Below are 115343 nucleotides of genomic sequence, written 5' to 3' on the forward strand. Positions count from 1 at the left end.
GTCGCGCTTCCACTGGCTCATCTACCTGTTCGGCGCCTTCCTGGTCTTCACCGCGCTGAAGATGCTCTTCTCCAAGGACGAGGAGATCGACCCGGAACAGCAGGGCATCGTCAAGCTCGCGCGCCGGGTGCTGCCGGTGGCCCGCATGGGCGAAGGCAGCCGCTTCTTCGTCACCGAGGACGGCCGGCGCAAGGTGACGCCGCTGTTCATCGTGCTGCTGGTGGTGGAGGCCACGGACTTGCTCTTCGCCCTGGACTCCATCCCCGCGGTGCTGGGCATCAGCCAGGACGCGTTCATCGTCTACACGTCCAACGTGTGCGCGATTCTCGGCCTGCGCTCGCTGTTCTTCGTCGTGGCCAGCCTGATGGAGAAGTTCCACCTGCTGAAGCTGGGGCTGAGCGCCATCCTGGCCTTCGTGGGCGTGAAGATGCTCATCACGTTCTTCGACATCCACATCCACATCGGCCTGTCGCTGGGCGTGATTGGCGGCATCCTCCTGCTGGCCATCATCGCCTCGCTCATCTGGCCCAAGAGCCCGGAGCCCGGTCAGGACCGGGAGAGCGCCAAGACCTGAGCCCGGGGGCGGGGGGGCGCCGGGGTTTTGCTTGCAACCCGGGGGCCTTGCCTTCAAATGTGGAGGCATGTCTTCCAGCGCCACCACTGATGGCATCAAAATCACCGTGAAGCCGGCCTACTGGCCCGAGCGCAGCTCGCCCGAGTCGGGGCAGTACGCGTTCATGTACACGGTGGAAATCGTCAACGAGGGGGAGGCGCCCGCGCAGCTCAAGGCGCGGCACTGGGTCATCACGGATGCCTCCGGGAAGGTGGAGGAGGTGAAGGGGGAGGGCGTGGTGGGCCGCCAGCCCCGCGTGGCCCCGGGCGAGCGCTTCGAGTACACGAGCTGGGCGATGTTGCGCACGCCCTTCGGGACAATGCGCGGCAGCTACGACATGGAGCGCCCGGACGGCTCGCACTTCGATGCGCGCATCGCCGAGTTCGCCCTCACGCTGCCCAACGCCCTGCACTGATGAACACGCCCGCGAACAAGCGAGGGTTGCTGCTCGTCAACCTGGGCACGCCGGACGCGCCCCACAGCGGGCCGGTGCGGCGCTACCTGCGCGAGTTCCTGAGCGACCCGCGCGTGGTGGACATCCACCCGGTGGGGCGCTGGATGCTGCTCAACCTCATCATCCTGCCCACGCGGCCCGCCAAGAGCGCGGAGGCGTACCGCAAGGTGTGGATGCCGGAGGGCTCGCCGCTGCTCGTGTACAGCCGGGCGCTGGAGGTGGCGGTGCGCGAGAAGCTGGGCCACGAGTACGACGTGGCGCTGGCCATGCGCTACGGCAGCCCGTCCATCCCCGACACCGTGGCGGCCATGCGCGCGCGCGGCGTGTCGGACTTCACGGTGCTGCCGCTGTACCCGCAGGAGGCCACGTCCTCGTCGGCGTCGTCGCTGGCGCGCGTGTACGAGGTGCTCTCCAGCGGCTGGGACGTGCCCAACGTGCGCGCGGTTCCGGCCTTCCACGGGCACCCGTCGTTCCTGGACGCCTTCGCGGAGGTCGCGCGGCCGGTGATTGCCGAGGCCCGCGCGGACCACGTGCTCTTCAGCTATCACGGCGTGCCGGAGCGGCACGTGCGCAAGACGGACACGTCGGGCCAGCACTGCTTCGCGTCCGCAGGGTGCTGCGACGCGCTCACGGACGCCAACCGGCACTGCTACCGCGCCCAGTGCTTCGCCACCACGCGGGGGATTGTCGAGCGGCTGGGACTTCCCCAGGGCGGCTTCAGCGTGTCCTTCCAGTCTCGGCTGGGGCGCACGCCGTGGGTGAAGCCCTACACGGACCTGGTGCTGCCGGAGCTGGCGAAGCAGGGCGTGAAGCGGCTGGCGGTGATGTGCCCGTCCTTCGTCGCCGACTGCCTGGAGACGCTGGAGGAGGTGGGCATGCGCGCCCGCGAGCAGTTCGTCGAGGCGGGGGGCGAGTCGTTGACGCTCGTCCCCTCGCTCAACGCCCACCCGACGTGGGTGGACGCGGTGGTGCGGATGGTGCGCGAGTCCGACGGCGCGGCTACTGCTGGGGCTTCGCCGTGGCCGCGGGGGGCACCGACTCCCGCGCGGTGAGCTTGAGCTTCACCGTGCCGGGCGGCACCTGCAGGGCGTTGGTGGGAAAGGGCCCGCGCGAGGACGACGCGATGGTGCCCTCCCACGTGCGCCACCGGCCGGCCTTCACCAGGAACTCACCCTTGCCGGTGATGCGCACCTCGGCGCTGGCGTCCGTGGTGGGAGGGCCCGCGGACTCGTCGGCGGGCTCGGCGTCCTCCTCGGCCGGGTCGTCCGCGCGCGCGGGCACCGCGGGCGGGGCGCGGCGGCTGGTCACCTTGCCGGAGAGCTGCTCGAGCAGGTCGTACTCCAGCGTGGCCACCTGGTCGTCGCCCTCCTGGGTGAGCGCGGTGAGCTTCACGCGGTTGCGGCGCTCCGTCTTGGTGGTGGTGAACAGGGGACCCAGCGCGTCGTGCGTGAGCAGCTCCGTGCCCAGCGCCCAGGTGTCGTTGGGGCCCACGGGCGCGAGCGGCAGCTCCAGCACCAGCGCGGCGATGTTGCGGTTGATGCCCTGGAGGCCGTCGAGCACGAAGCCGCGCTCGCTCAGCGCGCCCGTGTCCTCGGTGGTGTCCTTGCCCTCGGGGAGCACGCGCAGGCGGTAGTCGCCGGAGTTGGTGCGCTCCAGCACGTAGGTGAAGCCGGTGGGGAAGGACGCGGCGGGGGCGGCGGCGCGCGGGGGAGCAGGCTCCTCCTTGCCCTTGCCCTTCTTGCCCTTGGCGGGCGTCTCCTCGGCGGCCTCCTGCGGCGCGGGGGCGGCGCCGGAGCGCTCCAGGTCCAGGTGGTAGGTGACGGGGGCGCTCGCGGCGAGCTTCCAGCGGAGGGTGACCTTGGACGGGTCCACCGGAGGCTGGGCGGCGGCGGTGGGCGCGGCTCCCGGGGCGGGGGCGTCCTTCAGGCCCGGAGGACGAGGAATGGGCTCGAGCTGGCCTCGGGGTTCTTCCTTGCAGGCGGACAACGACAGGGCGACGACCAGTCCGAACAGGCTTCGCATCACGCGGGGACGCTCCTCTGGGAGTACACGCGGGATATCGGAGCCCCACCCCTCATTCAAGTCCGTCACCCGGCCGCGTGTCCCCCGGCGCGCCCGGGTGGAGTCACGGTCCGAGCGGGCCTCTGGCCCTGGGGACGTGCCCTCGCGGCGCTGCTGGGGGCCGCGAGGGTTGTCCGGATGCGTCATCGGGGCTCGTGGGCGACGTAGAGGTCGACCTGCTCCTTCACCTTGTTGGCGAAGTCGGGGTTGAGGCGCTCCAGGATGGCCCACTCCAGGTCCAGGTTGCGGCGGATGTTGGCGCGGGCGGAGCGCGTCTGGAGTTCGGGTTCGGAGGCGATGAGTTCGGCGGGGGTGGCGTTGGGTTTGTCGTCGATGGTGGCGCTCGTCGTCTGGCGCAGGCCGAAGGGCAGTGCCTGTGTCCTGGCGAAGGTGGTGGCGGCCATCTCGTAGGCGCGCACGACGAAGCGCCCGTCCGCGCGGACGCGGCCCTCGACGTAGAGGCGCGACCAGCTGGAGCCCATGTCGTAGTTGCCGCTCACCTTCCACGGCGTCTGGAGGAAGTAGGGGTCGGTGCTGGGCAGCAGCGCGTAGCCGCGCTCACCGAGCTCCGCCTCCGCGGCCTTCATCACCTGCATGGCGGGCAAGTCGTAGACGACGAGCCCGCTGGTCCGACCGAGCAGCGCCTTCTGAGGACTGCTGGCGCAGCCGGATGCGCACACGACCGCCACCAGGCCCGCGCAAACGGCGAGCCACCGTCTCGTCATCGTCATCGTCGCCTCGTTCCCGGGTGTGGCCGCGTGCGGAGGGAGACTCGCCTCACACGCGGGACGTCCTGAACAACGCGGAAGCGCGCGCGGCATATCGCGCGGCGCAGGCGGTGCGAGGCCGTCAGGCGCCAAGCCTCGGATGTGCCAGGGGCTGCGCGGCGCAGGCGGCGCGAGGTTGTCAGGGGCCATGCCTCGGATGTGCCAGGCGCGGCGCAGGCGGTGCGAGGTCGTCAGGCGCCAATCCTCGGATGTGCCAGGGGCCGCGCGGCGCAGGCGGCGCGAGGTCGATTCAGACGCCCTGCCTCGGATGTGTCAGGGACCGCGCGGCTCGGGTGGTGCCACGATTCGAGCGTGCGCCAAGCCTCGGATGTGCCAGGGACCGCACGGCTCGGGTGGTGCCACGGTTCGAGCGTGCGCCAAGCCTCGGATGTGCCAGGGACCGCACGGCTCGGGTGGTGCCACGGTTCGAGCGTGCGCCCTGCCTCGTGAGTGACGTCAGTGCATGCACTTGCGCCGGCATGCTCGAGGGCCCGCAGGTCTGTGCCACGCTCATGTGCCGGACGCGCGTGCCGGCCGAGGTGGCCGAAGCGCTCAGTGATGGGGCGTGCGAGGCGCGGCGGCGCGCGCGAGCCTGTCGCGCACCGCGATGCCCAGGCCGCTGGCCGAGGGCAGACAGGCCACGAGCACGTCGTGTCCCTTCTCGTCCGCCTCGCGCAGCCTCGCGTACAACACGCGCGCCGCGCCCGCCGGGTCCTCCGGCACGTCGAAGCGCGGCACATCCCCTGGCAGCTCCAGCCCTCGCGGCCCGAGCACGCCGACGCTCAACCCCTGCTCCCTCAATGCACGCACGCGGGCCGCGGCCTCTGTGGGCTCCGCGAGCACCACGCCCGCGCGGGGCGCGTAGTGCGACTCCAGCGAGCCCGACACGCGGACCTTCGAGGCCACGCGCACCGGCACCGGATGCCCCAGCACTCGCTCGATGGCCTCGGCCGACAGTCCGCCCGGCCGGAGGATGGCGGGCGAGCCGGAGCTCAAATCGACGATGGTGGACTCGACGCCCACGTCGCACGGTCCGCCATCCAACACGAGGTCCACGTCGCTCCCCAGGTCCACGCGCACGTGCTCCGCGGTGGTGGGGCTCACCCGTCCGAAGCGGTTCGCGCTCGGCGCCGCCACGCCGCCGCCCAGGGCCTTGAGCACCGCGAGCGCCACGGGGTGTCCGGGCACGCGCAGGGCCACCGTGTCCTGGCCTCCGGTGATGGCGTCCGTGGCGCGCGGCGTGCGCGGGAGCACCAGCGTGAGGGGCCCCGGCCAGAAGGCGTCCGCGAGGCGACGCGCGGCCTCGGGGACCTCCCGGGCCCACGAGGTCAGGTGCTCGACACCCGCCAGGTGGACGATGAGCGGATGGGTGGCGGGACGACCCTTGATGGCGAAGACACGACGCACGGCCAGCTCGTCCTCGGCGTTGGCCGCCAGGCCATACACCGTCTCCGTTGGCAGGGCGATGACACCACCACTGCGCAGCACTTCCACCGCGCGTTCGACGAGCTCCGGCTTTACCATGCGATGCCGCACTGTCGCGCCAGGAGGCGTCATGAGCAAGTCACTCGTCTTCGAGGCGCGCAGTCGGGCGCCCATCCCCGCGACGGAGCTGTTCGCCTGGCATGCCCGGGAAGGGGCGCTCGCACGGCTGACGCCCCCATGGGAGCGGATGGAGCTGCTCGAGCGCACCGGCGACGGCATCCACACCGGCGCCCGCGTCGTCATGCGGATGCGCATGGGCCCCATCCCCCGACGCTGGGTGGCCGAGCACACCGCGTACGTCGAGGGCTCCCTCTTCCAGGACACGCAGGTGTCCGGCCCCTTCTCCAAGTGGGTCCACACCCATCGCATGTGGCCCGAGCCCGCCACCCACTCCTCCATCCTCGAGGACGAAATCGAGTACGCCCTGCCCATGGGCCCGCCAGGCCGGCTCCTCGGAGGCGGCTTCGCGCGCCACACCCTGGAGCGGATGTTCGCCTATCGCCACCGGGTGACGCTCACGGACGCGCGACGCCACGCCGCGTTCGCGGACCAGGGCCCGCTGCGCGTGGCCGTCACCGGCGCGTCGGGGCTCATCGGCTCGGCGCTCCTGCCGCTGCTCACCACCGGAGGCCACCAGGTCCAGCGACTGGTGCGAGGGCGGGCGGACGCCTCGCGGCACGAGGTGGCGTGGGCGCCGGACAAGGGACAGGTGGACACCGACGCGCTGGAGGGCGTGGACGCGGTGGTGCACCTGGCGGGAGCCAATGTCGCCGGCAAGCGCTGGTCCCCCGAGTACAAGGACGCCATCCTCAAGAGCCGCTCCGAGGGCACGCTCACGCTGGCCGAGGCGCTGGCGAAGATGAAGAAGAAGCCCCGCGTGCTGGTGTGCGCGGCCGGCAGCGGCATCTACGGCGACCGGGGTGACGAGCCGCTCACCGAGGAGAGCGCGCCGGGCACGGGCTTCCTCGCGGACGTGTGCCGCGTCTGGGAGGCCGCCACCGCGCCCGCCGAGGCCGCGGGCATCCGCGTGGTGCACCTGCGCATCGGCCCGGTGCTGGACGCGCGCGACGGCGCGCTGGCGAAGATGCTGCCCGCGTTCCTCGCGGGCGGCGGCGGGCCCATCGGCTCGGGGCGCCAGTGGATGGGCTGGGTGTCGATGGAGGACATCCTGGGACTCATCCACTTCAGCCTCTTCACCCCGGCGGCCCGGGGGCCCATCAACGCCGTGGCTCCGGGCGCGGTGCGGCAGGCGGACTTCGCCCGGACGCTCGGCCGGGTGCTGCGGCGGCCCGCCTTCCTGCCCATGCCCGCGGCCGTCATCAGGACGCTCTTCGGGCAGATGGGGCAGGAGGCCCTGCTGTCGGGTGCCCGGGTGCTCCCCAACGCCGCCGAGCGGCTCGGCTACGCGTTCCTCTTCCCGGAGCTGGAGGGGGCGCTGCGCTTCACGCTCGGCCGCACCACGGCGGGCCCGGAGTTCCGCCATGGCTGAGCGGTTCGAGGCTTGACAATCCCCCCTGGGGGGACTGATGGAATGGCCCCCTATGATTCAGGTCGAAGGGCTGACCAAGTACTACGGTGAGCACGCGGCCATCCGGGACCTGGCCTTCACCATCGGCCAGGGAGAGGTCATCGGCTTCCTCGGCCTCAATGGCGCGGGCAAGTCGACGACGCTGAAGGTCCTGGGGTGCGTGCTGTTGCCAACCGCCGGCCGCGTCGTCATCGACGGCCATGACGTGGTGAGCAACGCCCACGAGGTGCGCCAGCGCATCGGCTACCTCCCGGACGTGCCGCCGCTCTACGAGGAGATGACGGTGGGCGAGTACCTGGCCTACGTCGCGCAGCTGCGCGGCGTGACGGCCAGGGACACCCCCGCGCGCGTGGGCGAGGCCGAGGAGAAGACGGGGCTTCGCGAGGTGGACGGCGAGCTCATCTCCACGCTCAGCCACGGCTACCGTCAGCGCGTGGGCGTGGCGCAGGCGCTGGTGCACAAGCCCGCGCTGCTCATCCTCGACGAGCCGACGAGCGGCCTGGACCCGCGGCAGATCGTGGAGATGCGCGACGTCATCCGCGGCCTCAAGGGCACGCACACGGTGCTGGTCTCCAGCCACATCCTCCCGGAGATCTCCCAGACGTGTGACCGGCTGCTCATCATCCACAAGGGCACGCTGGTGGCGCAGGGGACGGAGGAGGAGCTGGGCCGGAAGATGGGCGGCGGGGGCTCCGTCGAGGTGGAGGTGCGGGGCGACTCCGCGCGCGCCGTCGAGGTGCTGCGGCCCTTCGGCGAGGTGGAGGTGGGCAGCGCCCGCGACGGGCTGGTGGCCCTGACGCTGCGCGCGTCGCCGGACGTGCGGCCGCGCGTGGCGCAGGCGGTGGTAGGCGCGGGGCTGGAGCTGCTGCGACTGGACGTGGGCGCGGGACACCTGGAGTCCATCTTCCTCAAGCTGACGCATGGTCAGGAGGTGCGCGCGTGAAGGCGCTGCTCATCGCCCGCCGCGAGCTGTCCGGCTACCTGCGCACGCTCAGCGGCTACGTCGTCATCGCGGTCATCCTCGCGTTGAACGGCCTGTTCTTCAACGCGTACGCCCTGGGCGGCGCGAGCAAGCGCTCCGCCGAGGTGCTCTCGCAGTTCTTCTACTACTCGAGCGGCTTCACCATCGTCGCCTCGGTGTTCATCTCCATGCGCCTGCTCGCCGAGGAGCGACAGACGGGCACGCTGCCCCTGCTGTACTCCTCGCCGCTGCGCGACAGGGACATCGTGCTGGGCAAGTTCCTGGCGGGCTTCGCGTTCCTGGCGCTGTACGTGCTGTGCACGCTGTACATGCCGGTGCTGGTGCTGGTGAACGGCAAGGTGTCCTGGGGCCACGTGGGCGCCGGCTACCTGGGGCTGTTGCTGCTGGGCAGCGCGTCCCTGGCGGTGGGCACGTTCGGCTCGGCGCTGGCGAAGAACCAGCTGCTCGCGGCGATTACGTCCGCGGTGATGCTGGTGGCGCTCATCCTCTGCTGGTTGCTCGCGCGAATCACGGAGCAGCCGCTGGCGGACGTGTTCAGCGCGATGTCGCTGTGGAACCAGCACTTCCCGCCGTTCCAATCGGGGCTCGTGCACGTGCGTGACGTCGTCTACTACCTGGTGGTCACCTACGTGGCGCTGTTCGCGGCCACGCGGGTGCTCGAGGCGCGGAGGTGGCGATGAGCGCGCGCACTTCGGGGAGCGGGCTCATGGCGACGCTGGCCTTCGTGGCGGGCCTTCTGGCCGTCTTCATCGGCGAGCGCATCCTGGGCGTGGGGACGGGCCGCGGGCTCTTCTCCGGGCTCGGCGTGGCGCTGGCGGTGGGCGCGACGGCGTGGCGGTTCGTGGGCTCGCGCGGCGCGAGCCTCGACCGTCGCCGCGTGGATGGCTGGGTGCTGGGCCTGTACGGGCTGGGGCTTCTGGCGCTGGGGCTCTACTTCCTCCAGTCGGACCTGGGCCTGTCCCTGTTCGACGCCCCCCTGTCGCAGAAGGCGCCGAAGCTGGCGGTGATGCTGGCGGCGCTGTTCCCCGCGCTGCTCGCGTGCTGCCTGGTGCCGCTGGCGCTGGTGGAGGTCGCGACGCAGGCCATGGCGCGCGCGCCGGTGATGGAGACGGGCCGGGCCCGCAGCGCGCTGTACTCGGGGCTGGGGCTGTCCTTCGTGCTCGTGTTCGCGTTCGCCACCATGTACGTCGTCACGCAGGCGAACACGACCTGGGACCTGTCGTACTTCCGCACGGCGAAGCCCGGGGACTCCACGCGCAAGGTGGTGCGCGGGCTCAACGAGCCGCTCCAGGTCATGCTCTTCTTCCCGCCCGCGAACGAGGTGGGCGAGGCGGTGGGGCAGTACTTCCGCGACCTGTCGGTGGAGAGCCCGGGGCTGCTCAGCGTGGAGCGGCTGGACCAGGCGGTGGAGCCCGCGCGCGCGAAGACGCTCGGCGTGCACAACAACGGCACCATCGTCCTGGCGCGCGGTGAGCGCAAGGAGCCCTTCACGGTGGGCCTGGAGCTGGACCGCGCGCGGGGACAGTTGCAGCGGCTGGACCAGGAGGTGCAGCGGCGCCTCTTGACGGTGGCCAGGCCCCGCCGCGTCGTCTACTTCACCGCGGGCCATGGCGAGCGCGCGGAGACGCGGCCGGTGCCCGGGGAGATGCCGAAGCCGTCCGTGGCGCAGCTCAAGGAGTTGCTGCGCGCGCAGAACGTGGACGTGCGTCCGCTGGGCGTCGCGGAGGGACTGGGCCGCGAGGTGCCTGGGGACGCGGCGGCGCTGGTGGTGATGGGCGCCACGCGCGACTTCCTCCCCGAGGAGCTCACCGCGGTGCGCGAGTACCTGTCACGGGGCGGTCGGCTGTGGATGGCGCTGGAGCCGGAGGGCCCCAGCTTCGAGGCGCTGCTCGCGCCCATGGGGCTGAAGTACCTCGGCACGCCGCTGGCGAACGACCAGGTGTACTTCCGTACCGCCCGTCAGCAGAGCGACCGTGGCAACCTGGGCACGGCGAGCTTCAGCTCGCACCCGTCCGTCACGTCGCTGTCCGCGATGGCGGGCCAGTCCCCCGTGGCCTTCCTGGGCGCGGGCGCGCTGGACCAGCTCCAGCCGCTGCCCAACGGCGTCATGCACGACATCTCCGTGCGCGCGCATGGGGCCACCTTCGCGGACGCCAACGGCAACTTCAGCCCGGACCCGGGCGAGATGCGCCGCACCTGGCCGCTGGTGGTGGCTGTGGAGGAGCCCGCCGCCAAGGGCAAGGAGCCGATGCGCGCGGTGGTGATGGCGGACGCGGACGTGGTGAGCGACGTGGTGCTGCCCAACATGGGCAACGCGTACCTCGCGGTGGACACCCTGCGGTGGCTGACGGGCGAAGAGGCCGTCGCCGGCGCGGTGTCGTCGGAGGAGGACGTGCCCATCCAGCACACCCGCGAGCAGGACGTGGCGTGGTTCTACGCCACCGTGTTCCTGGCGCCGGCGCTGGTGCTGGCCGTGGGCTTCGTGACGACGCGGCGGCGGGGCCGCCGTGCTCCGCGCGCCAGCGTGGCGGCGGGAGGTGAGCAATGAAGGCCCGGGACCTGGCCCTGCAGGGCGCCCTCGCGGTGGTGGCGCTGGTGGCCGCCTACCTGGTGTGGCAGCGCGCTCCGGCGGGCGCCCCTGGTGACGTGACGGTGGTGGAGCTGCCGGCGCGCGCGCTGGACAAGGTGCGCTACGAGGACGAGGCGCGCTACGTGGAGCTGTACCGCGACGCGCGGGACCGGGACGCGCTCTGGGTCCGCCTGGGCTTCAAGCCCGCGAAGCCGCTGCCCCCGGTGGAGGGTGTCGCCGACGCGTCCGCCGACGGTGGCACGTCCGTGGATGGCGGCGCCGGCGCGGCGCTGGCACAGGGGGCGGCCGACGCGGGGACGCAGCCCTCGGCGCAGCCGCCTCCGCCTCCTCGCGACATGCGGGCCAACGAGGTCGCCCAGAAGCTCTATCCGCGCTTCGCTCCGCTGCGTGCCACGCGCTCGTTGGGCGTGCTCGACGAGAAGAAGCTGGCGGAGGTGGGGCTGACGGGCTCGCAGCGCAAGCTGACGCTGACGTTGGGTGGCAGGACGGAGTCGTTCACGCTCGCGTCGATGACGGGCGGGTGGGGGACGCCGTACCTGCGCCGTGACTCGGACGGACAGGTGTTCCTGCTCGGCCCCGCGTTGCTGCCGGACCTGGAGAACGCGACGACGCGCCTGGTCGACCGGCGGCTGCATGTCTTCGACCTGGGCGAGTTCGACTCGGTGGTCATCTCGTCGGGCGGCTCGTCGCGCGCGTTCGTGGCGAGCGGCAAGGCGCCCAACCCGGTGACGCTTTCGCCGGAGGAGTCGCCGGACAAGCCCGACGAGTTCACCCGCAACTGGCATGACCGCGTTTGGCGGCTGGTGCCGTTGGACCTGCTGGGCCGCGACGAGCAGCCTCCGGGGGGCGAGCCGAAGGAGTCCTTCCGCGTGGAGTACCGGCGCGGCGGCAAGCCGGTGGGCGAGCTGACGGTGGCGCGCGCGACGGATGGCTTCTACGCGCGCACCGAGCACACGCCAGGGTGGGTCCGGCTGCACGCGGGCGTGGACCCGCTGGCCGCCGAGGCCGCGCGGGTGACGACGCCGGTGTCCTCAGCCGGCGGTCCGTGACCCCCGGGGCTCCGGGGCGTCGGCGCGGCCCAGTCGCACGTCGACGAAGCTGTACGGCGCCCAGGGGCCGGTGAAGCGGAAGGTGTAGAGGTCCGAGCGCGCCGCGAGCATCCGGACCTTCGCCTCGAAGGCGGGGCCGTCGCGCCGGGCGACGAGGAAGGCCGCGTTGAGCAGCATGCGCTCGCCCACGGGCGCGTCGGTGCGAGACGCCGCCGCCAGCGGGCGCAGGCCCTCCAGCATGGCCGCCATGTCCAGCGCGGCGCGCAGCTCCACCGCGCGCCCCAGTCGCTGCTCGTGCTCGGCCTCCGACTCGTCCCCGCGCCGACGCAGCGCCTCGTCCTCCAGCTCCATGCGTCGGTTCAGGTGCTCGCGGTGGTAGAGCACCTTGAGCCCCAGCTCCACCTTGCCCTCCAGCGCGGTGAGCACGGAGGTGAGCGCCTCCTGCGTGGAGCGCAGCATGGCGCGCACGTCGGCCTCCGAGCCCAGCACGGTGCCGAAGGCCACGGGCAGCAGCGTGTGCTCGCGCAGCACCACCTCGGCGGCGCGCTGGTGCGCCAGCAGATGGGCCCGCGTCGGGTCCACCCTGCGCGAAGGCGTGGAGGACACCAGCGCGGCCAGCCCCCCCTCGCGCACGGCGCGCACGTGGCAGGGCGGCATGCCCAGGCCGATGGGACCGAAGTCCAGCGGGCCGTCGGCGCGCACCACGCCGTAGAGATACTGGGGCCCCGCGAGCTCCTCGGCCGTGGGGGCGTCCGGCTGGGGGCGAGCGCTCTTGCCCTGAGGGTCGGCCCGCACCTCCCGAGTGCTTGGGGCTGCGGACCGCATGGGGCGAGGGCTGTCGCCGCCTCGCGCGGGAGCGGCCTCACTCAGGATGACGGCCCCCCCGGTGCTCTCGAGCAGCGCTACGTCCCGCGAACCGTCGGGTGTCACACCGACGATGTGGCTCTCGGGCATCACCTGGGGCGGGACGTCGGGCGTCAGCGTGTCCGAGCTGGTGTGGGCAGTCCTGCTCCCGCGAGCGAGCGCTGCCTCCCCCAAGGCCGTATTGTCATCCGCGCCGCGACTCGCGGGTGTCAGCCTCCGTGTGGACGCAGCCTTGCTCCCGCGTGAGGGCACCAGCTCCGGAGAGACATCGGACGTGGGCGTCACCTCTCGCGTGACAGCGGCCTTGCTCCCACGGGACAGCGTCGTCGCTCGCGGCTCGGGCCGCTCCGCCTTGCCGCCACGCGCGGGCGTGTCGGGAGCAACGGAGGTCCGCGGAGGCGCGGCGCGGGACGCGGAGCCCCCCGGGCGCTTCGCCTCGGCGGTGGGCGCCGCGCGTCGGACGCGGGAGGGCTTGGGCGAGGCGGCGCCTCGTCGGGAAGAGGCCTTGCTGGGAGGACGGGGGGACCGGGACACGGCACGCCTCAGCGAATCGCGGCGCCTCCGCGCCGGGCGAGGATGGTCCGCACCTCCGCCACGAGCTCGTCGGGCAGGCACGGCTTGGTGACGAAGGAGTCGCACCCCGCGCCCTTCGCTTCATCGGACTGGCCCGTCATCGCATGCCCCGTGAGCGCGACCACGGGGATGGTGCGCGTGCGCGCGTCGTTCTTCAGCCGCCGCGTCGCCTCCCACCCATCGATGATGGGCAACGACAAATCCATCAGGATGATGTCCGGCGTGAGCGCGAAGGCCTGGTCCAGCGCCTCCTGCCCGTTCCTCGCCTGCGCCACGCGGAACCCGGAGAACTCCAGGTACTCCGCGTACATCTCACGCGCGTCATCGTAGTCGTCCACGACGAGCACGAGCGGCTTGAGATTCGGGGAGGGATTCGTCATGTCCGCCTCGGGCGTCGTGGGAAGTGCAGCGTGAAGGCCGACCCCTGCCCCTGGGTGCTCTGGAGGGTGACGCGCCCCCCCAGCATGTCGGCCAGACGTCTGCAGATGGACAACCCCAGGCCCGTGCCTCCATAGGCGCGGGTGGGCGAGCTGTCCACCTGTTGGAAGTCCTCGAAGATCTTCTCCTGGTCCGCCGGGGCGATGCCAATCCCCGTGTCCTCCACGCAGATGGTGAGCATGGAAGATGACGGCTGGTACTCCGCCACCACCTTCACCGTGCCCTCGTGCGTGAACTTCAGGGCATTGGACAGCAGGTTGAGCACCACCTGCTTCACCTTCTGACGGTCGCTGTGCACCGGCGGCAGCCGCGCGCCCAGGTGCGTCGTCACCGTCAGCTTGCTGCGCGCGATGATGGGGTCCATCTCCGCCATCACCTCCTGGAGCAGCTCCGGGATGACGAAGTCCGACAGGTGCAGCGGCATCCGCCCCGCCTCGATGCGGGTGATGTCCAGGATTTCGTTGATGACCTCCAGCAGGTGTCGGCCATTGGAGTCGATGCGCGTGAGGTTGCGCTTCTGCGGCGCGGTCAGCTCCCCGGACACGCCCTGCAGCAGCATGTTCGTGTAGCCGAGGATGGCGTTGAGCGGCGTCCTGAACTCGTGGGACATGTTGGCCAGGAACTGGGACTTGGCCGCGCTGGCCTGCTCCAGCTGGATGGCCTGACGGCGCAGCTTCTCGTTCTGCTCCGCCAGCTCCGCGGTGGCCACCTGCACGCGCGCCTCCAGCAGCGTGGAGACCTCCTTGAGCCGCTCGAGCAGCCGCGCCTTCTCCAGCGCCTCGCCCCGGTCCTGGAAGAGCGTGACGATGCCCGTCAGCTCCCCGCCTTCGCCCAGCACCTTGCTCGCCACCGCCTCCACCGGCAGGGTGGCGCCGCTCGTCGGGTCCACCAGGCTCAGGTGCCCGCGCCAGCGGGGACTGCCGCCCGTGTCCAGCACGTTGGCGAGGAACGACACGAACGTCGCGTGGTTGGAGCGCACGCGGCGCTGCGCTGCGCGGCCTCCCTCGGGCGGCAGCGAGAAGAGCCGCTCGGCCGGCTCGTTCATCATCACCGTGACGCCGGACGGGTCCGACAGGATGATGGGGTCCGCCACGGAGTCCAGCACCCGGTCCAGCCGGTGGCGCTCGCTGCGCGCCTCGCGCTCGGTGGCGCGAAGGCGCCGGTAGCTCTCACCCAACGCCTGCGTCGCGCGGCCCAGGTCCGTCACGTTGCGCAGCACGCTGACCATGGCCTCGCGGCCGTCCGGCTCGTACACCCGCGTGCTGACCATCTCGAAGAGCAGGTCCAGCCCCTCCACGGGGTCCACCAGCGGCACCTCGCGCCAGCTCACCCCGGGCTGGCCGCCGCTGGCGCTGCTCGCCACCGCGGCGGAGAACACGCGCTGGTTGAGGTGCACGGCGCGGCGGCGGCCGTGGCTCGCGTCGGGGCCCGCCATCAGCAGCGCCTCCGCGCGCGCGTTGGCCAGGCGCGCGCGTCCCTCCAGGTCCGTCAGCAGCACCGGGTCCGTCACCGCGTCGATGATGCGGCGGAACAGCTCCGAGCCCCCCGCGGCGAGCGGACCGGACGTGGCCTGGCGCGCGAGGAAGGGCCCCGCGTGCCCGGCGACCCAGGCGACCTCGGCGGGCAGCTCGGGGGTGCTCGCCCAGACCAGCAGCAGGCCCACGGGGGATGCGCCCGCGCGTCCCAGCGGCACGGCGAACAGGCCCTGCGCGCCAGGGGAGGGCAGGGGCGCGCGCTCCTTCGGGAAGAAGCGCGGCACGGCCTGGGTGAGCACGTCCGCCAGCGGGTGCGTGGAGTCGGCGTCGGACCACGCGGCGAGCGCCGCCTGCTGGGCCTCGCAGAGCCCCTGCGCGGCCAGGCAGGTCATCCGGGCTCCGGGCTCCTCGCGGGCCACGCAGGCCGCGGCGAGCGCCTGGGCATGCGCGGGCAGCCACTCCACCACGGCCCGGGCACACCCTCTCGCGGACTCGCAGGCGAGCAGCTGCTCGGCCAGGGCGAGGCGCGCGTCGACGGAGGAGGCGGGGGCTGGGGCGAGCGGGGCGTACGAGACCAATGCGTCAGGCTCCAGGAGGAAGTCGAGGTGTGTCGTCAGCAGGAGGGGTGTCTTCGACGCGAAGCTCCAGGGAGGTCACCACGACGGGCGCGCAGGGCTCGGGGGCGTCCGGTGGGACGGTGCCGTCCCAGCGCAGGCCGCGGTCCAGGACCCGGTCCATCACATCGACGAGGCTGGTGCTCCCAGCCAATCTTTCCACCGGCATCCTTCGTGGCTCCCTGGGTACGAGGCAGGGGTCGGGGGGCCGTCCCTGCCTCTATGTATCGCGGGCCGCTCCACCACCCCAGAACCGCTTGGAATCCCGCGTGACTTGCCAACACCCGGCGGCCCGCTCTGTTTGCTCGTTCACATCCGGGGTGGCCCCGACGCCGAGCAGGCGGCCAGGCGTCGGCGCCAGCCCCGTCGGGTTATCGCACCCGAGGCGCATCCCTAGTCTTTCGACATGGATGAGACGCGGACGCATCGCTCGCTCTGGACGCTGACCACGCCCACGCGAGACTTCCCCACGCTGCCCGGGGACCTGACGGTGGACGTGGCCGTCATCGGCGGGGGGATGGCGGGCCTCACCACGGCGTGGCTGCTCAAGTGCGCCGGCAAGCGGGTGGCGGTGCTGGAGATGAACCGCATCCTGTCCGGGCAGACGGGGCAGACGACGGCGCACCTCACGGAGCTGCTCGACACGCCCTACGCCACGCTGCGCCGCGACTTCGGGGAGAAGGGCGCCCGGCTGGCGGCGTCCTCCAGCCGCGCCGCGATGGAGCAGATTGCGTCGCTGGTGGAGGAGCTGCGCCTGGACTGCGATTTCCAGCGCGTGCCCATGTTCCAGTACGCGGAGACGGCGCGCGAGCTGCAATCGCTGGAGGAAGAGGTGTCCGCCGCGCGCGACGCGGGGCTGCTCGCCACGCTCACGCAGCGCGTGCCGCTGCCCTTCGCGGTGAAGGGCGCGCTGCGCGTGGAGGACCAGGCCCTGTTCCATCCGCGCAAGTACCTGCTCGGGCTGGCGGACCGCATCCCCGGCGAGGGCTGTCACCTGTTCGAGAACACGCGGGTGCTGGAGGTGCGGGACGGCAAGCCCTGCCGCGTCGTCACGGACCGGGGCGTCGTCACGGCCACCGACGTGGTGGAGGCGACCACGACGCCGCTCAACCGCGTCTTCATGCACACCAAGCTCTTCCCGTACCGCACCTACGCGGTGGCCGGTCCGCTGGACGGAGCGTTGGAGCCCGCGCAGTACTACGACTGCAAGGAGCCCTATCACTACATCCGCACGCAGCCGGTGGACGGGCGCACCTACGTCATCGTCGGCGGCGAGGACCACAAGGTGGGCGCCGAGGAGGACACGGCGCGCTGCTACGCGGCGCTGGAGGACTTCGCGCGCGAGCGCTTCCCGGTGGAGTCCATCACCCACCGCTGGTCCGGTCAGGTCATCGAGCCGGCCGACGGGCTGGCCTACATCGGCCGCGACAGCGCCCGCAAGCACGTCTACGTGGCCACGGGCTTCTCCGGCACGGGGATGACGTTCGGCACGCTGGCGGGGATGCTCCTCACCGACCTCATCCTCGGGCGGGAGAACCCCTTCGCCGCGCTGTACGACGCCACGCGCGTCAAGCCGATGGCGGGCGTGAAGGACTTCATCCAGGAGAACGCGGAGGTGGCCTTCCGCTTCGTCGCGGACCGGCTGGCGAAGCCCGATGGCAAGCACCTGTCCGAGGTGGCTCCTGGTGAGGCCAAGGTCCTGGAGGTGGACGGGCAGAAGGTGGCCGTCTACCGAGAGCAGGACGGCACCTCGCACGCCGTCTCTCCGGTGTGCACGCACCTGGGCTGCCATGTGCATTGGAACGGCGCGGAGCGCTCGTGGGACTGCCCCTGTCACGGCGCGCGCTTCAGCCCCACGGGCAAGGTGCTCAACGGACCCGCGGTGAAGGACCTGCCCTCCCGCAAGCTGCCCACCTGACGCCCGCCACCCGCGCGTCTCCCGAAGTCAGACGAGCCTTGAACCCCGCCGACATGGAGACATGACATGAACGCGATTGAGTTGCTGAAGCAGCAGCATGACGAGGTGAAGAAGCTTTTTGCCCAGTACGGCAAGCTCCCGGACCACGCGGACGTGCGCAGGGGCGAGCTGTTCAAGATGATCGCCGACCGGCTCGCCGCGCACGCCACCATCGAGGAGCTGTACTTCTATCCGGCCACCAGGTCGGAGCGGACCGAGGACGAGCTGCGTGAGGCGGTGGAGGAGCACCTGTCCGCCAAGCGCATCATCGCGGACCTGCTGGAGATGTCTCCGGACGACGAGGAGTTCGACCCGAAGATGAAGGTGCTCCAGGAGCAGATCGAACACCACGTCGAGGAGGAGGAGGGCGAGCTCTTCAAGAAGGTCCGCAAGCTCTTGTCCAAGGAGCAGCTCGAGGACCTGGGCATCCTGATGGAGCAGCAGTTCGAGGAGTTGATGGAGGACGAGCCCCGCAACAACGTCCCCGCCGAGACGGACCACGCGGCGCCGCTGTAGGCCGCAAGATTCGGGTTGCGCGGAGCGGCCGGAGCGGCAGCATGGGGTTTGTCCATGCCCCGCCCCGCCTCCTCCGCTCCGCGCCTGCCCGAAGCCTTCACCCCGAGCGCCCGCCGTGCCCTCGCGCGCGCCGACCCGACGCTGGGCGCCCTGATGAAGCGCGTGGGCGCCTTCCGCATGGAGTTGAGCCCGCTGCACAGCCCGTTCGCGGCGCTGGCGCGCTCCATCGTCTTCCAACAGCTGCACGGCAAGGCCGCGGCGACCATCTTCGAGCGCGTCAGCGCTCAGGTGGGCACGGGCCGTGACTTCACTCCGGAGGCCCTGCTCGCGACGCCGGAGAAGGCTCTGCGCGAGGCGGGGCTGTCCGCCAACAAGATGGCCGCGCTCCAGGACCTGGCGCGCAAGACGCTGGATGGCACGGTGCCGCCGCTCGCGCGGGTGCGCCGGATGAGCGACGAGGCCCTCATCGAGCACTTCACCCAGGTGCGGGGCATCGGCCAGTGGACGGTGGAGATGCTGCTGATGTTCCGGCTCGGCCGCCCGGACGTGCTGCCGGTGGACGACTTCGGCGTGCGCAAGGGCTTCATGCTCGCGTACGGCCTGGAGGAGATGCCCAGGCCGAAGGCGCTCCTGGAATACGGCGAGCGCTGGCGGCCCTGGCGCTCGGTGGCGAGCTGGTACATGTGGCGCGCCACGGAGCTGAGCTGGGAGCCGTCCGAGGGCTGAGCGGCGCCCCTCGCGCTTCATGGCGAGTGAGCGAGCGGGGGGCTCGCTGATGACGCGCCTTGCCGCACGGCGCTGGCGTCCTCACCCGTAGATGAAACGGGAGAGACGCCCTCATGCGAGCATTGACCTACCAGGGACCCTTCAGGGTCCGAGTGGAGAACAAGCCGGACCCCCGGCTGGAGCACCCCCAAGACGTCATCCTGCGGGTGACCAAGAGCGCCATCTGTGGCTCGGACCTGCACCTGCTGCACGGGCTGGTCCCGGACACCCGGGTGGGCCACACCTTCGGGCACGAGTTCACCGGCGTGGTGGAGGAGACGGGCACGGAGGTCTCCCAGCTGCGCAAGGGCGACCGCGTGGTGGTGCCCTTCAACATCTCGTGCGGCGGCTGTTTCTATTGTGAGCGGGGGCTCACGGCGCTGTGTGAGAACAGCAACCCCTCCAGCGACGTGGCGTGCGGCGTGTATGGCTATTCGCACACGACGGGCGGCTACGACGGTGGCCAGGCCGAGTACGTGCGCGTGCCGTACGCGGACGTGGGGCCCCTGAAGATTCCGGACGACATGGAGGACGAGGAGGTGTTGTTCCTCGGTGACATCCTGCCGACGGGCTACATGGGCGCGGAGATGGGCGAAATCAAGGGCGGCGAGACGGTGGTCGTCTTCGGCGCGGGCCCGGTGGGGTTGTTCGCCATGCGCTCGGCGTGGCTGATGGGCGCGGGCCGCGTGGTGGCGGTGGACTGCGTGCAGTACCGGCTCGACTTCGCGGAGCGGTTCGCGAAGGTGGAGACGGTGAACTTCCAGGAGGTGGGGGACGTCGTCGCCTACCTCAAGGAGATGTTCGAGGGCCGGGGCCCGGACGTGTGCATCGACGCGGTGGGCATGGAGGCCGAGGGCTCCACGTCGCATCGGGTGATGGGATTGGGACTGAAGCTGGAGGCGGGGGCTCCCACGGTGCTGTCGTGGTGCATCGATGCCGTGCGCAAGGGCGGCAACGTCTCCATCGTCGGTGTGTATGGCCCGCCGTGGAACGTGATGCCGATCGGCACCGCGATGAACAAGGGGCTCACGCTGCGGATGAACCAGTGCAACGTGCGCCGCTACATGCCACACCTCCTGAAGCACATCCGCGAGGGGCGCATCGACGCGAAGGCCATCATCACCCATCGGTTCGGGCTGGAGGATGCGCCGGAGGCCTACCACCTGTTCGCCCAGAAGCGTGACGGCTGCGTCAAGTGCGTCCTCACGCCGGGCCATGCGTGACGAGAGGGAGTGAAGCCATGCCGGATAGACCTGTACCTGGCGCCGCCGCGGACCTGGATTTCTCCAGCCGCCCCGGCGTCCCGATGGAGACACTGCCGCATCCCTTGCCGGGGGCTCGGATGCCCATCCGGTTCCAGCACTCGCCGGTGCGAGTGTTCAAGCACCCGGGACGGGCGCAGCTGCCGCCGGTGTATGGAACGGCGCAGCCGCCGAAGGGGCTGAGCGGCCTGTTGCGCCGCGTGGCCTATGGGGTCCCGGACCACAAGGCCCGCCACTGGATGGTGTTGTTGCTGGCGGACCGGGTGGATGTCTGGGAGCACCGTCTGGCGCGGGTGCTGCCGTGGGCGCTGCCCACCGCGGGGGTGCTGGCGCTCACCCACACCGTGTGGCGCAAGTGGGCGCGCGCGTGAGGTGAGGTGGGGCCCGGTGTGGCGCCGGGGTGGGGGAGACCCGGCGCCATGGGGAGGCGACATCCAGGCCTGTTCTCTGTGAGGATTCCCGGGAATGCCTCCCTCGAAGCCGCCCCCTCGACGTCCCGCCGCGAAACCCTCGGGGGCGAAGCCCCCTGCGGAGGCCGCGAAGAAGACCGCGCGGAAGCCCGAGGCGGGTGGGGCCGCGACGCCGGGCGTGGCGACCCAGCGAGGACAGGCGAAGCCCGTCGCGAAGACGGCGAAGGCCGCGAAGACGGCGCCGAATGCCTCGGGTCAGAAGACTGTCGCGAAGGCTGGTGTGTCTCCTTCCGAGGGGAAGGCGGTCGCGAAGATGGTGGGGGCGAAGGCCGCCGTGACGTCCGCGGCGCCGCCCTCGGAAGGGAGGGGCGTCAAGAAGACAGCGATTGCCGGAGCGCAGGTCGCTGAGACGCTTGCGGCGCCCGTCTTGGTCCCTTCCGACGGGAAGGCCGCCACGAAGACGGCGGAGCCCGGGGGGCTGATGTTGGAGGAGGCCGCCATGAAGGGGGCGCCGCGGCTCGTCGCGGCGCCTCCAGACGAGAACGTCGCTGAGAAGACGACGGATGCGGTGAAGGTTGTCCCGCGACTCGTCGTGGTGTCCGCGGAAGAGGGCGCCGGCGCGACGACGGATGGGGCGAAGGCGGGTGTCCCGCGGCGCGCGGCGGAGTCTTCGGAAGAGAGCGGCGACGCAGACAACGTGCTGCCTGCCTCGGGCGAGAAGACAGAGGCCGCGCATGACGTGCGTGAGCTGGCGAGGGCCCTCGAAGTCGACGCCACCCGCGAGGAGGAGGTCCCCGCGCCTCGTGTCTCCGCGCATCCGCATGAGCGGCCCCCGCTGCCCGTCGGAGCGCTCGACGCGGACGTGCTCCCCATCGCGGCGCTCGAACCCCTCGATGGCGCGTTCACGGGCGCGCCGCTGCTCCTCCACGCGAGCCCCGAGCCGATTCGGACCTCCGGAGTCCTCGGCACGACGATGGGGCGCATCGTGCCTGGCAAGAGCGAGGGCGGCTTCACGTTCGCCGGCCAGGCCCGCCTGTTCCTTCGCGCCGTCAATCGCGTCGGCGAGACCTTCGCGCGAGCTGAACAGGGACAGGTGACGCAGACCCTGCCCCCGACGGGCACGCAGCGCTGCTCCATCGTGCTGCGAAACACCTCGGGCCGCCCCATCCACCTGCGGCTCGCGGGCGTCGTCTTCTCCAGGTACCTCACGCCCCAGTTCCCCGCGAACGCGCGCGGCGAGCCCTTCAATCCAGATGAGCAGGACGCGCTCGCCGAGGACCTCACCGGACTCGTCGACTCGGCGTCAGGAAAGGTCCCCGACCCGGAGGGGCTCTTCTTCCGTGGTCCTCACGCAGTGCTCGCCTCGGGCTTCCTCGATGCGCGCGTCGACCCGCGCCCCCAGGACGAGCGCGAAGCCGAGCCGCTGCTCCGCGAGGACCTCGACCTGGCTCACCTCGACGACGTGCGTCTGGGCACACGCGGACGCATCGAGGCCGCCCTCACCGTGCAGCCCGGTGACGCCGTGCTCGTCCTCGCCGCGCGCCATGAAAAGGGCGGCACGCTCCAGGCGCTCCTGGACTTCACGGCCGTGGATGCGAAGGGGCAGCTCGACGTGGGCGCGAGGTTCCGGCTGGCCACCGTGTCCAGCCCGCTGCCCCTCACTGCGGACGAGCTCACCGCCATCTCCCGCGGAGAGCACCCCATGGCCAGCGCGGGAACGGACGCACCCGAGACGAGCGCCCCAGCGTTTCCTCCCCATCAAGGTGTGCTCGAGGCCGGCAGTGTCTTCGTCGGCGGCCGCACGGTGCGCCTGTCCGCGGGCCAGCGCGCCGGAGACCTCGTCATGTCCATGCCCGGCAGACACGGTGGCGTCTGGCCCGATGCCGCGCCCCTGACGCCGACCGCGCGCGAGCCCGAGCCGAGAACGCCCCGGACCCACGAGGGAGCCCGAGGCATCTCGTACGCGCTGACGTACACCCTGGAGAACGCCGACGCCGAGCCGCGCGAGGTGGAGCTGCTGCTCACCTCCCCGCGCCGTCATCCCTCGGAACAGTTCTTCCCGCAGGCCGGCGTGCTCACCCTCGCCATGAACGTCGACGGTGAGCGCCTGGACGCTCGCGTCAACCAGCGGGGCGAGGGGCGGGTGCTCGCGTGCTTCGAGCTGCCGCCCGAGGGCCGGCGTGAAGTCCGACTCGAGTGGACCCACGCGGGAGGCACCTTTCCTCCCGCGGGCCTCGAGTGGCGCATGCGCGCCGGCTGAGGACTACTCCGACCAGGTCGTCACTCGCACCATGCGCACGAAGCGGCGGTCCGTGCTCACCGCGGCGATGTAGTAGCCCGCCGTGTCGCCAGGACCGCCACCGCCGCAGTACGTCCGGCAGTACCAGCTCGCGGAGTAGCGCCGGTTGCTGTTGCGGGAGCTCTGCGTGATGAACGCCAGCGCGCCATCCACCTCGTCGGAGTTGGGCAGGCCGTTGTCCGTCTGCGACGTCAGCTCGGCGAGCAGCTCCTGGACGGTGATGGGGTGGAAGTTGCGCGGATACCCATGGCGGAAGGCCGCGCCGGCCTTGTAGTTGAGCGTGGCCTGGTTGGCGACGCCCTGGCCGTTGGGGATGTAGCCCTCCATGAGCTCCGTGGAGACCGTCAGCGGCCCGGTGGCGCCGAAGTAGTCCGCCGGGGTCTGCGGGAGGACGTCGAGCCACAGCGGCGCATGCGTGGTCGCGCCGTCGTTCAGCTCGTGGGTGTCGATGAGGTACTTCATCGCGGTGGCCGTCACGCCCACGTTGAAGGGCGGGTCGGCGATGCGGTCGGCCAGGTAGGTGCGCTCGGCCGCGTCAATCTTGCTGTCATCCTGGAAGAAGCGGCTGACGGCGCCGCGCATCTCGGTGCGGATGACGGTGACACCTCCCGGGCTCGTGGCGAGACGGGCGGCGGCGATGTCCGCCTCGAAGAGGGCAATCGTGGTGGTGCTGTCCGCGAACGCGGGAGCGGCGGCCAGCAGCGCGGCACCACCCAGCAGCGACTTCAGTGACGAAGAGAACACGCGTTGCTCCTCTCGCGGACGCTCACGTCCACGATGCAAGGGGACGACGCGCGCGTATTCAACACGCACACGGGGAGTGTGACTCCGATGGACCCACGCGGGAGGCAGCGTCCCTCCCGCGTGTCTCTCCGTGGCGCAGGTGCGCCGATGGAGAACTAGTCGGACCAGGTCGTCACGCGCACCATGCGCACGAAGTTGCGCTCCGTGCTCACCGCGGCGATGAAGAAGCCGCCCGCGTCGCCGGGGCCGCCACCGCCGCAGTACGTCTGGCAGGACCAGCCCGTGGTGTAGAGCCGGTTGCTGTTGCGGGAGACCTGCGTGATGAACGCCAGCGCGCCGTCCACCTCATCGGAGTTGGGCGTGCCGTTGATGACCTGCTCCTTCAGCATGGCGAGCAGCTCCTGGACGGTGATGGGCTTGAAGTACGACACGTCCTGGAGGCCCCAGGCCGCGTTGGCCTTGTAGGTGAGCGTCCGCTGGTTGGCGACGCCCATCCCGGCGGGGATGTTGCCCTCCTTGATGTCCGTGGAGGTGGTGAGGGGCCCGGTGGCGCCGAAGTAGTCGGCCGGCGTCTGCGGGAGGACGTCGAGCCACAGCGGCGAGTACCAGGTCAGGCCGTCATTCAGCTCGTGGGTGTCGATGAGGTACTTCATCGCGGTGGCCGTCACGCCCTGCTTGAACGTCAGGTCGGCGATGCGGTCGGCCAGGTACGCACGCTCGACGGCGTCGACCTTGCTGTCGTCGTGGAGGAAACGGTCGACGGCACCGCGCATCTCGGAGCGGATGACGGTGGTGCCACCCGGGCTCGTGGCGAGGCGGGCGGCGGCGATGTCGGCCGCGAACGCGGGAATCGTCGTGGTGCTGTCAGCGAGGGCAGGGGTGGCGGCCAGGACGACACCACCCAACAGGGACTTCATCGAAGAAGAGAGCATACGTTGCACCTCTCGTGAGCGAGCGCGCCCACGATGAATGGGGGACAGCGCGTACGCACTTAGCACCCGCGACTGACACGTCTCGCGATGTGCTCAGCGTGTGCCTGTTTCCACGGGAGGGCTCTCGTCTCGAGGCTGTGGGGCGCTGTTTTCGTGTGACACATCCGTGACGGAACGCGCCTGGAGATGACGGATGGGAATCAGCAGCGCGAGGAACGCGACGGACAGTCCGGCGCCGAGCAGGAACACGGGGCCATAGCCCAACGCGAGCCCGTGCAGGGGGTCCGCCAACCAGCCCGCGAGAGGCGCGGCGGGGGCCTTGCCCCAGACCTCGATGCTGGCCATCAGCGTGTAGTGCGACGCGCCGATGCGCCGGTCCACGCGCGACATCATGAACGCGAACATCACGGTGGTGAGCGCGCCGCCGACGAGCTCCTCCGAGAGCGTCACGCCGATGACGCCCGCGTCGCTGACGCCGTGGGTGGCCAGCCACCAGCGCCCCATGAGCGGGAGCACGCGCAGCGACGCGGCGAGCGACAGGGCTCCGAGGATGGGCATGCGCGTGGCGAGCACGCCACCTGTCACGGAGCCGAGGATGGACGCGGCGTTGCCCCACGTCCCCACCCACTGGCCTATCTGCCAGGCGGGGATGCCCGCGTCGACGAGGAAGGGCTTGTAGAGCACGTCCGCCATCGTCTCGCCGAACTTGTACGTGCCGATGAAGAGCAGCACCCAGCCGATGCCCGGCTGACGCACCGTCGTGAGGAACACCGCGAACCACTGTCGCCAGCTCTCGGTCTTCGGCGCGGTGGGCTCGGCGTCGCGCTCACGCGGCGGCGCCTCGCGAGACAGGAGCGTCACCCCGAGCGCGATGGCGCACAGCAGGGCCATGCCGTGGAACAGGCCCGGCCAGCCCAGGTACTTGCTGGCCCAGACGAGCAGCCCGCCGCCGGTGAGCATCCCCAGCTTGTAGCCCACGACCTGTACGGTGTTGCCCAGGCCCAGCTCCTCGGGGCGCAGCAGGTCCACCGCGAGCCCGTCCACGGCGATGTCCTGGGTCGCGGCGAAGAGGTTCATCACCAGGATGAGCCCGAGCAGCACCTTCAGCGAGCCGCCTTCCGACACCAGCATCCCCGCCGCCACGCACGTGAGCGTCAGGCCCGCCTGCATGGGGAGGATCCACGACTTGCGTCGTCCGATGCGCGCCGAGGAGTAGCGGTCCACCAGCGGCGCCCAGAGCACCTTGAGTCCCCAGGGCAGCGCGAGCACCCCCGCGAAGCCCAGCGCGGTGAGCGACACCCCCTGCCCGCGCAGATAGACGGGCAGCGCGGTGGCCTGGAAGCCGAAGGGCAGTCCCTGCACGAAGTAGAGGACGCCGAGCAGTGCGAGCCGGGAGGCGGGGAGTCTCATGGACACCGCCGAGCATAGGGCCTCCTGAAACGCGCCGCGCGGGCTCGCTTGGGCGCCTGGCGTGCGCGCGGGGGCCCCGCCTCAATCGCTGGACGGTCTCCTGGAAACCCGGCACCCGCCCCGGCTCGCCGGGTCGTCCCGGAACCCGGCGCCGAGCCGCCCGCCTCGCGCTGAGTGCCAACAACCACGTGTCTCGTTTTCTCGGGACCCGGGGTGTTTGACAGGTTAGGGCCTCCATAGAATCGTGACGCGCCTCCCATCAGCACACTGGGATTCCACCTCAGAGGGGGCAGTCATGGGTTTGCCCGAGAGAAGAGCCATCGCGCAGTACAAGCAGAACGTCTTCCCGAAGTGGCAGCAGAAGCTCAACGAGCTCGTTGGCGCGCCCGTCGAAATCGAGGTCGAGTGGGACACGCTCGGCGCCGACGGCCTGGCGCACCTCTTCGAGCAGGGCATCGACGCCATCTACTTCGAGCCGCTGGTGCTGGCGCTCCAGGACATCGGCGTGGATGACTTCTCCAAGCAGGCCATCCGGGACGGCTTCAAGAAGTACTTCATCAGCGGCACCGAGCCGGAAGACCGCATCTTCTACCGCTTCGAGAACAAGACGCTGTCGTATCGGCACAACTTCAGCAACATCGAGAACTACACGAACGAGCGCCGTCAGCGCATCGTGAACCTGCTGGAGCAGGGCCTCTAGTCCGTCGTTGTCTGGGATTGCCTTCCGGAGTCGCCGCGGAAAGCGCGCTCCGGAAGGTGGCCGTCTGTCTTCAGCGGCTGTGCTTGAGCACCATCGCCTCCAGCCGCGTGAGGGCCTTCTCCAGGACCTCCATCGACGGGCCGAAGGACAGGCGCACGTAGCTGCGGAAGCGCGAGGGGCGCGCGCGGCGCTTGCCGGGGTTCACGTCGAAGAACTCACCGGGCACGGTGATGATCTTCTCCTCCAGCGCGGCACGGAAGAAGCCCATGCCGTCGTTGAGCGGCGCGGGCAGGCCGGACACGTTGCCCCAGACATAGAACGTCCCGTCCGGCGCGCGGTCCGTGCGGATGCCCAGCCGCTCCAGGCGCGAGTGGAACCTGTCCCGCTTCTCCCGGAACGTGTTGTGGATGGCCATCGTCTCCGCGACGACCGGCTCCTCCTGGAGGAGCGGAATCGCGGCGCGCTGCAGGGGCCGGCTGCCACCGCCGTCCAGGAAGCTGCCCGCGCTGGAGACGGCTTCAATCACCTGCTTGGGCCCCACCGTCCACGTCATGCGCCAGCCCGGGTAGCGCCAGTTCTTGGTGAAGCCGTCGAACAGGACGATGGGGTCCCGGTTCACGTCCTCCACGTAGCGTGCGGCGCTCTCCACCGGCAGGTGCCCGGGGCGGCCCGTCCAGACGTAGTGCGAGTAGAACTCGTCGATGAGCAGCGTGCACTCCAGCTCGCGCGCCACGCCCACCCACCGGGCCAGCTCGTCCCCCTGCACCAGCTTGCCGGTGGGGTTGCACGGGTTGGAGAAGAGCAGGGCGGACAGGCCGCGCCCCTGCACCTCGCGCCGCAGGTCCTCGTGCGTGAAGGCGTAGCCGCGCTCGCCCTCCAGCAGGATGGGGATGGCGGTGAAGGCCTTGAAGACGTCCAGCAGCTCTTCGTACGCCGTGTAGTCCGGCAGGAAGTGGCCCAGGTTGATGGAACCCAGGCTCGCCGCCGCCCGCGTCAGCGCCGCGCGCCCGCCGCCCGAAAGACAGACGTTCTCCGCGCTGTACTGGCCGGGCATGCCCTTGCGGTAGAGGCGGTTGTAGAGGCCGGCGATGGCCTCCCTCACGTCCCACAGCCCCGCGACGGGCGCGTACTCCATGTCCGCCACGTCGATGTTCACCGAGCCCAGCCGCGCGGGGGCCCCGGGCAAATCCCCCGTCTCCGGCTGCCCCTGGCCCAGGTTGCACCAGTCCGGGTCGCTGGAACGGTAGCCTCGGCGCGTGGCCTCGGCGGTGACGTAGATGACGCCCGTGCGCGGCACGGAGCGGAAGGCGGGAATCGTGACGTCGTCGCTCACGGCGCCACACCCTAGCGGAAAACCGGCGCCGCGCGCGTGGCCCGGCGCTACCGGACGATGGGCACCGTCACCGGCGAGTGGTCATCCACCGTCAGCTCCACCTTGCCCACCCGCCACAGCACCGGCTTGAAGCTCGCCTCCACGTGGTGGCCATCCGCCGTCTCCAGGACAGCCATGCCTTCCTTGGGCAGATACTCACCCACCTCGTAATGCAGGGTGGTGAGGGTGAGCTTGTCCACGCCGTCGGGGCCGCTCAGCTCGCCCGTGCCGTCGAGCAGCAGCGACGAGCCGCCCAGAAGCGGCATGCCCGGACGCTTCGTCACCTTCGCGTCCATCCGCAGGGTGTGGCCCTCGCGCCCGGGGATGTCGCCCTCGGCCTTCACCCAGACGCTCGTCAAATCGCCACAGGTGCCGTAGCCCACCTCGGCGGGCAGCACCACGCCCTCCACGCGCAGCTGGCGCAGGTCCGCCTCCACCTCCATCCGGTCCTCGCCGCCGCGGTACTTGAAGAACACGCGCCCGGAGAGGCCCAGGCCGTGGACCTGACAGTCGGGGCCGCTGAACGTCACCACCACGCCGTCCGTCACCGCGTCGAGCGACTCCACCGTGGTGGTGGCGCACGCGAGCCGCTGGGACAGGTCCACCGTGGCGACGTCGAGGAAGCCGCGGCGCGGCTCGCCGCACGTGTACACCGGCATCAGCCCCAGCACCTCGAGCGCCCCGCGCGTCAGGTGCCCCACCGCGGCGGCGCGCTCCACCTTCGCCTTCGCGGATTGGACCAGCTCCTCCGGAGGCTCACCACCACAGCCGGACAGCAGGGCGACGACGACGGACAAAGAGAGGAGGCTTCGCATGGCGCTGCTCCAAGGTATCCCATCCGCGCCTTCGCGGGCGGGGTGCACCCTGGGAGAGCAACCGCTGTGCCTGGAGGCAACCTCGCGGAAGGACAGGGGAAGGCCGAATCCTCCCCCCGCGAGGGGCGTGAAGCGCGGTGCACACTCCGGGCACACGCGCCGCACGTGACAGGGCTGTCTCAGCTCTCCAGCGACGCGCGCAGGAACCAGGCGTGCTTCTCGAACTCCACGATGATGCCGGTGGCCAGGTCCTCGGAGTCCGCGTCGTCCACCTCGACGAACAGCTTGCGGCTCTCACGCAGGCCGTCCAGGTATACCTCGATGCGCTCGGCCAGGAGCTTCACGTGCTCCAAATCCTTGGTGGTCTCCTGCGGGTACTCCGGCAGGCGGCTCGCCTTGCCCACGTGGCGGGTGGTGCCGTAGGCCTTGCCACCGAGCGTCACCGCGCGCTCCGCGATGGAGTCGTTGTGATTGGCCAGGCTCACCGCGAAGGTCTCGAACAGCGGGTGCAGCGCCGCGAACTGCGGGCCCTTGATGTTCCAGTGGGCCACCTTGATCTGCGAATGCAGGTCCAGGCCGTCCGCCAGTCGGGCGTTGAGGGATTCGACGACGGAGGCGCGGGTCTTCTCGGGAAGGGGGCTGGGGCTGCGGTACATGATGGCTTTCCTTTCGTGCTCGTTCGTTCTGGACGCCCGTTGGATGCGCGGCGCCGGAAAAGGAAGCGCCCCCCGGTGTCTCCACCGGAGGGCGCCTCTCATCACGTCAGTGACTCGCGGCTGGGAGCCTTACGACTCCAGACCCACCGCCGCGGCGTGGATGACCGACGCGACGCGGACCGCGTCGTGCACCTGGTCCTCCGACAGGCCGCCCTCGAGGACGACCTTCTCGTGGGACTGCATGCACATCTCGCAGCCGTTGATGGCGCTCACCGCGAGGCAGACCAGCTCGAAGTCCACCTTGTTGGTCAGCACCTGCGCCAGCCTGTTCATCCGCAAACCGGCCCGCTTGGTCGAGTAGGACTCCTTCCCGATCATGTGCCGGAAGCGGTAGTAGACGTTGTTCATCGCCATCAGCGAGGCGGCGGCGCGCGCATCCTCGATGACGGGCTCGGCGTTCGTGAGTGCCTTCCGCGCCTCGTTCAACATCGCCTCCTTCAGCCGCTCATTCCGAGCGGCGAAGGCGCACGCGACGGCCACGCCCCAGCGCTGCTCCGGGGTGAGGCTGCCGCCTTCCAGGACGGCCTGGAGGTTGAGGCGGGTGTCCTTGTGGGCGTCCGTGAGTTCCGCGCGGACGACTTCGAGTGAGGCCATGATGCTTTACCCCGCCTTCGCCAGCTTCTGGGTGAGGGTCTCCTCGCCCTTGCTCCAGTTGCAGGGGCACAGCTCGTCCGTCTGGAGCGCGTCCAGCGTGCGCACGGTCTCGGAGACGTTGCGGCCCACGGACAGGTCGTTCACCGTCACGTGGCGGATGATGCCCTCGGGGTCCGCGATGAACGTCGCGCGCAGCGCCACGCCCTCCTCCTTGTGGAGGATGCCCAGCGCGTTGCACAGCTCGTGCTTCAGGTCCGCCAGCATCGGGAAGGGCAGGTTCTTCAGGTCCGGGTGGTGCGTGCGCCACGCGTGGTGCACGAACTCGCTGTCGGTGCTCAGGCCCAGCACCTGCGCGTCACGGTCCTGGAAGTCCTTGTTCTTCTTGCCGAACTCCGCGATCTCCGTGGGGCAGATGAACGTGAAGTCCTTCGGCCAGGCAAACAGCACCAGCCACTTGCCCTTGTACGTCTCGTTCGTGATCTCCTGGAACTCCTTGCCCTTCTCCAGGCTCACGGTGGCCTTGACCTTGAAGCTCGGGATCTTGTCGCCAACGGTCAGCATGTCGTTACTGCTCCTTGGGTTTGGGGGGCCGGGGATGGCCCCTGGGAAGGTGTCTTCTTGCGCACTGCTACAGCAGTCTTCGTGCCAGCCCATCCACTGCAATGATTCCGGGGACTTGGCTTCCATCCCCTGCGAGTCACTGCCGCCGGGGCGGTGAATAACGAAATGTCGGTGGCACTCGCCACTGCAATTTCGGTGGATGAACAGCCGGGCCGGTGGAGTGCCCTCCATCACGGCTGGAGAGCCGGCGGAAAATACGAGAACTCTCGCGAGGTTGCACGCGGTACAGGCGGGCAGACGCCCGATTGATGGGCCGCCAACGGAAAAGGCCCGGGCCCCGACATGTGGGTGCCCGGGCCGGTGACACGGCCTTCGTGCCTCAGTGCGAGGGGGTGGCGACAACGCGTGCGTCGGGGGCGGGCAGCCTGGCCTCGCCGCGCAGCTTCTGCACCAGCACGTAGAGGCCGGGGATGAACACGAGGTTCACCACCGTGGAGACGAGCATGCCGCCGAACACGGCCGTCCCCAGCGAGTTGCGTGAGCCCGCGCCCGCGCCCGACGCGGTCATCATGGGCACCACGCCGAGCAGGAAGGCGGTGGACGTCATGAGGATGGGGCGCAGGCGGACCTCGGCGGCCTCCACCACGGCGTCGGTGATGCTCCGGCCCTGGGCGCGCAGCTGCTCGGCGAACTCGACGATGAGGATGGCGTTCTTGCTGGCGAGCCCCACGAGCATCACCAGCCCCAGCTGGCAGAACACGTCGTTGGCCTGGCCGCGCAAGAGCTGCAGGCCGAGCGCGCCGAGGATGGCGAGCGGCACCGAGAGGATGATGACGAGGGGCAGGCTGAAGCTCTCGTACTGGGCGGCGAGGACCAGGAAGACGAAGAGCAGGCCCAGGCCGAAGATGAGCAGGGATTGGCCGCCGCTCTCTTTCTGCTCCAGGCTGATGCCTGTCCATTCGGCGCTCATGCCCTGGGGCAGGTGCCGGGCGGCGAGCTCCTCCATGGCCTCCATGGCCTGGCCCGAGGAGACGCCGGGCGCGGCCTGGCCGCTCAGCTCCACGGCGCGGAACAGGTTGTGGTGGCGGATGAGCTGCGCGGAGATGGTGGGCTGGACCTTCACCAGGGACTCGAGCGGAATCATGTCGCCGGTGTCGCTGCGCACGTAGAAGGCGGCGATGTCCGCGGGGCTGTCGCGGAACTGCTGCTCGGCCTGCACGTAGACGCGGTACGCGCGGTTCGCGTAGTTGAAGTCGTTGATGTACTGGCTGCCCATGTAGGCCTGGAGCGTGCTGAAGATCTGGTCGATGGGCACGCCCACGGCCTTGGCCAGCTGGCGGTCCACCTCCACGTCGAGCAGCGGCGTGTCCGCGTTGAAGCCGGTGAAGACGCCGCGCAGCCGGCCGTCGTCGTTGCCCTGGGCCATGAGCTGCTGCGCGGCGGAGGCGAGCTGGTCCAGGGAGCTGACGCCCGCGGTGTCCTCGACGACGAACTGGAAGCCGCCCACGGCACCGACGCCCCGGATGGCGGGCGGCTGGAAGGGCACCACGCGCGCGCCGCCGATGCGGCTCAAGGGGGCGCGCAGCCGCTCGACGAGCGCGGCCACGCTCTGGTCCTCTCCGGTCCGCTCGTCCCAGGGCTTCAGGGGGACGAAGATGTTGGCCAGGTTGGAGCCGGTGCCCTGCGGGGACATGCCGCCGTTGGCGAAGAGGGCGCGCACCTCCGGCTGGGCGAGCAGCACCTGCTCCACCTCGGCCATGACCTTCTGCGTCTGGGAGAGGGACGTGCCCTCGGGGCCCTGCACGGTGACCAGCAGGTAGCCCTGGTCCTCGTCGGGGATGAAGCCCGTGGGCGTGACGACGACCAGCGCGGCCGTGGCGACGACGCACAGGAGGAAGGCGCCGAGCACGAGGGCCGGGTGCGCGAGGAGCCGGCGCAGTCCTCGGCCGTACAGGAGGCGCGTCTGGTCGAGCACGCGGTCCACCTGACGGAAGAAGACCCACTTGTCCCCGGTGTGGTGGGACAGCATGCGCGCGGCGAGCGCGGGGGTGAGGGTGAGGGCGCAGAAGGTGGAGAGGGCCACGGACGCGGCGATGGTGAGCGCGAACTGGCGGTAGATGGCGCCGGTGGTGCCGGGGAAGAGGGCCACCGGGAGGAACACCGCCACCAGCACGATGGAGATGGCGATGACGGCGCCGGACACCTCCTTCATGCCCTCGCGCGCGGCCTCGGCGGCGGTCAGCTTCCGCTCCAGCATCAGCCGCTCGATGTTCTCGATGACGACGATGGCGTCGTCCACGACGAGGCCCGTGGCCAGGGTGAGGCCGAAGAGGGTGAGCGTGTTGATGGAGAAGTCGAGCAGCTTCACGAAGGCGAAGGTGCCGACGAGGGAGACGGGGAGGGTGAGCGCGGTGATGAGGACGCTGCGCCAGCCGTGGAGGAACAGGAAGATGACCAGGACGACCAGGACGATGGCCTCCACCAGCGTGCGGACCACCTCGCGCAGGGTGGCGCGCACCGCGAGCGTGGTGTCGGTGCCCGTCTGGTACTCCATGCCCGGAGGGAACTGGGCGGACAGGCGTTGCAGCTCGGCGAGGACGGCGTCACGCACCTCGAGCGCGTTGGCGGTGGGGAGCTGGAAGGTGGCGATGCCCACGGCCTGCTTGCCGCTGAAGCGCAAGAGGGTGCCGTAGTTCTCCGCGCCCAGCTCCACGCGGGCCACGTCCTTCATGCGCACGGCCCTGCCGCTTTCGTCCCGCATGAGGACGATGTCGCCGAACTCCTCCGGCTCGATGAGGCGGCCGCGGGCGCGCACCGCGAGCTGGTAGGGCTGGTCCTCCTCGGACGGGGGTTGGCCCACCTGTCCCGCGGCCACCTGGAGGTTCTGCTCCTGGAGGGCGCGCGTCACGTCCAGGGGCGTGAGCTTGCGGCGGGCGAGCTCGGTGGGGTCCAGCCACACGCGCATGGAGAACTTGCGCTCGCCGAAGATGCGCACGTCGCCCACGCCGCGCACGCGCTTGATGGCGTCCTTGAGATTCACATCCGCGTAGTTGGAGAGGAACTTCGCGTCGTAGCGGTCATCCGGGCTGTAGAGCGCGACGGAGAGGAGGATCTGGCTGGAGGCCTTGTTGACCACGATGCCCGTCTGGTTCACCTGGGCGGGCAGTCGCGCGGCGGCGCGGCTGACGCGGTTCTGCACGTCCACGGCGGCGACCTCGATGTCGCGCGTGGCCTCGAAGGTGATGGTGACGTTGCTGGTGCCGTCGTTGCCGCTGGTGGAGGAGATGTAGCGCATTCCCTCCACCCCGTTGAGCTCCTGCTCCAGGGGGATGGTGACGGCGCTCTCGACGACCTCCGCGCTGGCGCCCACGTAGGTGGCGGACACGGTGACCTGGGGCGGCGCCAGGTCCGGGTACTGCGCGACGGGCAGGGTGGGGATGGCGATGAGGCCCACCAGCGTCAGCAGGATGGAGCAGACGATGGCGAAGACGGGCCGGCGGATGAAGAAGTCGATGAACATGTCAGCGTCCGTTCATCCGCGTGGCGGTGTGCAGCGAGGCCTTCACCTTCACGGGCGCGCCGTCGCGCAGGGCCTGCAGGAACGAGACGGCCACGCGCTCGCCTGTCTCCAGGCCCTGCTCCACGACGTAGCTGCGCTCGCCGAGCGCGCCGAGGGTGATGGGCCGGCGCTCCACCACGGTGGCGCCGTCCTTCTCGCGCACCACGAGGGCGAAGGGCTGGCCGCTCTGACGCACCACCGCGAGCGCGGGAATCTGGAGCGCGTCGCGCACGGAATAGACGAGGCGCGCTCGCACCAGCTCACTGGGGCGCAGGCCCTGGGTGTTCTGGAACGCGGCCTTCACCTCGACCAGCTGGGTGCGAGGGTCGGCCTGGGGCGCGACGAAGAAGAGGGGGCTGGTGAGCAGCACCTCGCCTTTCGCGTCGAGCACCTCCATCACCGTGTCGGGCTTCAGCGAGCGGGCGCGATGAGATGGCACGGACACGCTCACCTCGAGGATTTCGGCCTGGGCGACGCGGGTGAGCGGGGTGGAGGCGGTGACGAAGTCGCCTTCACGGGCGAGCACGTCGTCGACGGTGCCGGCGAAGGGCGCGCGGATGACGTGGAACTGGAGCTGCACCTGGCGCTGGGCGACCTGGGCCGAGGCCGCGCGCTCGGTGGCCTGGGCGGCCTCGACGCGGGCCTGGGTGCTCTCCAGTTCCTGCGCGCTGGCGAGCCCCTCCTGACGCAGCGCCTGGGTGCGGGTCAGCGTGCGGCGAGCCAGCTCCAGGTCGACCCGCGCGGAGCTGAGCTGCGCCTGCGCACCGTCGAGCGCGGCGGTCTCCACGCGGGAGTCGACCTCGAGGAGCGGTGCACCTGACTCCACGTGCTGGCCCGGGCGCACGTGGATGCGGCGCACGTAGCCGTCCACCCGGGGGAGCACCGTGACGCTCTGTCGCGACAACAGGCTGCCCAGGTACTCCCCTGTGTCGCGCACTTCGCGAGGGGCCACGGTGACCACGTCGATTTCCCGAGGCTCGGGCGCGGCTGGGGCCGCCGTCTTCCCCGAGCACCCCAACACCACCAACAACGCCACACTCCACAGCCGCTTCATCCGAGTCTCCAGGGGCGCACCAGCCGCTTCATCCGTCGCATCGGGCCTCCGTCATGCGGTCGTCCAGGTGAGCCCGGACGAGCCGTCCACAGCCGCTTCATCCCTGTCTCCAGGGGTGCATCGGGGGGATTCATCCGTTGCAGCGGGCCTCCGTGAGGAAGGCATCCAGGTGGGCTTGGACGCGCTGTCCGCGGACGCGTCATCCCTGTCTCCAGGGGGCGCATCGGGGAATTCATCCGTTGCATCGAGCCTCCGTGAGGAATGCGTCCAGGTGGGCCTGGACGCGCTGGAACTCACGCAGCACCAGGTTCAGCTCGGCCTCTCGCAGGGCCGCGCCGCTCTGCACCAGCTCGAGGCTGCTGCCCCGTCCCACCTCGAACGCACGGCGGGTGAGCTGGTCGGTGCGCTCGGCGAGGTCGCGTGACTCCACCGCTGTCGTCACCAGGGCCTCGGCCACCTCCACGCTCCGACGTGCGCGTGCCATCTCCACCGCGACGTCGCGGCGGGTGTCCTCCAGTTGGGCCTCGGCTTGCTTCTCCAGCCCCGTGCGCTCGCGCACGAGCCCCTCACGCAGGCCGCCCTCCCAGAGCGGAAGGGAGAGCACGGCGGAGACGCTCCACGTCGCGAAGCGACCGAAGCCCGGCTCCGTGGTGAGGCCGAGGAGCGTGCTGCTGACACCGAGGGTGGGGAGATATCCCGCGACAGCTTGTCTCCGACTGTCACGAGCCGCGGCCACCTGCGTCCGCGCCGCCACGAGGTCCGCCCGGGCGTCCAGGTTCTCCAGCGCGACGCAGTCCCTCCGGGTGTCATCCACCAGCCCGTGCAGGTCGAAGGACGGGTCGACGCCTATCGACTCTCCGAAGCCGAGCGCGAGTCCCAGCGCCTCACGCGTCCGTCGCAGTTGCTCATCCCCCGCGACGAGCGCGCCGCGCGCCACCGCCACGTCCTGCTGGACGCGCACCACGTCCAGTTGGTTGCCCGCGCCCAGCTCGAAGGCGCGCTGCGTGAGGGCGGCGCGCTCCAGGGCGCGCAGCAGGCCGACACGGTTCATCTCGGCCGCGCGTTCGGCGGCGACCGTGGCCACGAGGGCCTGCGCGAGCCCGAGGACGAGGCGACGGCGGAGGTCCTGGAGCGTGGCCACCGCGCCGGCCTCGGCTTCTCGCGCGGAGGACAGGCCTCGCCACGCGCCCGGGTCGACGAGCGACTGGGTCAGCGTGGTCGTGAGCGTGAGCGCGGGCTGGGTGGCGGTGCGGTCGTCCCCTGCCGCCCCGGGAAGAACACCTGGGGCCAGGGAGGGATTGAGGAGGTCCTGGGCCACCGCCACCTGGGTGCGTGCCTGGGGCAGCAGCGCCGAGAGCGCCTGTCGCCAGCGGCCGCTCGCGCGCTCCACGCCCGCTTCGGCGCCGCGCAAATCCGTGGACCGTTCCCGGACGAGCGCGAGCGCCTCACCCCAGCTCCTCACGAGCCGGGGTGCGGGAGGGACGGGGCTGAGCATCGCGTCCTCGACCTTGAGCGGAGGCAGCGGCTCGGCGTGTGTCGGAACGGCGACGAGGACGAGGGCGAGCGCCAGTCGACGAACGCCCCGTGAGTGGTGACTCACGATGGCGTGCCGCCCACGGCCGTCTGGGGGGCGCCGTCATCCTCGGTCGCACATGACGCCAGACCGACGGCGAGGAGAAGGACAGCGCGCCGCTTGCACGACATGGGACATGCCTCCAGGCAACAGGTCGTGGAGGCACGGTGCCCGCGCGAGCAGCACGCGGGTGGAGTGTTCTGTCAGCGGGCCCGCGCGAGCGGCGAACGGGGTCCATCCGTCGGCGAACGGGACCGGCGAGTCCCGCTCAGTCGCCGCCGAGCGTCCGCCGGAAGAACGCCACGGCCTCCGCGAGCGTCCGAGCTTGCGAGGCCCCTCGCGTCCCGGGCGTGGCGTCCCGACACAGCATCTCCGCCACCTTGAATCCGAGCTCCGTGCACCGGGGCAGGAAGGTGAAGTGCGCCGCGTCCTCCAGCACCACCGTCTTCGCCGAGGGCAACAGCTTCGCCAGATGCATGCCGTTCTGCTCGTGGGGCATCAGCTCGTCCCCCTGGGCCAGCACCAGCGCCACCGGTACGTCGATGTCCGCGACGTCCCGTGCCTCGTAGCTCCCCGCCATGCCGGGGGCCATGGAGAAGGCCGCCCTCACCCGCGCGTCCTTGTACGACGCCCGCGCCACCGCGAGGTCGATGCGGCTGTAGTCCACATCGCGCAGCTCATCGCAGCCCGGGTGCTCGCGCGTCTCCGGCGCGGTGCACCCCTGCATGATGGGTGACAGGTTGAGCCGCGCCCCCACCAGCGCGAGCGCCGTGTAGCCCCCCATGGAGTGTCCCGCCGCGCCGATGCGCCCGGCATCCACCCGGGGCCCCCAGACCGCGTCCTTCGACACCGCATCCAACAAGGCCGTGAAGTCCTGGGGCCGCTCCCAGCCGCGCACATAGCCCTCGGGGCTCGTGTCGCCATAGGTGTTGCCGGGGTGGTCCACCGACATGACGATGAACCCATGGGCCGCCAGGTGCGCGCCGAACCACGACATGTTGATGGCCGCGCCGCCATTGCCGTGGGACAGGACGACGAGCGGCCAGCGCGCGTGGGCCGTGGCCACCGGCGCGTCCTTCGCGGCGACGAAGGGCACGAAGATGGGCGACGTCGGGTGCTCCTCCATCCGCGTGCCCTCGGCCGCCGGATACCAGACCACCGTCTTCAACGTGCGCTGGCGCGCCCCATCCGTGTAGCTGAGCGATGTGAAGCCCACCGCATGGGCCGCGTCGGCACCATCCGGTGACGCGGCCGCCACGCCGGGTGTGGGGCGGGAGGTGGCACATCCACCCATCAGGAGCGCGAGCCCGAGGACTCCCGAGCGAAGGTGGGCGAAGTGGGGACGGGGGGCTCGAAGTGGACGAGGGGCCATGGCGCTCAAGGAACGCTCCAGGGGGGCCCCGATTGCAACCTCGCCTTCTCGCCCGTCCCCGATTTCACCCCAAGGCCGTCTCCGCTCGACTCAGCCGCGAGCCGGCAGCGGCAGGGTCGGAGCGGTGCGCTTCCACGCCTCGAGCTCCTGCACGCGGCCGAGCCACGTCCGGACGTTCGGAAAATCCCCGAGCGGCAGGCGCGCCGGTCCTGCGAGCGCGAACCCCGCGGCCAGCGAGAAGTCCGCGAGCGTCAGGCGCTCCTGCGAGACCCACGTCTTGCCCGCGAGGTGCTCGTCCAGGAGGCGTGCGTACTTCGCGAAGAGCGCTTCCCCCCGCGCGACCTCGGCGGGGTCCGGCGGTCCACGGCCCGTCATCGCCTTCACGAAGTTCTCCTGGACCAGGATGGTGCACGCCGGCGCCATGTGCGCCGAGCACCAGAAGAGCCAGCGGCTCACGTCCGCGCGCCCGCGCGCCTCCGTGGGGAGCAGCGTCTGTCCCGGTGTCAGCTCGACCAGGTACTGCATGATGGCGCGAGACTCCCAGAGCAGGAAGCCGTCGTCGTCGAGGACGGGGACGAGCCCGTTGGGGTTGCGACCCAGGTGCGACGCCGCGCGCTGCTCGCCCTTGGGCAGGTCCACCATGACGCGCTCGAGGGGCACGTCGAGGTGGGTGGCGACGAGCAGCACGCGGCGCGAGTTGCCGGACATCGGATGGAAGTAGAGTTTCATGAGCGGAAGCTCTACCCACCCGGAGTGACAGGGGGATGTCAGGATACTTCGCGTGGGGGCCTACGGAGCGGAAGGCTCCGGAGCGAAGCGGCCCCAGTAGGTCATCCGCCCCACGAATCCACGGGTGGGCCGTCCGCACTCCGGTTCTCCCGTGGAGTGGGCGGTGACGGTGGTGCTGCCCAGGTGGGTGGTTCCATTCCAGGGGCCCAGGTACGTCGCGGAGGCGCTGACCGGATTGTTGAAGCTGGGGGCCGGGTCGAAGGACCTGGCTTCGAAGCAGATGTTGTAGTCGCCGAGGTCTGGCTCGACGCCCGGCGCCCAGTAGACGACCTCCGGCCCCTTCCCATCCTGGTCATCGAAGACGAACAGCTCCTGTCCCTCCGGTCCTGGGTTCTGGGCGCTGTAATGGATGCCGCCGGGGGCCCTCACGATGAGGTCTCCGTTCCCCGGCCGGCTCCAGGACAGGGTGAAGGCCAGCTTGCCGATGGTCTTGCACACGCCACGAGCACAGACATCCCTCCAGCCACAGCGATTGCCGCAGCGTCCGCAGTTCTCCTTGTCCGTATACAGGTTGAAGCACTGATTGCCGCAGACGGAGTGGGGCGGCCGGCAGACGCCCTCCCAGCAGAAGAAGCTTCCCGGCCTGTTGATGCAGGAGAAGCCCGCGGCGCAGTTGTCGAGCCGTTCCGCGCACTCGTCGATGTCCGTGCAGACGCTGGGGGTGCTTTCGCACCTGAACCCCGCCTCCTTCTGGCAGTCGCGGCTGCATCCGTCCCCCGAGGTGCGGTTCGCGTCGTCGCACGTCTCGCCTTCGTTCGGCTGGCCGTCGCCACAGGTGATGCCGTCGGAGCCCATGTTCCGCACCGCGTCCACCCCGTAGAGCGCGAGCACGCCTGTCATCCGCACATAGCGATAGGGGACGGGCTTGTCCTGGTACGGCACTGTGGTGGTGTGCGTGCCCAGCTCCAGGTTCGCCAGCCGCAGCGGGCCGGTGCTGATGACGCTCTTGTCCGCGCGCAGGAACTCCACCCACGTGAGGACCTCCACCGTCGCGTTCCGATAGGAGACCTCCAGGTCTCCCGTCCCCTCGGTGCCCTCTCCCATGTCCAGCACCAGCGCCGCGCCAGGGAGGCTCAGCACCAGCGCCGCCTGTCCATCGGGCGGACCCAGCGCTTGCGCGGGTTGGAGCACGCCCGCCGTGGAGGTCGAGTCCACGGCTTGGGCATACGATGGCTGTGACGCCAGCGGTGTCGGGACCGGGCCGGCGCGCTCCTCTGGGACGAGGCGGGTGAGCGCCGCTTCGTCAGTGGCGGGCTCGAGCCCACCGCTACAGGCTCCCATCAGTGTCAGGACACACGCCGTGCCCCACCCCTTCGCGAAGAGAGTCTTTGTCTCGGTTTGCATGTCACGCTCCGATGGCCCGCTGTCAGGAGATGGCGCCCGGGCATGAGCCTTCCCCTCGGGGAAGTCGAATCCACCCCGAGCGCGAGTCTTCCATTTCGGGCGCACGGAGCCGCGGCGGTGTCGGCCTCCTGGTGACTTGCGGACGCTGACTCCGACTCGGAGGCGGCGTCCGCTCGTTCAGGGGCGGACAGGCGCCGCGCTACTGCTCGACGACGAACGTGGTGGAGTCGACGCCGGAGTTTCCGGTGGCGGGGTCGAACGCCGTCACGGTGACTTCGTAGATGCCCGGCTGCTGCACGGACAGCGCGGCCTCGTAGGTGCTGGTCTTCCCGGCGAACTTCAGGGGGACCTGGGAGAGGGGCTTGCCGTTGTGCTTCACGGAGGCCCGCAGCTCGTACCGATTGGAGTCCCAGATGCCGTTGGGCTCGGTGGAGCAGCCACACATGAGCACCAGGTTGGCGCGGAGTGGCACGGTGAGCTTCTTGTCGGCCGGCAGCTTGATGAACTCCTGCGCGGACGGCGTCACCACGTCGACGACGAAGCCGGGCAGCTCCAGGATGAGGCCATCGCCCTCGACGTGCTTGCCGGGCAGGAGCCACAGTTGCGTCGTGCTGGTGGCGAGCGCCTGCCGCTGCGCGAGGGGCCCCGAGACCTCCACCGTCACCAGGGTCGGCTCGGTGAGGTCCACCGTGGCCGTGTACTTCGCGGAGGCCTCGTCCGCGAGCGGCGCGCCGCGCACCTGGGGCTGCTTCATCAGCGTCTGGGTGTTGCCCGTCGAGCCGGCGGTGACGCCCTGGGTCAGCACCTGACCCGTCCGTGCATCGCGGAGCACCACCTGCACGCCGCCCATGGACGTCCCGACGAACTTGCCGTCCCGGGCGCGCGCCCGGACGACGAGCCGGGTCTCGACGGCCAGGCTCTCCGTGGCGAACAACAACAGGGTCCAGAGGATGAGGCTGCGCATGGCTTGCTCCGTGGCGGAGATGCTTGGGCGAAACCGCATAACATGGCGGACGCTCGAGGACCGCGTCGTCGAGGGGCTGGATGCCGAAATCGATGATGGCGCCGCCATGGACAGAGGTCACGTTGCGTCTGCTCGGGGAGCTTCGTCCCTGATGCTCGCGTGACCTCCGCGCTACTCGGCGAAGGCGTCCTCCGTCGAGCGCAGCGCGGTGAAGATGTCGCTCTGGGTCTCTCGAAGCGCCTTGGGGACGCCGCGAGCCATCGGCGCGAGGAGCCAGAGCGGTGGCCCACCGTCGAGCTCCCGCTCCAACTGCAGCCGGGCATCTCCATGCGCGAGGAAGGACGGGAGCGCGGCCCTCCCAAGCCCCACGCAGCACGCGTCCCGCATGGCCAGGAGTGAATTGCACGTCACCGCGCCCGGCGAAGCCCCGGGCACCTCGCGCCACCAGCGCATCGAGGACTTGGCGCGCAGCTCGGCGCTCGGCTGGAGCCAGTCCGCATTTCCGCCCTTCGCGCGGTAGACGCCGACCTTCAGCCGCCCGAGCCGCCGACCGCGCAGCGAGCCGCTCGGGTTCTGGCCGGGGCGCAGCGCCAGGTCGACCTGGCCGGGCAAGAGCTCCAGCTCGTCGTCGCTCACGAGGACCTCCACCGCCTGCGCGGGGCGTGCCTTCGCGAGCGCGCGGAACAGGAGCGGCGCCAGCACGTCGCTGGTCGTGACGACCACGGTCCGCTCCCGACCCCGCCGCTCGGACCCCAGGAAGCCCTCGATGTCCCGGGCCGCATCGCGCATGGGCGCGGCCCGCTCGGCGATTCGCAGCGTCAGCGTGCCAGGCACCAGGCGCGCACCCCGCGCGAAGAGCGCCGTTCCCAGGCGCGCCTCCAGCGCGGCGATGCGTCTGGAGACGGAGGAGTGGCGCAGCGACAGCTCGCGCCCCGCGGCCTCGATGCCGCCGGTGCGGACGAGCGCCTCGAGGGTCTGAATCTCATCCCAGGAGATGTGCATGGGCACACATCCTCTGTGCGCCCACGCGCAGGTGTCAAACGAGGCGTGCCCGGCTATCAATCCCACCACGTAGGAGCACGCGCTGATGGCCCGCCACCCCACCTTCCGCCGCTCGGGCACCGGGTCGCCCGACGACGCCTCCCAGGCGCACGTCGTGACGCTCTCCCGTCGAGCGTTCGTTGCCGGGAGCGCCGTCGCCCTCTCCGGCTGCCGCACCGAAAAGAGCACACCCATGCCGCACCTCGAACACCGTCCGCTCGCCTCCCTGCCACGAACCACGCTCTCGTGGCTCTCGCTCCGTGACCACTTCGTGGCGACGGTGGGACCTCACGCCGGACGGGGGAAGCCGCTGGGGCCGCTGCTCGTCCTCGCGGACGCGACGTTCGCGCCGAGGTCGCGCTTCCCGCTCCATCCACACGAGGAGATGGAGATCCTCAGCATCGTCGTGGACGGGACGCTGTCCCACCACGGAGACCAGGCGCACGGCGCCACGATGGGCGCCAGGACCGCGCAGTTGATCTCCGCGCGGGATGGGATGGTGCACGCGGAGGGGAACGACACGGACAGCCCCACGCGGATGCTCCAGCTGTGGTTCCGGCCGAACACCCATGGGGGGCCGCCGGTCTACTCGTCGCGCGACTTCTCGGGGGGAGGGCGCCAGCTCATCGCGGGCGACGAGGGAATGTCGCTGCGCGCGGACGTGAAGGTCTGGTGGCTCCCGCTCGCCGCGGGCCGGTCGGAGCGGCTCACCATCGGCCGTGCCCGTCGTGGCTACCTGCTCGCGACGACGGGGCCCGTCCGGGTGGAGGCGGTGGGAGGTGGCTCGGGCGTGGACCTGGCGCTCGGCGAGGGCGCGCAGCTGGGGGAGGGCGAGGTCCAGCTGAGCGCGGCCACCGGGAGCGCCGCCATCTTCATCGACGTGGCCTGACGCACGCTGGGCGCGGGCCGCGTTTGATATGACGGCCCGATGTTCCCCGACCTGGCAACGCGCGTCGTCCCGCTCGACGAGATCAAGGCCCGCTTCGAGGCCGCGAACGAAGCGGAGACCTTCAGCTGGTTCGTCCAGAACCTCGAGCACATCCAGGAGCGGGCCGGGCAGCACGACAATCCCGTGCCCGAGATTCATCTGGCGACCGGGCCCGTGCGACTCGAGAAGCTCGTCCCCGAGTCTCCGTGGATTCTCGTGGTGGATGGCGACCTCGAGGTGGCCGGCGACATCGACCTGTCGACGAGCCCCTACGACATCAGCTTGTTCGTGGTGTTCGGCGAGGTGCGCGCCAGGAACCTGCGCTTCAGCGGCAGCGCGTGCTGCTACGTGACGAAGTCGGTGGAGCTCACGGGCGGCTGCTTCGGAGACCACGGGGACGAGTCGGCCGAGTTGCACACGGCGCGCTTGAAGGCCCGCGTGGTGATGCTCGATGGCCACACGGGGGTGAACGCCACCGAGCTCGACGCCGTGGTGTTCGCGGGCGAGGGCTGGGGCCTGCCGCTCCACTTCACCTCGAAGGACGTGGCCGCGGAGTTCTTCGTCCCCGCGGCGCTGGATGAGGACGGCTACCACGAGGAGTCGGTGTGGGAGTTGATGGCGAGCGGGAAGGACCCGTTCCTGCCCGGCGCATGGGAGAAGCTCCGCGCCCGGCACGTCGAGGCCGAGGCCCGGCTCAAGCCCCTGTGAGGGGCGCCGTGGGGGCGAGGCTGAGCCGGACGGGCACCGCCTCCCGCCGCCGCGAGGCCATCACGGCTCACCCCCGCGAACCGCGGCCTCACAGGAGCCGAACGTCTCGCCCAGCACCGTGAGCATCGCGCGCAGCGCCGCGCTCGGGTGCCGCGCGGCCGGATAGACGGCGAAGGCCTGGTGCGGGGCTGGCGCGAACGGTTCGAGGACCTCCACCAGGGCGCGCGTGTTCGCCTGCGCGCGGGGCAGGCGCGCCAGCCCCGCCCCCGCGGCCGCCAGCGCGCACAGCACCTGGAAGCTGTTCACCGCGATGGCCGGCCGGATGCTCACGGGCCGCGTCCCGCTGAACGCCCAGGTCATCGGTGAGGTGGAGCTGCCCATGCTCAGGCACCGGTGCGCCGACAGCTCGCGAGGGTGCTTGGGTCTGCCCGCCTTCTTGAGATAGGCGGCGCTCCCGAAGACGCCCACGTGCGAGGGCGCGCCGAGCTTGCGGGCGATGAGCTGCGAGTCCCGGAGCGGACCGACGCGGATGCACAGGTCATGTCCCTCCTCGACCATGTTCACCTCCCTGTCGGTGAGCTCCAGCTCCAGCTTCACCTGCGGATACCGCTGCGCGAATGCCGCGAGCACCCCGCCCATCAACCGCTGGCCGAGCTCGACCGGCGCGCTCATGCGGAGCCGTCCGCTCGGGTGCGCTTGCAGCTCGTTCACCAACGCCTCGGCGTCACGCAGCGCGGCCATGGCCGGCGCGACCTCACGTTGGTAGCTGGCGCCGATGTCGGTGAGCATGACGGTGCGCGTGGTGCGCAGGAGCAGCTGGACGCCGAGCTGCTCCTCGAGCACCGCCACACGCTGGCTGACCGTCGACTTGGGCAGGGCCAGCGCCCGCGCGGCGCCCCGGAAGCTGCCGCGCTCGACGACCTCCAGGAACGCGATGATGCCATTCGGGTCGACTGTCCGCATATCCGGACAGTGTATCCCGTCCAGGTTCAATTGTCCGGAAGCCTTCGTCCGCGCATGTTCCGCGCATGGCACTGTTCACTCCCTACGGATTGGGTCGCATCACGCTGTCGAACCGCGTCGTCATGGCGCCCATGTCGCGAAGTCGCGCCATTGGCGGGACGCCCAACGCGTTGATGCGCGACTACTACCGGCAGCGGGCGGAGGCGGGGTTGATCATCACCGAAGGGACGAGCCCCTCGCCCAATGGCCTCGGCTTCGCCCGTGAGGCGGGCATCTACAGCCGCGAGCAGGTGGCCGGCTGGCGTGAGGTGACGGACGCCGTGCACGAAGCGGGCGGCCACATCTTCGTCCAGGTGATGCACTGCGGCCGTGTCGGCCACGTGCTCAACCTGCCGCCGGGGGCGCGACTGCTGGCGCCGGGCGTGGTGCCGGCCCAAGGAGAAATCTTCACCGACGCCCAGGGGCCCAGGCCCATCTCGACGCCCGAGGCGATGACCTCGCGGGACGTGGCCCAGGTCCGACGCGAGTTCGTCCAGGCCGCGAGGAACGCCATCGACGCCGGCTTCGACGGCATCGAGCTGCACGGGGCCAATGGCTTCCTGTTCGAGCAGTTCTTCAATCCGCACCTGAACCCGCGCACGGATGCCCATGGCGGCAGCCTGGAGAACCGCGCGCGGCTCCTGGTGGAGGTGGCGCACGACTGCGCCGAGGCGATTGGCGCGGACCGGGTGGGCGTGCGGTTGTCGCCCTACAACACCCACGTGGACATGCCGCTCTACGACGACATCCACGCGCTCTACACCTACGTCGCGGGCCGGCTGAGCGGTCTGGTCTATGCCCACGTGGTGGGCAACTCGCACCAGGCGTTGCCGACGACGGTGAAGGCGCTCCGCGCCGCCTTCGGGGGGACGCTCATCGCCAACAGGGGCTTCACGACGCAGAGCGCCCAGGCCGCCCTCGCCGCCGGGCAGGCGGAGCTGGTGGCCTTCGGTTCGCCATTCATCGCGAACCCCGACTTCGTCACGCGCGCGCGAGAGGGGCTCCCCCTGGCGGAGATTCGCAAGGAGCTGCTCCATGCGAGTGGCGCGGAGGGGTACACGGACTACCCGCGCGGCACGCCCTCCGCGAGGTGAAGCGCGAAGCGCACCCGAGGCGCGGGCAAGCTGCCAGGTCCGCACCGGAGCCGGTGCTCGCACGGGCCCGGGTTCCCACGAATCCGACGGTGGAGGAATATGTCCGGCGCGCGCCAGTCGTTCATCGAGGGCCGCGGGTTGGCCATGGAGGCTTCGATGCGATGGTCCGGAGTGATGCTGGGGCTGTTGGGGTTCGTGGGATGTGCCGGCCCCATGCGAGGCCTCGCGACCCAGTACAACCCGGAGACGGGCCAATACGAGGTTCCGGCGGAGGAGCTCGTCTACCAGGTGCCCGTCGAGGACGCGATGATGACGGCCCGGCACATCCTGGAGACGGGCCGCTTCGACGTGCTGGAGAAGGAGGGCGGCCTGGAGATGTTCTCTTCCTTCATCCCGGACATCTCCCCGCCGGAGCGCTTCTACATCCAGGGTGAGCGGCACGGCCCCCGACAGTCCGTCGTCCGCATCTTCCGCCTTCGCTACGTGCATGACCCGGCGTTCGCCTCCGAGGTCCGCGGCACCCCGAGCAGGCAGGTGGATATCATCGCCGACTTCAAGGGCCTTCCTGGCCTGGAGGGCTACCGGCCGGCGCAGGGCCTTCGCGACATGGGCGTGGAGCAGCGGCTCCTCGCGGCGCTGGAGATGGCTCCCGCGCTGGAGCTGGTGGGTGGCAATCCTCCCCTGCCCATGCGCTCGGTGGTGATGGAGGGAGGCAATGAGGAGGAGCGCGCCCCCGTCGCTCCGCCCTCCTGTGGTGCTCCCGTGGAGGGCGCTTCGTCGCTGTTCTCCGCGGGCGGCGTCCTGCTGGTGGCGGACCCGCTGGGCACACAGGAGGTGCCGTCCGTGGCGCTGCGGATGTTGTGTGAGGCCACGTCCCGGGAGTTGCCGGTGACGCTGGCGCTGTCCATCCCCGACGTGGAGCAGCCGCTGCTCGAGCGCTATCTGGGCAGCTCCGGCGACTCCTCCGCGTTGCAGGATCTCCTCTCGGGGAGCGCCTTCTGGCGCCGGGTGTACCAGGACGGGCGCAGCAGCCGCGCCATGCTCTGGCTCGTCGAGCAGGCGCGCCGCCTGCGCGTCTCCGGCAAGGACGTGGCCGTGGTCGCCATCGACTCCGACAAGGCGCACGGCAACGAGCGCGAGGAGCGGATGGCCCAGGGACTGTTGAAGGCGCGGGCCAGGCGCCCCCAGGCCTGGACGCTGGTGCTCACGGGGAGCGTCCACGCTCGCACCACGCAGGTGAGCTGGGATGGGGACCTGGAGCCCATGGGCTCGCGGGTGGCGAAGGTGCTGCCCTCGGTGCGAGCGCTGGACGTGGGCTTCCGGCGCGGCACCCAGTACGTGTGTCGCTACAGCGTCTGGGAGGAGGACGTGGAGTGCAACGTCTTCGGCATCAGCCCGTCGCTGGAGGCGCGGCAGGCCACCGCGCAGGACGCGGGGCTGAAGCTCTACCCCGCCCGACAGCCGGATGGTTTCTCCGGCCGGCTCTACGTGGGCGCGTTGACCGCGTCACTGCCTCCGCTCCAGGCACCGCCGCGGCCCGAGCCCGTCAAGACGCCGGCGCCCGCCACGAAGTGACGTGACGGTAGACTGGCCAGATGGACTCACCCGAGCTGTTCCAACAGGACCTCCGGCGGACCGTCGTGCTGGGGGCCTACCTGCGGCACTGGGGCATGCCGCGCGACCGGCAGCGCTTCTCCCGGCAGACCGACGTCGTCGAGGTCTACTTCTTCCCGGCCTCCGCGCAGTCCCCCGTCGCGCGCTTCGCCACCGCCCGTGGACGAGGCCGTGGGGGAGGACGAGGAGTTCGGCGGACTCCACCTCGGTCCTCAGCACATCGAGCTGTGCTGGCTCGTGCCGCTGCATGAGGCGGAGTACGCGTTCATCCAGAAGGAAGGATTCGACGCCTTCAGCGAGCTCCTGGAGGCCAGCGACGTGAGCCCCGCGGACGTCCATCGCCCTTCGCTCGTCTGAGCTCAAGCGGGCTGTCCGGGCACGCGCCAGCCGTCCGCGCGCCAGGGAGCGCGCACGCGGGCCCCACGCACCACGGGCCCAGGGCAGCACTTCCTCCGGGATGGCGCAGTGGGGGTGGCCGGCGGGCGCCGCTTGTTGACCCTGTTCCTGTCGCTGGCGGTAGTGGACCTCTTCTACCTGGAGCCATTGCTCGACCTTGATGCCCGCCAGGGGAGGAGCCCATCCCGTCGGCGCGGTCTTGGCGGGTCGGGGGCGTCCTGGCGGGACCCGGCGGGGGACAGCGCGCCGAGCGCCCGAACGGAGCCGACGCAGCGACCCTGCGTGGGGGCGGTGAATGTGCGACGCGTGCTCCCGCCGCACGTTTCCCTCGAGCCCATCCGGAGTCGGGCGTCGCCGCCAGACCCGTCTCCGTGGACGCCCTGGCGACCCGCCAGCCTCGCGACGAAGCGGCACCGTGAGCGCTCATGCGCATCCCCGTCCCCACCCGCCGCCTGCCCTGTCCCCTGGAAGAGGCCACGGGGCTCGCATCCGACGAAGTGCTGGCGCGACGCGGGCAGTATGGCCGCAATGACGTGGTGGTGAGGCCCCGCCGCTCCACCCTGGCGAGCCTTCGCGAGGCGGCGGGCGACCCGATGCTCTGGTTCCTCGTGGGGATGAGCACGCTCTACCTCGTGCTGGGCAAGGTGTCGGAGGGGCTGGTGCTGCTGGGAGCCATTGCTCCACTGCTCGGCATGGATGCCTTCCTTCACCATCGCACGCGCGTCTCCACCGAGGGCCTGCAGAGCCGGTTGGCGGCGCGGGCCGTCGTGCTCCGGGATGGGCGCGAGGCGGAGGTCCCCGCCGCGGAGGTGGTGGTGGGGGACCTGGCCCGCGTGGACGCCGGTGCCTACTTCCCCGCCGATGGCCTGGTCGTGCGGGGCGAGGCACTCCAGGCCGAGGAGTCCTCGCTGACGGGCGAGTCCCTGCCGGTGGGCAAGCGGCCCCTGGGGCAACTGCCGCCCGGAGAGGCGCCACCCGTGGAGGGGCGATACTGGGGCCTCGCCGGGACGCGCCTGCTGACGGGGACGGCCTGGGTGCGCGTCGTCTACACGGGCGCCGACACGCTCTATGGGAGCATCGTGCGCTCCGCCGAGCGGGGCGCGCGAGCCCGTACACCGCTCCAGCAGGCCGTGGCGCAACTGGTCTCCGTCCTGGTGATGGTGGCCGCCGGGCTGTGTGGCGTCCTCGCCTTCGTCCGCTGGCGCCAGGGCTTCGGATGGGCGGATGCGCTTTTGAGCGCCGCCACGCTCGGCGTGGCCGCGCTCCCCGAGGAGTTCCCCCTGGCGCTCACCTTCTTCCTGGGCGCGGGCGTCTACCGGCTCGCGCGCAGGCAGGCCCTGGTGCGGCGCGCCGTCTCCGTGGAGAACATCGGCCGGGTCACGTGCATCTGCTCCGACAAGACGGGCACGCTGACGGAGGGTCGGCTGGGCGTGGCCAGGGTGCTCCCCTCGTCGGACGTCACCCGGGAGGAGCTGCTGCGCGTCGCGGCGCTGGCGTCGCGCGAGGAAGGGCAGGACCCGCTCGACACCGCGCTGCTCGAAGAGGCCGCGCGGGCCTCGGTCCCCGTGCGCGGAGGGCGGGTCCGGGCCACGTTCCCCTTCACGGAGGAGCGCCAGCGGGAGACCGCGGTGGTGGAGGAGGGCGCTGGGCTGCTCGCCGCCGTGAAGGGCGCCCCCGAACAGGTGATGGCCCGCGCTGCGCTCGCGCCCGACGCCCGGGCGGCGTGGGCCCAGCGCGTCTCGGCGCTCGCGCGCGAGGGGCGCAAGGTCATCGCGTGCGCGAGTCAGCCGCTGGACCCCGCCTCGTGGCGTGGGGGCGAGCCCGACCAGGGCTTCCACTTCCTGGGGGTCATCGCCTGCGAGGACCCGATTCGCGTCGGGGTCAGGGAGGCGGTGCGCGAGTGCAGGGAGGCGGGGCTGCGCACCGTGATGGTGACAGGGGACCATCCGGAGACGGCGTTGACGGTGGCGCGGGAGCTGGGGCTCGGCGGCGCACGGCCCGTGGTCATGACGGGCGAGGTGCTGGAGGCGCGCCTTCAGGACGCGGGCGCGCCCCCGGCGGTGGACGTGGTGGCCCGGGCGCTGCCGGCCCAGAAGCACGCGCTGGTGCGGGCGCTGCAAGAGCACGGCGAGGTGGTGGCGGCGACGGGGGACGGGGTGAACGACATCCCCGCGCTCCAGTCCGCCGACGTGGGCATCTGCATGGGGGAGCGCGGGACGCGCGGCGCGCGCGAGGCCTCGTCCATCGTGTTGCTCGACGACGACTTCGGCACGCTGGTGCGCGCCATCGCGGAGGGCCGACAGCTCTTTGACAACCTCCAGCGCTGCTTCCAGTACCTGCTGCTCGTCCACATCCCGCTCGTGTTCACGGCCGCGCTGCTCCCGCTGGCGGGCTATCCGCTGCTGTACCTGCCCATCCACATCGTGTGGTTGGAGCTCATCATCCACCCCACGGCGATGCTGGCCTTCCAGGAGGCGGCGCGGCCGGGCCGGCTGGGGCCCTCCCGGGGACGGAGCGCCACGCGCGTCTTCTCCTCGCGGGACTGGGTCACCCTCGTGGTGGCGGGCGGGTTGCTGACCGCGGGACTGGTCTGGGGCTACGACCGGAGCCTCGGCCCCACGCGCGACGTGGAGCACGGTCGCGCGGTGGCGCTGGCCTCGCTCACGCTCGCGAGCGCCTGCTTCGCGGCCGTGCTCACGGGGCTGCGCACCCGCACGGCCCGGTGGATCTGCGCTTTGTCCCTGGGCGTGTCCGTCCTGCTCATCCAGGTGCGGCCCTTCGCGGCGGTGCTGGGGCTGCACCCCTTGCATGTCGATGACTGGGCGCGCGTCGCGCTGGGGGTGCTGGTGGCGCTGGTGCCGCTGCTCATCGGACGTGGGCTGGGTCCTGTCTCCGGAAGAAGGGCCCCTTGGCCTGCTCCGCTGCGACGACATACAGCAGGGTGATGGTGGTCACCGCCACGAGCAGCAGGAGGGGAGGGCGCACGAAGCCGAGGACGCTCGCGTGGGGGATGAAGGGCACCAGGAAGGTGAGCGCGATGACGGCCCCCGTGGAGACCAGCAGCAGCCTCCCAGGGCGGCTGCGGTAGAAGGGACGGCGCGTGCGCACCACCAGCGCGACCGCCAGCTCCGTCAGCAGCGACTCGATGAACCAGCCGGTGCGGAACAGCTCGGGGCCGGCGTGGAACAGCTGCCGCAGCACCCCGAAGGTGAGGACGTCGAAGAGCGAGCTCAGCAGCCCGAAGGTCACCATGAACCGCCCGATGAGGCGCTTGTCCCAGCGCCGCGGCCGGTCCACCAGCTCGGGGTCCACGCTGTCGCCCGCCAGCCCCACCGCGGGGATGTCGGAGAGGAAGTTGTTCAGGAGGATCTGCCCCGGCAGCAGCGGCAGGAAGGGAAGGAACAGCGAGGCGGCCGCCATGCTGATCATGTTCCCCAGGTTCGCGCTCGTCGTGGTGAGCACGTACTTCATCGTGTTGGCGAACGTCCTGCGCCCCTCCTCGATGCCGTGTCGGACGACGTCCAGGTGTCGCCGGAGGAGGACGAAGTCCGCGGCCTCCCGGGCCACGTCCGCGGCCTGGTCCACGGAGAGGCTGGCATCGGCCGCGTGCATCGCCGGGGCGTCGTTCACCCCGTCTCCCAGGAAGCCCACCACATGGCCCTGCTTCTTCAGCGCCAGGATGATGCGCTCCTTCTGGGTCGGGTCCACCTCGACGAAGAGCTCCACGTGCTCGACCTGGTGCCACAGCGCCTCGTCCGTCAGGTGGTGGAGCCGGGCGCCCGTGAGCACCCGCTCGGCGCCGAGCCCCACCTGCCTCGCGACGTGCTCCGCGACCCTGCGGCTGTCTCCGGTGATGAGCTTGACGCGCACCCCCAACCCGGAGAGCTCCAGGAGGGCCTCCCGGGCGCCCGCCTTGGGCTGGTCGACGAAGGTCAAGAATCCCAGGAAGGTCAGCTCGTGCTCGTCTTCCCGCGTGTAGCGCTCCCGGGCCTGGATGGCGCGCGTCGCCAGGGCCAGCACGCGCACTCCCTGTTCTCCCCAGGCGTCGACCTGGTCCTGGAGCCTCGCCCGGAGCGGCGCGTCGAGCGGGGCTCCTCCGGCCGTCCGGGTGCAGGCCTCCACGACCTGGGGGAAGGCCCCCTTGGTGACGAGCAGGACCTCGCCACCCTGGCGGACGATGACGGACAGGCGCTTGCGGACGAAGTCGTAGGGAATCTCCCCCAGCTTCCGGGCGCCCTCGGCCGGGAGCGGTCGCGCCCGGAGGATGGCCTCGTCGAGCGGATTGGCCAGGCCCGCCTGGAGTCCGGCGTTGAGGGTCGCCAGGGTGAGGACGTGCTCGGATGGCTGGCCCGAGGTGTCGTGGGCCCCCAGGAGGCTGACGACCCCTTCGGTCAGGGTCCCCGTCTTGTCGGTGCACAGCACGTCCATGCTGCCCAGGTTCTCGATGGCGCCGAGCCTGCGGACCAGCACGCCTCGGTTGGCCATGGCCTGAGAGCCTGCGGAGAGGTTCACGCTGAGGATGGCCGGCAGCAGCTCCGGGCTCAGCCCCACCGCGAGGGCGAGGGCGAACAGGAGCGTCTCCAGGGGCGGCCGGTTCAGCAGCGTGTTGATGGCGACGACGGTGAGCACCATCACCATCATGGTGGTGAGCAGGACATGACCGAACTGCCTCAGGCCCCGGTCGAACTCCGTCTCGGGGGCCCGGAGCGCCAGGTGTCGGGTGATGCCTCCGAAAGACGTGTCCCGGCCGGTCGCGACGACGAGGCATCGGCCGGTGCCATTGCGCACATGCGTCCCCCGGAAGACGCAGTTGTCACGTCCGATGAGCGCCGCCTCGGGGGGCGCGCTCCCGGGGCGTTTCTCCACCGGGAAGCTCTCTCCGGTCAGCACCGCCTGGCTGACGAACAGGTCCGTCGCCTCGAGGAGGCGGGCGTCCGCGGGCACCACGCTGCCCGCCGACAGCAGCACGACATCCCCCGGGACGATGTCCGGCAGCGGCGCGGTGGTGGGTCGCCCGTCGCGCAGGACCTTCACCCCGGTCGTGACCTGCTCCCTCAGCCGCGCGATGGTGGCCTGGGCCTTGTACTCGCGTGAGTAGCCGAGCAGCACGCTGCCCGACAGGATGGCCAGGACGATGAGGGCATCGCTCCACGCGCCGGTGAACGCGGAGATGGCCGCCGCGATGACCAGGAGCAGGACCAGGGGGCTCTTGAGCTGGCCCCAGACGACGCCCAGGCGGGAGGGCGCATGCGTCTGCTCCACCGCGTTCGCGCGGTGAAGCTCCCGCCGACGCGCGGCCTCCTCACGGGAGAGCCCCTCGGGGGTCGTCCGCAGGGCCTCGAGCAGGGCCGGGAGGGACTGACTCCAATATCGCTCGACGGGGCTCGGACGGGAGGCCTCCCGTTGCCCGCGCAGCTCGCGCCTGGACAGCAGCAGCCCGGGGACCAGGGGGAGGTAGAAGCTGAACCCACGGAACAGCAGCGTCGCCGAGAGCGACGCCTCCATCGAGACGCCCATCAGGTGCAGCAGGCCGATGGACGCGGCCTCGAACGTCCCGAGGCCGCCGGGGACGACCCCGAGCGTGCGGGCCAGCGTGGACAGCATGAACGCCGTGAAGACCCCCGCCGCGGGAGCGTCCACCCCCACCGAGCGGAGCAGGGCCCACAGGGTCGCGGCGTCGAGCAGGTGGATGAGGAAGTTGTAGCCGGTGGCCTCGCCCAGCACCCGGGGGCTGTGCGTCAGTGACGGTGGTGCTTCGCTGAGCGCCTCGAGGAGGGTCCTGGCGCCGGGAATCCTCGCGATGCGCCGCGAGGACGGGACACCACCGCGCCCCCTTCGGGACAGTCGCAGGAGCAGGCCGATGAGCGCGCCGGTGAGGACGATGAGCACCCCCGTGGCGAGCCACACCAGCGCGCGCGCCTCGCCGACCCAGCCCTCCGTCCCGAGCGCGAGCAACAGTCCCAGGATGAGCGCGGCCTGGTTGGTCATCGTCTCGACCACCACACACGCCATCACGGCCCCTCGGCCGACCCCCCGCCGGGTCATCCCCTGGACGATGAGCACCGAGCCGCTGATGCCCGCGGAGGGGAGGGCCTGGTCGATGAAGAGCTTGGCGACGCTCATCGAATAGAGCGCGCCTCGCGGGACGCGGAAGGGCGTCCTCGCCAGCACGGCGCTCCACACCGCGGACTGGGACAGGTACGTCGCCGCCTGCAGCAGCGCGGCGAGCAGCTGCCAGGAGGGCTCCGCCCGACGCAGCATCAAGGCGAAGTCCCGCTCCTCCGTCCATCGCGTGGCGACCAGGACGACGGACGCCAGCAGCGCGAGTCCGAAGCCCCACCTGCGCCACTCCATCCGGGGCCGCGGCCCCGCCCCGCGCTCAGCCCGGGGGGGAGGCTCGCGGCGGTGTCTGTCCATGCTGCGATGAAGCATGCGCGGACACTCCCAGCCGCCCCACCGGGCGCCTCCGCGGAGGCGCCTCGGGCGCGGGCCGCGTCCCCCGCGGTGCGGGGCCGGCTCCTGGCGGGACGAGGCTCACGCCTTGCCCTTGGCCGGGCCACTGCCGATGGGGATGCGCCTGGACCTGCCCTCCGGGCGCTTGGGGATGTTCAGGGTGAGCACGCCCTCCTTCAGCTCCGCGTTGACGTTGTCCAGGTCCACGCCCTCCGGCACGGTGAAGGTCCGGGCGAAGCTGCCGTGGCTGCGCTCGTACGTGAAATAGCGCTCGCCCTCCTCGCGCTTCTCCTCTTCGCGCTTGCCGCTGATGGTGAGCCGCTGCCCGGTGACGGAAATCTCCACGTCCTCCTGCTGGATGCCCGGCAGGTCCGCCTTGAAGACGTAGGCGTCCTGCGTCTCCTTGACGTCGAAGTCGGGGGAGAGCGTCCAGTCCTCCCTGGCTCCCGGCACCAGCCCTCGCAGTGACTCCGTGGGGGCTGCCTGGAGCAACTCCCGCATCTGAGCGAAGGGGTCCCAGGATTGCTCGCTGCTCGCGAGCCTCTTCGCGCGTCGGACGGGAAGCATTGCCATGGTTCATGACCTCCTTGGGGCTGACCGGCGCGCGCCATGCGTGCCAGGCCTCTGGCTCCCTCTTGAAGGGTAAGGGGGGCCTCGGAGCGCGCAAGGTGTGCTGGGCCCCGGACGCGGAGGCCATCGCCGCCCTGCCCGTGTTGGGGCTTCCTCTCGGACCGCCACGACAGACCTGCCCCCGTGCCCGGCCTCGGCGAGCGTGCGGCCTGCTGCCGTGGACTCACGCGTGAGGTGGGTGTGGCTGGTCGGCCGACGCTTGCGTGGGGAGGGTGAAGCAGAAGGTGCTTCCCTGTCCGGGGCGGCTGTCCACCCAGAGCTTGCCGCCATGCGCGTCGACGAGCCCCTTCACGATGGCGAGCCCGAGTCCCGCGCCCTCCTTCCTCCCCGCCTGCGCCTGCCAGAAGGGCTCGAAGACATGCGAGAGGTGTTCCGGTGCAATCCCGGGCCCTGAGTCCCGGACGGAGAACCTCATCATGGCTCCCTCGGGGACGGCCTGGAGGTGGACGTGTCCGCCGGCGGGCGTGAACTTGATGGCGTTGCCGAGCAGGTTGGAGAGGATTTGGACCACCCGGGCATGGTCGGCGAGGAGCGCCGGGGCGTGCAGGGGGACGTCACTGGAGAGCTGGATGGATTTCTCCTCGGCGAGCGCGCGGTGCAGGTCGAGCGCTTCCTGGACGAGCAACGCGCCATCCACCCGCGCACGCTCGACGAGCAGGTGCCCGGACTCCATCCGGGCGACATCCAGCAGGTCCTGGATGAGCCGTTGGGCCCGCTCCACCGCCTTGCGGAGGGTCTCGAGCGTCTGGGTGGGAGGCCGCTGGCCGGGGGGCCTCCTGCCGAGGGACTCCGTGCACAGCGCGACGACGTTCAGGGGCGTGCGGAGGTCGTGGGCGACGACGCGCAGGACTTCGTCCCGCAGGCGGGTCGCCTGCTCGGACCGCTCGTGGAGGCGGGCGTTGTCGATGGCGAGCGCCGCGCGGTTGGCCAGGGCCTCCGCCAGCGCCAGGTCCTGCTCGCCGTAGCGGCGCCCGGACTCGGCCGTCCACAGCATGACCGCGCCCAGGGTCTGCTCCCGGGCCCGCAGCGGCACGATGAGTCCCGAGACGGACCCGAGGCCGCGCAGCAGGTCCAGCGGGCAGCCGTCCTCCCGCGGTGTCTCCGCTCCGGAGGACTCCGGCAGGACCACGGAGCGTCCCGTTCGGAGCACACCCGCGACGAGCTCCCCCTGGAGGGAGGGGAGGCACGGGTGGTGGGCGAGCAGCGCGTCCAGGCGCCTGGACTTCTCGGGGGAGACCGCCGCGGCTTGCACCGCCCGGACCTGCCCGTGCTCATCCACCAGGCCGACGATGCACCCGTCGGCCAGCGCGGGGACCGCGAGCCCCGTGACGGCGGCCATCGTCGTCCGGGAGTCCAGCGAGCCCGCCAGTCGTGGCCCCGCTTCCGCCAGGAAATGTTGGGCCCGCTCCAGCTCCTGGCGCTCGGAGATGTCCTGCACCTGCGCGATGAAGTGGAGCGGCTGCCCTCGGGAGTCACGGACCAACGAGGCGGTGAGCAGGATGCTCACGGTGTGCCCCTGCTTGTGCAGGTAGCGCTTCTCCAGTTGATAGGTGTGGACCTCCCCCCGCAGCAGTCGCTGTCTGTTCTGGAGCGTCACCTCCAGGTCCCCGGGCCAGGTGATGTCCCGGAAGGTCCGGGCGAGGAGCTCCTCCGGCGTGTAGCCAACGATGTCGCACATGGCGGAGTTCACGCTCAGGAACCGGTCATCCAGCCCGACCAGGGCCATGCCGGTCGGCGCGTTCGCGAACGCCGTGCGGAAGCGCTCCTCGCTGGTCCGGAGCACCTCCTCCGCCTGTCTGCGGGTCGAGATGTCGCGCAGGATGACGGTGAGCACGAGCGTGCCCTCCTGCTCCACCTTGGAGATGCTGGCCTCCGCGGGGAACTCCTCGCCATTGCTGCGCCGACCGATGATGGTGCTCCGCTCGCCCATCTGTCGGGAGAGCCGGGAGCCCGCCGCGAATCGCTGGACGTGGTGCTGGTGGGCCCCTCGGTAGCGCTCCGGGAGCAGGAGGTCCAGGGGCTGACCCACCGCGTCCCCTGCGGAGTACCCGAAGATGTGCTCCGCCCCCTCGTTGAAGAGGGTGATTCGCTGCCGCGTGTCGACGGAGATGATGGCGTCGACCGTGGTGGCGATGAGCCCGGACAGGCGCGCCTCCGCCAGCCGGAGCGACTTCTCCAGCGCGGCTCGGGAGCGCCTCGCCTGGCGCAGCCGCGGCAGGCGCAGGCGGGCCCAGAAGGAGGGCGCTCGTGGCGCTGTCCGTCGCATGCGACGCATCACCGCGCTCGCGCGGCCTCGAGCAACAGCCGTCGCTCCGCCGCCGCGATGACCTCGCGTGTGGCCCAGGCCGCCGCGGGGTCCACGGAGATGGACGTGATTCCCGCGCGCACCAGGTGCTCGGCGAACTCGGGGCGGTTGGAGGGGGCCTGACCGCAGAGGGAGCAGGTGATGCCGGCTTCACGGCTGGCCCGGATGATGCGGACGATGGCGTCCAGCACCGCCGCGTCCGCTTCATCGAACAGCTCCGCGCACGACTCGGAGTCCCGGTCGACCCCGAGCATCAGCTGCGTGAGGTCGTTGGAGCCGATGGACACGCCGCTGATGCCCAGCCGCGCGTACTCGGGGATGCGGTAGACGACCGAGGGCACCTCCGCCATCACCCAGCGCTCCAGCCCGCGGTGGCGGCCCAGGGGGCTTGCGTCCAGGGCCTCGAGGCAGGCGGCCAGCTCCCACGTGGTGCGCACGAAGGGAATCATCACGTGCAGGTTGGGGGTCTGCTCCCGCACGCGGGCGACCGCCTCCAGCTCGAGCCTGAACACCTCCGGCTCGCGGATGTATCGGTAGCAGCCACGAAAGCCCATCATGGGGTTGGACTCGGCGGGCTCGAACTCGGCGCCGCCCTCCAGGCCCCGGAACTCGTTCGTCCGGAAGTCCGTGGTGCGGTACACCACCGGCCGTCTCCCGAAGGCGCGGGTGACCTGGAGCAGCGCGTCGGACATCCGCTCGACGAACTCGCGGCCGCGCCCCTCGGCGATGAGCTTGCGTGGGTGGACCCCGCCCAGCGCCTCGGTGAGCATGAACTCGGCGCGCAGCAGCCCCACGCCGTCCACGGGGAGCGCCGCCGCGTCGCGGGCCTGCTGGGGGAGGGCCAGATTGACGTAGAGGCGCGTGGCGAGCACTTCGGGCGTGGCGGTTCCAGCGGAGGCCAGGCCGCTCGGCCTCCGCGGCTCGGACGAGACGACCCCGAGGGCTTGCTGCTCCACCCGGCCTTCCAGGACCGTGCCCGCGGAGCCATCCACCGTCACCTCCTCGCCGTCCTGGAGCCGCCGGGTCGCCGTGCGCGTGCCCACCACGCAGGGCTTGCGCAGCTCCCGGCTGACGATGGCGGCATGGCAGGTCATCCCGCCGCTGTCGGTCACTACCGCGGCCGCGCGCCGGAGCGTCGGCACCCAGTCCGGAGAGGTCATCGGCGCCACCAGGACCTCGCCTGTCTGGAGCCGCCGGCCCTCCTCGGGGCTTCGCAGCACGCGCACGCGCCCCGTCGCGACCCCTGGAGAGGCGCCCAGCCCGGACACCCGGGGGCTTTTGGGCCGCGCGTCCTTGCGCTCCTCCTTCGTCGCCCCGCCCAGCGTCGTCACCGGACGCGACTGGACGAGATAGAGCCTGCCACCGGCCTGTGCCCATTCGATGTCCTGCGGCGCGCCATAGTGGCGCTCCACGCGCAGGCCCAGGCGCGCCAGCTCCAACACCTCCACGTCCTGGAGCACGCGCTGGTGGGCCTGCTCGGGGGAGAGCGCTTCGCGCCGCTCCTGGCCCACGCCATCGCGCACCCGCTGGAAGGACTTCTCCCCGACGCGCACCTCCAGTAGACGCGGCCCCTGCTTGGCCACCACGTACGTGTCCGGCTCCACCTGGCCGCTCACCACCACCTCGCCCAGGCCGTAGGCGGCCTCGATGATGACGCGGTGGAGGTCCCCGGTGGCCGGGTCCGCGGTGAACATGACCCCCGCGCGAGTCGAGTCCACCATGCGCTGCACGACGACGGCGATGGCCGGCTCCTCGGTGAGGCCCTGGGCCTTCCGGTAGGCCACCACGCGCTGTCCATAGGCCGAGGCCCAGCACGCGCGCAGCTTGTCGAGCAGCGCCTCGTCACCCACGACGTTGGTGTACGTCTCGTGCATGCCCGCGAAGGACGTGGCGCCGGTGTCCTCGGAGGTCGCCGAGGAGCGGACGGCCACGGCCCCCTGCTCGCCCAACTGGTGATAGGCGCCGAGCAGGGCGGAGCGCAGGCGCTCGGGCACGGGGACCTGGCGCACCGTGGCTCGCAGCGCCTCGGTGACCTCCGCCAGGGACTGCGGGTCCTCCGGGTCGACGCGCTGCCAGAGCTCGCGGAGCCGGGGGCGCACGGGCGCCATGGCCTCCTGGAACGCGGCGGCGGTGACCACGAACCCCGGCGGTACGGGGAGGCTGGCGTGGGTCAGCTCCCCGAGATTGGCGCCCTTGCCTCCCGCCACGCTGACGTCCTCTCGCGACAGCGAGTCGAACCAGCGGATGAGGTCTGGGGTGGCACCGGGCGCGTCGGGCCGGACGGGCTGCTGGCTCTCATGGGAAGGGTCCATGCTTCCATCTCCTGTGTCAGCGCGCGTCCAGTCGTTCGATGAGGCGCGCGAGGTCCGTGAGGTGACGAGGGGCGGTGAAGCGGGCGCGGACCGTCTCACGGGCACGGCGCCCCAGCGCGGCGGCCCGCGCCGGGTCCTCCAGCAGCGAGCGCACCGCGCCCGCGAACGCCTCCGTGTCCCCGGCCTCCCGGATGAGCAGGCCGTTCTCCCCGGTGACGACCTGGTCCTGGAGTCCGCCCACCGCGCTCGCCACCACGGCGCGCTGCTTCCACATGGCCTCGGTGAGGGTGAGCCCGAAGCCCTCCTGGAGGCTCTTCTGCGTCACCACGCTCGCGTGGCGTTGCAGCGCGTTGACGATGGCGGCGTTCTCCTCGCTGTCGGCCATGGGCAGGCACGCCAGATGGACATGCTGGCGGACGAAGCGCGATTGCTGTCGCCACAGCGCGTGGACGTCCTCGAGGGTCGCCGCCGCGTCGGGGTCATCGGCCACGGACGTGACGGCGGGCCCCGCGAGCACCAGCTCCGCGTGCACGTGGGGCGCCTTGCGCAGCATCCTCGCGAACCCGAGCAGCACGCCCGCCGGGTCCTTCAGCGGATCCCACCGGGACACCTGGACCACGAGGGGAACTTCGGCGGTGGGCCCTGCGCCCAGCCGGATGACGTCCACGCCCCGCGACACGCGCCCCGTCACGCCGTCGGCGCGCGTGAAGACGGGCGCCGCCGTGTCCGGCGTCTCGCGCAGCAGTCCGGTGGTCGCGAGGATGGCGCGCGCGACCTCGGGCGCCATGGGCTGGTTCTTCACCGCGAAGATGTCGATGGAGGGCTGGATGACGAGCGACCGGCCCGCGCACTGGGGGGGCGCATACTCGGCCCGGCTGAAGACCGTGAGCCGGGCGGCGGCCAGGCCCGGCGCGAGGAACTCCCACGCGCGCTCCACCTCCGCGTTCGGCGTGTCCCGGCCGATATGGCAGCGCCAGGCCACGTGGGCGCCCGCGGAGGACAGGGCGGGGCCGAGCCCCACGGTCTGCGGGTCGTGCAGCAGGACCACGTCCCCGGGCTTCACCAGGACGAGGATCTCCTCCGCGTTGTCGCGGAGGACCTCGTCGTAGCAGTCGTGCTCGGACGTCCCCAGCCCGGAGCCGTCACCGGGGGAGCCATGCAGTGCATGGTGCAGCCGCTTGGTGATGTGGAAGAACTCCGGGGTGCCGGTGAGCACGAGCCAGCGCGCGTCCACGCCCGTGCCGCGCGCGTAGGCGATGAGGCGTGGGAGCATCTCCGCCACGCCGCCGCCCCTCGCCGTGGAGCTGATGTTCCAGAACGTGCGACCGGCCATGCGGGCCTGCGTCTCCTGGGCGAGCGTCCGCAGCGCGTTCCATCCCTGCTCGTCCAGCTCGTGCTCGAAGCGGGTGAGGGGTTCCGCCGGGACGTGCACCTCGAAGGGCTTGAGCATGGGGGCTCCGGTTCAGGCGGAGGGGGCGTCACTCACGGGTGGATGACGACCTTGATGACGCCGTCGCGGCGCTGGCCGAAGAGCTCGTACGCGTCCCGGATGTCCTTCAGCGCGAAGTGATGGGTGAGCAGGGGCGTCAGGTCGACCCGTCCCGACTGGACGACGGCCATCAGCCGGCGCATGCGCTCCTTGCCACCCGGGCACAGGGTGGTGACGACGCGGTGGTCCCCCAGCCCCGCGGCGAACGCGTCGTAGGGCAACTGCAGCTTGCCCGAATAGACCCCCAGGCTGGAGAGGGTGCCGCCCGGACGCAGCGAGCGCAGGGCCGTCTCGAACGTCTCCTGGGCGCCCAGCGCCTCGATGGCCACGTCCGCGCCGCTCCCCGTCAGCCGCTTGACCTCCGCCACGACGTCCTGGCTTCGAGGGTCCAGCACCACGTCCACGCCCATCCGCCGGGCGAAGGCCCGCCGGGACTCGTCCCCGTCGACCCCGATGACCCGCGCGGCGCCCATCAACCGGGCGCCCAGGGAGGCACACAGTCCGATGGGGCCCTGGGCGAGGACGACCACGGTGTCGCCGATGCGCACGCCGCCCGACTCGGCGCCGCTGAATCCCGTGGAGGCGATGTCCGCCAGCAAGAGCACCTGTTCGTCCGAGAGCCCCGCGGGCACCGGCGCCAGGTTGGCCTGCGCGGAGGGAATCCGGACGTACTCGGCCTGGGCCCCATCCAGGGTGTTGCCCAGCCTCCAGCCGCCCATCGCCTCGTATCCCGTCCCATGTCCGCACTGGGACAGGTGTCCGGACAGGCAGGCGTTGCATTGCCCGCACGGCGTGATGGCGCCGACGAGGACGCGCTCGCCCGGTTGGAAGCCATGCACTCCGGAGCCCAGCTCCTCGATGACCCCCACCATTTCGTGGCCGAGCGTGAGGCCCGGCTTCACGGCGTACTCGCCTCGGACGATGTGCAGGTCCGTGCCGCAGATGGTCGTCGACGTCACGCGGACCACGGCTTCGCCCGCTCCAGCCCGGGGTTGCTCGACTTCCTCGAGACCGAAGTCCCCGACGCCTCGAAAGACGGTTGCTCGCATGATTCCCCCCCGGCGGGATGTGCCTCGGGTCCACCTCACGACAAACCTCAGGCGCATGCCATCGACGTGCAACGGCGACGCCCGCCTCGGGCCGTGGCCCGAGGCGAGCGTCAACCTGGCGGGGTGCCCTCAGGCCGCGATGCGTGAGCGCCCGCGCCGACGCGTCAGCCATAGCACCACGCCGCAGAGGGCCAGCGCCCCGGGGCCGGGGCTGGCGGCGCAGCCCCCCTGTACCTGCGGTGAGTCCTCGGGCGGGAGCACCTCACCGAGGGCCTCGGCGTCGGGCGTGGGCTCGGCGGCCGCCCCGCTCCTGACGACGTGGTTCCTCACGACATAGGTGTCATTGCCCGTCGTGCCATTGAGCGTCACCTTCCCCAGGTCATTCGTCGAAGGGGCGTTCGAGCGGAAGGCGTAGTTGTTCGCGATCTGGATTTCGGCGCCGCCCGGCGGGCGCACCCAGACGCTGTAACGTCTGGCGTCGAGGTCCGTCACCATCCGCACGTGGTACGTCGCGTTGGCGGTGTAGGGGACGGTGGTGAGCGCGGCGTAGCGGTCTCCGTCGCGCGCGTCGAAGCGGCCGTCCGTGCTCATCCGGATGAGCATGGCGGAGCTGGAGAACGACGTGATGGTGGTGGAGGTGTCGGCGTAGCCGATGACGCCATCCATGGGGCTGAGGGCCGGCGTCACGTCGAACTCGGTCGTCACCGTGCCGGTGTTGCTCGTCCCCAACCCATGCACGGCCGCCGAGAAATCGACCCGCGAGGGCCAGGCCATCGAAGAGGCACCTGACACCGTGTGACGGGTCACCGTGTACGCGTCGTTCGCGGTGGTGCTGTTGAGCACCACCTTGCCGAGGTCATCCGTGGCGGGCGCGTCCGAGCGGAAGGCGTAGTTGCTGGCGAGCTGGACTTCGGCGCCGCCCGGCGGACGTACCCAGACGCTGTAGCGCCTGGTGTCGAGGTTCGTCACCATGCGTACGTGGTACGTGGTGTCGAACGCGTAGGGCACCGGGGTGAGCGCGGCGTAGCCCCCTCCATTGCGCACGTCGAAGCGGCCGTCCGTGTTCATCCGGATGCCCATGGCCATGCTGGAGAAGCCCGTGACGGTGGTGGACGTGTCGGCGTAGCCGATGACGCCATCGATGGGGTAGCGCCGTGGCGTCACGTCGAACTCCACCGTGACGACGCCGGTGTTCTGGGTCCCCAGGTCATGGACCCCCGCCGGGAAGCTGGTGCGCGCGCCCCAGCCCGCCAGCAGGCGGTCCTGTTGCTTGAAGCGCTGGAGGGCCTCGACGAAATAGTAGTCCCCGTAGATGAGGCCCACGTCAATCTCCTTGCCCGCGGGCAGGTTTCCCACGGCGTGCTGGAGGACGCTGGCCTTGCTCGTCCCGCTGGCGAGGTAGGGCGCGGCGCTGAGCGCATCGAGCATGCGGAGGGCCGCGTCCCGATAGCGCTGCCGGGTGGCCGTGTCCGTGACGTAGTTGCTCAATTCCAACAGGGCCGAGGCGGCGACGGCGGCCGCGGAGGTGTCCTTGTACTGCTGGCTCGCCGGAGCATTGAAGTCCCAGATGGGAACCATGTCCGCGGGCAGGTGGCTCAGGTACCAGTCGGTGGTCTTCTGGGCCGCGGCCAGCATGCGCGTGTCGCGCGTGTAGCGGTACACCATGGTGTAGCCATACATGAGCCAGGTCTGCCCTCGGGCCCAGGTGGAGGAGTTCGAGGCGCCCTGGAACGTGCCGCGCAGGCGCATGGCGCCCGTGTTCGGGTCGAAGTCCGCCATGTGGAAGGAGCTGCCGTCCGAGCGGACGAGCACGCTGAGCGTCTTGAGCGCGTGGTTGACGGCCATGTCCCGCCAGGCGGCCTGCCCCCCGTGCGCGGCGCCCCAGAGGAGCAGCTCGAGGTCCATCATCGTGTCCACGAAGATGGGCGCCAGCCACACGGGCCGGTTCCAATCGCAACACACGATGACGCCCAGCCTGGCGTTGTAGCGCTTGGCCAGCGACGCGGCGCCCGTGAGCAGCACCTGCCGCTGGGTCTCGTCGCCCGTGAGGCGGTACGCGTTGCCGAAGCTGGTGATGAGCTTGAAGCCCGTGTCGTGTGTCGTCGAGTTGGTCTGCTGGACCTTCAGCGGCGCCGTCCGGGCGGCCGCCAGGGATTTGAAGGTGGCGATGCCCGAGTCCTCGAAGAGATACCAGAGCTCGCCGGGGAAGAATCCCTGGGTCCATTCAATGGGCGCGGCGGCATCGAAGGTGGTCCACCCACCGTTCGTGGTGGCCTGGGGATAGCGGCCCGCGGGTACCAGCGCGTCCGTCCTGGTCGCCTGCTGCTGGGCGAATTGCAGGGCACGATTCGCTGTCGCCTCGTCCATGGCAGGGCTGCTGCTCGCGAAGAGCAGGCAACCGAGCCCCCAGAGAAACGTCCATGTTCTCGCACGAAGATTCATTTCCACCCCTCCTCTCGAGCATGGAGGGTGATTTCGATGGGAGGGGTGGACACCTGGTCCAGCAGTGGCATTGCGTATCGGGTGGAGTACGCAATGTGGCTCACGCGGGCCCTGCTGACTGATGGCGCTCGGCTACTTCCTCCTCTTCACGCTCGTGCGCTACGGGCTCTTCGCCACCCGGAAGGAGAAGGGCTGAGCGGCGAATGTTCCGACGCTGTGCCTGTCCAAGGGGCCGCGAGGTTGGGAGGTCGCGGGGTATTCGCACCATCGCGTTGTGAGCACGGGGGCGCCCGTCAGAAGTTGGGGTTCACGGGCGCCTGTCCCTCGTTCCACAGGTGGATGCTGAGGGCGCCGCTGGGATGATTGCGCCACGCCCACGGGTCGAAGCCGCTGGGCGCGGCCCACCCATAGATTTCGATGTTGCTCGTCATGGGTGGGTGGTCCGTGCTCGGAATCGAGTAGTCCCGACGGTACTCCGACGCGGTGTTCGTCAGGCGCGCCACGGCCAGGTGCAGGTGGGGGCCGGACGAGCACCCCGTGGTGCCCGCGTAGCCGAGCACCTGGCCCTTCTTGACGACCTGCCCGTCCGTGACGACGTAGGACTTGAAGTGGGCGTAGTAGCTCACGAACCGCTCCAGGTATTCACCCGCACCGACGTCGTGCTGGACGTAGACCTCCTTCTGGATGGGAGAGGCGCAGGGGACCTCCCGGTCCCTGGCGAGGAGGACCGTGCCGTTGGCCACGGCGAGGATGGGCGTGCCGGTCACCATCCCCCAGTCATGGCCATCGTGGTTGTTGACGAAGTTGGCATTCGACTGGTCCCGCCCCAGGTGGTCCACGATGTGCGCGCTCGCCGAGCCCGTCTGGCCGAAGTCGGCGACGTCCAGGGGGACGTCCTGCGCGAAGTCGAAGCCCGTCGCGTGGAACACGCGCGTCAGCAACGAGAAGGGCGCATCGAAGATGGGCAGCGCGTCGGGCGCCGCGGTGAACACGCAGCCCTGGCGCTGGTGGTTCGTGGCGTCTGCATGGGCGGACTGGAGCGGGGAGGCGCCCAGGCCGCTCCACAGCCCCACCGTTCCGTCCGCGCACCGTGAGATGACGTTGTTGCGTCCCTGGGCGGAGTAGAGACCGGCCCGGACGACGCTGCCGCCCGCGGACTGTGCTCGAAGCTGCTCGCAGGGGGCCGAGTCCGTGGTGGGCTCCCAGGCGAAGGCCCAGCCCTGCTCCGGCCAGCGCATGCTGCAGTAGTGCCCCATCCCAGCCGGGACGGCCAGCACCGGGCTCACCTCCTCCTGGGGTGGCTCCGGGAGCGGCCTGGGGTCTCCCACGCAGGCCTGGAGGGCCAGCGCGAGGAACACTGTCGGGAGGCGAAGCGTCGATGGAGGGGGGCGCATGGTGCCGACATCATGGTCGGCACCCAGGCTCATCCGCGTGGATTGCTTGACGGATGAGGAGGAGCGCCGCGTTGACAAAGTACGATTTGAATCGTACGTTGGTTTCAACCTCCAGGGGATGATTCGAGGTGGGGCTCCACACCGCGAGGGCTGTCCGGCGCATCCGGGTGGCTTCGCGAGTGGGGGGCGACTGCCGTTGTGTGCCCCGAGGCTGTTTCAATCACAGTCGTTCTCCATTGGAGATGTCCATGAAGAGCCTCACGTTCGAGTGCGCGGCGCTTGTCGCGACGCTGTTCCTTGCTTCGAGTCCCGTCTGGGCCGCCGCGCCTGGACAAGCCTCCGGGTCGCCTCTCGCGGAGTCATCCCTGTCCTGCGCGGACCTGCCGGGAGCCCTCTCGGTGGCGGCGCAGGAGGCGGGAGTCCCCATCCATGCCGGGCGGATTTCGACGGCGACCTCGGACCTGTATGTCGCTTCGGCGGGGGCTGTCGTCGGGCTCGAGAACATCTCCGCCCTGCAATACGCCCAGGGCGTGGACGTGGCCTTCGTCTACCTGGATTCGCCCTCCTCGAACATCCCGGTGGGCTACTACCGACTGAGGGCCACGGCGAAGGCGGGTGACATCCAGGTGGGCACGTACTCGGGGAGCGTCGGGTTCTTCGACCTGGCGGGGCAGGAGGTCGCTCGGGTCGTCGCCACGTTCGAGACCACCTCGGTGACGACGTCCGAGGGCGGGCCTGTCCCTGCGGCGCGGGTCCTCATTGGAGGCAAGCCCCCCGGCGCCGCCACGCTGGAGGACCTCCTTCGTGGGATGGTGTTCCGCATCTGGCTGCCGAGCGGCGTCATCTACATCCCCGCCATCGTCCTTTAGGCCGCTGGTCGCGCCGGCGCGGAGCGAACCCATGCCGCGCGCGAAGGCCTTCCCGACAGCCGCCGCCCCGAGCGCTCCAGTCGCTGTGACAGGAACGAGTCGAAGCCGATGGCGTTCGACACCGCGCCGCTGAACAGCACGGAGCCCGTCAGCGGCGGATTGTCCGCGAGCGCCCCTCCGCTGGACGCCAGCGCGGCGGCGGTGAAGAGCCCGACGGGTGAGGACGCGCGAGGAGGCCTGGCCGTATCGCGCTGGCGAAGATACATGGCCAGGGGCGTCGCGAGGTGACCGTCTTCAGCAGACAGGTCCGGGCGCTCACAGTGACTGGACACCGCGCACCGGGGGAGTCACACCTTGTTCCATCGTTCCCGGCGGCAGTGGACGACTGTCATGGGCACGCTCCTCTGGTGGAGCCTTCCTCTTCCGGCATGGGGCCTGGAGCCCGAGGTGCCCACGCGCCTCGCCCTGCGCGCCGCGACCCTGAACGCGGCGGAGCTGCTGCGCCTGCAGGACCAGCTCGGCTCGGTGGAGCCGAACAAGATCGCGGACCTGGTCGCGGTAGAGGGCGACCCGCTGAAGGACATCCACGCGCTGAGGCAGGTGCGCTTCGTGATGAAGGACGGACAGGTGGTCCTGGACGCCGGAGCTCCACGCAGACGGGGGGATGCCGCGGCCCGGTGAGGCCCCGCCGATATCTGATTTCAAACAGACATGGGAGGGATGCAATATGTCCATCCGTGAGTTCTCGAATTGCTGATTTCGCCGGGATATAATCCCTGGCATGAGAGAGCCTTCCAGCACACGCGCGGCGGCTTGGAGTCTGGCCATCCTGGGGTTGTTCATGGGCGCCTGTGGGAACGCGCCCCAGGCGCATCAGGAGGAAGCGCCGCCGGAAGCCTCCTCCACCGTGGCGCCCCTGGCCCCGGTGGTCCCGCTCTTCGACGCCAGCACTCCGCTGGAGCCCGCGCTGGTGGTGGATACACCCACGGCGCTCATCACCCGGCTCGCGGACCGGTCGAGAGATCGCCACGCGCGGGAGTCACAGTTCCAGAGCTACGAGCACTACCTGCCGCTGTACTTCGAGTACCGCACGTACAGCATCGAGGTCATCGACAGGGTGGCCAAGGGCGGCAACGACATCACCGTCAACATCACCTCGCTCTGGCCCCTGGACACGCCGGACTTCCGAGCCTTCTACCAAGGCCAGGCGGTGCTCTCTCAATACTGGTTCAACGTGGACATGGCGCAGGTGGACCCCCTGCGCTACACGGCCACCATCAATTACAACGCGAAGGAGAACCGGCGGCTGCAGGTGGGCGACCGCATGGAGATTGAAATCAGCCCCTTCATGCTGCCTCCCGTGGTGGGGCGCGCCAACTACTACGGCACGGCGTTCCTCTACATCGTGGGCCAGGGCGGCATGGTGCCCTGGGAGGGAAGGGGGGCGAACCTGGACTCGTTCCCCCTCGCGGAGACGGCGTGGCTGGGTGGGCGCACGACGCTGGGCTACAACTACTCGAACGAGCCGGCGCACCTGTTCAAGCAGATGGCGACCAACCTGGCGCCGGTGAATGCCCAGCCGTTCGTCGAGGGCCGGCGCCTGCATCACACCGACTTCGCGGACGGCACCCACTCGGAGGCTGGCAACCCGAGCTTCACCGCGCAGCAGAACAAGCTGGGCCCCTCCTATATCGCTCGCAGCTGCGTGGCCTGCCACATCAACAATGGCCGCGCGCTCCCGCCGGACCCGGCGACGTCCCTGTACACCGTGCGGTTCTATGTGAACGCAGCGCCCTGGGCGGACGTGCACTACCGGCTCAACGGGGGCTCGCAGCAGAGCTTCCGGATGGCGCGTGACAGCTCCGGCACGAACACCCAGGTGCTCACCAACGTCCCGGCGGGCTCGGTCGTGCAGTACCACTTCACCATCGGCAATTCCTCGGGAGGGCTGAGCACCACGTCCCCGGTGAGCATCACGGTGAACGGCGCGGACTCCACTGGAGCCAGCCCCCATGGCCACGTCGTCGTCGCGCCGCCCCTGCGCCACACCGTCAGGGTGGGGGTGGTGGGCACCACGGTGACGGCGCATCCGGCGTTGGGATGGGTCCTCCAGCCGCAGAGCACCCAGGGGACCCCCGAGGGCAGCGTGAGCATCTCGGGCTGGACGGTGACGAACGGCACGTATGGCGACGGCACGGGCTATCAGCTGCGGCGCCCGGTCTACGCCTTCACCGGGCCTGTTCCCACGCACCACTCGGCTCGCATCACGCCGCCCCTCGTCGGCCTGGGTTTGTTGGAGGCCATCGATGAGAACACGCTGGCCAGCCTCGCTGACCCGAATGACGCCAACGGCGATGGCATCTCCGGCCGCGTGCAGACGGTGGTGGACCCGCAGACGGGGCAGACGCGCGCGGGGCGCTTCGGCTGGAAGGCGGGCAAGGCGAGGCTCCGACATCAGGTCGCGAACGCGCTCAATGTCGACATGGGCGTCACCACGTCTGTCTTCCCCATGCCGGATTGTGGCTCGCAGCAGACCTGCGCGGGCGCGAGCACCGAGCTGGCGGACGCGGACCTGGAGAAGATGGTGCGCTACATCGCGCTGCTCGGAGTCCCCGCGCGCCGCAATCTCGGTGACGCCCAGGCGCTCCAGGGGGAGAGCCTCTTCGGGGGCATGGGCTGCGCGCGGTGCCACGTCTCGACGTTGACGACCAGCCCGTATCACCCCTACGCCGAGCTGCGGAGCCAGGTGATTCGGCCCTACACGGACCTGCTGTTGCATGACCTGGGCGCGGGGCTGGCGGACAACCTCCCGGAGGAGGGGGCGTCGGGCGCGGAGTGGCGCACGCCGCCCCTCTGGGGCATCGGCTTGACGGCGGGCGTCAGCGGCGGCGAGGCCTATCTGCACGATGGCCGCGCGCGCAACCTCTCCGAGGCCATCCTGTGGCACGGAGGAGAGGCCGAGTCCTCCAAGGAGGCCTTCCGCACCTCCAGCGCCGCCCAGCGCGCGGCGCTGCTCAGGTTCATCCAGTCGCTCTGATTCAGGGCGCGAGGAACGGCAGGAGCTCTCCGGTCTTCTGCCACATCGACGCCGGGTAGGCCTGCGCCGAGCTGAAGCCCTTGTTCGTGAAGAGGTACTCGTAGGTGGACTGGTACGACGCCTTCCAGCCGTAGCCGGGGTGGTCCGTCTCGCTCCACTCCGACTTCGGGATGCCCATCGCCTGGAGCGCGGTGCCGAGCCACTGGTTGTAGAGCAGCCCCGCCCACAGGAAGCTGCCCTCGCTGCCCGTGCTCGAGTCGCCGCTCACCTTGCGCGTGATGTTCCGGTAGTCGCAGTAGCTGCCTGTCTTCAGGGCGCCCCCCGCGCTGCCGGCGGTGACGACCGGGACGGAGAAGGAGAAGTGCGGCGTGTTGCCGTTCTCCTGGCCCCACGCGATGAGCGCGTCATCCAGCAGCGTCCCGCCCGCGCCGTTCGAGAACCGCTCGAAGCGGGAGACGAGGTCGAGGAACACCTGCGAGAAGAAGACCTGGTTGAACTGGACCACCAGGTCCTGGTTGGCCCCGGGCACCGTCGAGGGGTGCACGACGTTGTTGTGCCAGTCCTCTCCCTGCGGCGCGCGTGGGGTGAAGGTCAGGTTCTGGTTGTTCTCGTCGATGCTCAGGGTGGCGACGCGGCAGACGCCGCAGTTCATCGCCACCGCGAGCACCTCGTTGATGAGCCGGAAGTACTCGACGTTCATCGAGGGGTCGCCCGCGAAGGCGCTGGAGTTTCGCAGCGACAGGTTGTCGGTGGTGGGGCGGGCCGGCACCTGGCAACCGGCGCTGGTGGTCTCCAGGCGGCGCTGCAGCTCGGCGACGGCGTCGATGTGCTGGTCGAGTCGCCGCTTGTCCTCGGCCGAGAGCCGACCGTTGCCGTTGCGCAGCCGCCGGTAGCTCTCCAGGACCTTGTCCACCACGGAGGGCCGGGTGGTGCCGGGGCTGCTCGTCCCGGCCAGCAGGGTGTCGAAGAGGGCGAGTGAGCTCTCCGTGCCGCCGATGGCGCTCGTGGCCACGCCGGAGGAGCGGACCCCGGGCGTGCTGTATCCCCAGCTGCCCGTCGACGTGCCCGAGCCGGCGATGGCGACGCTCCGCTTCCGGACGGAGGCGACGCTTGGATAGAACGCCGGGGAGTAGGCCATCACCTGGTCGATGGTCGCTCGGGGGGAGCCGGGCCGCTGCTTGTCGAAGTCGTAGTAGCCCAGCGGGGCGCCGAAGTTGTGTCCCATGTACAGGGGGTAATCGAGCCCCCGCAGGATGTTCATCTTCGAGACGAGCGTGGGCGTGAGCACGGACGACCTCGCGGTGAGCACCCGGCTGATGGCCGCGTCACCGCTCGCGTTGGCCGTCGCGACCAGGTCTCCGCGTCGGACGTCGTGGTCCGCGTAGAACAGGCTCTGTGTCAGCGCGGCGTCCGTCGGCCACATGCTCGCGCCGAAGATGGCGCCGTGAGGGGTGCGGAAGTGCACGAAGCACTTCGGGCGCTGAGCGGCCTGGGCCTTCGCCTCGCGGGGACTCAAGAGCGAGGGGAGCAGCGGCAACGCCAGCACGGCGCCGCCCGCGCCGCGCAGGAACATGCGGCGGTCCCATCGGATGACAGGTGTGTTGCTCACTGGAAGCTCCTCTGCTTGAAGGTGGGGTGTCGGGCGATGGTCTTCAGCAGGTCGGCCATCGGCGCGCCGCTGCGCGCGACGGACTCCAGCTCCGAGAGCAGGCAGCCATCGCGAGAGGTGGACTCCACGCGAGCGTGCGCGAAGCGGAAGTAGTGCTGCGCGACGCAGGACTCGAAGAGCTGGCTCTCATCGACCATCCGCGACAGCTCCGCGGCGTTGGAGATGACCCGCTGCTCGGAGTCGTAGAGCCACACGTCCGCGGAGGTGTCCACGGCGGGCGCGGCCGTCTCCTGGCCCTGCGGGTTGAACAGCCGCTCCACGCCGCGCTCGCGTCCCAGCGCATCGAACCCCTCCAGCACGAAGCCCGGGGGATTGATGGAGTTGTTGTGGCATCCCCCGCAGCTGCCTCCGGAGGTGAGCTGGGTCACCACCTGCCGCGTCGTCATGCGGTCCGTCGGCGCGGGGGGCCTGTCGCTGGCGTTGGGCGGTGGGGCGCCGACCTGCTGGCAGAGCAGCGCGTTGCGCACCAGGTAGCCCTTGTGGATGGGACGCGTCGACGCGGTGCCCGTGGCCAGCAGCGCCGCGCGGGTGAGCAGGCCGCTGCGATTCTGGGAGGGGATGACGGGCGCTGGACCCGAGCCATCCCAGACGGGGACACCGTAGATGCCGGCCAGGAAGGGGTCGGCCGTGTAGGACCGCCGGTCGTTCAGGAAGTCGCTCACCGAGCCGCCCGACACGAGGGTGCTCCACGCGGAGAGCTGGACGTCCTCGAACATCGCGGTGCGCGTGGCGTCCGTGGGCATCTGCGCGCCGACGAAGGAGCGGTAGATGGGGTCGTTCCGGAGCGCTACCAGGGACGGCAGCTCATCCAGGCGCAGCCACTCGCTGACGAACTCGTCCAGCGAGCCGCGCAGTCGGGGGCTCTGGAGCATCCGGTCGAGCTGGGCCTCGAAGCCGCTCTCCGTCAGGAGCGAGCCATCCTCCGCCGAGGCCCAGAGCGCGTCGTCCGGAGGCGCCTGCCAGAACTGGTAGGACAGCTTCGCGGCCAGCTCGAACGCGGAGAGGGGACTCGCGGGCTGGCCGGCGGTGGTGCCGTGCTCGATCCGGTAGAGGAACCCGGGCGAGTTCAGCAGGGTGGTGATGACGTCCGCCACCGCGGCCCTGTCCACGGGCGTGGTGCCCGCGATGTCCGCGAAGACGGTGACCTCCGCGGTGGACAAGGGACGGCGCAGGACGCGGGCGCCCCAGCCTCGGAGGAAGGACTCCAGACAGGCCCGGTCGTTGGAGGTCTGGCTGTCGCTGGCGCAGTGGCCCAGCAGCGCGTCGCGGCGCGCGTCGGTGCTGGTGAGCTCCTGGGCCACGGCCTTGCCCAGGTCGTACATGACGTCGACCTGGGTCTGCTGGATGGACTGGTCCAGCCGGCTGAAGCCGCCCTTCACGTCGCCGGGCGCGGGGGTGCGCTGGTCCGTGGGGTAGCGGGCGAGGATGGGGGTGAGCTTCGTCCAGATGGCATCGGCTTCTTCCGGCAGCGCGCGGTCGACGGCGGAGCGCAGCGAGTTCATCAGCTGCTTCCGGGACAGCCGGGGCAACGGAAGCTCCGTGGGGACGGCGCTCGTGTCGCAGGAGAACTTCGCGGGTGCCGGACGGATGGCGTCGGACGGGGACGGAGGCTCGGGTTCGCCTCCACCTCCGCCGACATGGTGGTTGTTCTTCGCGGAGCCCTCACAGGCGGCCACGCCAGCGCAAAGAAGAAGGATGCTCACGGAGCGAAGGAGCGTCATGTCCCTGGCTACTCCCGAGGCCGAAAATACTTTCCTGCCCGAAGGGACACGGCCGACGGTACTCTCGCCGACACCGCATGACCGCCTTGCTCTGCGCGCTCTCCCTCGTCGTCCTGACCCAGTCCCCGGTGGTGTCGGTTTCCTTCGACCTTCGCGCGCTCCCCGAGCAGGACTATCGGCGGTGGGACGGCGTGGAGCTGGAGCGGAAGGTGGCCCTGCGGCTGATTCAGGAGGGCTTCGCGGTCGTCTCCCCACGCGGCCCGGCCCAGCTTCGGCTGCGCGCGAGCCGGACTCCCGATGGACTGTTGCTGGAGGCCGTCGGACCGCGGCAACGCGTGGAACAACGTGTGCGCGTGGGCCGGGGCTCCATCGCGGAGCTCCATCTGGAGGTCGCGCAGAAGCTCGCCGAGATGACACGCGCGGTGCAGCCCGAGCCGGAGCCTGAGCCGTCCCCGCCCGAGCCGGTGCTCCAGCCTCCCGTGGAGGTGGCCGCTGCCCCGCCGGTGCACGCATCCGGGGTGGACCTGGGCTTGGGGTTGGGGACGCTCTGGGGCGGACCCGGGGTGGCTCCACACCTCCTGCTCTCGGCCAGGTGGGGGCTGGGGGACCTGGGACTGGATGTGGAGGCGGGGCTCGGTGTGTCCCGCGAGCCGGCGCTGAACGTGGTCGAGGTGCAGGGTGGTGCGTTCTTCAGCTATCGCCACGCCGTGACGGAGCGCCTGCGACTGGAGCCGGCGGTGGGCGCGGGCCTCGTCGTCCATGCCTTCCGGCTCGAGGACACCTGGGTGTCGGAGCCGCGCGGTACCCAGGTCTCTCCCGCGGGCTGGGCCCGGATGAAGCTCGGCTGGCGGTTCACCGAGCGTCTCGCCGCGGAGGTGCGCGTGGCCCTGGGGCTGCTGCGGCCCGTGACGCATGTGCGCGAGGGCGAGACACTGTGGTCACGAGGAGGGGCGAGGCTCGAAACCGGCGTGCAGCTCTCGTGGGGGCTGTAGCTTCCGGAGGAAAGTTCCTTCCGCCTCATTCGTAGGTTCGCAGGTGATGGATGTCGCGTGCTGTCCACTTCAAGGCCCTGCCTGCCCGGCCCGTGTCCTTCGACGCGCTCTACGAGGCGCACGTCGAGGACGTCTACGTGTGGGCGATGCGGTACGCGGCGGGCCGTACGGGGTGGGCCGAAGACGTCACGCATGACGTGTTCCTGAAGGCCTGGGAGCACCAGACCTGGCTGCGCGAGGAGGATGTGCGGGGCTGGCTCTTTCGCGTCACGCAGAACGTGGCGTTCTCGGCCCTGCGTCGCGAGAAGACGTTCCGACAGCGCATCGCCAGCTTCTTGTTTCCGGAGTCCTCCACACCGCCGGAGTCCACGCCGGATGCGGCCCTCGAGCGCAGGGAAGCGGTGAGCAGCGCCACGGCGACGTTGGACCGCCTGCCGGGGCAGGAGCGGGTGGTGATGACCTTGAAGCTCCTGGACGACTTGAGCCAGCGCGAGATTGCCCAGCTCCTCTCGCTGTCAGAGGGCTACGTGTCGAAGTTGATCAGCCGCGCCCAGGGCCGCCTGTCGGCCTGGGGATGGAAGGTGGACGATGGCGCCCCGTGACCTCCGCGCAGAGCTGCGGCGTGAAGAAGCCCTTCGCCGCGAGCAAGGGATGCCGCCCGCTGTCCGTGCCCGGGTGGGCGCGCGGCTGCGGGACGCACGCGAGCCCGGGCCCACCGCGTGGCACAGGCGTCCGGTGTCCTGGGGGCTCGTTGTGTCGACGGTCGCGGTGGCCCTCGTGGTGTTCTTCACGCGGGCTCCTGCGCCGCGCTCCGTGGGCGGGCTCGAGGTCGCGCAGGCGAGCGCCGACCTGTTGGTTCGGGAGGACTCCGAGGGGGTGGTGATTCAAGGGGGCGAGGCCACGCTGCTGGACGCGTCCCGAGGCATCACTGTCCGGAACCAGGGAGCGCTCGTCGTTCGTCGGGAGCCCACAGGTGTTCGGCTGGTCCGGGGGCGCGCGGAGTTCTCGGTGAATCATCGCCCGACAGATGCGCTCCCCGCGGTCGTGCTCGTGTCGGGCGGCGCCATCGAGGTCATGGGCACGCGCTTCACGGTAGAGGAGAAAGGGAGGGAAGGCACCGTCACGCTGCACGAGGGAGCCATTGTCTTTCGCCAGCTCGGTGGCGAAGTGGTGCCCGTGCAGGTGGGGCAGAGGTTGGCGTGGCCCGTGGTCAAATCCGACGAGCCAGTGCTTCTTGTGCCTGTATCCCCCGAGCCAGCGCTTCCCGAGTCGAGACCGCCTCCCGCGCTAGCGACGCCGCCGACGCCGAAGGTCGTTCCCTCTCGCGCTCCCTCGACGTTGGTTCGTGCTCCGAGCGTGGACGAGGTCTTGCGAGAGCTGGAGGTCCTTCGCGGTCGCCACGAGTTCGAGCATGCGGCGCGGTACATCGAGGAGTCGATGCGCCAGCAGCCGGTGGCGACGCGCGAGCGCCTCAGCTTCGAGCTGGGCTCGTTGTTGACGTACCAGCTGAAGGATGCGCAGCGGGCCTGTGCGCACTGGTCCCGGCATGAAGAGCAGTTCCGGCGCGGACGCTACGCGGAGGCCGTCCAACGTGCGCGTGGGACGCTGTCCTGCGAAGGGCGGGAGCGATGAGTCGCCGGAGCCTGCTGTGTCTGGCCATCGCGCTGACCGCCTGCGGGGAGGTCGTCATCGACCATGCGCCGACCTCCAACCTGCTCGACGCCGAGACCGCTTCCCTGGAGACAGGGCTCGGAGTGTGGACCGCGTGGTACGGCGTCACCGCTTCGAGGGCGTCCACCGACGCGAGAGAGGGTGAGGCGGTCCTGCGCGTGGAGGTGACAGAGCCGTATGGCTGGGGTGTTCACCTGGACAACTGGCCGGGGTTCGCCGCGGCGCCGGGGGCACACCGTGTTTCTTTCTGGGCACGAGGGACCACGGCACGCTCGGTCGTCGCGCAGCTGAAGGTCAGCTGGCGTGACTCGGACGGCGAGGAGCTGCAGGCGCAGACGCTCACCAGCCCGGTGCTCTCCGGGCAGTGGGTGCGGACCGCGCTCGAGCTGACGGCTCCGGAGGGAACGGCGCGGGTGTCCGTGGAGGTGACGGGCGACGAAGGGACCGTGGGCGATGTCATCGAGCTGGATGCCCTGGTCGTCCAGGCATCGAGCGCCCCCTGACGTGCCTCAGGCGTCGCGGCCCTCCAGCTCATCGAGGGCGTTCCGTGCGCTGGATGAGACGCTGCCCCACGGCGTGGCGGCATGGTCTCTCAGCGAGACCTCTCGCAGCGGCTCGATGGCCTTTGCATCACCCTGTTGTCCGAGCGAATAGGCCGCCGAGTAGCGCACCTTCGCGGACGCGTCCCGGAGCTGGTCGATGAGGACCTCCACGATGCCCTCATGTCTGAAGTGGGCCAGGGCCTCCGCGGCGTCCGCCCTCATCTCTTCATCTTCGCTCGGGTCCAGCAGGAGCTTCATCACGTGTGGCGCGGCCCGCGGTGGACTGAAGATGCCCAACGCGTGGAGCGCGGCCCGCCGGACGGATGGGGAGGCATCCTGCTCCATCGCCTTGAGCAGGACCTCGATGGAGGCGTCGTGCGCGACGAGCCCCAGTCCCACCGCCGCCTCCTCCCGGAGCTTGTCCGAGGACTCGGACATGAGCGGTTCGAGCAGTGTCTGCGCCCCGTCGAGCTCCAGCCGCGGAATCAACCAACAGATGTCCGCGCGAAGCTCGGGGTCGAGGCTCGGGTCCCCCAGCATCCTGACGAGCTGCTGCTCCGATGTCCCTCCCGCGCTGACGACGGAGGCCACGAGCGCCTCGGTCTGGGCCCGTCCATCGACGAGGGTTCCCTGGACGATGGCGTCCAACTTCTTCGCGAGCTTGCGGTCGGGTTTCATCGCTTCGAACACCTGCAAGCAAGGTGCTTGGGGCGGCAGCCACGCGGCATCATCGCATTGAACGCATGCTTGGCTTCGAGGCACGCGGCAGCCTCGGTGGGGGCGCTCATGGGAGGGCCGTCGACGTATTGGCCATCATAGGGGCACTTGTTCTCAGGCAATGCGCTGGGGATCTGCAAGACGGCGCTGTGGCCGTAGCAGGTCCATTTCCCTCCCGAGCCCTTGTCCTTCTTCTTGGAGTCCTTGCCTGCCTGTTCCGCCTGGGCGGCCTCCTTGGCCTCCTTCTTCTCGGCCTGGGCGGCGGCCTCCTTGCCGACGGCCTTCTCCGTCTTGGCCGCGCCTTGCGAGGCCTCCACGGCGGCCTTCTCCGCCTGGCTCGCGGCCTTGACCTCCTTCAGGCCCTTGGCGATGCCTTCCTCGCCGAGCCGGAAGGCCGCCTTCTCGGAGACCTTGATGGCCCCCTTGCCCGCGATGGCCCCGAGCTTCACGCCATCTCCCCAGGCGGGCACCATGGCCACCGCCGAGAGACCCGCGTTGGCCCAGTCGCCCTCCAACGCATAGATGCCAGCGTTCACCCCATCGGGAATGGCTCCCAGGACTGGGATGAACCCCGCGAGGTCCAATGCGCCATGCACGATGTCCATGGCCGACAGCGACTTGTGGCGTGTGCAGCCGGACGAGTCCTCCGAGACTGCTTCGTCGAAGACCATCAGGTCCCCTTCGAGGCAGCAGTGGGGATGGTCGAAGTTGCGCCAGACCGTCAGGTAATACGTTCCGGACGAGAGGTTGCCGAAGGTGAAGGTCCTGGGGCCCCCCGTGGTGGCCTCGCAGGTGCCAATCTCCTGGTCGAACCCCCAGTCCACCGAGCGGGTCAACGTGACGTGGTAATCGAAGTCCCGGCAGTTGGGGACGCCCCGGTCCACGGCCTGAGGGAGCAGCACGACGCGCAGGCCGCCGTTCGTGACCTCGAACTTCCTCGATTCGAGGACCCGGTGACACACCTGCACCGTGCTCTCGAAGCCCTTCTTCATGAGCGTGTTGGAGGCGCCCCCGGCGGAGACCCGAGGCGTGTCCTGGTGGCTGCCGGAGCGCATCCCCCTCGCGCCGGACTGCTGCACCACATGCGTCAGCTCATGGGCAAGCAGGCGCCGCCCTTCGTGGGTTCCCGGCGCGAACTGCCCCCGGCCGAAGACCACGTCGTGGCCGACGGTATAGGCATGGGCATTCAGGCTCCGGGCGGACTGCGCGGCCCGGGTGTCCGTGTGCAGGCGCACGGAGGAGAAGTCGTGCCCGAAGCGCGGCTCGAAGAAGGCCCGGGTCTGCGCATCGAGCGGCTGGCCTGGCGAGCGCAGCACGTCGCTCACCGTGTCACGTGACCAGCTCGAGGGCCGGGACCCGGCGGCCATCGTCTGGATTGTGTCCTCCTCCTCGCAGGAGGTGCATTTGCGGCTGAGCTGCAGCGGGGAGGTGCCGACAGGACCGACACGCTCGGGCATGCGCAGCACCTGGTCGGCGACGCGGTCCGCCTCGCGCTCCAGCGGGCCCTGCGCCTCTCCGATGGAGAGCTTCGTTTGGGGCGCGGTGGGTGGGAAGAGCGGGATGTCGCCGATGCTCCATGACCCCAGGGGCGCGCTGGCCACGTGCTCGGCGTCATTCCCCACGAGGCCCTTGCCGACCCTCGCCATGGGCCGGGGGGCACTGGACCGGACCGGGTCCTGGGCCTTCCTGGTGTGCATTCGCATCGCGTGCCTCCCGAGCTCGGGTGCCTCCGATGGAACAACGCCGTCAGGCCGAAAGGTTGAGCGAGATTCGACGAGAGGGCAAGGGACCGGCGGAGGCGCTGGCGCGTCCCGCCGGTCCCACGTGCCGGATTAGAACAGGTCGTGTGCGGGCCAGGCGTTGACGCCGTTCACCACGCTCCACATGAGGCTGTCGAGGTTGATGTCGGGCACGCCCGAGCTGGTGCTGTTGTCGGAGTTGGTCATGACCGACCAGGTGAACTCCTCGGTGCGGCTGGGGCCGTAGCGGTCATCGGTCCGCACCAACAAGGCCTGGGTGCCCGGGACGTAGCCGCCGTGCCACCAGTTGGGGATGCTGTTCACCGACCAGCCCTTGGCGTAGTTGACGGCGTTGCCCGCGGTGTCCGGCGCCGTCGTGCGCGTGGTCATCGTGGTGGTCGAACCCGCGCTCAGCAGGTCCGGCACGGTGGAGAACCCATCCGCGCGCACGGAGACGCGCAGCAGGTCGATGGGCGTGACGACCCAGCCGCCGTGCGCGTCCATGCGGCGCACCGGCATGCCGTACGGGTTGGCCGCCCCCGCGCCGAGCTGGTAGTAGGCGACCTCGTTGGACAGCCGCGCGGCCAGGGTGTCGCCGCCCACCGCGAAGCTGGTGGCGCCGCTGGGCGTGAACACGCGGCTCTGCATGTAGGCGTCGTAGGTCATCCCCGTGACGCGCTCGATGATGCGACCCAGGACGCTGTAGCCGAAGTTCGAATACTGGTATCGCGTCCCCGGCGCGAACTCGAGCGGCACGTTCTGCAGGACCCACTGGATGAGCTGCGCGTGGTTCATGGCCGTGTTCATGAACATCGGGTCGCCCGTGCCGTCGCCGCCGTCGTTGTCCCAGGCGCCCGCGGTGTGCTCCAGCAGGTGCTGGACCGTGATGTTCAGGACGCGGCTGTCGGCGTAGGTGCCCTGCGCGCCGTAGAGCTCACCGAGCAGTGCGCCCCGGCCGAAGACGCGGTCCGTCAGTTGAATCTGGCCGCTCTCGATGAGCCGCATGATGCCGATGGCCGTCATCGGCTTGGAGACGCTGGCGACGCGGAAGCGGTGGGAGCTGTGGACCGGGGTGTTGTTGCTCCGGTCGGCCAGGCCATAGCCCTTGGCGAACACCAGGCGCCCGCGGCGGGTGATGGCCAGCGACAGGCCGACGGTGTTCGTGGCGTTCATCGCCTGCTGGACGGTGGTGTCGATGTGCTGCAGGTCCGCGGCGCTGAACGTCAGGTTCTGCCAGAGCAGCGAGAACTCGGGCGCGCTCCCGTTGTTGTGCGCCGCCACCAGGACGGGGCGGTACCCCTGGTTCTTGAGGTCCGTCGCGGCCTGCTGATACGCGGCCGAGGTGAGCCCGTGGCGCGCGGCCATCGGAATCCCCGAGGACGCGTGGAAGATGGCCGCGTACCGGTCCGTGCCGCCCACGTTGTAGCTGCTGACCTTCGCGAGCTGGTAGCCCTGGGACGCATTGGTATTGAAGGTGGACTGGTACTGGGCCGCGGTCATCCCGTGGTGGGCTCGCCAGGCCGGCCCGGCCGACTGCTCCCAGATGGCCGCGTAGCGCTCCGCGCCACCGGACGTGTAGCCACTGACGTGCACGGGACGGTAGCCCTGGCCCGTCCAGGTGTTGAACTCCGTCTGGTACTGGGCCGCGGTCATGTCATGGCGGGCCACCCACGGGGCGCCATTGTCCGCGTGGAAGATGACCGCGAAGTAGGCGACGCCTCCGACGCTGTAGCCGTTGACCATCACCGGGCGGTAGCCCTGCGCGTTCTGGTTGACGACGGCCGTCTGGTACTGCGCGGAGGTCAGCCCGTGGGAGGCCCGCCAGGCGGGCCCGCTCGTGTCCTCGAAGATGGCGGCATAGCGGGCACTGCCCCCGTCCTCGTAACCGCTGACATAGGAGAGGCGATAGCCTTGCCCCGTCCAGGTGTTGAACTCCGTCTGATATTGGGCGGCGGTGAGGTTGTGGCGGGCGACCCAGGGGTCATAGGGACCAACCAGGGCCTGCTGGGACGTGGACTCGGGCGTGGACTCCGGAGCTGCGGGCGCCTCCTGCTCGGGCACCCCGCATCCCACCAGGGACGCCATCAGCACTGACAGGGCTGTCAGCAGCGGCTTCATTCCAAAGGCTTTCATGTGCGTGGACTCCTGCTTGACGGTGTGGCTGCCAGCCAGGAACGAAGCCCGCGCCCGATTCACCTCAGGTGCGGAAGGTCGAAGCCGCCTCCCTCGCGCCGAGTGTTGGGTTTGCAAGCGTTTCGGCAGATGGGCCTACATCCCGTGCCCGCGCCACGAAATCTCGGTGCCTCAGGCACTGCAATTTCGGTGGAACGCTATTATCCATCGCCTCATGGCGGATGAACTGTCGGGCCGAGTCGAGGGCGTGAAGGACGCGCGGGACCTGGTGGAGCTGGCGACCACCGAGGACTCGGTGGAGGAGCTGCTGCGTCGCGGGCTCGACTGGCTGACGCGCGTGGTGCGCTTCGACCTGGCGACCCTGTTCCTCCTGCGGGACGGCAAGCTCGTCTCCGTGGCCGCGCGCGGCCCGCTCGCCAACGCCAAGGTGCGCCACCACGCCCTGCCGCTCTCGGAGTTCCCCTCCCTGCGCCAGGCCCTGGAGACCCGCCGCGCCCGCGCCTTCACCGAGGAGGACCACTCCCACGGCGACGGAGACCCGTTCGACGGCGTCCTCGACCTGCCTCCGGGCCACGCCTGCATGGTCGTCCCCCTCTGTGCGGGCGAGCGCTCCTACGGCGTCCTCACGCTCGACCGCGCCGAGTGTGAGACCTACCCGCAGCCCGTGGTGGACCTGGTCGAGGTCTACGGTCAGATGCTCGCCACCGCCCTCCAGGCCGCCGAGCAGCGCGCCACCTTCGAGCGCCTCCACCGCCAGGACCACGAGCACGCCAAGCTCCTGGAGGCCCAGCTCGGCGGCGAGTCCGAGGGCATCCTGGAGACCTCCCTCAGCACCGTGATGCGCGACCTCGCCCGGCGCGCCCGGCAGGTGGCCGAGACGGACACCCCCGTCCTCATCACCGGCGAGACGGGCACCGGCAAGGAGCGCCTCGCGCGCGCCATCCACCGCTGGAGCTCCCGCGCGGACGAGCCCTTCGTCACCCTCAACTGCGCCGCCATCCCCGCGGGCCTGCTGGAGAGCGAGCTCTTCGGCCACGTGAAGGGCGCCTTCACCGGCGCCACCAAGGACCGCGCGGGCCGCTTCCAGATGGCCCACGGCGGCACGCTCCTGCTCGACGAGGTGGGCGAGCTGCCCGTCGAGCTCCAGGCCAAGCTCCTGCGCGCCCTCCAGGAGAAGGCCTTCGAGCCCGTGGGCAGCGACAAGACCGTGCGCGCGGACGTGCGCATCCTCGCCGCCACCCACGTGGACCTGCAGCGCGCCATCGCCGAGAAGCGCTTCCGCGAGGACCTCTACTACCGCCTGAGCGTCTTTCCCCTGCGCCTGCCGCCCTTGCGTGAGCGGCGCGAGGACCTGCCGCAGCTGTGCGCGTTCCTCCTCGAGGAGCAGGCCCGGCGCACCGGACGTCGCGGCATGCGCGTGTCCCCCGCGGGGCTCGCCCGGCTCGCGTCCTACGAGTGGCCCGGCAACCTGCGCGAGCTGGCCAACGCCCTGGAGCGCGCCACCATCCTCGCGACCGGCACGGAGCTGGGGCCCTCGTCCTTCGACATCACCTCGCACGCGGGCGCCACCAGCAGCGCGCCGCAGCTCGAGGCCTCCGCGGTCCCCGGTGGGGTGGACGCGACGATGAAGCCCGGCTCCGTGCTGACGCTGGCGGCGGTCCAGCGCGAGCACATCCTGCACGTGCTCTCCCTCACCCGGGGCCGCGTCTATGGAGCCGGTGGCGCCGCGGCGCTGCTCGGCCTCAAGCCCTCCACGCTCCAGAGCCGGATGAAGAAGCTCGGCATCGCCCGGCAGGAGCAGTTCGTGGTGGACGAGGTCTGACGGCTCAGCCGCCGCGCGGCTGCGTGGCCGGCAGCGGGTACGTGGTGCCCGTCTTGCCGAACGGCGCGTCGAACAGGTGCGGGTCCGACTGGCGCGTGCGGAACAGGTCGATGATGTAGTCCATCCGCTGGTCCAGCTTGCTCCAGTCCTTGGCCGCGGTGCCCTTGAGGCTGTCGGGGCTGGAGTCCAGCTTGCCCAGCAGCGCGCGCAGCTCCGGGTTCTCGATGGAGCGCAGGTGCGGCGGGAAGAGCGTCGACTCCATGCCCGCGGGCGGCGGCAGATCGTTGCCCAGCTTCAGCGCGCCACCCGGCACCGCCAGCTTCATCATGTGCTCGGTGGCGAGCCGACGGAACACGGTCGCCGTCGCGTCCACCACGGGGCCGAGCGCCGCGTCCACCAGGCCCGTCTTCAGCGCGGCCTGGCCCGCGAGCCTCGCCGGGAAGGGCAGCCCGTTGATGCCCGACTCGATGCTCTGCTTGAGCACGTTGCGGAAGGTGTCGTGCACCGGCGAGTTGAGCGCCTTCTCCACGAAGCCCTGCAGCTGCGTCTGCTCGTGCAGGCCAATCTTGTCGTTGGCCAGCAGCATCAGCTCCGCCTTCTTGTTCGGGTCCTTCTCGAACATGGCCTTCGTGTAGTGCGCGAAGGCCTCCTTCAGCACCGGCTTGTCCTTCGCGAAGCCGTCCAGGTACTTCTGCGCCTTCGCCGCGTCGTACGACGTGTCGCCCTGGAAGGTCTCGATGAAGCGGGCGAACTCCTGGCCCACCTCGTTGAAGACGAACTGGTTGCCCTCGGCGATGGAGCCGCTGACGTTGTCGAGCGCCTCCTTGCCCGCCGCGGCGATGTCACCCAGCGGCAGCGCGGGCAGGCCCACCTTGCGCAGCACGTCGTCCACCTTCTTCAGCGGACCGGCCAAGTCCCCGGCCTTCTGCAGCGCGTCCGTGAGGAACCTGGGCATGTCCTCGTTGCGGATGCTCACGCCCGCCTGCTTCGAGGCCCAGGTCGCGAAGGTGGACCAGTTGGCGTTCTCCTTGCCCAGCATCTGCCCCAGCGCGTTGGACAGGTCCGAGTAGCCCTGGGTGATGGCGTAGTTGCGCGCCACCGGGTCCTGGATGGAGGAGATGGCCTTCACGTCCGCCACGCTGGGGTAGCTGCCCGGGGCCACCTGCGTGCCCTGGGGCGCGACGGGCGGGGTCAGCGCCACCACCGGCTTCTGGGGCGTGCCCACGTCGAAGCGGGACACGTCGCGGGAGTCACCGCGCGCCACCGGAGCCTGCGGCTTCACCTCGTTGCGAGGCGGGGGCGCTGCGGGGGTCTCGAGCGGACGGGGCTGGACGCGGGGGCCGGAGATGGGGGTCTTCATGATGTGGAGGAAGTATCGCTCCGAGGAGGGCGGAAGTTGCGCGGCTGTCAGGGCTGGCCCGGCCCCTGCGGAAGTCCTTGAAAGGACAGGGAATGTTGTGCATGTGAGCGGTTCGTCCCATGCCGCGCCACCGCCTCTGTTCCCTCTGGGCCCCCCTTCGTGGGCGCGTCCTATCCTGCCTCGCCTGGGGATTGCTGGTGCTCGTGGGGCTCGGCTGTGGCCGCCAGGACGCTCCCGCCGACCGGAGCAACTGGACGGGGAAGACGCTGCGCATCGGCACGGACGCGACCTACCCGCCGTTCGAGTCCGTGAAGGACGGCGAGCTGGTGGGCTTCGACATCGAGCTGGGCGCGCTCGTCGCCGAGGAGCTCGGCGCGAAGGTGGCGTGGACGAACACGTCCTTTGACGGCGTGTTCCCCGCGCTGATGGCCGGCAAGTTCGACCTGGTGATTTCGGCGGTGACCATCACGCCCGAGCGCCAGCAGCGGCTGGGCTTCTCCACGCCGTACTACACGGCGGGCCAGCTGGTGGTGGTGCGCCAGGGCGACACGTCCGTCACCGGCATCGAGACGCTGCGAGGCAAGACGGCGGGCATCCAAATCAACACGAGCGCCTCGCTGGTGCTGGAGAAGTACCCGGACATCCAGGTGCGGCAGTATCCGAGCATCGACCTGGCGCTCCAGGACCTGCGCAACGGCAACCTCGCGGGCGTGGTGGGGGACGGGCCGACGCTGCGCTACTTCCTCGCCCACGGCTTCGAGGGCCTCCGCGCCGCGGGCGGGCTGCTCACCGAGGAGCACTACGGCATCGCGCTGCGGCCGGATGACACCGCGCTGCATGAGGCGGTGGACGGCGCGCTCCAGCGACTGCGCGACAACGGGAGGTTCGCCGCGCTGGAGGAGCGCTACTTCGGCGAGGCGGCGCAGAAGGCCCAGGCCGCGCGAGCGGAGGTGCCCTGGGGAAAGGTGGCGTGGCGGCTGGCGCGGGGGCTGGGGCTGACGCTGGGGCTCACGCTGCTGGCGCTCGTGTCCGGGCTGCCCCTGGGGCTGGCGGTGGCGCTGGGGCGGCGTGTGCGCTTCAAGCCGCTGTCGTGGCTGTGCGCGGCCTACGTCGAGGGGCTTCGTGGAACGCCGCTGCTGGTGCAAATCATCTTCATCTACTACGCGCTGCCGCAGCTGCTCGGCGTGGACCTGGCGCCGATGCTGGCGGCGGTGCTGGCGCTGACGCTCAACAGCGCGGCCTATGTCGCCGAAATCTTCCGGGCGGGCATCGCCTCGGTGGACCCGGGGCAGGAGGAGGCGGCGCGGGCGCTGGGCCTGAGCCGCGCGCAGGTCATGCGCCACGTCATCCTGCCGCAGGCGGTGCGCAACGTGCTGCCGCCGCTGACCAACGAGGGCATCGCCCTGCTCAAGGACTCCTCGCTGGTGTCCATCATCGGCATGGCGGAGCTGACGCGGGCGGGGCAGGAGCTGGCGAGCCAGCTGGCCGCGCCGCTCGCCGTCTGGCCACTGGTGGCGCTGTTCTATCTCATGGCCACGCTGCCGCTGACGCGGCTGGCCTCGGCGCTGGAGAAGCGCCTCCACCGTCAGGCGTGAGGAAGGCCATGGCGCTCGTCGAGGTTCGCAATCTGCACAAGCGCTTCGGCGCGCTGGAGGTCCTCAAGGGCGTGGACCTCACGGTGCAGCCCGGAGAGGTGGTCGTCTTCGTCGGCCCCTCCGGCTGCGGCAAGTCCACGCTCCTGCGCTGCCTGTGTGGACTGGAGGTGCCGTCGGAGGGGGAGGTGGTGGTGGGCGGAACGCCCGTGCGCGATGACCCGCGCTCGCTCCAGGCGCTGCACCGCCGGGTGGGCATGGTGTTCCAGCGCTTCCACCTGTTTCCCCACCTGAGCGCGCTGGACAACGTGACGCTCGCGCCGCGCAGGGTGCTGGGGCTGTCGGACGCGGACGCCGAGGCGCTCGGCCGCCGCATGCTGGGGATGGTGCACCTGGACGCGCGCGCGGAGGCCTATCCGGCGCAGCTCTCCGGTGGACAGCAGCAGCGGGTGGCAATCGCGCGGGCGCTGGCGATGAAGCCGGAGCTGATGCTCTTCGACGAGCCGACGAGCGCGCTGGACCCGGAGCTGGTGGGCGAGGTGCTGGAGGTCATGCGCACGCTCGCGCGCGAGGGCATGACGATGTGCGTGGTGACGCACGAGATGGGCTTCGCGGCGGACGTCGCCCACCGCGTGCTGTTCATGGACGCGGGCAAGGTGGTGGAGGAGGGCAGCCCCCAGCAGGTGCTGCGCGAGCCCCAGCACCCGCGCACCCGCGAGTTCCTCGCGCGCCTGCTTCAGCGGTGAGTCTGGCGGGAGCGCCACCGCCACCCGACGAGGCCCAGCAGGAGCACCCCGGCGAGCGCAGCGACTCCCAGCAGGAGGAGGGAGGGCAGGGGGCCCTCGCGCGGCGGCGTCACCGTGAGCGACGCGTCCCCCAGCACCACGAGCCCCGCCCAGGCCGCGGCGGGCAGGCCGTCGTCGATGGCGTCGAGCTGCGCGCGCCTCAGGGCCGCGGAGCTGCTCAGGCCCTGGGCCAGGTATTGGTAGAAGCGCGCCACCAGGTCCGCGGCCTCGTCGTCGCGCAGGGGCCACAGGCTGGCCACCACCGCGCGCGAGCCCGCCTCGAAGAAGGCGCGTGACAGGCTGAGCACGCCTTCGCCCGGCAGCACCGCGCCAGAGGCGCTGCGACATGCCGACAGCACCACCAGCGCGCCCTGGAGGCCCAGCTCCGCGATTTCGCGCGGCTGGAGGATTCCGTCCTCCTGCTCGCTGCCCGGGGCGAGCACCAGCGCCGAGCGCTCGGGGGCCTCGGCGTCGACGACGGCGTGCGCCGCCACGTGTAGCACCCTCACCCGTTCCAGGTGCGCGCGCTTGAGCGCGCGCTCGGAGGCCGCGGTGCCCGTGCGCAGGTCCGGGGTCACCTGCGTGCCTTGCAGGGCCTCCACCACCGCGCGGCCCTCGCGCCGGGCCTCGGGCAGCGCTCCGACGCGCGCGGCCTCGGCGAACACCGTCATGCGCTCCCTGGCGACCACGCGCGCGTCCGACACGCGCACGCTGCGGTCCGGGTCCGCCAGCACCAGGGCCTGGCCTCCCGGGGGGCGCACGGCGGCCTGGCGCCAGTGACGCCACAGGCTCGCGGAGGGCACCAGGGACAGCTCGTAGCGCGAGACGAGCGGTGGCCCGTCCGCGCTGGGTCTCAGCGTGGCGAAGGGCAGGTCATGCAGCGGACCGTCCGGCACCACCATCAGGCGACGCACCCCGGCGGGCAGCTGCGCGAGCGCGGGGCCGAGCAGCTGGGTGTACAGGGCCGCCGCCGCGCCCGCCTCGGAGCCGTCGCGCCGCTCCAGCAGTCCCGAGAACAGCGCGATGGCCGGCGTCAGGAGCGCCCGCTCCGGGATGCGGTGCGCGCGCGTCCCGCTCCTCGTCACCGCCAGCACCCACGCGCCGCCCGCGAAGCCGCCGCGCGTGTCCGTGTCGTCGCCCACCAGGAACGCCAGCAGGGCCTCGTCCTCGCCGAGCCCCTGCTCGATGCTCTCCAGTGAAGCGAACTCCCGGGCGCCCTGTCGCGGCGCGGGACGCAAATCCCGCTCGATGCGCTCCAGCTCCTGGAGCTCGCGCAGCGCCGCCTCCCGCTGCTCCGCGGTGCGCGTCGGCTCCAGCAGCTTGCGCTGCACCGACGTCAGCCGCCCACGCACCTCGTCGCGCTGGGCCTTGTGCTTCGGGGTCTCCTCCACGGCCGCGAGCGCGTGTGAGGCCACGAGCGCGTCCAGCAGGCTGCGGGCCCGCATGCGCTCGCTCAGGGCGAAGGCCCGGCTCAGGGCCTCGCGCGGGTTGATCAGCACGCTCTTCCCCGTGGCGCCGCCCGCCTCCAGCGTCCACCCCGCGAGCCGGTGGTAGTCGCTCGCCCAGCTGGCGAACAGCTCCGCCTGGATGAGGGCGTCGCTCTGCGAGGCCCGCAGGGACTCCACCGCGTCGAGGGCGCGCTCGGCGTGCTCCAGCGCCATGGGGAGCGCCTGCGTCAGGTACGCCACCTGCGCGCGCCCCCGCAGGGCCAGGGCGAGAATCAGCGGGTCCGGGACACCGAGCGCCAGCTGGATGGACTCCTCCGAGTCCTGGATGGCGCCGACCGGGTCGTCGTGGGCCCTGCGCTCCGCGCGAGTCCACAGGCACGAAATCTTCCGCTCGTCCGAGGCCAGCTCCTCCGCGATGCGCATGCACTGCCGCAGCAGCTCCTCCGCCTCGCGCTGCTCCTCCGGGCTGTCGCCGAGCAGGTCGGCGATGAGCCGCAGCGCCTTCGCCTCCAACTGCTGGACACCCGCGTTGCGCGCGGCGACCAGCGCCTCCCGGGCCATGCGCAGCGCCTGGGCGCGCGTCTCGGGCGCCCTGTCGCGCAGGTGCCGGCGCGTCATGAGGTTGGCGAGGGAGTGCCGCGCGCGCGCCTCCGAGAAGAGGTCGCGTGTGCCGCGCGCCACCTCCGCCAGCCGCACCGAGGCCTCGGTGGCCTCCTCCAGCCACCCCAGCCGCTCGCTGATGGAGTGGAGCAGCGTCAGGTACTGCTTCTGCAAGCCTGGAGCGCCGTCGGGGAAGGTGAGCGGCTCGGCGCGCTTGAGCACGCGGACGGCGCGGCCCAGGTCATGCTCCACGTCGTGCAGGTGGCTGGCCTCGACGATGAGCGCGCGGGCGAGCAGGTCGGGCTTGCCCGAGGCGCGCGCCACCTCTCCCACGCGGTGCGTCCAGGACAGGGCCTCCTCCGTGCGCCGCTGCTTGAGCAGGATGGAGCGCAGGTTGATGGACGCCAGCACCTCGCCCTCCGCGTCCTGTCGCTCGTGGAAGAGGTCCGCCGCGCGCAGATAGGCCGCCTCGGCGGCCTTGCGGTCCGACAGGAACTCCACGTGGCCGAGCACCAGGGCGAGCCACCCGTTCGACGGGTGCTTCTCCCCCAGCGAGATCAACGCCCGTCGGACGGTGTCCCGCGCCTGGGGGACCTGCGCGCATTCGTAGAAGCACATCACCGCCGCCTGCTCATCGGGACGGGCCGCGAAGCGCTCCTGGCAGTCGACGAGGGTGGGCGCGGGGGCCCGCCCATCCTCCGCGGCGGACGCGACGGCCGGACACACGACGAGCAGCATCCCCACCACGAGGGTGAGGAGGTGCTCGGTGCCGCGCCGGAGCCGTCGCGTCGGACTCATCTCATCCCTACGGGGCCGCGCGGACCTGGGTGGGGGGCGGGTCATCGGGAACGCAGACGCGAACCGTGGTGGGGCCGTCGGGGCGGTCCGGCTCCGGCATGATGGGGACCAGCTCCCAGTGGCAGGTCTGCGGGTAGCTCCACCCCGTCGGGGAGCGTGGGTCCCAGCGCTCCACGGTGAGGACGGGCACGGAGAGCTGTGGCCCGGTGGTGGGCGCGAAGGCGCGTCCATACACGGGGCCACTCACCGAGGGCCGATAGAACAGCCGCATCGGCGCGTCCGGCCCCACCGTCCCCTGCGTCTGCGCGAGCACCGCGCCCGTGCTCGCGTCGACGACCTGGAGCACCACGGACTGGGTCGCCCCGGTGCGCACCGCGTTCTCCACCACGGAGAACACCACCGTGTCGCCGCTCTCGCCGGCGATGGAGGGGGTCCTCCCGCTCGTGTACGTCGTCGCCTGTCCCCAGGCCTGCGCGGAGAGGCCCAGCGCCAGCGTCAGCAGTCCCCCGCGAATCCATCCTCGCATCGTCATCGCATGCTTCGTCTTCATGAGGCGTCCCCCTTCGTGATTCCCCACCATGAGTTCACTCCACGCGGTTGACGAAGGTGGCGCTCCTGAGCACCTGACCCTCCGGCAGCCGCGCCTCCACCTGCCACAGCAGCTTCGTGCCCGACTTCAGCGGCGCGAGCACCGACTCCGGCACGCGGTACTCGCTCTGCTCCAGCGAGTCCGCGCGGTGCACCCAGCCCAGGTCCTCGGTGGACAGCCGCACCGACCAGCGCGTCCCCTCGACCCCACCGCTCCAACGCAGGACACAGTCATTCCTTCGCAGCGGCGCGTCCTCGGGCACGCGCGAGACCAGCCCCGCGGTGTCCCTGCCCCGCAGGTTCGGCGCGTCGGCGTCCTCCGGGAGCCTGACGGCCACCACCACCAGCACCAGCGCCGCGGTGGCCACCGCGCCCCACATGGGCCGGCTCCACGCGAAGCGGAACCGCCGCTCGTCGCGCGCCCTGCCACGGCTCCTCCGGGCCCGAAAGCCCTGGCCGTCGTCGCGCTCGTCGGAGGTGGACCGGCGGGAGGCGCGGTTCAGCTCGTGCGCCAGCCGCCACGCCGCGGCCCAGGCGGGGTCGGCCGCCACGCGCTCCACCACGGCCCGGCGCTCCTCGGCCGGCAGCTCTCCACTCACCGCGCGCCAGATGAGGTCCGGGTCCACCGGCGAGCTTGCGTCCTCGGGGGCGTCCTCGCCGCGCACCACGGCGCGCAGGCGCTCGACGGTGGCCTCCTCGGGAACCACGGTGTCGTCGCGTCGGTGCTCGCTCACGGCTCGAATCCCTTCGCGGAGAGGCAGGCGCGCAGGCCACCCAGTCCGCGGTAGACGAGGTTCTCGGTACGCTTCCCATCCCAACCCAACAGCTCCGCGGCCTCCGGGACGGTGTGGCCCTGCAGGTACAGCGTCACCGCCAGCCGTCGGTCCTGGACCAGTCGCTTGAGGCAGTCGCGCACCGCGCGGGCAATCTGCGAGGAGCCCGCGGAGCGCTCCGGGTCACCCGAGGCCACCGGCGACTCGGGCAGCGACTCCACCTCCTCCAGCGCCACCTCCTTGCGCCGCTGCACCCCGCGCAGCTCGTCCACCAGCGCGGTGTACGCGACGCGGTACAGGTACGCGGGGGCCAGCTTGGAGCGCTCGGGCTCGCGCCGCTGCAGCTCCATGACGCGCATCATCGCCGTCTGCACCAGGTCGTCGCGCCGCTCGGCCAGGCGGGGAGGGCAGACCCGCGCGACGGCGTGGGTCAAATCCCTTCGGAGCTTCTCCAGCTCGTCATCGAGCAGGGCGCCCGCGGCCTGGGTCGGTCTCGGTCGTGGCTCCACGTGGACCATCCTCCGGGGAAAGCTCATGGTCATCGAAAGGCTCCTCCCGCGGCAAGCGTGACGGAGACTCGCGCACGGCGGTGCTCGCGGCGCCGCGCCACGGGGTGCCGGCGGCAGCGCGTGCGGGCGTCACCGCGGGGATGGGGGCTGTCCGAGCGGCGGAGGCGAAGGGCGACGTCCTGATGCGATGACACGGGGAGCCTCTCGGAAGGGGCGCCCGGTCGTCGTCATGACGGGCCGGGATGCGCACCTGTCCCCTGAACGAAACCCCCGCTTTTTTCCCCTCACCCGGGTGCTCGCTTTTCTGAACGGGCGCAGCGGAACCTTCCAGGGGCGCGCGCGGTTGCAACTTTTTCCGTTCCTGCGGGAACGAGGGGTGTGGAAGGGTGTGGAGACAGGACGGATGGAGGCAGGTCGCCAGGCCGCTTCCCTGGCGGGCGCGGCGAGCGAGTGAACGTCCTTCCTTTCGGAGGTGTTGGCTGAGTCTTGCTCCCAGGGAGGTCGTCCTTGAGAAGGTTTCAGGAACGTTTGCCACTCGAGGCGCTGACATTCGATGACGCGCTGGTGTTGTTGGAAGTGGTGCAGGAGCTGTCCCATCTGAGGGAGCTGGAGGACGTGATGGCGCTGGTGCGCCGCGCGGCCCGACAGCTCAGTGGCGCGGACGGCGTCACGTTCGTGCTGCGCGAAGGGGACATGGTCCACTACGCGGACGAGGAGGCCATCGCGCCCTTGTGGAAGGGGCGGCGCTTCCCCATCCACGCGTGCATCTCCGGCTGGGCCATCCTCCATGGCGAGGCGGCGGTCATCGAGGACATCTCCGCGGACGAGCGCATCCCGCACGACGTCTACCGCTCCACCTTCGTGAAGAGCCTGGTCATGGTGCCCGTGCGCCGCACGGACCCGGTGGGCGCCATCGGCGCGTACTGGGCGGAGCGGCGCATGCCGGGCGCGCGCGAGGTGGCGTTGCTCCAGGCGCTCGCGGACTCCGCCGCCGTCGCGGTGGACAACGGGCGGCTGTACGACGCGGAGCGGCGCGCGCGCAAGGCGGCGGAGTCGGAGACGCGCCTGCGCGGTGAGCTCCTGGCGATGGTGTCCCACGACTTGCGCAACCCGCTGGGCGTCATCACGATGACGACGTCATTGCTCGCGCCGCTCCTGGCCCCGCTCAACGGGCGCGCGCGCCATCACCTGGACACGCTCAACCGCTCCGCGCTGCGCATGGAGCGGCTCATCCATGACCTGCTGGACTTCGCGGCCATCGAGGGCGGCGGCTTCCGCGTGAGCCAGGAGTCGATGGCGCTGTCGCGGCTGTTGGAGCAGGCCTCGGAGCTGGGGCCCCTGGCGCAGGAGCGGGGCATCGGCCTGGAGCTGCGCCACCACACCCATGACGTCGACGTGTGGTGTGATCCGGACCGCATCCACCAGGTGTTCTCCAACCTGGTGGGCAACGCCGTGCGCTTCACGCCCGCGGGCGGACGAATCACGGTGATGGCGCAGGTGCGCGAGAACGTCGTCGAGGTGAGCGTCGAGGACACCGGCGCGGGCATCTCCCCGGAGCTGCTGCCCGTCCTGTTCGACCGGTTCCAGCGCCCCACGACGCGCGCGCCGGGCAGCGGCGTGGGCCTGGGGCTCTCCATCACCCGGGGCATCGTGGAGGCCCACGGCGGCACGGTCAGCGTGCGCAGTCAGCTGGGGCTGGGGACGACGTTCACCTTCTCGCTCCCCACGGGCGCGCCGGGTCAGTCCGGGCCGCGCTCGTAGCGCTCGTCGCTCACGCCGTGGAAGCCCAGGGCCTGCGCCAGCCGGATGGCGGCGCGGTTCTGGGGCCGGGTGAGCGCGAAGAGCCGCCGCAGGCCGAGCGTGGTGAAGCCGAAGGTGATGAGCGCCCGTGAGGCCTCGTGCGCGTAGCCGTGGCCCCAGAACGCCGGGTCCAGCTCGCAGCCGTACTCCGCGACGGTGTCCCCGGCGGACGCCTTGCGCACGCCGCAGGTGCCGATGACGCGGCCCTCCAGGGTGATGGCGAGCTGGTACTTCGCGCGGGGGACCTCGTGGGCCCACCGGGTCAGCAGCTCCACGAAGGCGCGCACGTCGTCCGCGGTGGGCGGCGGGTGGCCGTAGTGCTCCAGGTAGGCGGGCTTGGATTGATACGCGAGGACGCTCGGGGTGTCCTCGCGCCGGAAGTCCCGGAGGACGAGCCGCTCGGTGCGCAGCTCCATGTCAGCTCTCCGCGTGGAAGCGCCGCGCGTGCTCGCGCCAGGCCTCGCGGGCCTCGCGCGGGCTCACCGCCTGGAACTCGACGGACGTGCCCGCGCGCCGGGCTCCCAGCCGTCCCCAGTCCGCGCGGATGACGGTGGCGATGACGGGATAGCCGCCCGTGGTGGGGTGGTCCGGTCCGAGGATGATGGGCTCGCCCGACAGCGTCACCTGGATGGCGCCGCGCACCATGGGGCGTGAGGTCCTCGCGCCCTCGTCGCCGTGCGCGAGCGCGGGCCCCTGCAGCCGCATGCCCACGCGGTCGCTCGCGCTGGACACCGTGAAGGTGCCGCCCAGCAGCGAGGCCGCCATCAGCGAGTCGAAGTGGCGCGTGTCGGGGCCCAGCGTCAGGCGGATGGGGCCCGACGCCTCCCATGGTCCCTCCACGGGCATCGCGAGCGAGAGCGCGTCCGCGACAGGCAGCGAATCTCCCGGGCGCAGCACCCGCCCCTCGTGTCCTCCCAGCCGCGCCACCAGCAGCGTGCCCCGGCCTCCGAGCACCACCGGCACGTCCACGCCGCCGGCCACCGCGACGTAGCTGACGCTGGCGCGCGCGGAGGCGGGGACGCGGAGGACCTCGCCTTCATCGAGCGCGTGGGGCTCATGGCCATCCACCGAGACGCGCAGGGGCGCGCCACGCGCGCGCAGCTCCAGCGCGCCCAGGCACTCCAGCGCGGCGGCGTCCCAGCGGTTGCCCACCGCGCGGTTGGCGCGCGCCAGCAGCTCCGGCACCACCGCTCCGCCGGGAGGGACGCCATGGTGCATCTGTCCGGGCCTGCCGCCGTCCTGCACGGTGGCGGGGGCCCGCATCGCCGTGATGTCCAACCAGCCCGCCATCAGTCCACCCGCTCGAAGCGCACCCTGTCACCGAGCTGCAGTACCGCGCCCCGGTCCGGGTGGAAGGCCGTGAAGTCCAGCGCCGTGCCAATCAGGTTCCAGCCGCCGGGGGACGCGAACGGGTACACGCCCGTGCGGCCTCCGGCGATGCCCACCGCGAGCGCCGGCACGCGCGTGCGCGGCGTGGGCAGTCGGGGCACGACGATTCTCGGGTCCAGCTCGCCCAGGTACGCGAAGCCGGGCAGGAAGCCCACGCAGCGCACCGTGTACTCACGCGCGGTGTGCAGCCGGGCCACGTCGTCGACGCAGAGTCCCGTCCGCTCGGAGACCTTCTCCAGGTCGGGGCCGTCGTAGCGCACGCGCAGCGTGACGAGCGCGGCGGCTTGCGTGGCCACGGGCCCCCTCAGCAGCCGGGCGAGGGCCAGTCGAGGCTCCGCGGGCGGCCTGTCGGGGTCGAAGTACACGCACGCGTGCTCCTCGGTGACGACGGCGTCCACCACGCCCTCGAGCGCATGCAGCACGTCGCGCGCGGCGCGTCGCTCGATTCCGGCGGGGAGCACGACGCGCAGCGCGCCGTCGCCGAGGGGCTCCAGGGGCAGGGCGAGGGCCTCCAGCGTCGTGCGCACCTCTCGGGCGAGCTCCGCCGCGCCGGGCGTGTCGCCGTGGACGCAGACGGTGTCGACGCCTCCGCCCGTCACCAGCCGCACGGTGTTCTCGCGGACCCTGGCCAGGTCGGTGAGCACGGCGCCGGGCTGGCCGCGCGGAATCAGGGAGCCGTCCGGGAGGGTGCCTCGGTCGGCGAAGCCCTCGCGCGCGAGGCACAGGCCCGCGTCGGTCGCCGCGTCGGCGAGCGCGCCCGTGGGCGGGCCGATGAGGGTGACGCCGGTGCCCAGCGCTTCGACGATGCCCTCCACCACGGCGCGGGCGAGCGCGGGTGAGGCATTGGCCGCGTGGTAGAGCGCGCCGTGGGGCTTGGCATGGCTGACGGGGAGGCGCTCCTCGCGGGCCAGGCGGGCCAGGCGGGCGCACTGGTGGGCGACTTGTCGACGGAGCGCCTCGGGGGGCACGTCGAGCGCGCGGCGTCCGAAGCCTTCCCGGTCCTCGTAGGACGGATGCGCGCCGGCGCGGGTGCCATGCCGTGCGCACAGGGCGAGCGCGCGGCGCATGGACGCATCGTCGCCCGCGTGGGCGCCGCAGGCGATGTTGGCCACGTGGGCGAGCGCGTAGAGCCGCTCATCCTCGTCGGGCAGCTCACCCAGGTCGATGTTGAGGAGGCACTCCGTCATGCGTCCACGCTATGCGAGCCGCGTCCCGGACGCAGCCCTCTGTCCGGGAAGCGCAGCGAGGACTCGGAAGATTACACACGCCACCCCGGGGCAGGGGCCGGATGGCACCGGGGTGGCGCGTGCCCCGGTGTTGTCGAAAGACACCCCGAGGAACTTCCAACCCAGATACGTGGGGGCGTGCTTTCTCGGGTCATTTCGCGCGAATTATGCCGCGCGGCTGGCACGCGGGGCGCGAGGTGGCTTCGCCGTGCGTCGCGGTGGGCTCAGTGGGCGACAGGGGCCAGCGTCGCGGGGCCACCGGACTTCACCCAGCGGACCAGGGCCAGCGCCGTGCGCTCGTCGAGCAGGTCCGCGTACGTGGGCATGGGGGTGCCGGGCTGGAACTGCTCCGGGTTGCGCACCCAGCGCACCAGCTCGGTGTCCGAGCGGCGGGACGCGCGGGCAATCTGCTCGTGATAGCGGGCGCCGGGGGCATGGCAGCCCGCGCAGCCCAGCTGCGTGAAGAGCTTGGGCGCGTCCACCTTCGGAGCCGCGGGCCGGGGTCTGCGGGGCGCGGGGCTCGACGCCACCGGAATGGTGGCGGGAGACGTCGTACCCGCAGCGGTGTTCGAGGTCACCGTCGTGGCCGAGCCATGAGGCGTCGCGCCTCCAGCGGTGTTCGAGGCTGCCGTGGCGGCCGAGCCGTGAGTCGCTGAGTCTGCCACGGTGGTGGCCGAGCCATGAGGCGTCGTGCCCCCAGCGGTGTTCGAGGCCACGGTGGTGGCCGAGCCGTGAGACGCCGCACCCGTCCCAGTCGTGGTGGCAGACGCAGCCTCCGCCACGGTCGTCGACTCGGAGCCGTCCTCGCTCTCCGCACCATCGAGCTTCGTCACCCAGGTGGGGCGCACGGACGTGGCGGTGAGGCGCGGGCGGGCGCCATCCACGTTGTTCTTCTTGGGCGGCACCGAGCGCAGATAGTCATAGAGCGCCTGCGCCTCCACCGCGTCCATTCCACGGAAGCGGGGCATGGGCGAGCGCAGCGCGGACCCGTCCGGCGCGATGCCGTCCCTCACCGCGCGGGTGAAGTCCTCCAGCGTCCAGTGCGCGAGCCCCGTCCCGTGGAAGGTGATGTTGCTCGACTCGACGTCCTGTCCCTCGGGGTCCTTGAAGGACATGCCGCCGGAGAAGACCTCGTCGCCCTCGGTCTTGCGCGGGCTGAAGCCCGGCGTATGACAGGACGCGCAATCATAGACGTCATGCGCCATGTAGCGGCCGTACTCCAGCGTGGCCGCCTTCTCCGGCACGGGGATTCCCAGCGGCGGACGGGGAATGGGCTCGTTGCCGGTGATGATGCGGAAGCCCAGCCCGCCGATGAAGCTGAACTCGGAGCGGGGCGCGGGCGTCGGGTCCGGCGTGAAGAGCGGATGCCCCGAGCGAAGGAACCCGAGCACCGCCGCCAGGTCCTTGTCCCCCATCCCGTAGCTGGGCATCACCATCAGCCGGCCATCCCGGCTCACCGCGTACCGGATGACGCGCGCCAGCTCCTCGTCCGTCGCGGAGCCGATGCCCGCCGTGGGATGGGACGTCAGGTTGGAGGCGTGGAACTTCCCCATGTACGACGGCAGCTCGTGCAGGGGCGCGCCGGAGGCCGTCTCGTTGTCACCGCCGCGGTGACACGACTCGCAGCTCGCGTGGAAGATGGCGGCGCCGCGCGCGATGGCCGCGGGCGAGGTGTCCGCCTGGAGCTTGGGATAGGGCGCCTTGACGGTGCCGGCACATCCGGCCAGCAACACGCTCGCCAACACCATGCTCCTCACGACACCGCGGACCTCGCGTCGCATGTGCTGCCCTCTCTCCTGGAACCGGGGCCCGATGTTTATCCCATCCACCCACCGTCCCGGGAGGGGGGCTCCTGCTCTCGGGTGAACGGGCAGCTCCTTGGAGTGTCAACGTCACCCGCCCGGCTGGCCGGGCTCCTGGCTAGACTCGCGCGGATGACGCGCCCTCTCGAGTCCTACCGTGCCCTGTTCCCCGTGCTGCGGGAGCAGCTCTATTTCAACCACGCGGGAGTGGCCCCCACCAGCCTGCGCGCCGCCGAGGCCGTGCGCGGGTGGATGGAGGACCTGGTCCACCATGGCATCCAGCACGAGCGGGGCTGGGAGGCCCACTGCGAGCGCATCCGCGCCCTGGCGGCCGGCCTGCTGAACGCGGAGCCGGGCGAGCTGGCCTTCGTGCGCAACACCAGCCATGGCCTGGGGCTCGTCGCGGAGGGGCTCGACTGGAAGCCCGGGGACGAGGTGGCCGTGGCCACGTCGCTGGAGTACCCCTCCAACGTCTATCCCTGGCAGCACCTGGCGGACCGGGGCGTGGTGGTGCGCGAAATCGAGGCACCGTCCGGCGGCGTCACGGTGGAGGCGGTGGCCCGGGCGCTCACCCCTCGCACGAAGCTGGTGGCGGTGTCCTCCGTGCAGTTCGCCACCGGCGTGCGCACGGACCTGGAGGCGGTGGGCGCGCTGTGTGAGAAGGCCGGCGTCCTGTTCTGCGTGGACGCCATCCAGAGCGTCGGCTGTGTGCCCGTGGACGTGAAGAAGTGTCGCATCCACTTCCTCAGCGCGGACAGCCACAAGTGGATGCTCGGCATCTCCGGCATTGGCGTGCTGTACGTGGCGAAGGTGGTGCTGCCGCGCGTGCGCCCCGTGCTCGTGGGCTGGCGCAGCACCACGGACGCGTGGAACTTCAACCGCACCCACTTCGAGCTGCGCCCGGACGCCGGCAAGTTCGAGGAGGGCAGCGCCGCCTACCCTGGCCTCTACGCGCTGGGCGCCGCGCTGGAGCTGCTCCAGGAGGTGGGCGTGGAGAACATCGAGGCGCGCATCCAGGAGCTGCTCGCGCGCCTGGAGAAGGGCCTCGTCGAGCTGGGCTGCGAGGTGGGGCCCACGCCCGGGCTTCGCGCGGGCATCCTCACCTTCCTGCCGCCCGGGGCCAACGTTCGGGCGCTCAGCGCGTACCTGTCCGAGCACCACGTCTCCCACTCCGTGCGCCGGGGCCGCATCCGCCTGTCCCCCCACTTCTACAACCTGCCGTCGGAGATGGACCGGCTGGTGGAGCTGGTGAGGGGCTTCGGCGGCTGACTTCAGCGCCTACTGCTGCGCGGGGAAGAGCGTCTCGATGGAGAGGTAGCGCTCGCCGGTGTCGTAGCAGAAGCACAGCACGCGGCTGCCGTCGGGCATCTCACCCAGCTTCTGGTTCACCGCGGCCAGCGCGGCGCCGGAGGAGATGCCCACGAAGATGCCCTCCTCGCGCGCGGAGCGGCGGGCGAACTCGGCCGCGTCCTCCTCGTTCACCTGGATGGTGCCGTCGAGGACGTTGGTGTGCAGGTTCGCCGGGATGAAGCCCGCGCCGATGCCCTGGATGGGGTGGGGGCCGGGCTGGCCGCCGCTGATGACGGGCGACTTGGTGGGCTCCACCGCGAACACCTTCAGCTTGGGCCAGTGCTGCTTGAGCACCTCGGCGCAGCCGGTGATGTGGCCGCCCGTGCCCACGCCCGTAATCAGGTAGTCGAGCCCGTCCGGGAAGTCCTTCAGGATTTCCTGCGCGGTGGTGCGCTTGTGCACCTCGATGTTGGCCTCGTTCTCGAACTGCTGGGGCATCCACGCGTCGGGCACCTGCTCCACCAGCTCCTTGGCGCGGGCGATGGCGCCCTTCATGCCCTGGGCGCGGGGCGTGAGCTCGAACGTGGCGCCGTAGGCGGACATGAGGCGGCGGCGCTCGATGCTCATCGAGTCCGGCATCACGAGCACCAGCTTGTAGCCCTTCACCGCGGCCACCATGGCCAGGCCGATGCCGGTGTTGCCGCTGGTGGGCTCGATGATGATGCTGTTCTTCTTGAGGATGCCGCGCTTCTCCGCGTCCTCAATCATGGAGAGCGCGATGCGGTCCTTGATGCTGCCGCCGGGGTTGGCGCGCTCGAGCTTCATGTGGACCGTGACGCGAGACGGAAACAGCCGGTTGATACGCACGTGCGGCGTGTTGCCGATGGTCTCCAGGATGTTGTTCGCCTTCATGTCGGGCCTCGTCGGGGGCTGCGCGGTGGGTGCTTCGGGAGCGTTCAGATGTGGAACTCGATGGCGTCCATGGCGCCGTCGGCCCCTCGGGGGCGAATCTCGCTGCGGCGGGTGACGACCGAGTTGGGGGGGATGCTCTGGGTGAGCCAGGCGTTGCCCGCGACGATGCTTCCGCGCCCCACCACCGTCTCCCCGCCGAGGATGGTGGCGTTGGCGTACACCACCACGTCGTCCTCGAGCGTGGGGTGGCGCTTCTTGTCGGCCAGGGCCTTCTCCACCATGAGCGCGCCCAGCGTGACGCCCTGGTAGACGGTGACGTTGTTGCCGATGAGCGTCGTCTCGCCGATGACCACGCCGGTGCCGTGGTCGATGACGAACCTGCGGCCGATGGTGGCGCCCGGGTGGATGTCCACGCCGGTGCGCTGGTGCGCGTGCTCGGTGAGCAGGCGCGGCAGCAGCGGGAAGCCGAGCGTGTGCAGCGCGTTGGCCACGCGGAAGATGGCGATGGCGAGGAAGCCCGGGTACGTGAGGATGACCTCGTCCACGGAGCGCGCGGCGGGGTCGGCCTCGAAGATGGCCTGCGAGTCCTGTCGCAGCCAGTCGTAGAGCTCCGGCAGCCGCTCCATGAAGCGCGTGGGGATGCTGGCGTTGATGTCGGGGTAGAGCGGGGCGAGCGTCTCGCGCAGGCGGTGGAGGCTGGCCTCCACGGTGGTGACGTCCCGGCGCACGGCGGCGGCGGTACACTCCAGGCGCTCGGCGAAGTGGGGGAACAGCAGTCCGAGCACCTGTCCGACGAACTCGGGAGCCGCCCGCCGCACATCCGGGGGGAAGCAGTGGCGCTGTCGGGCCTCCAGCAGCGCGGCGACCAGCCTGGCGTTTGAGTCTTCCATGAACCTCCCCCTTTTAATGCGGTGCGTGGTGAGCGCGCATCAGGGGAACGCCCGATTCGGTGGTGGGGAGGAGCCCAGTGGACAGGGGCGCCGCCCCGGCCGGTCCCCGGGCGGGGGGCAGGGGCGCCTTGGCGCCTGGAAGGGCCGGGGGTTACCCAGGGGGATGCCAGAAGGGAACATCATCCACCGGGTGGCGCGGGTCCATGGCCGCTGGCTGTCGGGCCGGCGCTTCACGGCGGACTCGCCGCAGGGGCGCTTCGGGGACGGGGCGCGGGTGGTGTCCGGGCGGGTGCTCCAGGCGGTGGAGGCGCACGGCAAGCATCTCTTCTATCGCTTCGAGGGCGAGGTCCGGCTGCATGTGCACCTGGGGTTGTTCGGGAACATCCGCCACTTCCGGAGCGAGGCGCCTGTGCCGTCCCCGGCCTGTCGGCTGCGGCTGTCCTCGCCCCACGCCACGCTGCACCTGACCGGGCCGCAGGCCTGTGAGCTGTTGACGGCGGAGGACGAGGCGAAGCTCCGCGCGAGGCTCGGAGAGGACCCGCTGCGCGCGGAGTCGTCGCCCGAGCGTGCGCGCGAGAAGCTGTGTCGGGGGCGGATGCCGCTGGCGCTCGCGCTGTTGGACCAGGAGCGGCTGTCCGGCGTGGGCAACATCCTCCGGGCGGAGGCGCTGTTCCTGGCGAGGCTTCCCCCGTTGCTGCCGGCGGGCGCGCTGAGCGAGGCGGACTTCGCGAGGCTGTGGGACGTGCTCCAGCGGCTCTTGGCGGATGCGTCGCGGGATGGGCACATCGTCACGCCGGGAGCGCCGCGGGTGCCGGAGTGTGTGGCGGGGCGCAAGCGCGCGGAGCGCTTCTGTGTGTATGGCCGCGAGGGACAGCCCTGTCCTCGCTGTGGCGCGAAGGTGCGACGCAGGGAACTGGCGGCGCGGGGGTTGTTCTTCTGCGCGGAGTGCCAGGGCGTCGACGCGGGGCCTCGACCTCGGGTCGCGAAGAAGAAGGCTCGCGCGGTCCAGGAGAAGCGACGCGACGCGCGGCGCGAGGTGAAGAAGCGGACCGCCCGCTCGACGGCCCGGTGAGGTGCCGCGCAATTCCTGCGCGACGATGAGGAGTGTGCAGGCGAGGTCGGTGAGGCTTGCCCACCGCGATGGACGGCGTGACGATGCCGGCATGAGCCCACTGCCTCCCTCGTACGTGCATGGCACCAGTTCCACTCCGCTGCTCGGAGAGACTATCGGGCAGAACCTGCGGCGGACGGTGGAGCGGTACCCGGACGGCGAGGCGCTCGTGGTCGTCTCCCAGGGCTACCGGGCGACGTACCGTGAGCTGTGGGACACCACGACGCAGGTGGCGAAGGGGCTGCTGGCCATGGGCGTGGAGAAGGGGGACCGGGTGGGGCTCTGGTCTCCCAATCGCTTCGAGTGGGTGGTGACGCAGTACGCGACGGCGCGCATCGGCGCCATCCTGGTCAACCTGAACCCGGCCTATCGCACGGCGGAGCTGGAGTACTCGCTCAACCAGTCGGGCACCAGCGTGCTCCTGCTGTCCAAGGGGTTCCGGCAGACGGACTACAAGTCGATGCTGGAGCAGGTGCGTCCGCGCTGTCCCGAGCTGCGCGTGGCGCTGGTGCTGGACGAGGACTGGGAGCTGCTCCTGTCCAACGCGAAGCACGTGAGCGGGCACACGCTGGAGGCGCGCGAGGCGTCGCTCCAGTTCGATGACCCCATCAACATCCAGTACACGTCCGGGACGACGGGCTTCCCCAAGGGGGCCACGCTGTCGCACCACAACGTGCTCAACAACGGGTACTTCATCGGGGAGTCGCTGAAGTACGGCCCCGCTGACAGGGTGTGCATCCCCGTGCCGTTCTACCACTGCTTCGGGATGGTGATTGGCAACCTGGCCTGCACGTCACACGGCTCCACGATGGTGATTCCGGGGGAGGCCTTCGAGCCGCTGGCGGTGATGCAGGCGGTGCAGGCGGAGAAGTGCACGTCGCTGTACGGCGTGCCGACGATGTTCATCGCGGAGCTGGACCATCCGCGCTTCGGCGAGTTCGACTTCTCCACGCTGCGCACGGGGGTCATGGCGGGCTCGCCGTGTCCGGTGGAGGTGATGAAGCAGGTGCAGTCGAAGATGAACATGCGCGAGGTGACCATCTGCTACGGGATGACGGAGACGTCACCGGTGTCGACGCAGAGCTCGCTGGATGACCCGCTGGACAAGCGCGTGTCGACGGTGGGGCGCGTGCATCCGCACCTGGAGGTGAAGGTCGTCCACGCGGAGACGGGCGAGGTGGTGCCGCGCGGGACGGCGGGGGAGCTGTGCACTCGGGGGTACAGCGTGATGCTGGGGTACTGGGCGAACGAGGAGGCCACGGCGAAGGCGGTGGACCGCGCGGGGTGGATGCACACGGGTGACCTGGCGACGATGGACGCGGACGGCTACGTGCGCATCGTGGGCCGCATCAAGGACCTCATCATCCGGGGCGGGGAGAACATCTCGCCGCGCGAGGTGGAGGAGTTCCTGCACACGCACCCGGGCGTGAGCGAGGCGCAGGTCATCGGCGTGCCGAGCGTGAAGTACGGCGAGGAGGTGATGGCCTGGGTGAAGGCGAAGCCGGGCGTGGCGCTCACGACGGAGGAGCTGACGAAGCACTGCACCGGGCGCATCGCGAGCTTCAAGATTCCGCGCTACTGGAAGCTCGTGGATGCGTTCCCGATGACGGTGACGGGCAAGGTGCAGAAGTTCCGGATGCGCGAGGTCTCCGTCGCCGAGCTGGGGTTGCAGACGGCGGCGGACATCAAGACCGCCTGAGCGGCGCGCGGGCTCACCGGCGGCGGGACGAAGGCTTCGCCTTGCGCGCGGTGGAGGTCTTCTTCGCGGCGGGCTTCTTCGTCGCCGAGGGCTTCTTGGCGGGAGCCTTCTTCGCCGGGGTCTTGGTGGCCTTGCGTGGAGCGGCGGCCTTCTTCGCGGGCTCCGCAGGAGTCTTCTTCGCGGCAGCCTTCTTCTTCGGCGCCTTCTTCAGCGCGGCCCGGGTCGCCGCGTCGACGCCGCGACGGGCCCAGGGCAGCAGCGCGTAGGCGTCATCGCTGGCGTCGGCGGGCGGCGTCCAGTAGCTCATCTCGATGCGCTGGCCCCCGCCTTCCCAGACGAAGGGACGGCAGCCCGCGGCCTGGAACTCCGGTCGGGAGATTTCGTCCGTCTTCAAGTAGAGCTGGCCGTCGCCGATGAGGCCGAACATCCGCCCGCCGAAGTACAGCCCCCAGCCGCCGAACATCCGCCGGGCCTGCACCGGGCCGAGCTTCTCCAACAACTCGACCGTGTACTCCACGAAGCTGTCCATTCGAGCCACCGTGTTCCTCCGTTTCCCTGGCGCCGCTTCTTAGCGGAAGGTCGCCACCAGCGGGTTGTGGTCCGACGTGTCGCCCACGTCCATGACCTCCGCGGAGACCAGTCGCTCCGCCATGCGCGGCGAGGCGAAGACATAGTCCGTGCGGTAGTCGATGGTGACGCCGCCCCGGTTGCGCCGCGCCGTCACCCAACGCGTCGAAGCCGCCCGCGTCGGCAGCGTGTCCACCCAGCCGTAGTCCTCGATGTCGTCGATGACGTCGAAGCGCGGCGGATGGCCGTACTTGTCCGTGCCCGCCCGCCGCAGCCGGTCCTCCAGGTCCACCGGATATGGGTCCCTGCGCGACAGCGAGTTGAGGTCGCCGACCAGCAGATATTGCCCCTCGCGGAACCGGGACGCGTCCAGCAGCGAGCGCAGGTAGCGCGCCTCCACGTAGCGCAGCTTCTCGTGGTGCGCGTCGAAGTGTGTGCCGAACAGCGTCACCGGGCCGCTGGCCTCCAGCTCGCACTCGACGATGCAGTGGCCCAGGAAGTGCCGGTCATTGTGGATGCGCAGCGAGCGCAGGGGAGGGCGGCTCACCACGGCGACGTGGTAGCACCGCCCGCTGGGCCGCGAGCGGGACTGTCCCAGCACCAGGTGCGCCTCGTCCTGCGGCACGTCCAGCGCCTCGGCCACCCGACGCAGCCTCCCGCCGTCGTCCCAGCCCAGGCACTCCTGGAGCACCAGCACGTCCGGTGCGTTCCGGGCGAGGAAGGTGACGATGTCGTCGAACCGCTCCTCGCCTCCCTGCAACACGTTGAACGTCATCACCTTCAGCGGCATGAATCTCCTCTCTCGCCCAAAGGGCGCGTGAATGGGCTCGCCAAGCTACCGCACCCGCGAGCCCGAGGCCGCTCCCGCGCGCCTGCCCGCCCCCCATGGCTCGGGCATCGCTCGCACGCTCTCCACGATGAACGACTTGAGCTCGCGCGCCGCCGCGGTGAGGTAGCCCTCGCCCCGATGCACGAGCGCCACCTGGCGCTTCAGCCCGCTCTTCACGAGCGGCACCACGTCGAAGCCGCGCGACTGGTGGTCCCGCGCCATCAGCTCCGGGATGAGCGCCACGCCCAGGCCGCGCTCGACCATGCGCCGCATCGCCTCCGCGTTGTCCGTCTCCAGCGCGAGCCTGGGCGTCACACCGCGCGCCTCGCACTCGGCCTCCAGCGCCCGCGTCCCGCTCATGCTGGGGATGACCACCCACGTCTCCTCCACCACGTCCGCCAAGGACAGCGGCCGGGTGACCTTCGTGAGGCGATGCCCACGCGGCACCGCCAGCACCAGCACCTCCTCCCACAGCTTCTGCGCCACCAGGTCCGTGTGCCGCACCGGCAACGACACGATGGCCAGGTCCAGGACGCCTCGGACCACGTTGTCCTCGAGGGCCGTGCTCATGCCCTCGCTGAGCCGGGGGCGCACCTCCGGGAATCTCCGCGCGAACGTCGGGATGATGTCCGGCAGCAGGTACGCCCCCACGGTGTGCAACGTCCCCAGTGACACGGGGCCGCGAGGCGTCCCCGACAATCGCTCCAGCTCGGACGTGCCCGCGGCCAGTGCGTCCAGTGCACGTCGTGCATGGGGCAGGAAGCGTTCACCCGCGTCGGTGAGCACCGCGCCAGCGGGCGTGCGGACGAGCAGCCGGGTGCCCAGCTCCGCCTCGAGCGCCTGGAGCTGCCGGGACAGTCCGGACTGGGACAGTCCCAGTCCCTTGGCCGCCGGAGAGAGGCGCCCCTCTTGTGCCACTCGGAGAAAGGCCTGGAGCTGGTCTCGAGTCATGCGGATTCGGCAAGAACTCTATGCGGAAGTTGCGATTTCCGCATGGGCAGCCCCCGGTTACACGTTCGGAATGGATGGAAGCGGTGTGTCGGTAGAGCCGGTGCCCTCCGCTCGGCCCGGGGTGGCGAGGCGGACGGCCACCGGGGCGGTGCTGCTGGCCCTGGTGGTCAGCGCCTTCGAGGGCACGGTGGTGACCAGCGCCATGCCCACCATCACCCGCGAGCTGGGCGGCCAGCACCTCTACTCGTGGGTCTTCTCCGCGTTCCTCTTCGCCTCCACCGTCGGCGTGCTCATCTCCGGCAAGCTGGCGGACCGGCTCGGCCGCAAGCCCGTCTTCTTCGCGGGCATGGGGTTGTTCCTCGTCGGCTCCGCGCTGTGCGGGCTCGCCGACTCCGTGCACGCGCTCATCGCCTTCCGGGTGCTGCAAGGGCTCGGAGCCGGCGCGCTCCAGCCCACCACGCTCACCATCAGCGCGGACCTCTACACGCTGCGCGAGCGCGCCGCCGTGCAGGGCCTGTTCACCGGCGCGTGGGGCGCGGGCAACGCGGTGGGTCCGCTCATCGGTGGCTGGCTGGTGATGCACGCGTCGTGGCGGTGGGTGTTCCTGGTCAACGTCCCCGTGGGCCTGTTCGCCGCGCTGCTCCTGTATCTCTCGTACCGAGACCCGCCGCGCCGCACGGACGTGAAGCTGGACCGCTGGGGGCCTGTGCTCGCGGGCACCTCCGCCGCGATGCTCCTGTTCTCACTGGAGCCCGGGCACGCGGAGCTCAGGTGGCTGTGCCTCCTGGGCGCGGTGGTGCTGGGCGCGGGGCTGGTGTTCCAGCAGCGCAAGTCCCACGCGCCCCTCCTGCCGATGGAGCTGGTGAAGGACCGCACGGTGCTCAGCGGTGTCGCGGGAGGCATCGCCGGTGGCGCGCTGCTCTACAGCATGGCCGCGTGGGTGCCGCTGTGGATGACGGAGCAGGGCGGACAGACGCCCATCGTCGCCGGACTGACGCTGCTGCCCATGTTGCTGGGATGGTCCGTGGGGTCGACGTTCGGCGTGAAGCTGCTGGTGCGAGGCGGCATGCGGCTCAGCGCAGGCGTGGGCTTCGCCGTGGCGGCGACGGGCGCCGGGCTGCTCGCGCTGACGGCCGCGTACGGGTGGGGCACGTATGCGGCGCTCGCCTCGCTCGCGGTGCTGGGCATGGGGCTGGGCCCCGCGGCGAGCACGTCGCTCATCGGCCCGCAGTCGCGTGCGCCCTGGCACCACCGGGGCATCGTCACGAGCAGCCTCTACGCGACGCGTCTGTTGGGAGGCTCGCTCACGGTGGCCGCGCTGGCTCTGGCACGAGGCCACTTCGCCTTGCAGTTCGCCATCGCGGGCGGGCTGGCCGGTGTCGTCGCCCTGGGGCTCGCCGTGGCCGCTCCCGGCAAATCCACGAGCGAGGCCTGAGCCTCAGTGCGACTCCTTGAGCGCGAACGGCCACAGCTTGGCGAGCGCCGAGCGTAACTCCGTCGCGCTGGCGTAGCGGTCCTCGGGGCGCTTCTCCAGCAGCTTCAGCACCACCCGCTCGAACGCCCCCGGCAGGTTCGGCCGCAGCGTCGTCAGCGGCACCGGCGCCTGCTGCACGTGCAGGAACATCAGCGGCACCGGGTCCGAATGTCGGAACGGCAGCTGCCCCGTGAGCAACTCGTACGCCACGATGCCCAGCGCATACAGGTCCGTCGCGGACGACACGGGGGGACTGCCCATCACCTGCTCGGGCGCCATGTACTCCGGCGTCCCCAGCACCGTCCCCTGCGCCGTCGTCCCGGCCACATGCGCGCTCTTCGCCAGGCCGAAGTCCATCAGCTTCAACACCCCACCGCGCGTGATGAACAGGTTCGCCGGCTTCACGTCGCGATGCAGCACCCCCCGTCCATGCGCGTGCTCCAGCGCCACGGCCGCGTGCGTGAGCCACCGCAGCGCCTCCGCGAGCGTGGGGCGCCGCTCCATCATCCGCTGGCGCAAGTCCATTCCGTCCAACAGCTCCACCGTGAGGAAGTGCCGCTCCCCATCCATCCCCACGTCGAAGACGCGCAGGATGTTCACGTGCTCCAGCGCCCGGGCGTGCTCCACCTCCTGGCGGAACCTCGCCACCGTCGCCGCGTCCGCGTGCGGCGTCGCCAGCACCTTGAGCGCCACGCGATGCCGCTCGAGCAGGTCGTGCGCCTCGTACACCGTGGAGCTCCCACCCGCGCCCAGCCAGCGCTCCACGCGGTAGCGCTGGGCCACCACCTGCCCCGGCATCAGCCCTCGCACCAGCGCCGCGGGGAGCGGCGCGGGCGTGGGGATTCCCTGGAGCAGCGTCCCGTGCGGGGACACGGGCGTCGAAGCGCGCAGCGTCTCGCCCAGGGACACCGGGGGCGGAGGCGTTGTCGGCGCGGGACCCCACGACAGCTCGGGCGCGGGAGCCGGCGTCGTGCCCGCCGTCACCTTCGTCTCCTGCACGCCGCCGAGGTACACGACACCCCCGGCGTCATCTTCCGTCGAGCCCACCGCTCCTCCCTCGGTGTCCGTTGGCCCGTGCCGCGGCTCAGGGGTCCAGCAGCGAGATGTGCGAGGGGGCTCCCGCGCCCTCGATGTCCAGGTGCGGCGTGGGCAGGTTGTACTCCGCCGCCGCGCTGGTGGCCTCCACCATGATGGGGCCGGCGATCTCCGGCGGCTCACCCTTGCACAGCACGTCCACCACGTGCTCCACCGTCCACTTGCCCAGGCGGTTCACCACCAGCCGGTTGCCCTCGAACGTCGACGTGTCCGACAGCTCGTCACTGGCCCCCAGCTTCACGTCCACCGACTCGCCCAGGTAGCCCCGCGCGAGCGCCAGCACCCGGTCCACCACCGCGTTCCAGGCCTGGATGTGCGTCCTGTCCTGGGCCTCGTCCATGATGTCCAGGCCCACCTGCAGCCGCTCCATCCGCTCCAGGAACTGCTGCACCAGCGGCCCCCGGATGACGCGCCCGTGCTGCGGCGCGATGATCTCCACCGCCGGCGTGAGCTTGCGGATGGTGGCCACCGTGCGCGCCAGCGCCGCGTTCACCGGCATGTAGATTTGATGGAACGCGCGGATGCCCGCCCAGTCGGACTCGTCCGCGTACAGCCCCTTCGCGTTGGCGTCCGTGAGCCCGCCGAACAAATCCCCCGTGAAGAGCACGCGCGTCTGCGGGTCGTAGAGCATCACCGCGCCCCGGAAGTGACAGAAGGGCGAGGGCACCGGCAGCAGCTTGTGCCCGGTGGGGACGCTCAGCCCTTGCGAGAACTTCTCGGTGGCGATGAAGCGGTTGCGCGGCAGGTTCTGGTGGACGATGAGCCGCCAGGTGTCCTCCGAGCAGAGGATGCCGGCGCGAGGCGCATAGCGCGCGGAGATGATGCTCGCCGACGAGCCCACGTCCGGGTCCTGATGGTTGATGAACACGGCCGACAGCCGCTCCATCCCTCCGATGAGCGACGTCACCTTGGTGTGGATGGTGGAGAAGTCGCTGCTCGAGCCCGGGTCGATGAGGAGGTTGAACTCCGAGGCCCGCTGCGTCTTCACGTCCGTCCCCCGGAAGCGTCTCAGATAGGGGTTGGCGTAGAAGATGTTGCCCGGCTCCCGCTTGCCCACCCAGAACGTCTCGGGAGCAATCTCCACGGGGACGATTCTCAGGTCGTTGCTCAAGCCCGATGCGGGATGGTCGCTGCTGCTCATGAGACGGGGTTCCTTCACGGTGAGGTGATGTCCCCTCCCCGTAGCAAGGCGTGCGCCGAGGCCCGTCCTCCCTCGGGGAGCGCGGCGCCAGCCACCTGCGCGCCGTGCATTTCCTGCGCGCCCGGGAGCAGGCACGCAGTTCCTGCGGGCCCGGGGCTCACCCCCGGTGGGGGCAGGCGGGCGGGACGCGGAGGCTGCGAGCCCGCGTGTGCGCATGGCACACTGCCGGGGTCCTTCGCACCCAGTTCTCCATGCCAGACGCCTCATTCCTCTCCGCCTGGGGGCTCCCAGGCCTCTTCTTCGTCGCGATGCTCGCGGGCTCGGTGGTGCCGGTGCCCTCCGAGGCGCTGCTCGCCGCGCTCATCTATGGCGGCGCTCCGCCGATGCTCGCCACGGGCGTGGCCACGGTGGGCAACGTGCTGGGCGCGGTGTCGCTCTACCTGTTGGGGCTGTGGGTGGCGCGCGGCGGAGGCGGAGCGCTGGGGCGCTGGTATGCGCGCCGTCGTGAGAAGGAGGGGCCCCGCATGGAGCGCGTCGAGGCGCGGCTGCGCACCTGGGGCGCGCCCGCGCTGTTGATGTCGTGGATGCCCATCGTCGGCGACGCGTTCGTCATCGCCGGCGGCATGGTGGGCGTCAGGCCCCTGCCGTTCGTCGTCTTCGTCACGCTGGGCAAGGGCCTGCGTTACGCGTTCGTCGCCCTGTCCACCGCCGCTGCCCTGTAGGGCGACGTCTCGTCATGTTTCAATCGTGTTTCGCCAGTATTTCCGTCAGTCCCGGAAGGTAAGTTGAGGCCGTGGTTCCAGGCGAAGCCTGTCTGGCCCACCCGTTCAGCATTCGCTGCCGACCCTCAACCGCTCCCCCTGGCGGGAGCAGGACTGGACCTCGTGCGAAACACCCTCGCAGTCTCGACGCGCGCGCTGTCGTCATGGCGCCACTGGCTCATGGTGTTCTTCCTGGGACTCGCCGCCTGCGGTGGCGAGGCGACCGTGTCGGACGCGCCCTCGGAGGAGTCGTCACTCGGTGAGCGCGGCGACGCGCTGGCCAACGTTCGCCTGCGCCTGATGGCGGCGAACCTCTCCAGTGGCAACGGGCAGGACTACGACCCGGGCCACGGCATCCGCATCTTCCAGGGCACGGACGCGGACATCGTGATGATTCAGGAGTTCAACTACAAGACGGACTCCGCCGCCGACCTCCGCGGCTTCGTGGACACCGCCTTCGGGCCGGGCTTCTCGTACTACCGCGAGTCCGGCGCGCAGATTCCCAACGGCATCATCAGCCGCTACCCCATCATCGCCTCGGGCGAGTGGGACGACCCGCAGGTCAGCAACCGCGACTTCGCCTGGGCGCGCATCGACATCCCCGGGCCCAAGGACCTGTGGGCGGTGAGCGTGCACCTGCTGACGGCGAACGCCAGCACGCGCAACACGGAGGCGCAGAGCCTGGTCAGCCGCATCCAGGCGAACATCCCCGCGGGGGACTACCTGGTGATTGGCGGCGACCTGAACACGGGCAGCCGCTCCGAGTCGGCCTTCGGCACCCTGTCGCAGGTGGTCAACACCGCGAGCCCGTACCCCGCGGACCGCAATGGCAACACCAACACCAACGCGGGCCGCAACAGCCCCTATGACCATGTGCTGGTGGACAGCGACCTGCGGCCGTACCAGACGGCGGTGGTCATCGGCGGCAGCTCGTTCGCGAACGGGCTGGTGGTGGACACGCGCGTGTACTCGCCCATCGGCGAGATTTCCCCGGCGCTCTCGGGCGACAGCGGCGCGTCTGGCATGCAGCACATGGGCGTCATCAAGGACTTCCTCATCCCGGGGGATGCGGTGTCCTCCAGCCTGACGGTGACGTCGCCCAACGGCGGTGAGAGCTGGACCACGGGCAGCGCCCGCTCCATCTCCTGGACGTCCTCGGGCGTGTCGAGCGTGCGGGTGGAGTACACGCTGAACGGCAGCACGTGGACCACGCTGTCGTCGAGCACGTCGGCCTCGGCGGGGAGCCTCGCGTGGACGCTGCCCACGACGGCGAGCACCACGGCGCGCGTGCGGGTGACGGACACATCCGACGCCAGCATCACGGACACCAGCGACGCGGCCTTCTCCATCACTACGGGCGGTGGCGGCGGCACCGGGACGCTCCTCATCAACGAGGTGCTGGTGAACGAGGCGGGATCGGATGTGAGTGGCGAGTTCGTGGAGCTGGTGAACACGGGCACGGCGGCGCTGAGCATCGCGGGGTGGACGGTGTCCGACGCGGCGAGCGTGCGGCACACGTTCCCCAGCGGGACGACGGTGCCGGCGGGCGGCGTCATCGTGGTGTTCGGCGGCGCGGCGGGCATCCCCTCGGGCACGCCCAACGCGGTGGCCGCGTCCACCAGCACGCTGGGCCTGTCGAACAGCGGTGACACCGTGACGGTGAAGAACGCCTCCGGCACGGTGGTGGACACGGCGGTGCTGTCCTCGGCGATGTCGGGCACGGACGGTGTGTCCGCGAACCGCAGCCCGGACCTGGGCTCGGCCGCCACCTTCGTGCTGCACACCAGCCTGTCCAGCCTGACGTCCTCGCCGGGCCGGCGCGCGAGCGGCGCGGCGTTCTGATTCGGTTCCGCGCCCCCTCGGTGTGAAGAGGGGGCGCGGGTGGGGACGTGGGTCTCCGGTCCCCACCCGACGAGTGCTATCCTCGCGATGTGCCGCCAGCTTCGAGGATGCGGGAGACCGTGTCGTAGAGGGCCTGCGGCGTCGCGTCGTTCCTCAGGACCACGTCGAACGCATCGTGCCCTTGCTGCGTGAGTTGGGTCTCGGTCGCGTGCCTGGCCAGGTCACCGGGTGCTCCCGCGCCAGGGCGTTCGATGAGCCAGATGGACGCCCCCAACTCGCGCGCGGCCTGCCATTCGGCTCGGGTCCGCAGGTCCGTGCAGATGACGCGTCCTCCTCCGCGACGGATGGCGTCGACCCGGAGTCGGAAGGGGCGCAGCCAGACGTCCGGGTCCAGCTCCACGCACGCCTGCCCGAAGCGTTGATAGAGCTCCCGGGGCGTCCGGCCGAGCCTCGCGTCCACCTTGTTGCGGCGCTCACCCCACAGTTGCTCGGGGTCGAGTTGCAGCAGTCCCATCAACGCGGCCTTGATGGGGTCCGCGAGGGCCACGCGCTCGAAGTCGTACCGCTCCGCCATGAACTGGCCCAGCGTGTCCTTGCCCGCCCCGGAGACGCCCGCGAGGCAGATGAGGCTGAAGGGCCGGCTCATGACTCACCTCCGAAATCGTAGAAGCCATCGCGGCCCAGGAATCGCTCGGGATGGAACCGGACCTGGGACCACGCGGCGTCCAGGCCTCGGCGCAGGATGGGGTCGCTGTAGTGGTGTCCTCCCTCCACGTTGTCGAAGAACCGTCCCGCCGGGTCGACCATCGCGTAGCTGCCGCGCATGTCTTCGTTGTCCTCGGGCACCAGGGCGATGCCTTCTTGTTCGAGGCTCCGGTGGCGTTCGACGAAGCGGTGGAAGTCCTCGGGCGCGCAGAGCAGGTCCTCCACATTCCTGGGCTCCTGGCCCTCACCCTGGTCGGTGTTCTGGCCTTCGACGCGGAGGACCCGCAGCAGCTTCCAGCGCTCCGGCCTCAGCAGACGGATGAAGCCTGTCTGGTCCTCGTCCACGTTCAGCCGCGTGACGACGGTGTTCACCTTCAGGCGCATGCCCGCCGCACGGACGCGCTCGGCGATGTCCAGGTATTGCTGGGGCATCAAGGCCTTCCCATGGACCGCTCGGCCCAAGCGGGCGTGGGTGTCGGGCGAGATGCTGTCGATGCTCAGGGTCACCCAGTCGATGACACCGCGCAGGCGCTCGAGCATGGCGGAGTCGAGCCGGCTTCCGTTCGTCACCAACATGGTGGTGGCGCGGTGGGCCTTGGCCATCGCGGCCAATCGCGGGAGCCAGGGGCAGAGCAAGGGCTCGCCGCCCGCGAAGGTGATCTTCTGGAACCGTGACGCCAGCAACGACACCACCTGGAGCGCTTCCTGCTCAGGGAGGTGTCCCTTGGGGAGGATGTCCCGGCGGACGTCCTGGAAGGTGGCGAAGCAGAACCGGCAACGCATGTTGCACGGCTCCCAGAGGTGGAAGTTGACGGACGGCGGTGTGGCGGGGTGTGCGACCGACGTCGAGGTCGCGGGCTGCATTGCGCAGGGGTCCATGGTGCCTCCAGTGGAGGTCCCGGTCATCGGGGCGCTCCAAGCACCACTTCCTTCGGCGCAAAAAGTGTGACTCCGAATCGTAAGTCACTGACATCGCTGGAGAAATTCAGTCCTTAAATTGTCCCGGGCCCGCTGCACCCGCTTGCGCGCCGCGGCATGGGTGATTTTCAGTTGGAGAGCGATTTCGGCCTCATCCAACTCCTCGAAGTAGCGCAGGTTCAGCACCTCTTGATGCTCCTTCGAGAGGGTGCAGAACGCGTTCCGGAGCGCCTCATGGGATTCCATCGAGATGAACTCATCCTCGGGTCGGAGGTGGCACTCCGGCTCGGGTTGTGAGTCCAGGGGGCATGCGCGGCTGAGCCGCACGAAGCGCTTGGTCGCGCTGTTTCTGACGGCTTTGAGGAAGTAGGGCTCGAAGTCCCGTGGGGGAGCCTTCTTCCGCAGACAGATGTTCATGAGGACCGCGTGGATGAGGTCCTCCGCCTCCGCGTCACTTTGGATGATGCCCTGCGCGATGCGGCGGGCCTTTGGCATCATGTCGCGCAGATTGAATTGTTGTTCGAGGCAGGCCAGGGAGTTGAGCTCGACCTCGGCTTGCGTTGCGCCATACGAGGCAAACGCCACTGCGTTCGAGGAGGGGTCCTCCTTCGACGCCCATGCGGGCCCGGGATACGCCTGCCTTGACGCGAGGATGGCCTGTCGGGTGCATTCCCACGACAGGTCGTCGCAACGGCTGGCCTGTGGAGCGGGAGCGCGTGGGAGGCCTGAGACGAGCGACTTGGCGAGGGGGACGACCGCCAGCGAAGCCGCGATGGCGCCTATCGTCAGGAGGCCCGCACCGAACGGAGAGGTCTTCGCGAGCCGCCATGCGCGTCGCAGAAGCCCCAGGCTCATCCGGACGAGGAACACACTGACGGAGATGACGCTCCAGACCGTGAAGGCGATGACGAAGGCCCCGGGAAGCACGGGGAGGGCGCTGCGCCCGACGCGCTCTGGAAGCGTCAGAGAGCAGGCGATGAACAGCAACAGCCCCAGCAGGAGCCAGGGCCAGCGAAGCAACAGGGGCGGAGGTGCGGTCCTGCCCGCCAGCCTTTTCATGGCGTTCCAACCGGTGACGGCCGCAAAGGCAATCAGGGTCATCCCCAGGAAGATGATGGACAGTTGCGCGGTGCCTTCGAAGACGCCGGTCGAGAGCGCGCCCACCGTCTCCAGGACGAAGCCCGCGCAGATGAAGCCCATCAGTCCCGTGAAGCCAATCCCGACGACGAGCCCAGGGAACAGGACGTTGATGACGAAGATGGCGAGTGCCAGGGCAACCAGCACCAATTGCCAACCCGCGGTTCCCCGCGGTGGCGGACCCGACTCCCCCGTGCGTGTCATGTGGTCTTCCCTCGAAGACTGCCACGCCCATCGTATGGGCTAACGTGGAGTGAGGGAATCGACCGGCACGAGAGTCCGGGTTGACCTTGAGTCGGGTCGCTGGCGCCTCAGTGACTCTCGCCCGGAGACGTGAGCGCTCCCTCGCGCTCCGGGGCCCGCGCGGTGTGTGCGCCTCCA

At 70.7% G+C, this 115343-nt stretch carries 95 protein-coding genes (2 of these 95 running past the window's edge); 38 read left to right on the plus strand and 57 right to left on the minus strand.

Annotated elements, in window-relative coordinates; genetic code table 11:
- The 3 genes from K8640_RS16140 to hemH form a co-directional block, all read left to right on the plus strand.
- Window positions 1-574 carry the 3' portion of a TerC family protein gene (locus K8640_RS16140; protein WP_223747818.1) on the plus strand. 377 nt of this gene lie to the left of the window's left edge, so the window shows 574 of its 951 coding nt (coding positions 378-951); its start codon lies off the left edge, out of view; its stop codon occupies window positions 572-574.
- 67 nt (window positions 575-641) lie between these two features.
- Window positions 642-1028 carry a Co2+/Mg2+ efflux protein ApaG gene (gene apaG / locus K8640_RS16145; RefSeq protein ID WP_223747819.1) on the plus strand — a complete coding sequence of 129 codons (387 nt, stop codon included), beginning with the start codon at window positions 642-644 and terminating at the stop codon, window positions 1026-1028.
- Window positions 1028-2119 (plus strand): ferrochelatase, encoded by a 1092-nt coding sequence (hemH, locus tag K8640_RS16150; protein WP_223747820.1) that lies wholly within the window; start codon window positions 1028-1030, stop codon window positions 2117-2119. Before apaG ends, hemH begins: the two co-directional genes overlap by 1 nt.
- Here the strand turns inward: hemH and K8640_RS16155 are convergent.
- From K8640_RS16155 to K8640_RS16165, 3 genes are all read right to left on the minus strand, one after another.
- The gene (locus K8640_RS16155; RefSeq protein WP_223747821.1) at window positions 2067-3089 is read right to left on the minus strand and encodes a hypothetical protein; all 1023 of its coding nucleotides are present in this window, start codon (window positions 3087-3089) and stop codon (window positions 2067-2069) included. The genes hemH and K8640_RS16155 overlap by 53 nt on opposite strands.
- A gap of 182 nt (window positions 3090-3271) precedes the next feature.
- On the minus strand, window positions 3272-3859 hold the full coding sequence (locus K8640_RS16160) for a hypothetical protein (protein WP_223747822.1): 588 nt from the start codon (window positions 3857-3859) through the stop codon (window positions 3272-3274).
- Window positions 3860-4447: 588 nt separating this feature from the next.
- Entirely contained in the window at window positions 4448-5419 is a 972-nt protein-coding gene (locus K8640_RS16165; protein ID WP_223747823.1) for an L-threonylcarbamoyladenylate synthase, read from the minus strand.
- Between the two features lie 31 nt (window positions 5420-5450).
- On the opposite strand from K8640_RS16165, the gene K8640_RS16170 reads away from it, so the two are divergent.
- From K8640_RS16170 to K8640_RS16190, 5 genes are read left to right on the plus strand one after another with little or no spacing between them, the layout of a single operon-like run.
- Entirely contained in the window at window positions 5451-6869 is a 1419-nt protein-coding gene (locus tag K8640_RS16170) for a TIGR01777 family oxidoreductase (RefSeq protein ID WP_223747824.1), read from the plus strand.
- A gap of 52 nt (window positions 6870-6921) precedes the next feature.
- Window positions 6922-7851: an ABC transporter ATP-binding protein gene (locus K8640_RS16175; protein ID WP_141329344.1), complete on the plus strand. Its 930-nt coding sequence runs from the start codon at window positions 6922-6924 to the stop codon at window positions 7849-7851.
- Window positions 7848-8570, plus strand: a complete 723-nt coding sequence (locus K8640_RS16180; RefSeq protein ID WP_141329342.1) for an ABC transporter permease — start codon at window positions 7848-7850, stop codon at window positions 8568-8570. Before K8640_RS16175 ends, K8640_RS16180 begins: the two co-directional genes overlap by 4 nt.
- Window positions 8567-10438: a Gldg family protein gene (locus tag K8640_RS16185; protein ID WP_223747825.1), complete on the plus strand. Its 1872-nt coding sequence runs from the start codon at window positions 8567-8569 to the stop codon at window positions 10436-10438. The genes K8640_RS16180 and K8640_RS16185 overlap by 4 nt, the downstream gene beginning before the upstream one ends.
- Window positions 10435-11529 (plus strand): hypothetical protein, encoded by a 1095-nt coding sequence (locus K8640_RS16190; protein ID WP_223747826.1) that lies wholly within the window; start codon window positions 10435-10437, stop codon window positions 11527-11529. Before K8640_RS16185 ends, K8640_RS16190 begins: the two co-directional genes overlap by 4 nt.
- Here K8640_RS16190 and K8640_RS16195 read toward each other — a convergent pair.
- The 3 genes from K8640_RS16195 to K8640_RS16205 all read right to left on the minus strand — a co-directional run bounded on the left by K8640_RS16195 (window position 11512) and on the right by K8640_RS16205 (window position 15457).
- Complete coding sequence (locus K8640_RS16195) at window positions 11512-12324, minus strand: GvpL/GvpF family gas vesicle protein (protein WP_223747827.1); 813 nt, start codon at window positions 12322-12324, stop codon at window positions 11512-11514. The two genes, K8640_RS16190 and K8640_RS16195, sit on opposite strands and share 18 nt — an antisense overlap.
- Window positions 12325-12935: 611 nt before the next feature.
- Window positions 12936-13346: a response regulator gene (locus tag K8640_RS16200; protein ID WP_046711692.1), complete on the minus strand. Its 411-nt coding sequence runs from the start codon at window positions 13344-13346 to the stop codon at window positions 12936-12938.
- A complete protein-coding gene (locus K8640_RS16205; RefSeq protein WP_370640353.1) occupies window positions 13343-15457 on the minus strand; it encodes an ATP-binding protein in 2115 nt (704 codons plus the stop codon). The genes K8640_RS16200 and K8640_RS16205 overlap by 4 nt, the downstream gene beginning before the upstream one ends.
- 442 nt (window positions 15458-15899) lie before the next feature.
- Here K8640_RS16205 and K8640_RS16210 point away from each other — a divergent pair, with 442 nt between their 5' ends.
- The 6 genes from K8640_RS16210 to K8640_RS16235 all read left to right on the plus strand — a co-directional run bounded on the left by K8640_RS16210 (window position 15900) and on the right by K8640_RS16235 (window position 22663).
- Complete coding sequence (locus tag K8640_RS16210) at window positions 15900-17411, plus strand: FAD-dependent oxidoreductase (RefSeq protein WP_223747828.1); 1512 nt, start codon at window positions 15900-15902, stop codon at window positions 17409-17411.
- Window positions 17412-17477: 66 nt separating this feature from the next.
- The gene (locus K8640_RS16215) at window positions 17478-17966 is read left to right on the plus strand and encodes a hemerythrin domain-containing protein (protein ID WP_223747829.1); all 489 of its coding nucleotides are present in this window, start codon (window positions 17478-17480) and stop codon (window positions 17964-17966) included.
- A gap of 54 nt (window positions 17967-18020) precedes the next feature.
- Complete coding sequence (locus K8640_RS16220) at window positions 18021-18692, plus strand: DNA-3-methyladenine glycosylase (protein WP_223747830.1); 672 nt, start codon at window positions 18021-18023, stop codon at window positions 18690-18692.
- 113 nt (window positions 18693-18805) lie between these two features.
- Window positions 18806-19954 (plus strand): zinc-dependent alcohol dehydrogenase, encoded by a 1149-nt coding sequence (locus K8640_RS16225; RefSeq protein WP_223747831.1) that lies wholly within the window; start codon window positions 18806-18808, stop codon window positions 19952-19954.
- A gap of 17 nt (window positions 19955-19971) precedes the next feature.
- The gene (locus tag K8640_RS16230) at window positions 19972-20364 is read left to right on the plus strand and encodes a hypothetical protein (RefSeq protein ID WP_223747832.1); all 393 of its coding nucleotides are present in this window, start codon (window positions 19972-19974) and stop codon (window positions 20362-20364) included.
- A gap of 94 nt (window positions 20365-20458) precedes the next feature.
- The gene (locus K8640_RS16235) at window positions 20459-22663 is read left to right on the plus strand and encodes a hypothetical protein (RefSeq protein WP_223747833.1); all 2205 of its coding nucleotides are present in this window, start codon (window positions 20459-20461) and stop codon (window positions 22661-22663) included.
- Window positions 22664-22666: 3 nt separating this feature from the next.
- On the opposite strand, the gene K8640_RS16240 is transcribed toward K8640_RS16235, so the two are convergent.
- The 3 genes from K8640_RS16240 to K8640_RS16250 form a co-directional block, all read right to left on the minus strand.
- Window positions 22667-23446: a hypothetical protein gene (locus tag K8640_RS16240; RefSeq protein ID WP_223747834.1), complete on the minus strand. Its 780-nt coding sequence runs from the start codon at window positions 23444-23446 to the stop codon at window positions 22667-22669.
- Between the two features lie 155 nt (window positions 23447-23601).
- Window positions 23602-24378 carry a hypothetical protein gene (locus tag K8640_RS16245; RefSeq protein ID WP_223747835.1) on the minus strand — a complete coding sequence of 259 codons (777 nt, stop codon included), beginning with the start codon at window positions 24376-24378 and terminating at the stop codon, window positions 23602-23604.
- Window positions 24379-24471: 93 nt separating this feature from the next.
- Entirely contained in the window at window positions 24472-25788 is a 1317-nt protein-coding gene (locus tag K8640_RS16250; protein WP_223747836.1) for an MFS transporter, read from the minus strand.
- A gap of 295 nt (window positions 25789-26083) precedes the next feature.
- Here K8640_RS16250 and K8640_RS16255 point away from each other — a divergent pair, with 295 nt between their 5' ends.
- Window positions 26084-26488 carry a hypothetical protein gene (locus K8640_RS16255; protein ID WP_223747837.1) on the plus strand — a complete coding sequence of 135 codons (405 nt, stop codon included), beginning with the start codon at window positions 26084-26086 and terminating at the stop codon, window positions 26486-26488.
- Between the two features lie 70 nt (window positions 26489-26558).
- Here the strand turns inward: K8640_RS16255 and K8640_RS16260 are convergent, their stop codons facing one another.
- The 13 genes from K8640_RS16260 to K8640_RS16320 form a co-directional block, all read right to left on the minus strand.
- Window positions 26559-27821, minus strand: coding sequence for a pyridoxal phosphate-dependent aminotransferase (locus K8640_RS16260; RefSeq protein ID WP_223747838.1), 1263 nt, complete (start codon window positions 27819-27821; stop codon window positions 26559-26561).
- 47 nt (window positions 27822-27868) lie between these two features.
- Complete coding sequence (locus tag K8640_RS16265) at window positions 27869-28675, minus strand: hypothetical protein (RefSeq protein WP_223747839.1); 807 nt, start codon at window positions 28673-28675, stop codon at window positions 27869-27871.
- Window positions 28676-28854: 179 nt separating this feature from the next.
- The gene (gene dps / locus K8640_RS16270; protein WP_046711706.1) at window positions 28855-29331 is read right to left on the minus strand and encodes a DNA starvation/stationary phase protection protein Dps; all 477 of its coding nucleotides are present in this window, start codon (window positions 29329-29331) and stop codon (window positions 28855-28857) included.
- Between the two features lie 129 nt (window positions 29332-29460).
- Window positions 29461-29985, minus strand: a complete 525-nt coding sequence (locus K8640_RS16275) for a carboxymuconolactone decarboxylase family protein (protein ID WP_223747840.1) — start codon at window positions 29983-29985, stop codon at window positions 29461-29463.
- Between the two features lie 6 nt (window positions 29986-29991).
- On the minus strand, window positions 29992-30546 hold the full coding sequence (locus K8640_RS16280; protein ID WP_141324803.1) for a peroxiredoxin: 555 nt from the start codon (window positions 30544-30546) through the stop codon (window positions 29992-29994).
- A gap of 379 nt (window positions 30547-30925) precedes the next feature.
- On the minus strand, window positions 30926-34066 hold the full coding sequence (locus tag K8640_RS16285; RefSeq protein WP_223747841.1) for an efflux RND transporter permease subunit: 3141 nt from the start codon (window positions 34064-34066) through the stop codon (window positions 30926-30928).
- A gap of 1 nt (window position 34067) precedes the next feature.
- On the minus strand, window positions 34068-35159 hold the full coding sequence (locus K8640_RS16290) for an efflux RND transporter periplasmic adaptor subunit (protein ID WP_223747842.1): 1092 nt from the start codon (window positions 35157-35159) through the stop codon (window positions 34068-34070).
- Between the two features lie 232 nt (window positions 35160-35391).
- Window positions 35392-36759 carry a TolC family protein gene (locus K8640_RS16295; protein ID WP_223747843.1) on the minus strand — a complete coding sequence of 456 codons (1368 nt, stop codon included), beginning with the start codon at window positions 36757-36759 and terminating at the stop codon, window positions 35392-35394.
- A 241-nt stretch (window positions 36760-37000) separates the two neighbouring features.
- The gene (locus tag K8640_RS16300; RefSeq protein WP_223747844.1) at window positions 37001-38104 is read right to left on the minus strand and encodes an alpha/beta fold hydrolase; all 1104 of its coding nucleotides are present in this window, start codon (window positions 38102-38104) and stop codon (window positions 37001-37003) included.
- A 90-nt stretch (window positions 38105-38194) separates the two neighbouring features.
- A complete protein-coding gene (locus K8640_RS16305) occupies window positions 38195-38833 on the minus strand; it encodes a glutathione S-transferase family protein (RefSeq protein WP_223747845.1) in 639 nt (212 codons plus the stop codon).
- A 60-nt stretch (window positions 38834-38893) separates the two neighbouring features.
- Window positions 38894-40048 (minus strand): EGF domain-containing protein, encoded by a 1155-nt coding sequence (locus tag K8640_RS16310; RefSeq protein WP_223747846.1) that lies wholly within the window; start codon window positions 40046-40048, stop codon window positions 38894-38896.
- 388 nt (window positions 40049-40436) lie between these two features.
- Window positions 40437-41201: a hypothetical protein gene (locus K8640_RS16315; protein WP_223747847.1), complete on the minus strand. Its 765-nt coding sequence runs from the start codon at window positions 41199-41201 to the stop codon at window positions 40437-40439.
- Window positions 41202-41372: 171 nt separating this feature from the next.
- Window positions 41373-42203 (minus strand): LysR family transcriptional regulator, encoded by an 831-nt coding sequence (locus K8640_RS16320; RefSeq protein ID WP_223747848.1) that lies wholly within the window; start codon window positions 42201-42203, stop codon window positions 41373-41375.
- Between the two features lie 85 nt (window positions 42204-42288).
- Here K8640_RS16320 and K8640_RS16325 point away from each other — a divergent pair, with 85 nt between their 5' ends.
- Window positions 42289-43131 carry a pirin family protein gene (locus K8640_RS16325; protein ID WP_223747849.1) on the plus strand — a complete coding sequence of 281 codons (843 nt, stop codon included), beginning with the start codon at window positions 42289-42291 and terminating at the stop codon, window positions 43129-43131.
- 39 nt (window positions 43132-43170) lie between these two features.
- Window positions 43171-43878: a hypothetical protein gene (locus K8640_RS16330; protein WP_223747850.1), complete on the plus strand. Its 708-nt coding sequence runs from the start codon at window positions 43171-43173 to the stop codon at window positions 43876-43878.
- Window positions 43879-43938: 60 nt separating this feature from the next.
- Here the strand turns inward: K8640_RS16330 and K8640_RS16335 are convergent, their stop codons facing one another.
- Window positions 43939-44841, minus strand: a complete 903-nt coding sequence (locus K8640_RS16335) for a LysR family transcriptional regulator (protein WP_223747851.1) — start codon at window positions 44839-44841, stop codon at window positions 43939-43941.
- A 65-nt stretch (window positions 44842-44906) separates the two neighbouring features.
- Here K8640_RS16335 and K8640_RS16340 point away from each other — a divergent pair, with 65 nt between their 5' ends.
- The 4 genes from K8640_RS16340 to K8640_RS16355 all read left to right on the plus strand — a co-directional run bounded on the left by K8640_RS16340 (window position 44907) and on the right by K8640_RS16355 (window position 50929).
- Entirely contained in the window at window positions 44907-45974 is a 1068-nt protein-coding gene (locus tag K8640_RS16340; protein ID WP_223747852.1) for an alkene reductase, read from the plus strand.
- Between the two features lie 156 nt (window positions 45975-46130).
- Window positions 46131-47549, plus strand: coding sequence for a hypothetical protein (locus K8640_RS16345; protein ID WP_223747853.1), 1419 nt, complete (start codon window positions 46131-46133; stop codon window positions 47547-47549).
- A gap of 210 nt (window positions 47550-47759) precedes the next feature.
- Entirely contained in the window at window positions 47760-47945 is a 186-nt protein-coding gene (locus K8640_RS43125) for a suppressor of fused domain protein (protein WP_223747854.1), read from the plus strand.
- A gap of 464 nt (window positions 47946-48409) precedes the next feature.
- Window positions 48410-50929, plus strand: a complete 2520-nt coding sequence (locus K8640_RS16355) for a cation-transporting P-type ATPase (protein ID WP_223747855.1) — start codon at window positions 48410-48412, stop codon at window positions 50927-50929.
- Here K8640_RS16355 and mgtA read toward each other — a convergent pair.
- From mgtA to K8640_RS16395, 8 genes are all read right to left on the minus strand, one after another.
- Window positions 50850-54338 carry a magnesium-translocating P-type ATPase gene (gene mgtA / locus K8640_RS16360; RefSeq protein WP_223747856.1) on the minus strand — a complete coding sequence of 1163 codons (3489 nt, stop codon included), beginning with the start codon at window positions 54336-54338 and terminating at the stop codon, window positions 50850-50852. The genes K8640_RS16355 and mgtA overlap by 80 nt on opposite strands.
- Before the next feature lie 180 nt (window positions 54339-54518).
- Window positions 54519-55010, minus strand: a complete 492-nt coding sequence (locus K8640_RS16365) for an Hsp20/alpha crystallin family protein (RefSeq protein WP_141324781.1) — start codon at window positions 55008-55010, stop codon at window positions 54519-54521.
- 220 nt (window positions 55011-55230) lie between these two features.
- Window positions 55231-57333: a PAS domain S-box protein gene (locus tag K8640_RS16370; protein ID WP_223747857.1), complete on the minus strand. Its 2103-nt coding sequence runs from the start codon at window positions 57331-57333 to the stop codon at window positions 55231-55233.
- An 8-nt stretch (window positions 57334-57341) separates the two neighbouring features.
- Window positions 57342-59684 (minus strand): phosphoenolpyruvate synthase, encoded by a 2343-nt coding sequence (gene ppsA / locus K8640_RS16375; RefSeq protein ID WP_223747858.1) that lies wholly within the window; start codon window positions 59682-59684, stop codon window positions 57342-57344.
- A gap of 16 nt (window positions 59685-59700) precedes the next feature.
- Window positions 59701-61134, minus strand: a complete 1434-nt coding sequence (locus K8640_RS16380) for a glycosyltransferase (protein ID WP_223747859.1) — start codon at window positions 61132-61134, stop codon at window positions 59701-59703.
- 32 nt (window positions 61135-61166) lie between these two features.
- Entirely contained in the window at window positions 61167-62222 is a 1056-nt protein-coding gene (locus K8640_RS16385) for a zinc-binding dehydrogenase (RefSeq protein WP_223747860.1), read from the minus strand.
- A 129-nt stretch (window positions 62223-62351) separates the two neighbouring features.
- Entirely contained in the window at window positions 62352-64589 is a 2238-nt protein-coding gene (locus K8640_RS16390; RefSeq protein ID WP_223747861.1) for a glycoside hydrolase family 88 protein, read from the minus strand.
- A 368-nt stretch (window positions 64590-64957) separates the two neighbouring features.
- Window positions 64958-66058, minus strand: a complete 1101-nt coding sequence (locus K8640_RS16395) for a M23 family metallopeptidase (RefSeq protein WP_305070660.1) — start codon at window positions 66056-66058, stop codon at window positions 64958-64960.
- Window positions 66059-66306: 248 nt separating this feature from the next.
- On the opposite strand from K8640_RS16395, the gene K8640_RS16400 reads away from it, so the two are divergent.
- Window positions 66307-66927 (plus strand): hypothetical protein, encoded by a 621-nt coding sequence (locus K8640_RS16400; protein WP_223747863.1) that lies wholly within the window; start codon window positions 66307-66309, stop codon window positions 66925-66927.
- On the opposite strand, the gene K8640_RS16405 is transcribed toward K8640_RS16400, so the two are convergent.
- Complete coding sequence (locus K8640_RS16405; protein ID WP_223747864.1) at window positions 66924-67193, minus strand: hypothetical protein; 270 nt, start codon at window positions 67191-67193, stop codon at window positions 66924-66926. The two genes, K8640_RS16400 and K8640_RS16405, sit on opposite strands and share 4 nt — an antisense overlap.
- 124 nt (window positions 67194-67317) lie before the next feature.
- Here K8640_RS16405 and K8640_RS16410 point away from each other — a divergent pair, with 124 nt between their 5' ends.
- Window positions 67318-67608 carry an amidohydrolase family protein gene (locus K8640_RS16410; RefSeq protein ID WP_223747865.1) on the plus strand — a complete coding sequence of 97 codons (291 nt, stop codon included), beginning with the start codon at window positions 67318-67320 and terminating at the stop codon, window positions 67606-67608.
- A gap of 100 nt (window positions 67609-67708) precedes the next feature.
- On the plus strand, window positions 67709-69964 hold the full coding sequence (locus tag K8640_RS16415) for a di-heme oxidoredictase family protein (RefSeq protein ID WP_223747866.1): 2256 nt from the start codon (window positions 67709-67711) through the stop codon (window positions 69962-69964).
- A 1-nt stretch (window position 69965) separates the two neighbouring features.
- On the opposite strand, the gene K8640_RS16420 is transcribed toward K8640_RS16415, so the two are convergent.
- Both K8640_RS16420 and K8640_RS16425 read right to left on the minus strand, forming a co-directional pair.
- Window positions 69966-71573, minus strand: a complete 1608-nt coding sequence (locus K8640_RS16420) for a DUF1552 domain-containing protein (RefSeq protein WP_223747867.1) — start codon at window positions 71571-71573, stop codon at window positions 69966-69968.
- The gene (locus K8640_RS16425; RefSeq protein WP_223747868.1) at window positions 71570-73354 is read right to left on the minus strand and encodes a DUF1592 domain-containing protein; all 1785 of its coding nucleotides are present in this window, start codon (window positions 73352-73354) and stop codon (window positions 71570-71572) included. The genes K8640_RS16420 and K8640_RS16425 overlap by 4 nt, the downstream gene beginning before the upstream one ends.
- Window positions 73355-73431: 77 nt before the next feature.
- Here K8640_RS16425 and K8640_RS16430 point away from each other — a divergent pair, with 77 nt between their 5' ends.
- Genes K8640_RS16430 through K8640_RS16445 form a run of 4 tightly spaced genes read left to right on the plus strand, consistent with a single transcriptional unit; the run spans window position 73432 to window position 76520 of the window.
- Window positions 73432-74346, plus strand: a complete 915-nt coding sequence (locus tag K8640_RS16430; RefSeq protein ID WP_223747869.1) for a hypothetical protein — start codon at window positions 73432-73434, stop codon at window positions 74344-74346.
- Window positions 74347-74396: 50 nt separating this feature from the next.
- Entirely contained in the window at window positions 74397-74948 is a 552-nt protein-coding gene (locus tag K8640_RS16435; RefSeq protein WP_223747870.1) for an RNA polymerase sigma factor, read from the plus strand.
- A 49-nt stretch (window positions 74949-74997) separates the two neighbouring features.
- Window positions 74998-75978 carry a FecR domain-containing protein gene (locus tag K8640_RS16440; RefSeq protein ID WP_223747871.1) on the plus strand — a complete coding sequence of 327 codons (981 nt, stop codon included), beginning with the start codon at window positions 74998-75000 and terminating at the stop codon, window positions 75976-75978.
- Entirely contained in the window at window positions 75975-76520 is a 546-nt protein-coding gene (locus K8640_RS16445) for a hypothetical protein (RefSeq protein WP_223747872.1), read from the plus strand. The genes K8640_RS16440 and K8640_RS16445 overlap by 4 nt, the downstream gene beginning before the upstream one ends.
- 6 nt (window positions 76521-76526) lie before the next feature.
- Here the strand turns inward: K8640_RS16445 and K8640_RS16450 are convergent, their stop codons facing one another.
- The 3 genes from K8640_RS16450 to K8640_RS16460 form a co-directional block, all read right to left on the minus strand.
- The gene (locus K8640_RS16450) at window positions 76527-77237 is read right to left on the minus strand and encodes a HEAT repeat domain-containing protein (protein WP_223747873.1); all 711 of its coding nucleotides are present in this window, start codon (window positions 77235-77237) and stop codon (window positions 76527-76529) included.
- Entirely contained in the window at window positions 77234-78979 is a 1746-nt protein-coding gene (locus tag K8640_RS16455) for a DUF4157 domain-containing protein (protein WP_223747874.1), read from the minus strand. Before K8640_RS16455 ends, K8640_RS16450 begins: the two co-directional genes overlap by 4 nt.
- Before the next feature lie 129 nt (window positions 78980-79108).
- Window positions 79109-81148: a serine hydrolase gene (locus K8640_RS16460; RefSeq protein ID WP_223747875.1), complete on the minus strand. Its 2040-nt coding sequence runs from the start codon at window positions 81146-81148 to the stop codon at window positions 79109-79111.
- Between the two features lie 214 nt (window positions 81149-81362).
- Here K8640_RS16460 and K8640_RS16465 point away from each other — a divergent pair, with 214 nt between their 5' ends.
- Complete coding sequence (locus K8640_RS16465) at window positions 81363-82970, plus strand: sigma 54-interacting transcriptional regulator (protein WP_223747876.1); 1608 nt, start codon at window positions 81363-81365, stop codon at window positions 82968-82970.
- A gap of 4 nt (window positions 82971-82974) precedes the next feature.
- On the opposite strand, the gene K8640_RS16470 is transcribed toward K8640_RS16465, so the two are convergent.
- Entirely contained in the window at window positions 82975-84330 is a 1356-nt protein-coding gene (locus K8640_RS16470; protein WP_223747877.1) for a hypothetical protein, read from the minus strand.
- Between the two features lie 197 nt (window positions 84331-84527).
- On the opposite strand from K8640_RS16470, the gene K8640_RS16475 reads away from it, so the two are divergent.
- Window positions 84528-85925 carry an ABC transporter permease subunit gene (locus K8640_RS16475; protein ID WP_223747878.1) on the plus strand — a complete coding sequence of 466 codons (1398 nt, stop codon included), beginning with the start codon at window positions 84528-84530 and terminating at the stop codon, window positions 85923-85925.
- Between the two features lie 8 nt (window positions 85926-85933).
- On the plus strand, window positions 85934-86668 hold the full coding sequence (locus tag K8640_RS16480) for an amino acid ABC transporter ATP-binding protein (RefSeq protein ID WP_223747879.1): 735 nt from the start codon (window positions 85934-85936) through the stop codon (window positions 86666-86668).
- On the opposite strand, the gene K8640_RS16485 is transcribed toward K8640_RS16480, so the two are convergent.
- Genes K8640_RS16485 through K8640_RS16500 form a run of 4 tightly spaced genes read right to left on the minus strand, consistent with a single transcriptional unit; the run spans window position 86659 to window position 91432 of the window.
- Window positions 86659-89553 carry a CHAT domain-containing protein gene (locus K8640_RS16485; RefSeq protein WP_223747880.1) on the minus strand — a complete coding sequence of 965 codons (2895 nt, stop codon included), beginning with the start codon at window positions 89551-89553 and terminating at the stop codon, window positions 86659-86661. The two genes, K8640_RS16480 and K8640_RS16485, sit on opposite strands and share 10 nt — an antisense overlap.
- A gap of 7 nt (window positions 89554-89560) precedes the next feature.
- Window positions 89561-90103: a hypothetical protein gene (locus K8640_RS16490; RefSeq protein ID WP_223747881.1), complete on the minus strand. Its 543-nt coding sequence runs from the start codon at window positions 90101-90103 to the stop codon at window positions 89561-89563.
- Window positions 90104-90137: 34 nt separating this feature from the next.
- On the minus strand, window positions 90138-90875 hold the full coding sequence (locus K8640_RS16495; RefSeq protein ID WP_223747882.1) for a hypothetical protein: 738 nt from the start codon (window positions 90873-90875) through the stop codon (window positions 90138-90140).
- Complete coding sequence (locus K8640_RS16500) at window positions 90872-91432, minus strand: RNA polymerase sigma factor (protein ID WP_223748026.1); 561 nt, start codon at window positions 91430-91432, stop codon at window positions 90872-90874. The genes K8640_RS16495 and K8640_RS16500 overlap by 4 nt, the downstream gene beginning before the upstream one ends.
- A gap of 498 nt (window positions 91433-91930) precedes the next feature.
- Between K8640_RS16500 and K8640_RS16505 the strand changes: the two genes are divergently transcribed.
- Window positions 91931-93184, plus strand: a complete 1254-nt coding sequence (locus K8640_RS16505; RefSeq protein WP_223747883.1) for a GAF domain-containing sensor histidine kinase — start codon at window positions 91931-91933, stop codon at window positions 93182-93184.
- Here the strand turns inward: K8640_RS16505 and K8640_RS16510 are convergent.
- The 4 genes from K8640_RS16510 to K8640_RS16525 form a co-directional block, all read right to left on the minus strand.
- Window positions 93163-93639, minus strand: coding sequence for a GNAT family N-acetyltransferase (locus tag K8640_RS16510; protein ID WP_223747884.1), 477 nt, complete (start codon window positions 93637-93639; stop codon window positions 93163-93165). The two genes, K8640_RS16505 and K8640_RS16510, sit on opposite strands and share 22 nt — an antisense overlap.
- Before the next feature lies 1 nt (window position 93640).
- A complete protein-coding gene (locus K8640_RS16515; RefSeq protein ID WP_223747885.1) occupies window positions 93641-94513 on the minus strand; it encodes a biotin-dependent carboxyltransferase family protein in 873 nt (290 codons plus the stop codon).
- Window positions 94513-95799 carry a LamB/YcsF family protein gene (locus K8640_RS16520; RefSeq protein ID WP_223747886.1) on the minus strand — a complete coding sequence of 429 codons (1287 nt, stop codon included), beginning with the start codon at window positions 95797-95799 and terminating at the stop codon, window positions 94513-94515. The genes K8640_RS16515 and K8640_RS16520 overlap by 1 nt, the downstream gene beginning before the upstream one ends.
- 263 nt (window positions 95800-96062) lie before the next feature.
- Entirely contained in the window at window positions 96063-97619 is a 1557-nt protein-coding gene (locus K8640_RS16525; protein ID WP_223747887.1) for a cytochrome c, read from the minus strand.
- Window positions 97620-97772: 153 nt separating this feature from the next.
- Between K8640_RS16525 and K8640_RS16530 the strand changes: the two genes are divergently transcribed.
- The gene (locus K8640_RS16530; protein ID WP_223747888.1) at window positions 97773-98909 is read left to right on the plus strand and encodes an aminotransferase class V-fold PLP-dependent enzyme; all 1137 of its coding nucleotides are present in this window, start codon (window positions 97773-97775) and stop codon (window positions 98907-98909) included.
- A gap of 9 nt (window positions 98910-98918) precedes the next feature.
- Here the strand turns inward: K8640_RS16530 and cysK are convergent, their stop codons facing one another.
- Together cysK and K8640_RS16540 are read right to left on the minus strand one after the other, a co-directional pair.
- Window positions 98919-99842: a cysteine synthase A gene (gene cysK / locus K8640_RS16535; RefSeq protein WP_223747889.1), complete on the minus strand. Its 924-nt coding sequence runs from the start codon at window positions 99840-99842 to the stop codon at window positions 98919-98921.
- Between the two features lie 44 nt (window positions 99843-99886).
- Entirely contained in the window at window positions 99887-100732 is an 846-nt protein-coding gene (locus K8640_RS16540; protein WP_223747890.1) for a serine O-acetyltransferase, read from the minus strand.
- 163 nt (window positions 100733-100895) lie between these two features.
- Here K8640_RS16540 and K8640_RS16545 point away from each other — a divergent pair, with 163 nt between their 5' ends.
- Window positions 100896-101804, plus strand: a complete 909-nt coding sequence (locus tag K8640_RS16545) for an Fpg/Nei family DNA glycosylase (protein WP_223747891.1) — start codon at window positions 100896-100898, stop codon at window positions 101802-101804.
- A gap of 91 nt (window positions 101805-101895) precedes the next feature.
- The gene (locus tag K8640_RS16550) at window positions 101896-103542 is read left to right on the plus strand and encodes an AMP-binding protein (protein WP_223747892.1); all 1647 of its coding nucleotides are present in this window, start codon (window positions 101896-101898) and stop codon (window positions 103540-103542) included.
- 13 nt (window positions 103543-103555) lie between these two features.
- Here the strand turns inward: K8640_RS16550 and K8640_RS16555 are convergent, their stop codons facing one another.
- Genes K8640_RS16555 through K8640_RS16565 form a run of 3 tightly spaced genes read right to left on the minus strand, consistent with a single transcriptional unit; the run spans window position 103556 to window position 105889 of the window.
- Window positions 103556-104071: a TfoX/Sxy family protein gene (locus K8640_RS16555; RefSeq protein WP_223748027.1), complete on the minus strand. Its 516-nt coding sequence runs from the start codon at window positions 104069-104071 to the stop codon at window positions 103556-103558.
- A 39-nt stretch (window positions 104072-104110) separates the two neighbouring features.
- Window positions 104111-104899, minus strand: coding sequence for an endonuclease/exonuclease/phosphatase family protein (locus K8640_RS16560; protein WP_223747893.1), 789 nt, complete (start codon window positions 104897-104899; stop codon window positions 104111-104113).
- Between the two features lie 45 nt (window positions 104900-104944).
- Window positions 104945-105889: a LysR family transcriptional regulator gene (locus K8640_RS16565; RefSeq protein WP_223747894.1), complete on the minus strand. Its 945-nt coding sequence runs from the start codon at window positions 105887-105889 to the stop codon at window positions 104945-104947.
- A gap of 70 nt (window positions 105890-105959) precedes the next feature.
- Between K8640_RS16565 and K8640_RS16570 the strand changes: the two genes are divergently transcribed.
- Window positions 105960-107324, plus strand: a complete 1365-nt coding sequence (locus K8640_RS16570; RefSeq protein ID WP_223747895.1) for an MFS transporter — start codon at window positions 105960-105962, stop codon at window positions 107322-107324.
- A 3-nt stretch (window positions 107325-107327) separates the two neighbouring features.
- Here K8640_RS16570 and K8640_RS16575 read toward each other — a convergent pair whose 3' ends face one another.
- Window positions 107328-108410 (minus strand): serine/threonine-protein kinase, encoded by a 1083-nt coding sequence (locus tag K8640_RS16575; protein WP_223747896.1) that lies wholly within the window; start codon window positions 108408-108410, stop codon window positions 107328-107330.
- Between the two features lie 37 nt (window positions 108411-108447).
- Window positions 108448-109599, minus strand: a complete 1152-nt coding sequence (locus K8640_RS16580; RefSeq protein ID WP_223747897.1) for a hypothetical protein — start codon at window positions 109597-109599, stop codon at window positions 108448-108450.
- Window positions 109600-109850: 251 nt separating this feature from the next.
- On the opposite strand from K8640_RS16580, the gene K8640_RS16585 reads away from it, so the two are divergent.
- The gene (locus tag K8640_RS16585) at window positions 109851-110321 is read left to right on the plus strand and encodes a YqaA family protein (protein WP_223747898.1); all 471 of its coding nucleotides are present in this window, start codon (window positions 109851-109853) and stop codon (window positions 110319-110321) included.
- Window positions 110322-110540: 219 nt separating this feature from the next.
- Window positions 110541-112202: a lamin tail domain-containing protein gene (locus K8640_RS16590; RefSeq protein ID WP_223748028.1), complete on the plus strand. Its 1662-nt coding sequence runs from the start codon at window positions 110541-110543 to the stop codon at window positions 112200-112202.
- Window positions 112203-112278: 76 nt separating this feature from the next.
- On the opposite strand, the gene K8640_RS16595 is transcribed toward K8640_RS16590, so the two are convergent.
- The 4 genes from K8640_RS16595 to K8640_RS16610 all read right to left on the minus strand — a co-directional run.
- Window positions 112279-112848, minus strand: a complete 570-nt coding sequence (locus K8640_RS16595) for a hypothetical protein (RefSeq protein ID WP_223747899.1) — start codon at window positions 112846-112848, stop codon at window positions 112279-112281.
- Window positions 112845-113813 carry a viperin family antiviral radical SAM protein gene (locus K8640_RS16600; RefSeq protein ID WP_370640354.1) on the minus strand — a complete coding sequence of 323 codons (969 nt, stop codon included), beginning with the start codon at window positions 113811-113813 and terminating at the stop codon, window positions 112845-112847. Before K8640_RS16600 ends, K8640_RS16595 begins: the two co-directional genes overlap by 4 nt.
- Window positions 113814-113870: 57 nt before the next feature.
- The gene (locus K8640_RS16605; protein ID WP_223747900.1) at window positions 113871-115109 is read right to left on the minus strand and encodes a sigma-70 family RNA polymerase sigma factor; all 1239 of its coding nucleotides are present in this window, start codon (window positions 115107-115109) and stop codon (window positions 113871-113873) included.
- A 164-nt stretch (window positions 115110-115273) separates the two neighbouring features.
- On the minus strand, window positions 115274-115343 hold the end of the coding sequence (locus K8640_RS16610) for an AI-2E family transporter (RefSeq protein WP_223747901.1). It continues 1094 nt past the right edge of the window; only the last 70 of its 1164 coding nucleotides appear in the window; the start codon falls outside the window, past its right edge; its stop codon occupies window positions 115274-115276.

It is taken from the genome of Myxococcus sp. XM-1-1-1 (assembly GCF_020037095.1).
Classification (GTDB): Bacteria; Myxococcota; Myxococcia; order Myxococcales; family Myxococcaceae; genus Myxococcus; species Myxococcus fulvus.

Coding starts and splice junctions, on each gene's coding strand:
- apaG (WP_223747819.1), top strand. CDS start 642: ATGTCTTCCAGCGCCACCACTGATGGCATCAAAATCACCGTGAAGCCG.
- hemH (WP_223747820.1), top strand. CDS start 1,028: ATGAACACGCCCGCGAACAAGCGAGGGTTGCTGCTCGTCAACCTGGGC.
- K8640_RS16155 (WP_223747821.1), bottom strand. CDS start 3,089: ATGCGAAGCCTGTTCGGACTGGTCGTCGCCCTGTCGTTGTCCGCCTGC.
- K8640_RS16160 (WP_223747822.1), bottom strand. CDS start 3,859: ATGACGATGACGAGACGGTGGCTCGCCGTTTGCGCGGGCCTGGTGGCG.
- K8640_RS16165 (WP_223747823.1), bottom strand. CDS start 5,419: ATGGTAAAGCCGGAGCTCGTCGAACGCGCGGTGGAAGTGCTGCGCAGT.
- K8640_RS16170 (WP_223747824.1), top strand. CDS start 5,451: ATGAGCAAGTCACTCGTCTTCGAGGCGCGCAGTCGGGCGCCCATCCCC.
- K8640_RS16175 (WP_141329344.1), top strand. CDS start 6,922: ATGATTCAGGTCGAAGGGCTGACCAAGTACTACGGTGAGCACGCGGCC.
- K8640_RS16185 (WP_223747825.1), top strand. CDS start 8,567: ATGAGCGCGCGCACTTCGGGGAGCGGGCTCATGGCGACGCTGGCCTTC.
- K8640_RS16190 (WP_223747826.1), top strand. CDS start 10,435: ATGAAGGCCCGGGACCTGGCCCTGCAGGGCGCCCTCGCGGTGGTGGCG.
- K8640_RS16200 (WP_046711692.1), bottom strand. CDS start 13,346: ATGACGAATCCCTCCCCGAATCTCAAGCCGCTCGTGCTCGTCGTGGAC.
- K8640_RS16210 (WP_223747828.1), top strand. CDS start 15,900: ATGGATGAGACGCGGACGCATCGCTCGCTCTGGACGCTGACCACGCCC.
- K8640_RS16215 (WP_223747829.1), top strand. CDS start 17,478: ATGAACGCGATTGAGTTGCTGAAGCAGCAGCATGACGAGGTGAAGAAG.
- K8640_RS16220 (WP_223747830.1), top strand. CDS start 18,021: ATGCCCCGCCCCGCCTCCTCCGCTCCGCGCCTGCCCGAAGCCTTCACC.
- K8640_RS16225 (WP_223747831.1), top strand. CDS start 18,806: ATGCGAGCATTGACCTACCAGGGACCCTTCAGGGTCCGAGTGGAGAAC.
- K8640_RS16230 (WP_223747832.1), top strand. CDS start 19,972: ATGCCGGATAGACCTGTACCTGGCGCCGCCGCGGACCTGGATTTCTCC.
- K8640_RS16235 (WP_223747833.1), top strand. CDS start 20,459: ATGCCTCCCTCGAAGCCGCCCCCTCGACGTCCCGCCGCGAAACCCTCG.
- K8640_RS16245 (WP_223747835.1), bottom strand. CDS start 24,378: ATGCTCTCTTCTTCGATGAAGTCCCTGTTGGGTGGTGTCGTCCTGGCC.
- K8640_RS16250 (WP_223747836.1), bottom strand. CDS start 25,788: ATGAGACTCCCCGCCTCCCGGCTCGCACTGCTCGGCGTCCTCTACTTC.
- K8640_RS16255 (WP_223747837.1), top strand. CDS start 26,084: ATGGGTTTGCCCGAGAGAAGAGCCATCGCGCAGTACAAGCAGAACGTC.
- K8640_RS16265 (WP_223747839.1), bottom strand. CDS start 28,675: ATGCGAAGCCTCCTCTCTTTGTCCGTCGTCGTCGCCCTGCTGTCCGGC.
- dps (WP_046711706.1), bottom strand. CDS start 29,331: ATGTACCGCAGCCCCAGCCCCCTTCCCGAGAAGACCCGCGCCTCCGTC.
- K8640_RS16275 (WP_223747840.1), bottom strand. CDS start 29,985: ATGGCCTCACTCGAAGTCGTCCGCGCGGAACTCACGGACGCCCACAAG.
- K8640_RS16280 (WP_141324803.1), bottom strand. CDS start 30,546: ATGCTGACCGTTGGCGACAAGATCCCGAGCTTCAAGGTCAAGGCCACC.
- K8640_RS16285 (WP_223747841.1), bottom strand. CDS start 34,066: ATGTTCATCGACTTCTTCATCCGCCGGCCCGTCTTCGCCATCGTCTGC.
- K8640_RS16290 (WP_223747842.1), bottom strand. CDS start 35,159: ATGAAGCGGCTGTGGAGTGTGGCGTTGTTGGTGGTGTTGGGGTGCTCG.
- K8640_RS16300 (WP_223747844.1), bottom strand. CDS start 38,104: ATGGCCCCTCGTCCACTTCGAGCCCCCCGTCCCCACTTCGCCCACCTT.
- K8640_RS16305 (WP_223747845.1), bottom strand. CDS start 38,833: ATGAAACTCTACTTCCATCCGATGTCCGGCAACTCGCGCCGCGTGCTG.
- K8640_RS16315 (WP_223747847.1), bottom strand. CDS start 41,201: ATGCGCAGCCTCATCCTCTGGACCCTGTTGTTGTTCGCCACGGAGAGC.
- K8640_RS16320 (WP_223747848.1), bottom strand. CDS start 42,203: ATGCACATCTCCTGGGATGAGATTCAGACCCTCGAGGCGCTCGTCCGC.
- K8640_RS16325 (WP_223747849.1), top strand. CDS start 42,289: ATGGCCCGCCACCCCACCTTCCGCCGCTCGGGCACCGGGTCGCCCGAC.
- K8640_RS16330 (WP_223747850.1), top strand. CDS start 43,171: ATGTTCCCCGACCTGGCAACGCGCGTCGTCCCGCTCGACGAGATCAAG.
- K8640_RS16335 (WP_223747851.1), bottom strand. CDS start 44,841: ATGCGGACAGTCGACCCGAATGGCATCATCGCGTTCCTGGAGGTCGTC.
- K8640_RS16340 (WP_223747852.1), top strand. CDS start 44,907: ATGGCACTGTTCACTCCCTACGGATTGGGTCGCATCACGCTGTCGAAC.
- K8640_RS16345 (WP_223747853.1), top strand. CDS start 46,131: ATGCGATGGTCCGGAGTGATGCTGGGGCTGTTGGGGTTCGTGGGATGT.
- K8640_RS16355 (WP_223747855.1), top strand. CDS start 48,410: ATGCGCATCCCCGTCCCCACCCGCCGCCTGCCCTGTCCCCTGGAAGAG.
- mgtA (WP_223747856.1), bottom strand. CDS start 54,338: ATGGAGTGGCGCAGGTGGGGCTTCGGACTCGCGCTGCTGGCGTCCGTC.
- K8640_RS16365 (WP_141324781.1), bottom strand. CDS start 55,010: ATGGCAATGCTTCCCGTCCGACGCGCGAAGAGGCTCGCGAGCAGCGAG.
- K8640_RS16370 (WP_223747857.1), bottom strand. CDS start 57,333: ATGCGACGGACAGCGCCACGAGCGCCCTCCTTCTGGGCCCGCCTGCGC.
- ppsA (WP_223747858.1), bottom strand. CDS start 59,684: ATGGACCCTTCCCATGAGAGCCAGCAGCCCGTCCGGCCCGACGCGCCC.
- K8640_RS16380 (WP_223747859.1), bottom strand. CDS start 61,134: ATGCTCAAGCCCTTCGAGGTGCACGTCCCGGCGGAACCCCTCACCCGC.
- K8640_RS16385 (WP_223747860.1), bottom strand. CDS start 62,222: ATGCGAGCAACCGTCTTTCGAGGCGTCGGGGACTTCGGTCTCGAGGAA.
- K8640_RS16390 (WP_223747861.1), bottom strand. CDS start 64,589: ATGGACGAGGCGACAGCGAATCGTGCCCTGCAATTCGCCCAGCAGCAG.
- K8640_RS16395 (WP_305070660.1), bottom strand. CDS start 66,058: ATGCGCCCCCCTCCATCGACGCTTCGCCTCCCGACAGTGTTCCTCGCG.
- K8640_RS16400 (WP_223747863.1), top strand. CDS start 66,307: ATGAAGAGCCTCACGTTCGAGTGCGCGGCGCTTGTCGCGACGCTGTTC.
- K8640_RS16405 (WP_223747864.1), bottom strand. CDS start 67,193: ATGTATCTTCGCCAGCGCGATACGGCCAGGCCTCCTCGCGCGTCCTCA.
- K8640_RS16410 (WP_223747865.1), top strand. CDS start 67,318: ATGGGCACGCTCCTCTGGTGGAGCCTTCCTCTTCCGGCATGGGGCCTG.
- K8640_RS16415 (WP_223747866.1), top strand. CDS start 67,709: ATGAGAGAGCCTTCCAGCACACGCGCGGCGGCTTGGAGTCTGGCCATC.
- K8640_RS16425 (WP_223747868.1), bottom strand. CDS start 73,354: ATGACGCTCCTTCGCTCCGTGAGCATCCTTCTTCTTTGCGCTGGCGTG.
- K8640_RS16430 (WP_223747869.1), top strand. CDS start 73,432: ATGACCGCCTTGCTCTGCGCGCTCTCCCTCGTCGTCCTGACCCAGTCC.
- K8640_RS16435 (WP_223747870.1), top strand. CDS start 74,397: ATGTCGCGTGCTGTCCACTTCAAGGCCCTGCCTGCCCGGCCCGTGTCC.
- K8640_RS16440 (WP_223747871.1), top strand. CDS start 74,998: ATGCCGCCCGCTGTCCGTGCCCGGGTGGGCGCGCGGCTGCGGGACGCA.
- K8640_RS16445 (WP_223747872.1), top strand. CDS start 75,975: ATGAGTCGCCGGAGCCTGCTGTGTCTGGCCATCGCGCTGACCGCCTGC.
- K8640_RS16450 (WP_223747873.1), bottom strand. CDS start 77,237: ATGAAACCCGACCGCAAGCTCGCGAAGAAGTTGGACGCCATCGTCCAG.
- K8640_RS16455 (WP_223747874.1), bottom strand. CDS start 78,979: ATGCGAATGCACACCAGGAAGGCCCAGGACCCGGTCCGGTCCAGTGCC.
- K8640_RS16460 (WP_223747875.1), bottom strand. CDS start 81,148: ATGAAAGCCTTTGGAATGAAGCCGCTGCTGACAGCCCTGTCAGTGCTG.
- K8640_RS16465 (WP_223747876.1), top strand. CDS start 81,363: ATGGCGGATGAACTGTCGGGCCGAGTCGAGGGCGTGAAGGACGCGCGG.
- K8640_RS16470 (WP_223747877.1), bottom strand. CDS start 84,330: ATGAAGACCCCCATCTCCGGCCCCCGCGTCCAGCCCCGTCCGCTCGAG.
- K8640_RS16480 (WP_223747879.1), top strand. CDS start 85,934: ATGGCGCTCGTCGAGGTTCGCAATCTGCACAAGCGCTTCGGCGCGCTG.
- K8640_RS16485 (WP_223747880.1), bottom strand. CDS start 89,553: ATGAGTCCGACGCGACGGCTCCGGCGCGGCACCGAGCACCTCCTCACC.
- K8640_RS16490 (WP_223747881.1), bottom strand. CDS start 90,103: ATGAAGACGAAGCATGCGATGACGATGCGAGGATGGATTCGCGGGGGA.
- K8640_RS16500 (WP_223748026.1), bottom strand. CDS start 91,432: ATGGTCCACGTGGAGCCACGACCGAGACCGACCCAGGCCGCGGGCGCC.
- K8640_RS16510 (WP_223747884.1), bottom strand. CDS start 93,639: ATGGAGCTGCGCACCGAGCGGCTCGTCCTCCGGGACTTCCGGCGCGAG.
- K8640_RS16515 (WP_223747885.1), bottom strand. CDS start 94,513: ATGGCGGGCTGGTTGGACATCACGGCGATGCGGGCCCCCGCCACCGTG.
- K8640_RS16520 (WP_223747886.1), bottom strand. CDS start 95,799: ATGACGGAGTGCCTCCTCAACATCGACCTGGGTGAGCTGCCCGACGAG.
- K8640_RS16525 (WP_223747887.1), bottom strand. CDS start 97,619: ATGCGACGCGAGGTCCGCGGTGTCGTGAGGAGCATGGTGTTGGCGAGC.
- K8640_RS16530 (WP_223747888.1), top strand. CDS start 97,773: ATGACGCGCCCTCTCGAGTCCTACCGTGCCCTGTTCCCCGTGCTGCGG.
- cysK (WP_223747889.1), bottom strand. CDS start 99,842: ATGAAGGCGAACAACATCCTGGAGACCATCGGCAACACGCCGCACGTG.
- K8640_RS16540 (WP_223747890.1), bottom strand. CDS start 100,732: ATGGAAGACTCAAACGCCAGGCTGGTCGCCGCGCTGCTGGAGGCCCGA.
- K8640_RS16545 (WP_223747891.1), top strand. CDS start 100,896: ATGCCAGAAGGGAACATCATCCACCGGGTGGCGCGGGTCCATGGCCGC.
- K8640_RS16550 (WP_223747892.1), top strand. CDS start 101,896: ATGAGCCCACTGCCTCCCTCGTACGTGCATGGCACCAGTTCCACTCCG.
- K8640_RS16555 (WP_223748027.1), bottom strand. CDS start 104,071: ATGGACAGCTTCGTGGAGTACACGGTCGAGTTGTTGGAGAAGCTCGGC.
- K8640_RS16560 (WP_223747893.1), bottom strand. CDS start 104,899: ATGCCGCTGAAGGTGATGACGTTCAACGTGTTGCAGGGAGGCGAGGAG.
- K8640_RS16565 (WP_223747894.1), bottom strand. CDS start 105,889: ATGACTCGAGACCAGCTCCAGGCCTTTCTCCGAGTGGCACAAGAGGGG.
- K8640_RS16570 (WP_223747895.1), top strand. CDS start 105,960: ATGGATGGAAGCGGTGTGTCGGTAGAGCCGGTGCCCTCCGCTCGGCCC.
- K8640_RS16580 (WP_223747897.1), bottom strand. CDS start 109,599: ATGAGCAGCAGCGACCATCCCGCATCGGGCTTGAGCAACGACCTGAGA.
- K8640_RS16585 (WP_223747898.1), top strand. CDS start 109,851: ATGCCAGACGCCTCATTCCTCTCCGCCTGGGGGCTCCCAGGCCTCTTC.
- K8640_RS16590 (WP_223748028.1), top strand. CDS start 110,541: ATGGTGTTCTTCCTGGGACTCGCCGCCTGCGGTGGCGAGGCGACCGTG.
- K8640_RS16595 (WP_223747899.1), bottom strand. CDS start 112,848: ATGAGCCGGCCCTTCAGCCTCATCTGCCTCGCGGGCGTCTCCGGGGCG.
- K8640_RS16600 (WP_370640354.1), bottom strand. CDS start 113,813: ATGACCGGGACCTCCACTGGAGGCACCATGGACCCCTGCGCAATGCAG.